Origin of the sequence: Blautia sp. OF09-25XD (assembly GCF_003482095.1) — a bacterium.
Classification (GTDB): domain Bacteria; phylum Bacillota; class Clostridia; order Lachnospirales; family Lachnospiraceae; genus Fusicatenibacter; species Fusicatenibacter saccharivorans.
In genome coordinates this window covers 115,344-230,686 of the sequence record NZ_QUMG01000002.1, presented here as the reverse complement: position 1 = coordinate 230,686, position 115,343 = coordinate 115,344, and the positions used below count along the sequence as shown (strand labels likewise).

100 protein-coding genes and 10 pseudogenes (2 of these 110 cut by a window edge) are annotated in these 115,343 nt (G+C 46.9%); 16 read left to right on the top strand and 94 right to left on the bottom strand.

Going from position 1 to position 115,343, the window contains the following annotated elements; all coding sequences use genetic code 11:
- From DXA93_RS03060 to DXA93_RS02935, 26 genes and pseudogenes are all read right to left on the bottom strand, one after another.
- Positions 1-293 carry the beginning of a polysaccharide deacetylase gene (locus DXA93_RS03060; protein WP_119199201.1) on the bottom strand. The gene continues 1,054 nt to the left of window position 1, outside the view, so the window shows 293 of its 1,347 coding nt (coding positions 1-293); the start codon lies at positions 291-293; the stop codon falls past the left edge of the window.
- A gap of 304 nt (positions 294-597) precedes the next feature.
- Positions 598-1,367 (bottom strand): annotated as a pseudogene (locus DXA93_RS20455) (TrmH family RNA methyltransferase).
- Positions 1,368-1,378: 11 nt separating this feature from the next.
- Entirely contained in the window at positions 1,379-2,035 is a 657-nt protein-coding gene (locus tag DXA93_RS03050; RefSeq protein ID WP_119207709.1) for a potassium channel family protein, read from the bottom strand.
- A 47-nt stretch (positions 2,036-2,082) separates the two neighbouring features.
- Positions 2,083-3,468 (bottom strand): TrkH family potassium uptake protein, encoded by a 1,386-nt coding sequence (locus DXA93_RS03045; RefSeq protein WP_055220206.1) that lies wholly within the window; start codon positions 3,466-3,468, stop codon positions 2,083-2,085.
- Between the two features lie 8 nt (positions 3,469-3,476).
- Positions 3,477-4,016 carry a hypothetical protein gene (locus tag DXA93_RS03040; RefSeq protein WP_055220204.1) on the bottom strand — a complete coding sequence of 180 codons (540 nt, stop codon included), beginning with the start codon at positions 4,014-4,016 and terminating at the stop codon, positions 3,477-3,479.
- Between the two features lie 91 nt (positions 4,017-4,107).
- The gene (locus DXA93_RS03035; protein WP_055220202.1) at positions 4,108-4,410 is read right to left on the bottom strand and encodes a helix-turn-helix domain-containing protein; all 303 of its coding nucleotides are present in this window, start codon (positions 4,408-4,410) and stop codon (positions 4,108-4,110) included.
- 338 nt (positions 4,411-4,748) lie between these two features.
- A pseudogene (locus DXA93_RS20450) lies at positions 4,749-6,114 on the bottom strand (MATE family efflux transporter).
- A 150-nt stretch (positions 6,115-6,264) separates the two neighbouring features.
- On the bottom strand, positions 6,265-6,762 hold the full coding sequence (gene bilS / locus DXA93_RS03025; protein ID WP_055220197.1) for a flavodoxin family protein BilS: 498 nt from the start codon (positions 6,760-6,762) through the stop codon (positions 6,265-6,267).
- A 202-nt stretch (positions 6,763-6,964) separates the two neighbouring features.
- Positions 6,965-7,387: a PPC domain-containing DNA-binding protein gene (locus tag DXA93_RS03020; protein WP_119207708.1), complete on the bottom strand. Its 423-nt coding sequence runs from the start codon at positions 7,385-7,387 to the stop codon at positions 6,965-6,967.
- A 55-nt stretch (positions 7,388-7,442) separates the two neighbouring features.
- Positions 7,443-8,014 (bottom strand): annotated as a pseudogene (locus tag DXA93_RS19320) (DUF6553 family protein).
- Positions 8,015-8,133: 119 nt separating this feature from the next.
- Complete coding sequence (locus DXA93_RS03010; protein ID WP_319638367.1) at positions 8,134-9,183, bottom strand: galactose ABC transporter substrate-binding protein; 1,050 nt, start codon at positions 9,181-9,183, stop codon at positions 8,134-8,136.
- 13 nt (positions 9,184-9,196) lie between these two features.
- Positions 9,197-9,985 (bottom strand): sugar ABC transporter substrate-binding protein, encoded by a 789-nt coding sequence (locus tag DXA93_RS03005; RefSeq protein WP_243109134.1) that lies wholly within the window; start codon positions 9,983-9,985, stop codon positions 9,197-9,199.
- A gap of 8 nt (positions 9,986-9,993) precedes the next feature.
- Positions 9,994-10,146, bottom strand: a complete 153-nt coding sequence (locus tag DXA93_RS18215) for a hypothetical protein (RefSeq protein ID WP_243106487.1) — start codon at positions 10,144-10,146, stop codon at positions 9,994-9,996.
- Complete coding sequence (locus tag DXA93_RS03000) at positions 10,143-11,978, bottom strand: cache domain-containing sensor histidine kinase (RefSeq protein WP_118700529.1); 1,836 nt, start codon at positions 11,976-11,978, stop codon at positions 10,143-10,145. Before DXA93_RS03000 ends, DXA93_RS18215 begins: the two co-directional genes overlap by 4 nt.
- A 23-nt stretch (positions 11,979-12,001) precedes the next feature.
- Positions 12,002-13,600 (bottom strand): response regulator, encoded by a 1,599-nt coding sequence (locus tag DXA93_RS02995; RefSeq protein WP_119207707.1) that lies wholly within the window; start codon positions 13,598-13,600, stop codon positions 12,002-12,004.
- Between the two features lie 250 nt (positions 13,601-13,850).
- Positions 13,851-15,503 carry a galactose/methyl galactoside ABC transporter permease MglC gene (locus tag DXA93_RS02990; protein WP_117805227.1) on the bottom strand — a complete coding sequence of 551 codons (1,653 nt, stop codon included), beginning with the start codon at positions 15,501-15,503 and terminating at the stop codon, positions 13,851-13,853.
- Positions 15,504-15,520: 17 nt separating this feature from the next.
- Positions 15,521-17,029, bottom strand: a complete 1,509-nt coding sequence (locus tag DXA93_RS02985) for a sugar ABC transporter ATP-binding protein (RefSeq protein ID WP_055228555.1) — start codon at positions 17,027-17,029, stop codon at positions 15,521-15,523.
- A 147-nt stretch (positions 17,030-17,176) separates the two neighbouring features.
- Entirely contained in the window at positions 17,177-18,481 is a 1,305-nt protein-coding gene (locus DXA93_RS02980) for a substrate-binding domain-containing protein (protein WP_055228556.1), read from the bottom strand.
- 148 nt (positions 18,482-18,629) lie between these two features.
- Positions 18,630-19,994, bottom strand: coding sequence for an MATE family efflux transporter (locus tag DXA93_RS02975; protein WP_119198445.1), 1,365 nt, complete (start codon positions 19,992-19,994; stop codon positions 18,630-18,632).
- 227 nt (positions 19,995-20,221) lie between these two features.
- Positions 20,222-20,935 carry a metallophosphoesterase gene (locus DXA93_RS02970; RefSeq protein ID WP_118666916.1) on the bottom strand — a complete coding sequence of 238 codons (714 nt, stop codon included), beginning with the start codon at positions 20,933-20,935 and terminating at the stop codon, positions 20,222-20,224.
- 160 nt (positions 20,936-21,095) lie between these two features.
- Positions 21,096-21,716, bottom strand: a pseudogene (locus tag DXA93_RS19015) (flavin reductase); the annotation flags it as partial.
- The gene (locus DXA93_RS02960) at positions 21,709-22,116 is read right to left on the bottom strand and encodes a Fur family transcriptional regulator (RefSeq protein ID WP_119207706.1); all 408 of its coding nucleotides are present in this window, start codon (positions 22,114-22,116) and stop codon (positions 21,709-21,711) included. The gene DXA93_RS02960 and the pseudogene DXA93_RS19015, both read right to left, overlap by 8 nt.
- 127 nt (positions 22,117-22,243) lie before the next feature.
- Complete coding sequence (yaaA, locus tag DXA93_RS02955; RefSeq protein ID WP_024854728.1) at positions 22,244-22,993, bottom strand: peroxide stress protein YaaA; 750 nt, start codon at positions 22,991-22,993, stop codon at positions 22,244-22,246.
- Entirely contained in the window at positions 22,993-23,448 is a 456-nt protein-coding gene (gene bcp, locus DXA93_RS02950; RefSeq protein ID WP_021737556.1) for a thioredoxin-dependent thiol peroxidase, read from the bottom strand. The genes yaaA and bcp overlap by 1 nt, the downstream gene beginning before the upstream one ends.
- 3 nt (positions 23,449-23,451) lie before the next feature.
- Positions 23,452-23,661 carry a DUF6219 family protein gene (locus DXA93_RS18200; RefSeq protein ID WP_021737557.1) on the bottom strand — a complete coding sequence of 70 codons (210 nt, stop codon included), beginning with the start codon at positions 23,659-23,661 and terminating at the stop codon, positions 23,452-23,454.
- A 735-nt stretch (positions 23,662-24,396) separates the two neighbouring features.
- Entirely contained in the window at positions 24,397-25,053 is a 657-nt protein-coding gene (locus tag DXA93_RS02935; protein WP_172680796.1) for a hypothetical protein, read from the bottom strand.
- 192 nt (positions 25,054-25,245) lie between these two features.
- On the opposite strand from DXA93_RS02935, the gene DXA93_RS02930 reads away from it, so the two are divergent.
- A complete protein-coding gene (locus DXA93_RS02930) occupies positions 25,246-25,761 on the top strand; it encodes a helix-turn-helix domain-containing protein (protein ID WP_055182202.1) in 516 nt (171 codons plus the stop codon).
- A gap of 51 nt (positions 25,762-25,812) precedes the next feature.
- On the opposite strand, the gene DXA93_RS02925 is transcribed toward DXA93_RS02930, so the two are convergent.
- From DXA93_RS02925 to DXA93_RS02820, 21 genes and pseudogenes are all read right to left on the bottom strand, one after another.
- On the bottom strand, positions 25,813-26,229 hold the full coding sequence (locus DXA93_RS02925; RefSeq protein ID WP_055225697.1) for a hypothetical protein: 417 nt from the start codon (positions 26,227-26,229) through the stop codon (positions 25,813-25,815).
- 23 nt (positions 26,230-26,252) lie between these two features.
- Positions 26,253-26,468 (bottom strand): hypothetical protein, encoded by a 216-nt coding sequence (locus tag DXA93_RS02920; RefSeq protein ID WP_028087389.1) that lies wholly within the window; start codon positions 26,466-26,468, stop codon positions 26,253-26,255.
- Between the two features lie 308 nt (positions 26,469-26,776).
- Positions 26,777-26,872, bottom strand: a pseudogene (locus tag DXA93_RS18195) (DUF6462 family protein); the annotation flags it as partial.
- A 112-nt stretch (positions 26,873-26,984) separates the two neighbouring features.
- Positions 26,985-28,360, bottom strand: a pseudogene (locus DXA93_RS02915) (sensor histidine kinase).
- Positions 28,348-29,010 carry a response regulator transcription factor gene (locus DXA93_RS02910; protein WP_015512795.1) on the bottom strand — a complete coding sequence of 221 codons (663 nt, stop codon included), beginning with the start codon at positions 29,008-29,010 and terminating at the stop codon, positions 28,348-28,350. The pseudogene DXA93_RS02915 and the gene DXA93_RS02910 overlap by 13 nt, the downstream one beginning before the upstream one ends.
- Before the next feature lie 14 nt (positions 29,011-29,024).
- The gene (locus tag DXA93_RS02905; RefSeq protein ID WP_055040007.1) at positions 29,025-29,765 is read right to left on the bottom strand and encodes a lantibiotic immunity ABC transporter MutG family permease subunit; all 741 of its coding nucleotides are present in this window, start codon (positions 29,763-29,765) and stop codon (positions 29,025-29,027) included.
- Between the two features lies 1 nt (position 29,766).
- The gene (locus tag DXA93_RS02900) at positions 29,767-30,498 is read right to left on the bottom strand and encodes a lantibiotic immunity ABC transporter MutE/EpiE family permease subunit (RefSeq protein WP_004853398.1); all 732 of its coding nucleotides are present in this window, start codon (positions 30,496-30,498) and stop codon (positions 29,767-29,769) included.
- Positions 30,491-31,204 carry a lantibiotic protection ABC transporter ATP-binding protein gene (locus DXA93_RS02895; protein ID WP_044999424.1) on the bottom strand — a complete coding sequence of 238 codons (714 nt, stop codon included), beginning with the start codon at positions 31,202-31,204 and terminating at the stop codon, positions 30,491-30,493. Before DXA93_RS02895 ends, DXA93_RS02900 begins: the two co-directional genes overlap by 8 nt.
- Before the next feature lie 431 nt (positions 31,205-31,635).
- Positions 31,636-32,004, bottom strand: coding sequence for a nuclear transport factor 2 family protein (locus DXA93_RS02890; RefSeq protein WP_118697399.1), 369 nt, complete (start codon positions 32,002-32,004; stop codon positions 31,636-31,638).
- A 47-nt stretch (positions 32,005-32,051) separates the two neighbouring features.
- A complete protein-coding gene (locus DXA93_RS02885) occupies positions 32,052-32,237 on the bottom strand; it encodes a DUF6440 family protein (protein WP_055267402.1) in 186 nt (61 codons plus the stop codon).
- Between the two features lie 234 nt (positions 32,238-32,471).
- Positions 32,472-34,508: a lysine--tRNA ligase gene (lysS, locus tag DXA93_RS02875; protein WP_119207705.1), complete on the bottom strand. Its 2,037-nt coding sequence runs from the start codon at positions 34,506-34,508 to the stop codon at positions 32,472-32,474.
- 29 nt (positions 34,509-34,537) lie between these two features.
- On the bottom strand, positions 34,538-35,020 hold the full coding sequence (greA, locus tag DXA93_RS02870; RefSeq protein ID WP_022461080.1) for a transcription elongation factor GreA: 483 nt from the start codon (positions 35,018-35,020) through the stop codon (positions 34,538-34,540).
- 232 nt (positions 35,021-35,252) lie between these two features.
- Positions 35,253-36,647 carry an MATE family efflux transporter gene (locus tag DXA93_RS02865; RefSeq protein WP_119207704.1) on the bottom strand — a complete coding sequence of 465 codons (1,395 nt, stop codon included), beginning with the start codon at positions 36,645-36,647 and terminating at the stop codon, positions 35,253-35,255.
- 119 nt (positions 36,648-36,766) lie between these two features.
- The gene (gene dusB, locus DXA93_RS02860) at positions 36,767-37,765 is read right to left on the bottom strand and encodes a tRNA dihydrouridine synthase DusB (protein ID WP_242991169.1); all 999 of its coding nucleotides are present in this window, start codon (positions 37,763-37,765) and stop codon (positions 36,767-36,769) included.
- Positions 37,755-38,138: a DUF6145 family protein gene (locus DXA93_RS02855; RefSeq protein WP_117510128.1), complete on the bottom strand. Its 384-nt coding sequence runs from the start codon at positions 38,136-38,138 to the stop codon at positions 37,755-37,757. The genes dusB and DXA93_RS02855 overlap by 11 nt, the downstream gene beginning before the upstream one ends.
- Before the next feature lie 33 nt (positions 38,139-38,171).
- Positions 38,172-39,164 carry a biotin--[acetyl-CoA-carboxylase] ligase gene (locus tag DXA93_RS02850; protein WP_119207703.1) on the bottom strand — a complete coding sequence of 331 codons (993 nt, stop codon included), beginning with the start codon at positions 39,162-39,164 and terminating at the stop codon, positions 38,172-38,174.
- Between the two features lie 166 nt (positions 39,165-39,330).
- Positions 39,331-40,320 carry an ornithine carbamoyltransferase gene (gene argF, locus DXA93_RS02845; protein ID WP_117801611.1) on the bottom strand — a complete coding sequence of 330 codons (990 nt, stop codon included), beginning with the start codon at positions 40,318-40,320 and terminating at the stop codon, positions 39,331-39,333.
- Positions 40,321-40,675: 355 nt separating this feature from the next.
- Positions 40,676-41,644, bottom strand: coding sequence for an SPFH domain-containing protein (locus tag DXA93_RS02840; protein WP_117510131.1), 969 nt, complete (start codon positions 41,642-41,644; stop codon positions 40,676-40,678).
- The gene (locus DXA93_RS02835; protein ID WP_118667016.1) at positions 41,641-42,108 is read right to left on the bottom strand and encodes an NfeD family protein; all 468 of its coding nucleotides are present in this window, start codon (positions 42,106-42,108) and stop codon (positions 41,641-41,643) included. The genes DXA93_RS02840 and DXA93_RS02835 overlap by 4 nt, the downstream gene beginning before the upstream one ends.
- A gap of 819 nt (positions 42,109-42,927) precedes the next feature.
- A complete protein-coding gene (locus DXA93_RS02825) occupies positions 42,928-43,695 on the bottom strand; it encodes a cell wall hydrolase (RefSeq protein ID WP_119207702.1) in 768 nt (255 codons plus the stop codon).
- Positions 43,695-43,901, bottom strand: a complete 207-nt coding sequence (locus tag DXA93_RS02820) for a hypothetical protein (RefSeq protein WP_117813392.1) — start codon at positions 43,899-43,901, stop codon at positions 43,695-43,697. Before DXA93_RS02820 ends, DXA93_RS02825 begins: the two co-directional genes overlap by 1 nt.
- Before the next feature lie 562 nt (positions 43,902-44,463).
- On the opposite strand from DXA93_RS02820, the gene DXA93_RS02815 reads away from it, so the two are divergent.
- Complete coding sequence (locus DXA93_RS02815; RefSeq protein ID WP_119207701.1) at positions 44,464-45,501, top strand: hypothetical protein; 1,038 nt, start codon at positions 44,464-44,466, stop codon at positions 45,499-45,501.
- 178 nt (positions 45,502-45,679) lie between these two features.
- Here the strand turns inward: DXA93_RS02815 and DXA93_RS19310 are convergent, their stop codons facing one another.
- The 7 genes from DXA93_RS19310 to DXA93_RS02785 all read right to left on the bottom strand — a co-directional run bounded on the left by DXA93_RS19310 (position 45,680) and on the right by DXA93_RS02785 (position 50,743).
- On the bottom strand, positions 45,680-45,979 hold the full coding sequence (locus DXA93_RS19310) for a hypothetical protein (protein ID WP_330427230.1): 300 nt from the start codon (positions 45,977-45,979) through the stop codon (positions 45,680-45,682).
- Positions 45,922-46,404, bottom strand: a complete 483-nt coding sequence (locus DXA93_RS02810; protein WP_330427072.1) for a glycosyltransferase family 2 protein — start codon at positions 46,402-46,404, stop codon at positions 45,922-45,924. Before DXA93_RS02810 ends, DXA93_RS19310 begins: the two co-directional genes overlap by 58 nt.
- Positions 46,405-46,502: 98 nt before the next feature.
- Complete coding sequence (locus tag DXA93_RS02805; RefSeq protein ID WP_118641161.1) at positions 46,503-47,432, bottom strand: nucleotidyltransferase family protein; 930 nt, start codon at positions 47,430-47,432, stop codon at positions 46,503-46,505.
- A 15-nt stretch (positions 47,433-47,447) separates the two neighbouring features.
- Positions 47,448-48,707 carry a M20/M25/M40 family metallo-hydrolase gene (locus DXA93_RS02800; protein WP_055220901.1) on the bottom strand — a complete coding sequence of 420 codons (1,260 nt, stop codon included), beginning with the start codon at positions 48,705-48,707 and terminating at the stop codon, positions 47,448-47,450.
- Between the two features lie 130 nt (positions 48,708-48,837).
- Positions 48,838-49,491, bottom strand: a complete 654-nt coding sequence (locus tag DXA93_RS02795) for a copper homeostasis protein CutC (RefSeq protein ID WP_330427229.1) — start codon at positions 49,489-49,491, stop codon at positions 48,838-48,840.
- An 86-nt stretch (positions 49,492-49,577) separates the two neighbouring features.
- Positions 49,578-49,835 carry a sporulation transcriptional regulator SpoIIID gene (gene spoIIID / locus DXA93_RS02790; RefSeq protein ID WP_055220903.1) on the bottom strand — a complete coding sequence of 86 codons (258 nt, stop codon included), beginning with the start codon at positions 49,833-49,835 and terminating at the stop codon, positions 49,578-49,580.
- A 68-nt stretch (positions 49,836-49,903) separates the two neighbouring features.
- Positions 49,904-50,743, bottom strand: coding sequence for a C39 family peptidase (locus tag DXA93_RS02785; protein WP_055225735.1), 840 nt, complete (start codon positions 50,741-50,743; stop codon positions 49,904-49,906).
- Between the two features lie 314 nt (positions 50,744-51,057).
- Here DXA93_RS02785 and DXA93_RS02780 point away from each other — a divergent pair, with 314 nt between their 5' ends.
- Positions 51,058-51,438, top strand: coding sequence for a 4Fe-4S binding protein (locus DXA93_RS02780; RefSeq protein ID WP_022463049.1), 381 nt, complete (start codon positions 51,058-51,060; stop codon positions 51,436-51,438).
- A 221-nt stretch (positions 51,439-51,659) separates the two neighbouring features.
- Here the strand turns inward: DXA93_RS02780 and pulA are convergent, their stop codons facing one another.
- The 10 genes from pulA to DXA93_RS02725 all read right to left on the bottom strand — a co-directional run bounded on the left by pulA (position 51,660) and on the right by DXA93_RS02725 (position 69,240).
- On the bottom strand, positions 51,660-55,625 hold the full coding sequence (pulA, locus tag DXA93_RS17710; protein ID WP_158583255.1) for a type I pullulanase: 3,966 nt from the start codon (positions 55,623-55,625) through the stop codon (positions 51,660-51,662).
- Between the two features lie 584 nt (positions 55,626-56,209).
- A complete protein-coding gene (locus DXA93_RS02770; RefSeq protein WP_227094136.1) occupies positions 56,210-57,088 on the bottom strand; it encodes a sugar ABC transporter permease in 879 nt (292 codons plus the stop codon).
- The gene (locus DXA93_RS02765; RefSeq protein WP_117761299.1) at positions 57,088-58,461 is read right to left on the bottom strand and encodes a carbohydrate ABC transporter permease; all 1,374 of its coding nucleotides are present in this window, start codon (positions 58,459-58,461) and stop codon (positions 57,088-57,090) included. Before DXA93_RS02765 ends, DXA93_RS02770 begins: the two co-directional genes overlap by 1 nt.
- A gap of 101 nt (positions 58,462-58,562) precedes the next feature.
- Positions 58,563-59,876: an extracellular solute-binding protein gene (locus DXA93_RS02760; RefSeq protein ID WP_117510163.1), complete on the bottom strand. Its 1,314-nt coding sequence runs from the start codon at positions 59,874-59,876 to the stop codon at positions 58,563-58,565.
- 277 nt (positions 59,877-60,153) lie between these two features.
- Positions 60,154-61,899, bottom strand: a complete 1,746-nt coding sequence (locus DXA93_RS02750) for an extracellular solute-binding protein (RefSeq protein ID WP_117761303.1) — start codon at positions 61,897-61,899, stop codon at positions 60,154-60,156.
- Positions 61,896-63,626 carry a sensor histidine kinase gene (locus tag DXA93_RS02745; RefSeq protein ID WP_158583254.1) on the bottom strand — a complete coding sequence of 577 codons (1,731 nt, stop codon included), beginning with the start codon at positions 63,624-63,626 and terminating at the stop codon, positions 61,896-61,898. Before DXA93_RS02745 ends, DXA93_RS02750 begins: the two co-directional genes overlap by 4 nt.
- 1 nt (position 63,627) lies before the next feature.
- The gene (locus DXA93_RS19010) at positions 63,628-65,151 is read right to left on the bottom strand and encodes a response regulator (protein ID WP_118700192.1); all 1,524 of its coding nucleotides are present in this window, start codon (positions 65,149-65,151) and stop codon (positions 63,628-63,630) included.
- A gap of 198 nt (positions 65,152-65,349) precedes the next feature.
- Complete coding sequence (locus DXA93_RS02735; RefSeq protein WP_117761309.1) at positions 65,350-65,745, bottom strand: hypothetical protein; 396 nt, start codon at positions 65,743-65,745, stop codon at positions 65,350-65,352.
- Between the two features lie 200 nt (positions 65,746-65,945).
- Positions 65,946-67,517, bottom strand: coding sequence for an AAA family ATPase (locus DXA93_RS02730; protein WP_117761311.1), 1,572 nt, complete (start codon positions 67,515-67,517; stop codon positions 65,946-65,948).
- Positions 67,518-67,665: 148 nt separating this feature from the next.
- Positions 67,666-69,240, bottom strand: coding sequence for a carboxylesterase/lipase family protein (locus DXA93_RS02725; protein WP_118750473.1), 1,575 nt, complete (start codon positions 69,238-69,240; stop codon positions 67,666-67,668).
- Between the two features lie 299 nt (positions 69,241-69,539).
- Here DXA93_RS02725 and DXA93_RS02720 point away from each other — a divergent pair, with 299 nt between their 5' ends.
- Positions 69,540-70,901, top strand: coding sequence for an MATE family efflux transporter (locus DXA93_RS02720; RefSeq protein WP_119207699.1), 1,362 nt, complete (start codon positions 69,540-69,542; stop codon positions 70,899-70,901).
- A gap of 169 nt (positions 70,902-71,070) precedes the next feature.
- Here the strand turns inward: DXA93_RS02720 and DXA93_RS02715 are convergent, their stop codons facing one another.
- From DXA93_RS02715 to DXA93_RS02675, 9 genes and pseudogenes are all read right to left on the bottom strand, one after another.
- On the bottom strand, positions 71,071-71,262 hold the full coding sequence (locus DXA93_RS02715) for a hypothetical protein (protein WP_119207698.1): 192 nt from the start codon (positions 71,260-71,262) through the stop codon (positions 71,071-71,073).
- Positions 71,253-71,780 (bottom strand): HAD family hydrolase, encoded by a 528-nt coding sequence (locus tag DXA93_RS02710; protein WP_119207697.1) that lies wholly within the window; start codon positions 71,778-71,780, stop codon positions 71,253-71,255. Before DXA93_RS02710 ends, DXA93_RS02715 begins: the two co-directional genes overlap by 10 nt.
- A gap of 311 nt (positions 71,781-72,091) precedes the next feature.
- On the bottom strand, positions 72,092-72,976 hold the full coding sequence (locus tag DXA93_RS02705; RefSeq protein WP_055220913.1) for a homocysteine S-methyltransferase family protein: 885 nt from the start codon (positions 72,974-72,976) through the stop codon (positions 72,092-72,094).
- Between the two features lie 214 nt (positions 72,977-73,190).
- Complete coding sequence (locus DXA93_RS02700) at positions 73,191-73,478, bottom strand: hypothetical protein (RefSeq protein WP_117801644.1); 288 nt, start codon at positions 73,476-73,478, stop codon at positions 73,191-73,193.
- Positions 73,479-73,725: 247 nt separating this feature from the next.
- On the bottom strand, positions 73,726-75,135 hold the full coding sequence (locus DXA93_RS02695) for a SurA N-terminal domain-containing protein (protein ID WP_119188889.1): 1,410 nt from the start codon (positions 75,133-75,135) through the stop codon (positions 73,726-73,728).
- A 187-nt stretch (positions 75,136-75,322) separates the two neighbouring features.
- A pseudogene (gene mfd / locus DXA93_RS02690) lies at positions 75,323-78,846 on the bottom strand (transcription-repair coupling factor).
- Positions 78,847-78,851: 5 nt separating this feature from the next.
- Entirely contained in the window at positions 78,852-79,436 is a 585-nt protein-coding gene (gene pth, locus DXA93_RS02685) for an aminoacyl-tRNA hydrolase (RefSeq protein WP_119207696.1), read from the bottom strand.
- A 220-nt stretch (positions 79,437-79,656) separates the two neighbouring features.
- Positions 79,657-80,616, bottom strand: coding sequence for a TIGR03943 family putative permease subunit (locus tag DXA93_RS02680; protein ID WP_118742080.1), 960 nt, complete (start codon positions 80,614-80,616; stop codon positions 79,657-79,659).
- A gap of 198 nt (positions 80,617-80,814) precedes the next feature.
- Positions 80,815-81,981 carry a CobW family GTP-binding protein gene (locus DXA93_RS02675; protein WP_119207695.1) on the bottom strand — a complete coding sequence of 389 codons (1,167 nt, stop codon included), beginning with the start codon at positions 81,979-81,981 and terminating at the stop codon, positions 80,815-80,817.
- A 226-nt stretch (positions 81,982-82,207) separates the two neighbouring features.
- Between DXA93_RS02675 and nhaC the strand changes: the two genes are divergently transcribed.
- The 3 genes from nhaC to DXA93_RS02660 all read left to right on the top strand — a co-directional run bounded on the left by nhaC (position 82,208) and on the right by DXA93_RS02660 (position 85,699).
- The gene (gene nhaC, locus DXA93_RS02670) at positions 82,208-83,623 is read left to right on the top strand and encodes a Na+/H+ antiporter NhaC (RefSeq protein ID WP_119207694.1); all 1,416 of its coding nucleotides are present in this window, start codon (positions 82,208-82,210) and stop codon (positions 83,621-83,623) included.
- 67 nt (positions 83,624-83,690) lie between these two features.
- The gene (locus tag DXA93_RS02665) at positions 83,691-84,566 is read left to right on the top strand and encodes an MBL fold metallo-hydrolase (RefSeq protein ID WP_117510903.1); all 876 of its coding nucleotides are present in this window, start codon (positions 83,691-83,693) and stop codon (positions 84,564-84,566) included.
- 293 nt (positions 84,567-84,859) lie between these two features.
- The gene (locus tag DXA93_RS02660; protein ID WP_199709549.1) at positions 84,860-85,699 is read left to right on the top strand and encodes a TraX family protein; all 840 of its coding nucleotides are present in this window, start codon (positions 84,860-84,862) and stop codon (positions 85,697-85,699) included.
- A 131-nt stretch (positions 85,700-85,830) separates the two neighbouring features.
- Here DXA93_RS02660 and DXA93_RS02655 read toward each other — a convergent pair whose 3' ends face one another.
- Entirely contained in the window at positions 85,831-86,334 is a 504-nt protein-coding gene (locus tag DXA93_RS02655) for a GNAT family N-acetyltransferase (RefSeq protein ID WP_117761329.1), read from the bottom strand.
- 215 nt (positions 86,335-86,549) lie between these two features.
- On the opposite strand from DXA93_RS02655, the gene DXA93_RS02650 reads away from it, so the two are divergent.
- The gene (locus DXA93_RS02650) at positions 86,550-87,011 is read left to right on the top strand and encodes a hypothetical protein (protein ID WP_119207693.1); all 462 of its coding nucleotides are present in this window, start codon (positions 86,550-86,552) and stop codon (positions 87,009-87,011) included.
- Positions 87,012-87,033: 22 nt separating this feature from the next.
- Here the strand turns inward: DXA93_RS02650 and DXA93_RS02645 are convergent, their stop codons facing one another.
- The 5 genes and pseudogenes from DXA93_RS02645 to DXA93_RS02625 form a co-directional block, all read right to left on the bottom strand.
- Positions 87,034-87,699, bottom strand: a complete 666-nt coding sequence (locus DXA93_RS02645) for an MBL fold metallo-hydrolase (protein ID WP_179962789.1) — start codon at positions 87,697-87,699, stop codon at positions 87,034-87,036.
- A gap of 113 nt (positions 87,700-87,812) precedes the next feature.
- Positions 87,813-89,688: pseudogene (glgB, locus tag DXA93_RS02640) on the bottom strand (1,4-alpha-glucan branching protein GlgB).
- 94 nt (positions 89,689-89,782) lie between these two features.
- Positions 89,783-91,142, bottom strand: a pseudogene (locus DXA93_RS02635) (alpha-amylase family glycosyl hydrolase).
- 25 nt (positions 91,143-91,167) lie between these two features.
- On the bottom strand, positions 91,168-91,749 hold the full coding sequence (locus DXA93_RS02630) for a TetR/AcrR family transcriptional regulator (RefSeq protein WP_022461597.1): 582 nt from the start codon (positions 91,747-91,749) through the stop codon (positions 91,168-91,170).
- Positions 91,750-92,300: 551 nt separating this feature from the next.
- Positions 92,301-92,504: a hypothetical protein gene (locus DXA93_RS02625; protein ID WP_055220935.1), complete on the bottom strand. Its 204-nt coding sequence runs from the start codon at positions 92,502-92,504 to the stop codon at positions 92,301-92,303.
- 93 nt (positions 92,505-92,597) lie between these two features.
- Between DXA93_RS02625 and DXA93_RS02620 the strand changes: the two genes are divergently transcribed.
- Both DXA93_RS02620 and DXA93_RS02615 read left to right on the top strand, forming a co-directional pair.
- Complete coding sequence (locus DXA93_RS02620; RefSeq protein ID WP_119207692.1) at positions 92,598-93,632, top strand: threonine aldolase family protein; 1,035 nt, start codon at positions 92,598-92,600, stop codon at positions 93,630-93,632.
- Positions 93,633-93,764: 132 nt separating this feature from the next.
- The gene (locus DXA93_RS02615; protein WP_118601731.1) at positions 93,765-94,613 is read left to right on the top strand and encodes an LD-carboxypeptidase; all 849 of its coding nucleotides are present in this window, start codon (positions 93,765-93,767) and stop codon (positions 94,611-94,613) included.
- On the opposite strand, the gene DXA93_RS02610 is transcribed toward DXA93_RS02615, so the two are convergent.
- The 4 genes from DXA93_RS02610 to coaBC form a co-directional block, all read right to left on the bottom strand.
- Positions 94,595-95,779, bottom strand: a complete 1,185-nt coding sequence (locus tag DXA93_RS02610) for an NlpC/P60 family protein (protein ID WP_158582825.1) — start codon at positions 95,777-95,779, stop codon at positions 94,595-94,597. The two genes, DXA93_RS02615 and DXA93_RS02610, sit on opposite strands and share 19 nt — an antisense overlap.
- A complete protein-coding gene (locus DXA93_RS17705) occupies positions 95,728-96,597 on the bottom strand; it encodes a hypothetical protein (RefSeq protein ID WP_158583253.1) in 870 nt (289 codons plus the stop codon). Before DXA93_RS17705 ends, DXA93_RS02610 begins: the two co-directional genes overlap by 52 nt.
- Positions 96,598-96,682: 85 nt before the next feature.
- Positions 96,683-97,453: a TatD family hydrolase gene (locus tag DXA93_RS02605; RefSeq protein ID WP_022461123.1), complete on the bottom strand. Its 771-nt coding sequence runs from the start codon at positions 97,451-97,453 to the stop codon at positions 96,683-96,685.
- 203 nt (positions 97,454-97,656) lie between these two features.
- A complete protein-coding gene (coaBC, locus tag DXA93_RS02600; RefSeq protein ID WP_119207691.1) occupies positions 97,657-98,853 on the bottom strand; it encodes a bifunctional phosphopantothenoylcysteine decarboxylase/phosphopantothenate--cysteine ligase CoaBC in 1,197 nt (398 codons plus the stop codon).
- A gap of 166 nt (positions 98,854-99,019) precedes the next feature.
- On the opposite strand from coaBC, the gene DXA93_RS02595 reads away from it, so the two are divergent.
- Positions 99,020-99,805 carry a type III pantothenate kinase gene (locus DXA93_RS02595; RefSeq protein WP_119207690.1) on the top strand — a complete coding sequence of 262 codons (786 nt, stop codon included), beginning with the start codon at positions 99,020-99,022 and terminating at the stop codon, positions 99,803-99,805.
- Between the two features lie 90 nt (positions 99,806-99,895).
- Here the strand turns inward: DXA93_RS02595 and DXA93_RS02590 are convergent, their stop codons facing one another.
- From DXA93_RS02590 to nagA, 8 genes are all read right to left on the bottom strand, one after another.
- The gene (locus DXA93_RS02590) at positions 99,896-100,483 is read right to left on the bottom strand and encodes a hypothetical protein (protein ID WP_147399500.1); all 588 of its coding nucleotides are present in this window, start codon (positions 100,481-100,483) and stop codon (positions 99,896-99,898) included.
- Between the two features lie 344 nt (positions 100,484-100,827).
- Positions 100,828-101,538 (bottom strand): hypothetical protein, encoded by a 711-nt coding sequence (locus tag DXA93_RS02585; RefSeq protein WP_118595546.1) that lies wholly within the window; start codon positions 101,536-101,538, stop codon positions 100,828-100,830.
- 375 nt (positions 101,539-101,913) lie between these two features.
- Positions 101,914-102,561, bottom strand: a complete 648-nt coding sequence (locus tag DXA93_RS02580) for a helix-turn-helix domain-containing protein (RefSeq protein ID WP_055220951.1) — start codon at positions 102,559-102,561, stop codon at positions 101,914-101,916.
- The gene (locus DXA93_RS02575) at positions 102,542-103,219 is read right to left on the bottom strand and encodes a DUF3990 domain-containing protein (protein WP_119207689.1); all 678 of its coding nucleotides are present in this window, start codon (positions 103,217-103,219) and stop codon (positions 102,542-102,544) included. The genes DXA93_RS02580 and DXA93_RS02575 overlap by 20 nt, the downstream gene beginning before the upstream one ends.
- A gap of 208 nt (positions 103,220-103,427) precedes the next feature.
- Positions 103,428-104,114 carry a hypothetical protein gene (locus DXA93_RS02570; protein ID WP_147399499.1) on the bottom strand — a complete coding sequence of 229 codons (687 nt, stop codon included), beginning with the start codon at positions 104,112-104,114 and terminating at the stop codon, positions 103,428-103,430.
- Positions 104,115-104,375: 261 nt separating this feature from the next.
- Positions 104,376-106,358: a methionine--tRNA ligase gene (gene metG, locus DXA93_RS02565; RefSeq protein WP_119207688.1), complete on the bottom strand. Its 1,983-nt coding sequence runs from the start codon at positions 106,356-106,358 to the stop codon at positions 104,376-104,378.
- 462 nt (positions 106,359-106,820) lie between these two features.
- Entirely contained in the window at positions 106,821-107,561 is a 741-nt protein-coding gene (nagB, locus tag DXA93_RS02560) for a glucosamine-6-phosphate deaminase (RefSeq protein WP_117761352.1), read from the bottom strand.
- 34 nt (positions 107,562-107,595) lie between these two features.
- A complete protein-coding gene (nagA, locus tag DXA93_RS02555) occupies positions 107,596-108,705 on the bottom strand; it encodes an N-acetylglucosamine-6-phosphate deacetylase (protein ID WP_119207687.1) in 1,110 nt (369 codons plus the stop codon).
- Between the two features lie 242 nt (positions 108,706-108,947).
- Here nagA and DXA93_RS02550 point away from each other — a divergent pair, with 242 nt between their 5' ends.
- From DXA93_RS02550 to DXA93_RS02535, 4 genes are read left to right on the top strand one after another with little or no spacing between them, the layout of a single operon-like run.
- Positions 108,948-109,763 carry a MurR/RpiR family transcriptional regulator gene (locus DXA93_RS02550; RefSeq protein WP_022462919.1) on the top strand — a complete coding sequence of 272 codons (816 nt, stop codon included), beginning with the start codon at positions 108,948-108,950 and terminating at the stop codon, positions 109,761-109,763.
- Entirely contained in the window at positions 109,729-110,193 is a 465-nt protein-coding gene (locus tag DXA93_RS02545) for a DUF2752 domain-containing protein (protein WP_117510575.1), read from the top strand. The genes DXA93_RS02550 and DXA93_RS02545 overlap by 35 nt, the downstream gene beginning before the upstream one ends.
- Positions 110,194-110,208: 15 nt before the next feature.
- A complete protein-coding gene (locus DXA93_RS02540) occupies positions 110,209-110,607 on the top strand; it encodes a DUF4234 domain-containing protein (protein ID WP_022462917.1) in 399 nt (132 codons plus the stop codon).
- 18 nt (positions 110,608-110,625) lie between these two features.
- Positions 110,626-111,978, top strand: coding sequence for an MATE family efflux transporter (locus DXA93_RS02535; protein ID WP_117510573.1), 1,353 nt, complete (start codon positions 110,626-110,628; stop codon positions 111,976-111,978).
- A gap of 179 nt (positions 111,979-112,157) precedes the next feature.
- Here DXA93_RS02535 and DXA93_RS02530 read toward each other — a convergent pair whose 3' ends face one another.
- The 3 genes and pseudogenes from DXA93_RS02530 to DXA93_RS02520 all read right to left on the bottom strand — a co-directional run bounded on the left by DXA93_RS02530 (position 112,158) and on the right by DXA93_RS02520 (position 113,945).
- Complete coding sequence (locus DXA93_RS02530) at positions 112,158-112,691, bottom strand: cob(I)yrinic acid a,c-diamide adenosyltransferase (protein ID WP_022462915.1); 534 nt, start codon at positions 112,689-112,691, stop codon at positions 112,158-112,160.
- 140 nt (positions 112,692-112,831) lie between these two features.
- A pseudogene (locus DXA93_RS02525) lies at positions 112,832-113,376 on the bottom strand (NADH peroxidase).
- A 170-nt stretch (positions 113,377-113,546) separates the two neighbouring features.
- On the bottom strand, positions 113,547-113,945 hold the full coding sequence (locus DXA93_RS02520; protein WP_119207686.1) for a Fur family transcriptional regulator: 399 nt from the start codon (positions 113,943-113,945) through the stop codon (positions 113,547-113,549).
- Positions 113,946-114,458: 513 nt separating this feature from the next.
- Between DXA93_RS02520 and DXA93_RS02515 the strand changes: the two genes are divergently transcribed.
- On the top strand, positions 114,459-115,343 hold the 5' portion of the coding sequence (locus DXA93_RS02515; RefSeq protein ID WP_022462912.1) for an ROK family transcriptional regulator. The gene runs 267 nt beyond the window's last position; the window shows 885 of its 1,152 coding nt (coding positions 1-885); the start codon lies at positions 114,459-114,461; its stop codon lies beyond the right edge, outside the window.

Here is a 115,343-nt window from a genome sequence, read left to right as displayed (position 1 = left end):
ACTTCGTTGACGTTGACGCGCACACAGGCATCTCTCGTGCTGGTGTACTCTGCTACTTTTGTGATGATATCCGCGTCGGTCGCTGCGCCCTCTACGCTCTGGAGCTTTTCAATGGCTCCATCGTAATCGTATGTCTGCGCAAGTGCATCGGCTTCCGCCATAATCTGTGCTTTCGTTGTCGGCGCTTCAGCACTTCCCGTGCTGTCCGACGATACGGAACCGTCCACCTCTGCTGTTTTCTGATCCTCTTTTTCCTGTGCTTTCTGCTGGATTTTTTCTGTTCCTCCGGCCAAAGCCAGATTCCAATGCCGAAGATGACAAGCAGAACACATAGAATTCCTGTTTTGATCATCAGCGCACGCTTCCGCTTTCTTCTTCGGAGCTCCTTTTTACTGATGTTTTTTTTCTCACTCATTTTTCCTTCCTCCCAAAACAGCTTTTGCTTTTCTGGCAAATATTACAATTTTACCGGACTGACAGAAATTCAGCCCGGACTCTGTTTTTTCTATTTTAGCTCAAAATACCGGTTCTGTCGAGTAGTTTTCCGGCAGGTTAAGAGAAATGTAAGAAAACCGGTAACGCAATCGAAGGTATCTTTTATGCACGCTGGCCATGTGCCTCATACATCAGAACGGCGGATGCAATCGCTGCATTTAACGACTCCACTTTTCCTTCCATCGGAATACGGATCAAGCACTCGGCAGCCTCTGCCATTGCGTCGGTCAGGCCGTTTCCCTCATTTCCGATCAGGAATGCCGTTCCTTTTGTGTAATCCTCCTCGCGGTAGGAATGCACGCCGTGCAGATGTGCCGCGTACGTACAGATCTTCCGCGCTTTTAAACCTTTTACAAATCCGACCGCATCGTCAACGATCAGAAACGGCATACGGTAGATCGAGCCCATCGTCGAACGGATCGTTTTCGGATTGAAGATATCCGCGGTACCGCGGCTCATGATGATGCCGGTGACTCCTGCGCCCTCTGCAGTGCGGATGATTGTTCCGACATTTCCAGGGTCCTGCAGATCCTCAAGTACCATCAGAAGCGGTGTCTTTCCGTTGTCCATCACCTCCTCTTCGGTGTAATGCGGCATGCGGATCACACTAAAACACCCTGCGGCGTCTTCGTGTCGCACATGGACTGGAACACGCGGTCGTCCACTACTTCGTATTCTGTCCCGTCGGACGGCATTTCATGCATTTTGCTGCCGCTCTCAGACACATATACTTTTTTCAGCCATTCCCGCGGCGCTTCCTGGAACATTTTCCAGCCCTCCGCCACGAAAACGTCCTGCTCCCGGCGTTCTTTTGCTTTTTTGTTCAGCGCAATAATGTTTTTTACCTGTGCATTGCTGCTGCTTGTAATCATGAATGGTCCCCTCATTTCCTGTTTTTCATCAATTTGGCAAGTTCTTTGTTTTCGCCGATCAGAATCAGCACTTCCTCTGCGCGGAGCAGCGTCTTCGGATTGACCGTGACACGGATGTCTTCCCCGTCCTTGACGGCGATTACGTTGATACTGTATTTCTTCCGCAGATCCAGCTCCTCGAGGTTATGCCCCGTCCACTCTTCCGGCACGGGAAGCTCTACCATGGAGAACGAATCCGACAGCATGAAGAAGTCCTGGAAGCCACCGGAAATCAGGCTTTTTCCGAGGCGGATGCCCGTCTCACTCTCCGCCATCACGACGCGGTCCGCGCCGACTTTTTTCAAAATATTGGCATGCATCTGGCTCATGCCCTTTGCGATGACGAGCGGCACGCCCGCCTCTTTTGCCTGCAGGGTGGCGAGGATGCTCGACTCCATATTTTCAGAGATGCCGACGATCACGACATCCATGTTGCTGATGCCAAGCGATGCAAAAACACGGCTGTCGGTGATGTCCGCGCGCGCCGCATATGTGACGAGATCGGCGATCTCCTGTACCAGCTCCGGGTCTTTATCGACCGCGAGCACTTCTTTTCCTGCCTGCGCAAGTGTCGTTGCTACAGAAAAACCAAACTTTCCAAGTCCAATGACTGCATACTGTTTACTCATTTCTTTTCCTCGTTTTCTGAAATCTGTCCTGTTTTTTATTTTCCCAACTATCCAATCAGAATCCGCTGCTCCGGTCTCTGAATATCGACATCTTTTCTTCCTGTTCTGCGGCGCAGTGCGACAGCCAGCGTCACCGGCCCGATTCTTCCCATAAACATAACCAGAATAACAATCACCTTTCCCATAAAAGGAAGCGTCGGCGTCAGGGAACGGGTGAGGCCCACCGTTGCAACCGCAGAAATAATTTCATACGTACAATCCAGCAGCGGGCTTCCGGTTACGGAAATCAGCAGCACGGTGGCAGTAAAGACTGTCGTCAGTACAAAAAAGAAAATGACGACAGCGGTACGGATATTTTCTTCCATCACTTTCCGCCCCCAGGCCACCGTATCTGAGTCTCCGCGAATATAGGAGGCAACCAGCACAACCAGAATGGCAACCGTTGTCGTCTTAACACCACCTGCCGTTCCCATCGGGGAGCCACCGATGAACATGAGAACCATACTTACCATTGCAGAGCTGTCCGAGAAATCAGCCTGCGGGATCGTCTCAAAACCTGCCGTTCTTGTCGTCACGGACTGAAAAAAAGCCGCCATGACCTTCTGCGCCGGTTTCAGGCTGCCAAGTGATGGCGCGTGATTCCAGTCCAGTGCAAGAATCAGCAGTGCTCCACCGAACACCAGAATCATGGTTGTCGTTAAAACCAGTTTCGTATGAAGCGTGAATCCTCGCACAAAATTTTTACGGGGCCGTTTTCCCTTCACAAGCTCCTGCACCCGCTCCATAACTTCCCACCAGACGGGAAAACCAAGACCGCTCAAAAGAATCAGTCCCATCGTCGTAAAGTTTATCAGCGGGTTCGTTACAAACGGAGCAAAAGAGGCTTCGCCAACGAGATCGATTCCCGCATTACAGAAAGCGGAAACGGCGTGAAAAATACTGTAGCCGATTCCCTTCCAGAAGCCATACTCCGGCACAAACCAGAAGCTATACAGAACCGCCCCCGCAATCTCTACGGTTGCTGTTCCAATCAGAAGCCGGCGCACGATGCCCACACTGCCCTTTAAAACCGGCAGATTATAGGTATCCTGAATTAATTTACGGCTCTGCAGACTGATTTTCCGGCGCAGGATCAGAAACACCATCGTCAGGCACGCCATGATGCCAAGACCTCCGAACTGAATCAACCCGAGGATCACAATTTTTCCAAAGGTACTCCATGTCGTCGCCGTCGGAACGGTGACAAGGCCCGTCACGCAGACAGATGTCGTTGCGGTAAACAGGGCGTCGAGCCAGTAAACGCTTTTTCCGTCCGCCGCAGAAACCGGCAGGCACAGAAGAATCGTTCCCAGCAGGATTACCGCCGCAAATCCCAGCATCATAATCCGCTCCGTCGGGGTATGCCATTTATTTTTGCTTTCTTTTTCGGCCATTGCTCCTCCTATTCTGCCGCTTCATTTTCTGCTTCACTGCTGTAGTAGAGCTTTCCGGTCTCACTGTCCGTCACGGTAATATCCGCAAAATATTCCCCGCAGGAACCCTCACACTGGTAATAGACGTCAAACGAAACCGTCATGTCATCTTCTCCTTCCAGGTATTCCGCGTGAACCTGATTTTTCGCGGTCCCCGTCGTTCTGCTCCACACTTTATCATCCGCAAGAAGCTCCTTTTTGATCTTCACAGGAAATTCACTGGATGCAATTTCGTGCTGATTGGACTCGTTTTTGATCCGGTAATAGAGATTCATGTACAGCCCGTCATCTTCCTCATGGAAAAACCAGCCGTAGATATCATCCTCCGCAACAATCGTCGGCTGGATCAGCTCAGCGTTTGTTTTGGTCGTGAATGCATTCATCTCATGCGTAAACTCATTCTGCATCCGGCGATGCTTCATCAGCCAGCTGCCTTCCTTCACACCGGCCGCAGCCACGGCAAGAACGACAGCGCCGATGCAAAGGCCAATGATTTTCTTTTTTGTCATTATTTAATTTCCCCTTTTCTTTTTGAAATACAAAAATAAGATACCCCTAAGAACATACTTATGAGTATCTTATCAGTTTGCACATATAAAGTCAACGGAGCCGGTGGAGACTTTCCTGCCACCGTTGTGTGTAGTTTAAAATTATCCTGAAGCGAGGAATATCCCCGTCAATGACGAGGATATCTTCGATGCTTGTGTTTAATAATCTGCTTAAAATGAGAAAGTTGTCCAGACTTGGCAGGCACTTACCGGAAATCCATTTATAGACCGCCTGTGGATTTTCAAAACCCATGGCATTCTGAATGTCTCTCACGGTGTATCCGCTTTCACGAAGAAGGGATTTGATGCGGCTGCCAGTTTCTTTCTGCTGGATTGACAAATAAATTGGTTCCATCCTGCACCTCCATATGTTTAAGCCATCCCGAAACACAGTTTTATCTTATCATCCGGTACTGGAAAAATCCAGTTTTTTCTTCCTGTTTCTACACAACCCGAATGATCTGTTCATACAAAAGGATTTTCTTTTCATCTACATTCCGATTGTCGTGTGCTGCAAGATTGTTCCGTCCCTCTTCCATCTCTTCTTCGGATGCAAGCTCCTCTTTCCACCAGCTCAGGTGATTGATCCGGTACGGCTTCCGGCCGCGGTCAAAAATCTCATCTCAACGACTCTCTTGCATATGCGCTTTCCTTTTTACCGCAAGAAGATGTCTAGAGCGTGTGGCGAACTTCCTATTTCTTTTCTTCTATCAAATGATGATTCAGCCATTTTCCTGATTTGAACCGGATTGTAAAGAGAATGGACCGCAGGCTCCAGTCTGCCGCCATACCGATCCAGACCGCAATCGGGCCGAATCCCCATACGCGGCACAGGTAAATACAGAGACTCACACGGCACAGCCACATCGTACAGCAGGACGTGATCATGGAGAATTTTACATCTCCCGCGGCCCGCATGCCGTATCCCGGGACAAACGCCATGACCCAGCAGAGCGGCTTTACAATCGTGATAAAGATCATCATCTGCATGCAGAGCTTTGCACTCTCTGCCTCCATACCGCCGATCATCGTAATCGGTTTTGTCAGCACAAATACCAGCAGACAGCTTGCAACGATAACCACTTCTGACAGCCAGCACAGTTTTTTAATATAGTAGATTGCTTCATCCTTCCGGCCCGCGCCGAGACACTGACCGACTACCGTCATCAGTCCGATGCCGACACCGATCGCAGCGACACCGTTCAGGTTCTCAAGGATGTTCGTCATCGCCTGCGCGGCAATGGCAACCGTGCCAAGTGTGGACACAGTGGACTGAATCGCCAGCTTTCCAAACTGGAACATACTGTTCTCGATTCCCGATGGAATACCGATGAACAGTATTTTTTTTGATCAAACCAAAGTCCGGCCGAATGGAAAGATACTGCTTCACAAAAATCGGTTTGCTTTCATCCCGAAGCTTCCACAGTACGACAACCGCACAGAAAATACGCGAAATTAAAGTCGAAATCGCGGCTCCTTCGACACCCATGTGGAAGCCGAAAATAAGAATGGCATTTCCGCCGATGTTCATAAAGTTGGAAATCACCGAAATCACCATCGGACTGCGGCTGTTGTTCTGCGCCCGCAGAATGGATGCGCCCGCATCGTAAAGACCGATAAACGGGAATGACAGCAGCGTAAACAGGAAATACACCTGTGAATTTTTCATAACATCCGCTTCCACTGCCCCGAAAATCACACGCAGCAGCGGAACACGGAAAATCAGGCAGCCCGCGGATAATGCGACGGACAAAACTGTCATAACAAAAAGCACCTGCTGTGCCGAACGGATTGCTCCATCCCGTTTTTCGCTTCCAATATACTGCGAACAGAGAATCGCTCCTCCTGCCGCCAGCGCAGAAAGCGCCTGAATGACTAAGATATTAATGGAATCCACCAGCGAGACTGCCGAAATTGCGGCAGAACCGACATTGCTGACCATCATCGTGTCGACAGTTCCCATCAGGGAAGAAAGTAACTGTTCAATGATGATCGGAATTAAAAGCTTGCGAAGATCCGTGTTACTGTATAAATGAGTTTGTTTTGTTGTAGTTTTCATTGTTTTTACTTCTGCATGACCTCATCTGCCGCATATGCTTTGCCAGCCCTGCCTTTTCCACACCTTTCTTTTTTCTCTCCATTCTATTCCATTTGACGATCCATTGCAATCATTTCGCGAATTTTGCTCTTATCTGATTATTTTTCTATCTCATAATGACTTTTTCAGTCTTTCCAAATCTTCGCTGTCCGGATGTGACAAAGCACGGTCAAAATTCTGAATCAGCAGATCAAGATTGGCCGGATGTTCCGGGTTTTCTTTCATTTTCACATACCGTTCACGCACAGACTGCGGCATCTTTCCCTGGCACATATACTCACCGATGACCGTATTGCTTGCATCAATCGACTGTTTGACTTGTCCGAGAATCTTTTCAAAATAGGCATCACTTCCGCCAAATCCAGCTGTTCCAAACAGAAAAATCTTTTTATTTTTTAATTTCGACAGCAATTCTAATGTCTTTTGGTCTGCATTCCCTTTGTCCGTCCAAAATCCGATATAGCATACGTCGGATTGCGGTACCTGCGAATCGTTTGTGCCAAAATAATCGCATTTGTCCTTTGGCAACGTTTCATAGATTGCATCAGCCAGCTTCTTTGTATTACCCGTTAAGCTGCAAAACAGGATCGAATAATGTTCTTTTATCATAGCCCATACACCTCCAGTTCAGGTATTTATGTGGAAAATCCACTTTTTCGTAAATTGTATTATCTCTTCAGATCACATCTCGATTTCGCTTACGCTGCATCCCGATGTTGCTTCTCACTATTTCCTCTCAGGCTTTTAAGTCAAGCGGATATTCGCAATCCGCTTCGCTACTTGCTCATAACCGAATAGCTGCTTTGCAGCTTCAGTTAAACTTAAAAATATTAAGTCCGGTTTCCTCATCATGAACTCTGTCCACTCTTCCGTCAATTACCGTGATGACCATCTCACAGGTTGCACTGACAATCGCTCTGTTCAGGTGTCCTCCAACCACCTCGCCCTTCTGATTTCCGGCACTCATATGAAGATGTGCATAATATTCTCCATCCATTGTATTGATTGTACCTGTCAGTGATGTAATTTCATAATACCCCTGGAAGCTGTTTGAATAATATTTCTTTTCGTCTGTCTTGTATACTCCGACTGTGAAATCATTGATCGCTCCAAGAGCCTGGACACTGGCAAGCTTTATATTCTCCTTTATGGCAATTACCCTCAGCTGCTCCAATATTTCCTCGTCTTTGTCAATCCTTGCTACTATAACATTGTCAAATTTTCTGTATTCCATTTTATTCTCCTTTCTCTTTCCGCCCGGTCACTTTTCAGACATTACTGCAATAAACTCAATATTTATTCAGGAAATGCTCCCTGTTCGGATACTCCTGCCGATATGCCCGGAGGGCGGCTTCCCGGAGCAGGGTGAATTCTTTTTCCATGTGAAGCAGGCGTGGTGCCTTGAACGCGATTACACTGATCTGTTCGGCGATTTTTTTCGCGATTCCTTCTTCGGACAATTGTCCCATGCCGAATACCAGAGAGGTAAATCCTCTGCCTCCTCTGCTGACCTGAATAAATTTCAGGAATACATTGTACAGTTCATCTGCAAGAATTTTCCGGTATCCCTCCTCTGACTGCATGGCTTCCGCCAGGCACAACGTAGAGAAAATCCGGCTCCCATCTTTCTTCTGTCGCCTCCCAGATCCAGAGAGGTTCCTTCCGCCAGATACTTCAGTTCCATCAGGCATTTGACAAATTCATCCTTCTGGAGCCTGCGTTGTCCGTATCGGGCCTTCCAGAGCCGAGCCCGGTATTCTTCTTCCCAGGCTTCCTCCTCTCCGATATGTTCTTTTAAGATCTGCTGCCGTTTTGCCGGATCTGTCTCCTGATAAAAATCTTTGGTCCATGTATGTTCCATCTGTTTTTCCTCATTCTGTCAAGCGGATATTCGCAATCCGTTTCGCTGCTTGCTTGATTCAGTTAAAATAAAGACACGTCTTCTCTTACTCTTTCTGCCTGCAAACGCAGTCTTCCTGCTTACATTCCGGAGTGGGAAATCGTCTCTTCTGCGTTCAGGTACTCATCGATGTTGCTGCCGTCTACCTTCTGATATTCTGAAAAATAATACCGGCCTTCTTTCAGGCTTTCCTGGTCAAATTCCTCTCCCTCGAACAGCTCCACTGCCATTTTCGCCATTTTCTTTGCCTGATCCACTCTGTCATTTAGGATGCTGCCCTGCATCTCTCCTGCCTTTACGGCTTCCAGAGCCTCTTCCAGGCCATCAATTCCGAAGATCACCGGCCATTCTTCACGGACATAGCCTGCTTTCCGATAGGCCTCCACAGCCCCAAGTGCCATCTCATCGTTGTTGGACATAACAAGTTCAATCTTTTTTCCGTACTGGCTGATCAGACGGTTCATGCGGTTTTCCGCCTGTCCCCGGTTCCAGTCCGCTAACTGATAGCTTAGCTTTTCCAGTATAACATCATTCTTCATCAGTGTCTTTACGGAATACTCTGTTCTGCTGATGGCATCCTGATGGCCTGCTTCTCCTTCCAGAAGCACGTATTGGATCTTTCCATCCTGATTTTTATCGACTTCCGGATGGCTCTTGATGTATTCTTCTGCAATCTCGCCCTGCATAATCCCGGACTGTTCTGCATCACAGCCCACATAATACAGCTTTTCCCACTGCATCAGGTCTTCCCTTACCGGTTCCCTGTTAAAAAAGATCACAGGAATGTCTTCATTCCTTGCCATTCGGATGATCCGGGACGGAGCTGTCCGGTCCACAAGATTGATACAGAGCACATCACAGCCGGCATCAATCATCTCTTCCACCTTTTCGTTCTGTTCCTGCTGATCGTCGTTTCCGCTTTTTGTCGATACGATAATCCTTCGTTCTTTGTTTTCCATGGCTTTCAGCTGCGCCTTCAGTTCATCCGTCAATCCATTGATAAAAGGATCATCCTGAGTGTAGGTTATCACTCCGACCCGCAGGGTTTTCTCTGTCTGGTCCGACTTGCCGGAACACCCCGACAGCACAAGCACCGCACTCCCTATCGTGGCAGATAATAATACTGCCACCCTTCTTTTCTTTTTATTCATAGGAATATAAAAACCTTTCTAAATCTTCGTCCATAGAGAAATTTTCCTTGCCAAGTACCTGATATTCGGTTATATATCCTTGCATTTTATAAGACCTGTGCTCGATCCTTTTGGTTATTTCTTCCACACTTTTATAGCCGATTTCATATCCGTCCGGCACAGCCAGCCCCTGAATGTTTCCGTTATCCAGAAGTGCAATCGTCTTCAGACTGTAACCCACTCCATAGAGCTCCGCGCCCTCGTATGTTCCATTTTCTGCCTGCTCTCCAAACTCTTCCAATATTCCTGCATCCAGGATGACAAGAGCATCCGCCTCTGTTTCCTTCTTCATCCGCTCCACAATGTCCTGTTCTTTTCTCCGGTAAATACACCAGCTGATCTTGCTTTCGCTGCCTTCCAGCGCCTCGTTCAATCCACAAATCTCCGCCTGTACAGCCTCGGACATTTTCCAGTCGGCGATAATTCCGATCTTCTGCTTTTTTGTTCTCAGCCGTTCTCCCAGCCATCTTCCGATCTCCCGGTAATCCGGCTGGATCGTGGGACTGGCAGTTTTCCCTTCTTTTACCGCCAGACCATCTGCAATCAGCAGATACGGTTTATTTCCACACTCTTTTTTCAGCATATTTTCCGTCTCATGACCGGGTGCCGGATATATGATAAAGCCATCAATATCGTTGTCCTTCTGTTCCCTGATAAATTCTCTTTCCGCCTCCGGCCCGTCGATCTCTTCCGTATTGCAGATGATCATATGAACGTTGTTCTCTGCCGCAGCCTGCTTCATTCCCTTGATCAGGCATCCCAGCGTTTGTCACCGGACTCCGGAAGAATCACCGCAATCCGGGGCTCTGCTACGTTCTGATCGAAAATCTTCCATACAAAGAATACTGCCAGCAGCAGCAAAAGAAACTCAATTATAAGAAATTTCATTCTGTTCTTTTTCATCCGCCCGGTCTCCTCTGTATGTATTTTTGTAATTCCAATGCTTCTGCGTTTTCCGGTGTATATGGGATTGCCGGAATACGGATCGTAACCCTTGTTCCTTCGTCCGGTTCGCTTTCTATGGAAAGTCCGTATTCTTCGCCAAACATCAGCCGGATTCTGGAATGCACATTGATTACGCCCACACCGGAACCATGCTTCGGAACCTTGCTGTTATCCGTCAGAATATTTTCCAGGACTTCTTCCCGCATGCCCATCCCATTGTCTTCGATGGTGATCAGAATGTCCTCGTCTTTCTTTTTTCCGCTGACGATGATCATGCCGCCATCATCCTCATCCATATTGCCAACGCCATAATAGATGGCATTTTCCAGGATGGGCTGGATCACCAGCTTTACGATGCAGCAGTTTTCGATCTCTTCCTCGATTCGGAATTCTGTTTTAAACCGCTCTTTGTACCGGGCCAGCTGGATATTCATATAGCTTCTGCTGTGCTGCAGCTCATCCTTAATGGGAATGATGGTCTTACCGCGGGATAGACTGACACGAAGTAATTTTGCCAGTTCAGAAATCATACGAACCGCTGCTTCATTTTCCTGGGCTTCCACCATCCACGTGATGGATTCCAGTGTATTATACAGAAAATGGGGGTTGATCTGGCTTTGCAGGGCATCCAGTTCACTTTTTCTTCGTTCATTTTGCTGCCGGATGATCTCGTCCATCAGTTTTTCGATCTGTTCATAGGACTTCTGCACAGAATGTCCCAGATGGCGGATCTCCGAGGAGCCGCCGATATAGATATCCGGTTTTCCTCCTGCCTCGTGGGCCTTGACGGAAGCATCCAGCTCCCGGATCGGTTTGGATATCTTCCGGGAAACCAGCTGGTTTCCCTCCAAAAGCATGACCATAAGAACCAGAACAGTAGCAAATACATAGTAACGGAAGTTCTTGTAGTTTGCCGCCTGCACGCTCTCTGGCACAACACCGATCATCTTCCAGCCTGTATAGGCTACGCTGCCGACAATCACGGTCTCGTTCTGACCGCCGGAACGGATCTCGTAGGTTCCGTCCTCGTATTTTGCCGCGTCCAGACTGTTTTCTTCAAATAATCCGCGGTTTAACTCCGTTCCCCGTGGATGATAGATCATCTCTCCGTCCTGACTGGTCAGATAATAGTAGATTCCGCCGGAACAGTCATTGATCTGCTTCATCACGTCCCTGATCACAGAATATTTCATATCCAGTAAAAGAATACCGGTTTCCGGTGTCTCTCCCTTGTTGACATCTACATACCTGCTCAGGGAAACGACCCATTGGTACCGATAAGAGCCGTCCTCAAACAGCTCCTGGATATGCGGTGTGGAAAAGTGTATATTTTCAATGGCATCTTCCGCATTTTTATACCATTCCTGCGTCTGCACCTTCACATTTTTCTTTTCTGCCGCCACCGGCTCCGATGCAATCAGATTTCCTTTGGGGTCATACAAAGCCAGGCTCTGAATCTTATCGGAGTTGGTCTCATAGAGCAGACTGAACTGCTCCGAGAATTCCCGGCTGGATATATCAAACTGCTGGACCACGTTGTAGTTTGCCCCGTTTATAATCTGCCGGATATCCAGCAGGTCTGCATTTAACCGGTCCACGGTAGCCTCTACAGTAGCTTCCGTGTTGTCCACTGCTGTTTTTTCCAATGCCAGCTTGAATCGATGGTAAAGCAGCAATCCCATTACAATGATCGTAACCAGTGAAATCGCCATAAGGACAGACAGGATAATCGACTGTATGTTAAATACGATGTTCTTCCTGGAATCCGGCTTTCTTTTTCTATCTTTCATGTATTTTCCCTTTCACCTGTTCCCTATTTTCCGGAAGCTCTGTATTTGGAAGGGGAAACACCGAATTTCTTTTTGAATACATAGCTGAAGTAGTTCGCATCCTGATATCCCACTTTTTCTGCGATCTTATAGCTTTTTTCATCGGTGTTCAGCACCATTTCTTCTGCCCTGTCCATTCGGTAATCCGTAAGATAGGAGACGAAGGACTGACCGGTTTCCTTTTTAAAAATGGACGAAAAGTAAGAATTGGACACACCAAGATCTGCGCACACATCATCCAGTGAGAGCGCCGGTTCCATATATCTGTCTTTTACGATGTTCTGTGCATCGGTGATGATCCGTCTGGAGGTACTATTTCTGGTACTTCTCAGTTTTTCGCTGATAGCTATAGACATATTGATGATCCAGTTTGTCATAGAGCTTTCATCCAACTGAGTCACTCTTTCATAAAGGTTCTGTACATTTCCGGAAATTTCATTGAAATCCATGGAATTATTGGCACAGAATTTGAAAAATCCGCTGACAATCTCCATGGTAGCCAGATTGTACTGGCTGATGGTGGCTGCATTCTTATGGAGCTTTTCTGTCTCCTTGATGGCTTCTTTCCGGATCTTCTCCTGATCCCCTACATGGATGGCACGAAACAGCTCCTGCATCCTTGTCTCTTCTAAGGGAACCGCCTTTTTTGACTCTTTGGGAACGATCTCCGCGATATTGATGGCTCTTTTCGTTCCGTACAGGACACGGTAGGATACCGCCTCTCTGGCTCCCTCGTAGGAAATACTGATATCGTACAGACTGTTGCAGACGGTTCCGATCCCTGCGGTAACCGCCGCCCCCATAATTCTCCATGCCCAGCGGCAGAACCGGTCACACTTGTCCGTCAATTGAGCTATCTCATCTTCTGAATGGAGTTCCATAATCAGAATGGTATTACCCATATAGATGAACTCCTGGCAATTACAGTTCTCCATCAACCGCTGTTTGATCTCCCGCTCCACGGACATGGATAACAATAAGGGATTCATGCCATCCGGCACATCATTTTCCGATGTATGAAAAATCATGCAGCAAAACAAAGGTCCCTTCATATCCACCCGATAGTCCAAAAGGAATCGTTCATAATCCTCTTCTCTGACCCTTCCCTCGATCAGGGAAATAAAGAAATTGGACTGCAGCTTTGGTAATACCTCCTGGAAATAGTCTTCCAGTTTTTTTACATTTAACTTTTCTTCCCGTTCCCTGTCCAGTGTGGTTTTCAGCTTCATCAGGCTTTCTGACAGTTCGGTGGCGCTGATGGGTTTCAGCATATATTCCTTGATCTCCAGATGGACGGCCTCTTTCGCATATTCAAATTCGTCAAAACCGGTGCAAAGCATAATGTAAATATTGGGATAGTCCTGGTTCAGTTTTCTTGCCAGCTCCAGTCCATCCATGTAAGGCATTTTAATGTCCGTCAGTACCACATCCGGCTGAAGTTTTTCCACCAGCTCCAAAGCCTTCACGCCGTTGGTGGCACTTCCCACTACGTCAAATCCCAGATCATTCCAGCGGATCTTTTTTTTCATAACATCGATGACCTCTACTTCATCATCGACAAGAATCACTTTATATTGTTCCATCCTTATCCTCCTGTTTTGCGGAGCATATTATTATTCCTTTATTATAGCAGAAGATTGCTCTCTGCTGAATGAATAGTTACAAAAATTTTTGCCAAAACAGAACAAAAGACCGCCCTGGTCATCCATCGGACGACCGGGCTGTCTTATATTCTATCTGTTTATGAAGATGTTGGAATCAAAAGTTTTTCTGACCCCTTTGATACCAGATTGCTACGTGCTTTGCACTCCTGGTATCTTTATGAATGTCTCATTATTTTTTCTGTACATATTTCAGACAGTCAAGTGTTACAGCTGCCAGAATAATGATACCTTCGAAGATGAACTGAAGGTTGGTATCAATACCCAGAATCGTCAGGGCATATGTCAGGGAGGTAAAGATCAGTACACCGGTTACAACTCCGGAGATCTTACCGATACCACCGGTAAAGGATACACCACCAACTACGCAGGCTGCGATGGCATCCATATCCCATCCCTGTCCGTAAGCTGCACTACCGGAACCAACCATACGGTTACATTCCAGCCAGGAACCGAAGCCATACAGGATACCTGCCAGCATAAACGCTCCCATTGTTACTTTAAATACAGAGATACCGGATACTGCTGCCGCTTCCGGATTTCCACCTACCGCATACAGGTTTTTACCAAATGTTGTTTTGTTCCAGATAAACCATACAATGGCAACTGCTGCAACAGCCCACAGAATGATGGTCGGGAATTTTCCGATCTGCGGAATGAAAGTATTCGGGATAGCAGAATCAATCGCACCGAAGGATACACCCTTGGTCGCATAGGTAACCAGACCGAAGATGATCAGCATGTTCGCCATGGTAGAGATAAACGGATGCATTTTGAATCTTGCCATGAAGAATCCGGCAATCATGGCAAATACTGTTGTAAAGATCACACACATTAACAGTGCAAACAGTGCTTTCGCTGTAGCAGGCATAGCGGAGAAGTCAAATACATGGCCGAATACGGCACCTGTATTGATTCCGTTATGCATAATGATGGTTGCTGTAACCATACCCATACCAACCATACGTCCTACGGAAAGGTCGGTACCTGTTAACAGGATCAGACCGGCAACACCAAGTGCAAGGAACATACGCGGGGATGCCTGCTGTAAGATATTCAGGATGTTGGTAACCGTCAGCAGCTGTGTATTTTTAACGATCGGTGTGATGATACACAGTGCGATAAAGATCAGAATGATTACGATATACAGACCGTTTTTGTACAGGAACTGAGATAAATCGAAGGTATATCTGTAATTTTCCAGTTTCTGTATTCTCTGCTGCTGGAATGTGAATTTGGACGCTCTCAGCAGGTCGATCAGATGATATTTATGCATGAATGCTTCATGTCTTCTGTCCTTGATTTCCTGGAGCTTTGATTCATGAGCCATCTGTGCGTCAAACAGTTTGTTTTTGAGCACGTATTTCTCGGCCTTGATCTCTTCTGCATCCTTCAGAGAAGCAATCTTTTTCTGATGCTCGCTCTTCAGATCTGCTTTGATCTTCTCGTATCTGCTGTTTTCTTCTGCTTTTGCAGCTTTGCAGCTTTTGTTTACTACATCGTAATAATCCTTTTTGTAATGCGCAGCCAGATAGCCTTCTGCCTCTGCGACCAGCTTTTTAATTTCTTCTTTGTTGTCTGCCTCTACTTTTTTTGCATTTTCCAGCTCTTTTTTGCTGTTTTCAATGATCTTATCTCTCTGTGTTGCGGATAAGTTCTTGTTTTCTTTTGCGATCGCGATCTGTTTTTTCAGATCGCTCACTTTGTCAAAGCCGTCTGCACGTAATGCATCGATTTTTTTCTGGATTTCTTCCACATATTCATCGATCGGCTTCAAAAGCTTTGCTTCTTCTTCCGACGAAATAATAACGCTGTTTTCTGCCATTTCCAATTTTCCTCCTGTTACAGGTATTTAGCACTGAGTCTCAATAATTCTTCCTGGTTTGTTTCTTTGGTATTTACGATTCCGGCCAGACGTCCGTTAGACATAACACCGATTCGGTTGGTAATACCAAGAATCTCCGGCATTTCGGAAGAAACAACGATGATTGTTTTTCCCTGTTTCGCCATATTGATAATCAGTTCATAAATTTCATATTTTGCTCCAACATCAATTCCTCGTGTCGGGTCATCCATCATGAATACGCTCGGTGAACGCTCCAGCCATTTACCAAAGATGACCTTCTGCTGATTACCACCGGAAAGGTTGGCGATCATATCATCCGGTCCCATACATTTTGTATGCATGATCTTGATTTCTTCAGCCGTTGCACGCACCATCTTGTCATGCGATAATGCGACTCCGCTCTTATAATGCTTCATATTCGCAATGGTAGTATTGAATGTAATATCGCCCTTCAGGAACAGACCATTGGCTTTTCTTTCCTCTGTAATCAGAGCAAATCCGTGATCCATAGCATCTTTCGGGGAGGAGAAGTTCAGTACTTTTCCATCATATACGATATTTCCTTCTGCTTTTGTACGAATTCCGAAGATGGTCTCCAGAAGTTCCGTACGACCGGCACCGACCAGACCATAGAATCCGAAAATTTCTCCTTTTTTGATATCAAAGGAAATATTCTGCAGTTTCGGTGCATATTTTGTTGATATATTCTGTACGGAGAGAATCGTTTCTCCCGGTGTATTGTCTACAGGCGGAAATCTGTTGTCCAGAGAACGTCCAACCATGGCGGCGATCAGTTCGTTCATATCCGTTTCTTTACTTGGCTTGGTCATGACCAGGCTTCCGTCTCGCAGTACGGATATTTCGTCACAGATTTCAAATATTTCATCCATTTTATGTGAAATGTAGATCAGAGCAATTCCCTGCGCCTTCAGCTGACGCATCATCTTAAAGAGTTTTTCAACCTCCGGTGCAGTCAGGGATGATGTAGGTTCATCCAGTACAATGACTTTGGAATGATAGGAAATCGCTTTTGCGATCTCGCACATCTGTCTCTGAGATACAGACATTTTCTTCATTGGCTGCGTCAGATCAACTGTAATTCCCAGTTTTCTGAACAGGTCTGATGTTTCTTTTTTCATTCTTCCTTCGTCGATCACTCCAACGGAATTCTTTGGGTATCTTCCAAGGAACATGTTATCTACAACACTTCTTTCAAGACACTGGTTCAACTCCTGGTGTACCATTGCCACTCCGTTTTCCAGTGCATCCTTCGGGCCGGAGAAATTCACTTCTTTTCCGTCCAATACGATGGTTCCTTCATCTTTCTGATAGGTTCCAAAGAGGCATTTCATCATTGTCGATTTTCCGGCACCGTTTTCACCCATCAGTCCCATAATGGTTCCAGGTTTGACATTCATGCTGATATGTTTCAGAACCTTATTTCTACCGAACGATTTGCTCATGCCGTTAATCGATAAGATATATTTATTCTTATCATCTGTCATAGCTGCGCTTCCTTTTCTTAATAAAGAAGGGTATCATTGCTGACACCCCTCTATAATTTCATTCATTTACGGTAACGATTCAGAGACCTCATCTCGATTTCGCATGGCTCCGAATCGTCACCATTTACACTCTTATTCTGTCTCGAATTATTTGGAGAGAAGTGATGTATATGCTGCTGCATTATCGGTCTTAACCATGTTAATTGCAAAAGCATCATACTCGCTCGGGTTTCCAAGACGGTTTGTGATATTAGACTCTGTCTGTCCGTCTCCACCGATGTAATCTACCTTCAGGTTCAGCAGATCATCATATTTCTCCAGCAGTGGCTGATAGGTAGAGCTCAGGAAGTTATCCGATGCGTTGTAGATATTCAGCCATACTTTTTTGGATGGGCTCTTGCTTTCATCCAGCTGTTTTGCAACTTTATCGTAAACTTTTGTGGAATCTGTGAAATCGTTGTAGTTATCGGCTGTTACAGCAATATTTAATGCGTAGTAAGATCTCTCTTCTTCGCTGTATCTGTAATCCTCACCCTCTGTCAGGCAGTTGCCGGCTTCATCTGCTGTACCGATACCGGTATCAATGTCTACACCGTCCAGTGCGTTACGCAGAACTCTCAGTGTCAGGTAAGCCTGAACGTCTGCATGCTGAGAAATTGTTCCGCCATATCCTTCACCGATTGCTGCTACAGCATCGCTGTTTGCATCGTAACCGAAGGTAGGAACTTTGTTGTCTTTCGCCCATGCATTGAACATTGACATTCCCATACCATCGTTATTGGAAACTACAACATCGATCTGATCACCGAAGGAAGCTGTCCATGTTCCGATCGCGTTACCAGCTGTTGCAGCATCCCATGTTGCACCTGCTGAGTTTTTCATTTCCTGAGAAGCCAGCTCACGGATGGTATATGTTTTTCCGTCTACATCCAGAGTTGCATCCTGCACAACCTTTGCTTTTCCGTCTACGTTTGTTCCGGCCGGTGTAGAATCTACTCCGCCGTCTGCATCTACACCTGTTCCAAGTGCGGAACGAACACCACGTGTACGGGCGATAGAATCGTTATGTCCGATATCACCGATTGCCAGAACATATCCGATTACGCCGTCACCGTTTCTGTCGATCGTGTCTGCGTTTTTCTTGATGTAATCCAGAACCATCTGTCCCTGCAGTTCAGCACCCTGATTTGCATCGAAACCTACATAATAAGTATTTCCGTTGAAGTTCAGAGCATCTTTGTCCAGTTCGCCGGTAGCACTGCTGGATGGCTGACGGTTGAACCAGCACAGAGGTTTGTCCTTGTTTTCTACGCTTCCGCCCGTTGATGCCGTAGAATCTGCTGTTTCTGTTTTCTGGGTAGAATCTTTAGACTCTGATGTGGATCCTCCACAACCAGCCATGGATACTGCCATAGCTACTGCCATAATTGCTGCTAATGCTTTTCTTTTCATTTTTATTCCTCCCGTTTGGTGATTTTGCTAGATTCGCTTCGTTCCTAGCTGATGAATTCATTATAATCACAAGAGGCCTAAAAAAAAATAGAATATTTTTGGATTAGTTATTGAAATTTTTGGTTATTTCGTATTCTTTTCACGCGTTCTATAGTGATCCTGTATACTGCGTATCTTTATATTTCCGTATCAGAATCATATAGCTTATGATCAGTAAAACAGCTGCACTGCTCCATGCACAGATCTCGGCATAGTATATTCCCTCTTCGCCGATCCATTTCGGCAGCAGCAGCGCAACGCTGACACGCATCACAAATTCTGCAATGCCGCTGGCAAGCGGAATCAAAGTATTGCCCAGCCCCTGGATCGCGGAACGATACACATGCAGCAAATACAGTATCCACAAAAAGACAGCCATGATAAACAAATACTTATATGCAATATCTAATACCTGTCGGATCTGCTCCGGTTCACCGGATACAAACAGAGACAATATATTACGCCCAATCAGCACCATCATACCGGAAATGAAAACAGAAGTGAGCACTGCCATATACGTACCGCTGCGCACACCTTTTCGGATTCTCTGATATTTCTTTGCGCCAAGATTCTGCCCTACATACGTTGTAATCGCATATCCATAGGAAACGGCTGCCATCTCCAAAATTCCATACAGCTTGTTCGTTGCCGTAAATCCGGCTACAAACAGAAAGCCAAAGCCATTGATCACATACTGCACCGTAAGTCCTCCCACAGAAATGATCACGTTCTGTATGGCAAGAGGAGTCCCCAGCTTCAAAAGCCGCAGACTCATAGACGGCTGCCTGTAAAAATCCTCCTTTTCCAGTCGGATATCCCTGATTTTCCGTAATACAAGCAGACAGTACAAGGCTGAAAATCCCTGTGCAATAACAGTCGCCACGGCTGCTCCGGCTACGCCCCAGCCAAAAACTGCCACAAACAGCAGGTCAAGTCCCACATTGATCACTGCTGCCACGGTCATTGCAATCAATGGAGATCTGCTGTTTCCAAGTGCCCTTAAGATCGCCGCAAAGATATTATAGGCAGCTATAATCGGGACTCCCGCAAAAATCAGCCGCAAATATAGCATCGTCAGATCAATAACATTATCCGGTGTCTGCAAAAATAAAAGAACGTGATAAACTGCGCCTTCACTTACTGCAAGTACAATCACAGACAGTAATGCTGTCATAATATAGCTTTTCGCCACCGCACATTTCAGATTTTCCTTTTCCCCTGCTCCATAGTACTGCGATACAAGAATCGAAAAGCCCTGTGTGATACCTGTCATGATGCCCAGCACCAGCCAGACCAGCCAGTCTCCGGCGCCTACTGCCGCCAACGCTTCTACTCCTACCACCTGGCCAACAATCATGGTGTCCGCCATCGTATAAAACTGCTGGAAAATATTTCCGAGCATCAGTGGTATGGCAAACGTTATGATCAGTTTTCCGGGGGATCCCGCAGTCATATTCTTTTCATTTGTTCCCATAAGATTAAGAAGCTCCTTTTCTCTCTTTCTCCTCCTGCCGCTATTTTACAGGGGACCCTTGCGAAACACAATTCTATTTTTTCACAAAGTTTTTCCGATATTTTTGGTGGCTATTACTTTCTTTTGAGGTAAAAAGAGATTTTCGTTGGTTTTCCATTACAGAGTATGAAAAAGAAGCAGCGTATTTGAGACGCAGACATAATATGCATCCAATTACGTATCGGATTCTACATCTTAATTCCGCAGTATTCCCATGTCACTGTATCGAGCAAGAGGAACTCCTCTGTTCCAATTGGCTTTCCATCTCTGTAAGTTGAAAACACATCCGTGCTAATCAGATTTCCCTCTTTCGTAATTGCATCCATAGGTGTATGACCTACAACCTGCAACAACTTACGTGGCTTATATAATCTCATTTTTGAATGCTGTGGTCTCAGCCAGATCGGCGATGCATCATTCCACATCTCGATTCTTCCGAGCTGATTAATCGTCTCTAGCACAGCATCCACATCATTATATTTTGCTCGCGGAACATATTCCTCTACAAAGAAATTCAGTACGCCTCCATGAGAAAAGAGAACATTGCCTATTCTCTGAACATATTTAATGGGATTATCTTCTGGAACAGCCTCTCGCAAATCCAACAACTTTCTTTGCACTGTCAGTGAAGCCATGGAGCTATAACCGCTCTCCAGACAATGCCACAGATAACTCAAATCGTGATTCCCGTAGCACCAGGCTGTTTCCGGAAATGCTTTTGCAAACCGAATAGCCTCATCATAAGTTTCTTCATAAAGTCCGACATTATATTGCTTGTCCCAATCATCAGGGATGTCCATCAGACATACCGCTCGATCGGCAATTCCCTGATGCATAAGAGCTGTAGCCTGTTTAAACATCTGCGGTTTAAGATGAACATCAGGAATTACTAATATCTTCATACCATCATACCTTCTTATACTAACCTTCCTTTTTCGCTACAGAAGCAAAATAGGTATACTTATTTCTTGCCTGTGATTCCCCTGCAAATGCCTCCTGTAAATTCTTCTCTGTCTGTGTTCCTGCATATTTGTTTGCTGCCATCTCTTTTACCTCCGTTTTCTTTACTACTTTTTCAAAATCTGATGCCGGGTGCTTGCACAAAGGACATATAAAGTCATCTGGTAATTCCTCGCCTACATATTCATATCCGCAAATTCTGCAACGCCATATTGTCTGACTGTCCTCTGTTTTTCCAACCTCCTGTGGCTTAGGCTTAATATTATTCTGATAATAATCATATGTTACTGAAGGAACATTGCTTAAAACTTCCATATCGGTTATCTCACCGATAAACATCGTATGTGAACCCAAGTCCTCTGTTTTAGTAACTGTCACAGAAATGTATGCATTTGTACCTTCTGTAATATAATAAATACCATTTGTGCCCCTGGCACACTGCTCAAAGGCTTCAAACTTATTGGTATCTCTTCCTGATTGGAAGCCAAAATGTTTGAACAATTCAAATTGTGCCTTCTGACTTAAGACTGATACAGTAAATTTTCCGGTTCTTTGAATCATATCATGCGTATAATTTGCCTTATTTACACAGATACTTAACTGGTTTGGTTCCGAAGCTGCCTGAATGGCTGTATTAATGATGCATCCGTTATCTTTTTCTGCTTCTTTAGCGGTCAATATAAACAGTCCATAACTCAACTTATACATTGCTTTCCTATCCATGCTGTTCCTCCTTTACCTTCTCCCTGCATTTCGGGCAAATGCCTTTAAATGAAATATCATAATCCACAAATTCAATTCCATGAGTGTTATGAATTCTTTCCAGCAAATCCGGTATTTGATCCATATCCACATCAAAAATTTCACCGCACTTTATACATCTTACATGGTAATGATTTTTCAATGTAAAATCAAATCGGTTCGGTCCATTCGGAACTTCAACCTTTCTTAATGCACCTTCCTCTACCAATATATCAAGATTTCTATATACAGTTCCTTTTCCAATTGTTGGATATGCTTCTTTTATAAATTCATACACTTCATTTGCCGTAACGTGTTTTCTCATTTCGTATACGGTATTTCTTACGAGATCTTTTTGAATGGTATTTCTCCTACTTGTCATTCGTCCTCCTTATTAGGATTAGTTCTTAATAAGGATTATATACCACTATTATCCTGCTGTCAATAAAAATAGTAATAATTCTCATTATTATAAAAACTGTCAAACTGAGCATCTTTTACCTGAATAACTATTTTATTTTGCGTTCAAATACATATTCTGAATCTGAAGATAAATCAGACCTAAACGAATATCCGAGTCTGTCAAATTTCTGAATCTCCACCGGATTTTCAATATTATTTTCCGCTATGAATCTGACCATTTCACCACGAGCCATCTTGGCATAGGTACCTTTTGTTACCAATTTATCTCCGGATAACTCACAAAATACAATCGTAATATATCTGTCCTGTGGTGTCAGATACTTTTCTATACATTTTGAGTATTCTTTTGATGCAAGATTAATGATAATCCTGCTGTCATCAATTACTGAGCGGTATAACAATTCTCCCCAGTACTCATACAGATTTTTTGCATCTCCAATTCCAACCTTTGCCTGCATTTCAAGACGATAAGGAGTCACACCATCCATTGGTTTTAAAATGCCATAAAACGCGGACAAGATTCTTAAATGATTTTGCAAATACTCAAACTGCTGGATTTCAAACACAGATGGTGCCATATATTGAAATGCAATCCCTTCATATGCTAAAACAGCCGGAGTAAGCCTGTTATAAAGATCCATATTTTCCAATCTGTTAAAGTTCTGCTCTGCAATCTTGTCATTACATTTCCAGATAGCTTTCAGTTCTTCTTTTGATTTGCTTTTCATCCAGTTTAATACTTCTGCTGTCTTATCAATATAGACAGGCAGTTCAACCGGTGCTAAGTTATCGGTATCTACAATCATCTTTTTTGCAGGTGATAAAATAATCTTCATTATGCCAATTCCTTAAGCATATTTTCAGGATCATCTGCCGCCTTGACTTTATCATTTGCCTTTATAATGATTCCCTGCTCATCAATAAGATATGTAGTTCTTACTACACCCATAGATACTTTTCCATAATTTTTCTTTTCTTTCCAGACATCATATGCTTCAATAACTTTACGCTCCGGATCTGCTAATAGCGTAAATGCCAGTCCGTATTTTTCTTCAAATCTCTTGTGAGACGCTACAGAGTCCTTGCTTACTCCGAGAATAACAGCTCCTTTCTCAGTAAACTGTGGATAACGCTCAGAAAAGCCACATGCCTGCTTCGTACATCCTGGTGTATTATCCTTTGGATAAAAATATAAGATCACTTTTTTTCCTGCATAATCGCTTAATTTATGCATTTCTCCATTCTGATCCGGCAATTCAAAGTCCGGTGCTTTTTTTCCTAACTCTAACATTTACTATTCCTCCGCTTTTGTATTTTCCACCTGTTTTCTTGTTCTTTTATTACCTGAAATCATTTTATGTCCCGTATACATAGACATGATCATACATATAAGAGTGCTACACGCAAAATACCTATGACCTGATTTGGATCCTTTATATCCAGTATAAAAAGTTCCAATCATAGTAATTAACGCTCCGATTGACCAATACTTATGTGCTTTCATTTTATACCTCCAAATTGATTAAGCTGTTTCCAAAATAAATATCTCTGGATCATTAACAATATTATACATTCCATCCATTACTTTTGACAAGCAGGGAAAGAAAAATACTCAATCCAAATACAAAAGGATGTATCACGATAATTCTTGCATTACCTTGACGCATCCTTTCGTGTTGTATTTTTTTATTCTTCTTTTCATTATTTTTTAATTTACAGATACCCTGCGTCATTGTTCCCATTTGGCAGAATGTATACCAGGTTCGTGGCTTATATGCCTTAGACACTGTGCTGTTTGGCTCATAAACCTCAACCTCCTTGTGCTTAGAGTATATGAAGTTTTAGCTTTATCTTGTAAGTTTGCGAATATCCGTATAAACAAAAAAGCCCTTTGAGAAAAGGATTTTTCCTCTCTCAAAGGGCAAGTTGGCAAACAGGAAGTTTTGCATACGTTATTCTTCTAATATTTTTGTAGAGTTCGCATAGAAAAAGTGTTACAGACTTTTTCTCACAGTCTCCAATCCCATGTAACCATCACCAGTGTTAAAACCTTTCATTGCCAACTCCTCCATTTCTTTGAATTTTATGATTTAATCTTCTTTGATGGTTACAGTGTATATCAATAGGTGGGGTATAAAAATCCCTGCTCTTTTATACTGCTATCCTTCTAAGACAAAAGGCCCAGAATACTTTTTCCTGAGCCTTTCCATCTTGTTGTTTTCAATTATAGATAAAGCTATTATGCAACATTCTGATTCTCATCATCTAGTTGAGGTAAATCTTCATCGCTACCAATTGCTTTTAAACCTAACATTGTTACCGTCACTCCCAAAGCTAATGTTACAACTCCCCCAATCGTCTTGAACACTCGCTCATGAAATTTCTGCTGCTGTAAATATAATTCCGTTATTTTATCAGCTTCTTCCATCATTTTTTCAGAAAATTCCCTTCTTTCCTCCTCTGTTAAGTTTTCTTGTTCCAGCTGATTTGCGAAGGTCTCAAGAACATACTGATGTGCATGAACTGCTTGTTCATATTCTTCTTTATTTGTTTCTAAAATTGTTTTGCATAACTGTGTATAATTTTCTATTGCTGATTCCACAAACTCTACATATACTGGGAACTGCTTTATTATTTCAAGCGCCACTTCCTTTTCCATATATGGAATCATAGATGTAAACTCCATCACTTTATCCTTTGTTAAATTTCGAAATGATTCAATTTTTAACGCTTTTTTTACAGCTTCTTCTGAATGATATCTTTTTCTTATTTTCTTTTCCATGATTATGTTCCTACTTTGCTTCTTTGCGAATGGTGCCAATTTTTTTGTCACTTCTGGTATCTCTTCCATTTTTGTTTCTAATAGTCCCCGGTGGAAGACCATGCTTCTTTTCAAATGTTCCTACTCTACAATCACTTCTAGTTTTCCTCATGTTTTTTCTTCCTTTCATAATTCCGTATCAACAATGCACTTGTTGTTTACTGATGCTTCAAGTATAATAAAATCTATAAAGAAAATACACGCACAGCATGTGGACTTAACACCTGATAATTCTCATGTTCGGCGATATACGGGGAGGTTATTCTCATGGGGAAACAATCTACAAGAGAAAATAAAACAATTTATCAGATTTGCCGGGAAGAAGCCGGTCTTACCAGATTAGAAGCCAGCGAAAAAATGACTGCTGTTTCTGATTCTAAAATTGAAAAATTTGAATATGAAATGCAGGAACCTACACCTTATGATATTATCCAGATGGCAGACGCTTACGGGCGACCAGATCTCTGCAATTATTACTGCTCTCATAAATGCGAAATCGGTCACCGTTATGTCCCGGAAGTCGAAGTTTCTGACTTGTCCAATATAATCCTGGAAACCATTGCCAGTCTGAATGAGATTAATCCTCTTACCACACGTCTGATCCAGATTGCCCGTGACGGTAAGATCAGTGATGATGAGATCAAGGATTTTGCTTTTATCAGCAACAAACTGGATGAAATTTCTCTGGCAATAGATTCTCTGAATCTCTGGGTTGATAAAACAGCCGGAGAGCAGGGACTAAACATCGAATTGCTCAGAGAAGAAAAAAAGAAACAGAAATAAGTATGAAAAAACAAGGCAGCGAACCTATTTATGGTTCACTGCCTCTTTCCTTTACATATGCTGTAACTGGTTTATGATGTATTCCGTTCTGCGGATAGCTTCTTCCACCTGATGTCTAGCATTATTGATTCGATCCTGCACCATCCAATCCACAACAAATCCATCAAAAAAATAATCTGCAAAGGATAAGAAGTCTCCAGTATTGATGTTTAAATTACAAGCCACGTTCACATCATTTAATTCCCTACTGAAATTACGAAGATCATATTTCGCCTGTTCCATATTTTGTCTGGCCTGATCCATCTTGGAGTGTTTCAACATCGTAGAAAAGAATCCACCGCCAAACATATCCACCAAGCCCCAATTTTTTGCACTGTTCAGGTTTTCTTTTGCTGTCCGAAGACTACTTAACGCACGTTGTCCTGCTTCAATCGCTTCTCGTTTCTCTTTTTCTATATCATATCCCATAATTTCTTCCCTCCCTCATATTTTTATGAGTTAGATGATATAAGTGCAATAATTCCGCCGATGATCAACAATGGAAATGCAATATAAATCAGTCCGCCAACAACCATTCCTATCAAAATCACCGGGAAAAATACAACTGTACAGAGCAGCTTTAAGATTCCCCAGGATGCTTTTACACCAAATATAAAAAATTTTCCAATAAACCAGATCATGCATATAGCAAATAATAACGATAACATATTCTACTCCTTCTGACTCCTGTTATGATTTGAATCATTCATTTTTTTGATTGTTTACTTGATATAAACCCAGATGTATTTCTCACACCGATTTTACTACTGAATTCTGGGTTCTTCTCTATTTTTTCAATCATCCGAATTATCCTTATTCTCTGTGCTGTATCCATCTGCTCACCTCATTCTAACAGTTCTGCCTTTTGATATTGTCAGTATAACCGGATAACTTTTCAAAATATATACCTAATACAAAGAATTGAACATATGTAATTCTCAATTTTCGAGGAATAGTTGTTCCTCCTGTTCTTTCATCAAAATTCTTCATCACAGAATGCTTCCAGATATTCATCAATAAGATCCAAATTAACTAACACAATTCGTTTGACATGGTATACTGCTCTGGCATCTTTCGCTAACTGTTAGAGTATATGAAGTTTGGGCTTTATCTTGTAGTTTGCGAATATCCGTATAAATGAAAAGTCTAATCCCCCAGCTATGCTGGGGGATTAGACTTTTCATTTAGCTTGTTTCTTGACTACTCAGGAAAAATATTTCTACCCGCGCCCCACCTGTATTTTCAGAATTTGAAAGTTTAATACCTCCACCATATTTTTCAGCCACAGTTTTTGCAAAAATAGTCCCATCCCATAATGGGCTTCGCCATTTCTACTTGTGTCATCCATAAAAAACTGCTCTGTGCCATGCAATAATGCTTCTTTTGTAAATCCTGATCCGCTATCCTCCACAATGAATGTCAGCCGGTCATCCTGCTCCTTTGCGTCAATATAAATGATTCCATTTTCTTTTGTATGCTCCACTGCATTCTGAATCACATTCATTACGGCTCGGAACATTGGCTCATAAGCAATCGTTACCTTTTTATCACTTTGTTCCGCCTTCCAATCTATCTTCTGGTGATAGATTTCTACCAGTCCGAGTGCCTGTTCCTTTATATCTGCGAAAAAATCTTCTAACCTCACCGTTGTATAGATAACATCACTGCAATTCCATGATTTTGTGACATCTATCAACTGTTTTACATAACTTTGTATCTGTGTTGTGCCGTTCAAAACATAAGTGATATTATTCTTCTGTTCTGTGGTCAGTTCAGTCTCTGAAAGTAGTTCTGCATTTCCCCGTACAATCGTAAGAGGTGTTTTAATATCATGCGCCAAAGCAGACATCTGTTGTTTCTTTTCCTGCTCTGTTTTCCACTGCTTTTCTAAAGATTCTCGCAATGCATCTCGCATATCATCGATTGCCGATAAACAGTCATCAAACTCTTTGATACCGGAACAGGATGTCTCATATTCCAGATTTTGATCCTTTATTTGTCTGATTGCGTCTAATACAGGCTGCATCTGCTTTTTGATTCTTTTTCCAAAACGTATGGACGGAATGATGATAATCGCTACCGCTCCAATCACTGACATAATACTCATCACATTCTGTGGTCCTATAAAATGCTCCCTCAAAAAAGCTGAATGATATTGAGGTGTCAGGCGATATTGCAATACAACATATTCATTTTCCCTTACAATTACTTTATAAAAATATTTCCCGGATGCGTTTCCGTACTTTGCAACATTCCATGCTATCTGTTCGTATTGTTCTGACAGATCTCCACCTATTTTCTCTCCATTCTCTGAAAAGATTACATAATCACAAAGTGCGGGAATCATCTCAGCAGTCACTTTATCTGCACGTAGAATCGTATCATATGCTTCATTAATCTTTTGCTCTGCATAATTTGCCGGATAAATACAGCCCACACTAATCAAAAGGCACAGCAGCAGATAAGCAACAATCACCAAACCAACTAATGATCCAAGCATGACCAGTACATATCTCATAAAAATCCTGCTGAGTGCATTGCTTCTCTTTACTCTTCCCATTTATATCCAATCCCCCAGACTGTTTTTATCGGCATATAATCATAATCCGCAAATTTTGCTCTTATATTTTTGATATGCGTGATTATAGTACTGTCATTACTCTCATTGTCAAAGCCAAAGACCGCTTCCAATATCTGTTCCTTCGAGAAAACCTGTCCTCTGTTTTTAGCCAGAAATTCACAGATTTCGTACTCTGCTTTCGTAAACGGAAGTTCTTTATCATCCATCAACAGTTTCTTTTGAGACATCTGAATGCAGACTCTCCCTAAAACCATCCGGACAGAATGTTCCCTGTGCTCTCTTCTAAGATGTGCATTGATCCTTGCCCGAAGTTCCATCACTCCAAATGGCTTTGAAATATAATCATCTGCTCCTAAAGAGAGTCCGTTTACCAGACTGTTTTCCTCCGTTTTTGCCGTAAGAAACAAAATCGGACAATCCACAAGTGCCCTAATTCTTTTGCATAATTCGAAGCCATCAATTCCAGGCATCATAATGTCCAGTAAAATCAGGTCATAACGATGTAATTCTTCCATATTAATTTTTAGTGGATTACTTACTTTGGTAACCAGATGTCCATCCTTATTCAAAATGCTTTCTATCATTTCCAGAATTGCCGGTTCATCATCAACTGCCAGTATTTTTGCCATAGTTTCCCTCGATTCTATTCCGATATTCTGTTTCCTTCCCAGTGGTTTACCCACCAAAAATAGTATACCATACTAATCCCTGTAAATATTAAGCAACCTGGTATGAATGACAACCATTCACCTACACTAGTTTCTCCCAATACAGATTGCAGATAAGTATATGGTACTCTACCCGTCCAGCAGACAAATACATATTTCCACACATAATCTCCAAGTCCGGTAAGCATCAATGCACTAATTAGTCCTGATATAATCCCTGCTCCAATGGATACCCCTTTTCCAAACTGAAAAGCCAGAATCAGCTGCCACAGATAAAGTGGAACACTGCTTCCCCACAGCAGCAATGCTGCAAATATACATCCTTTCATGATTTCGATATCGCTTGATGCGATTCTTCCAAATCCAATTCCGAATATGATTGCTGTCAATAGGATAGAGCACAGACACAAAACCAGTAGCATCAACAGTTTCGATAAAAATGCTGCAGGTTTATCCGGTAAAGACAACAGGTTTTGAAAATTACCTGCATTTTGTTCTTGTTCCATCACACTTGCTGTAAAAATTCCAATAAGTACCGGAAGTCCTGCTCCTATTGCCTGATAAAATGCAATCACTTTCATATTTTCATTCCATGGTGAAAAAAAGTAATATATTAAAAATATAACGCTGGTTATAATCGGAATCAGTAAGTGTGCCAGAATCACAGATGTTCCTTTCATCTTTCGCAAGTCTGCATTAAGAGATCTTCCAATCATCTTATTTCACCTCTCTTCTCTCAAACCATTTCAAAAACAGAACCGTTACAAAAACAAACCAGATGATTGAGAGACACATTCCCGGAACAATGACTCCCGTATCCAAAAGAGGATTCCCTGCTTCTGCGGCAAGTCCATTTGGTAAAACATGAAGCAACGGGCACATCATTCGCATAGGGATTGCAGAAACAAGTACATACCAGATTCTGGTTTGTGATATTACCACACCGCTGACGGTAATAAACAGGCAGACGAACAGGTTTACAATCATTCCAAATCGTTCACTTAAAAATAAAGCTACCGGAATCTCCCATAACTCAGAAACCGTCAGAAACAATACTGCAATCAACGCTCCTCCAACTGGAACATGTGTCGTTAGAAGAAAGCCTCCAAGCGTTGCTCCTGCAAACACAATCACATTAGAAAACAAAATCATGTACCCAATATAAATAATTTTCCCCAGCAACAATTTTCTTCTATCCGTGGGAATAGTCATTAAATGATAGTATTTTATCTTTTTCTCCTGCGCCACAGAAAGATAACAAAATAGAGCAATCATCCCCGGCAGCAAAAGTGTATACCACCAGTTCCAAACACTTTCTGCATAAGCATTTGTCATCCCAAGAGTAAATATAAATGCCATGACAAATGTAAGAAGAGGAAATCCCCAGATAAACTTTTTTCGCATGGTTCTTTTGGCTTTTTGATGTTCTGCTTTTATAATATTAACCATGGATTTCACCTGCTTTCTGGTTTTTTCTTACCACATTCATAAACAAATCTTCAAGATTATCTCCCTGCTTTAATGCTCCTTCGTATCCTAAGATTCCACCTGAAATAATCCCGACTTTATCTGCAAGTAACTGTACCTCTGAGAGAATATGACTGGAGAGAATTACAGTGATTCCCTGTTCCGGAAAAGACCGGATCAGCTCTCGTAATTCCTCGATGCCTATTGGATCTAATCCATTCGTAGGTTCATCCAATATCAAAAGTTCCGGTTCTCCAAGCAATGCCATTGCAATGCCTAGTCTTTGCTTCATTCCCAAAGAAAACTGTCCTGCTTTCTTCTTTCCGGTGTTTGTAAGTGATACAATCTGCAAGACCTCATCAATTCTGTTTTCATCTGTACCAAGCAATAATTGTCTTACCTTCAAATTCTCTCTGGCGGAAAGATTTTCATAAATAGGCGGATTTTCAATTAACGCTCCTATTTTTGATAAATCTTTCCTATCCAAAAGTTTTCCATCAAAGTAAATCTTTCCTGCAGTTGGTTTCATCATACCAGTCAACATTTTCAATGTGGTAGATTTTCCCGCACCATTCGGTCCAAGCAGTCCATAAATCTGTTTCTTTTCTATATTAAGTGAAACATTATTTACCGCTTTCTGCTTTCTAAAATATTTACACAAATTTTGTGTCTGCAACATCATTTCCATCTTTACTATCCTTCCTTCCATATTTCATTTCTTACTGAAATATAACCTAACAGAAAAAAATAAAGATTTGATGAAGATTGCTAAATAATTCGTCTACTCTATTTTTATTCTCGTATGGAATAAACCATCATTAATAAGGGTAAGATCACTGGTGCAGTTGACATTGACAATATGTATGAATTTGCTTCTTCACACTGCAATGATTTCAAGGATCTCCGCGATGATGAGGACATTGTTATCAATCGGGAGTGGATCCTTAACAAACTTGCCGAAGCAGAAAACGAATAGTATATTTGGTGGCTACACCCCCAAGCCCCTGTAGAATCAATAACGCCGGTACTGGATATCAAAATCCCGCACCGCGTTATTAATTGTAATTCTTTTTTCTACTCAAATAAACAGCTTATCTGCCCTACAAACTTGAATTTAGATCATGATTCATATGGATAGTAGTGTTCTGCCTTCGACTGAAATTCACATAATTTTAATATTTTCATATCCTTATCAAAATCTGCTATTGTAACACCATCAAAGCCATCTATCTTACCATCATAATTACATCTGAAGTACCATTCAACAATTAACGTTTGGTTTTGCTCGAATATTCGTTTGATTGTCCATTCCAATACTTGTCCCTTATTATTCCAATTTTCAAACCATGTTACAATTTGTGGTAAGCCATGATATTCAGGTCCATAGCATTCACTATACAAAGCATTTTCAGAAAAAGTCTGTTTTACAATCTCAACATCGTTATCTAACCAAGACTGAAAATATTTCTTAATGACATCTACTTTCATATTATCCTCCACAAATCCCGATTTTCTTAATTCTACAAACTTTAATTTTACTTAGTAACTATGACTTTTCCTTCAGAATCCAGAAGAGGTGTAATACCAGCCCCGTATCCAGATTTCCAACAAAGATAATTAACTCCAGTCTCCTTATCTACAAGAATTTGTCGAATCCCTTCATCTTTAAGCGAACTTCCATCTCTAAATATAACTTCAAATCTTTCTTCTTTCTTCGCCATGTTTATTCCTCCTCGTTAAGCATTAAATACCGATTTGCATTTCCATTCATTTTAGAAAATGGGCAACTCCGATTGGAATTGCCCACTCATTGCACTAATTATGCGATTTTCTCTTGCTTGCACCGATTTCTGCATCAATTGATGTAAGTTTGATGTAAATCGCTGTTTTTTTAGTTTTTTATCAAATGAAGTACGTCCCGTCTATTTGGTTAAACGGTACATCGTTACATCAGTTTAATACAGCTTTGCGCCTGCCGGGATGTGGTCATCAACCATAAGCAGATGGAGCTTTTCTTCGCCTTCTTCTTCGTGAATAGCGGAGAGGAGCATACCGCAAGAGTCAATACCCATCATAGCACGAGGAGGAAGATTTGTGATAGCGATAAGTGTCTTACCTACAAGCTCTTCCGGCTCGTAATATGCGTGAATACCGCTTAAAATGGTGCGGTCTGTGTCTGTTCCGTCATCAAGGGTAAACTGCAACAGCTTCTTTGACTTCGGTACTGCTACACATTCTTTTACCTTAACGGCTCTGAAATCTGACTTTGAGAATGTGTCAAAATCAACTGCTTCCTCAAATAAAGGCTCAATCTTTACCTTAGAGAAATCAATCTTTTCAGGCTCTGCTTTCATTTCCTCGACAGGCTGATTTTTTACATCATTGCCCTTGTTTACATCATTCAAGGACTTCATTGTCGGGAAGAGCAGCACGTCTCTGATTGCCTCAGCTCCTGTCAGAAGCATACACATACGGTCAATGCCGAATCCAATACCACCGGTCGGCGGCATACCGATCTCCAGTGCGTTCATGAAGTCTTCATCTGTTGTATTGGCTTCATCATCGCCCTGGGCAAGCAGTTCTTCCTGGGCTTTAAAACGTTCTCTCTGGTCGATCGGGTCGTTCAGCTCAGAGTAAGCATTTGCCATTTCCCATCCATTCATGAAGAACTCGAAACGCTCTACATATTCCGGATTCTCTGGCTTTTTCTTCGTCAGCGGCGAGATCTCAACCGGGTGGTCCATAACGAACGTCGGCTGAAGCAGATGCTCCTCTACAAACTCCTCAAAGAAGAGATTCAGGATATCACCTTTTTTATGTCTCTCTTCAAACTCAATATGATGCTCTTTTGCAAGTTCTCTTGCCTGCTCCAGAGTCTCAACTTCATTCCAGTCAACGCCTGCGTATTTCTTCACTGCGTCAACCATTGTGATACGCTCGAACGGCTTACCGAGATCCATCGGGATTCCTTTGTATACGATCTGTGTCGTTCCGAGCACTTCCTGTGCGACAAAACGATACAGGTTCTCTGTCAGATCCATCATGCCGTGGTAATCTGTAAATGCCTGGTAAAGCTCCATCAGAGTGAACTCCGGGTTATGTCTTGTATCAAGACCCTCATTACGGAATACACGTCCGATCTCATATACCTTCTCGAGTCCTCCGACGATCAGTCTCTTCAGGTACAGCTCCAGGGAAATACGAAGCTTCAGATCTTCGTTCAGGGCATTGAAATGTGTCTCGAACGGTCTTGCTGCTGCTCCACCTGCGTTCTGTACAAGCATTGGAGTCTCAACTTCCATGAATCCTTCTCCGCTTAAGTACTTGCGGATCGCACTGAGAATCTTGGAACGCTTGATAAAGGTATCTTTAGACTCTGCATTCATGATCAGGTCTACATATCTCTGACGGTAACGGGTATCTACATCTGTCAGACCGTGGAACTTCTCCGGGAGGATCTGTAAGCTCTTGGAGAGGAGTGTCACTTTCTCTGCATGGATAGAAATCTCACCTGTTCTTGTTCTGAAAGCAAATCCTTCCACTCCGAAGATATCACCGATATCAGATTTTTTAAAATCAGCGTAAGACTCTGTTCCGATCGCATCTCTTGCAACGTATACCTGGATGTTTCCCTGTAAATCCTGAATATTGCAGAAAGAGGCCTTGCCCATGACTCTCTTAAACATCATACGTCCTGCAATTGCCACATGGATCGGGCTTGCGTCCATGATATTTCTTCTCTCTTCGTAATCCTTCTTAAGAGCTTCTTTCGCCTGCTCCTCATCCATTCCCTCTACGTTCGGCTCCTGGCGGTCTTTTAACAGCTCAGTCTCATGTGCCTCGTAAAGACCTTTCACCTCAAGCGAATGATGTGTCTGATCGAACTTTGTAATCTGGAACGGGTCTCTTCCGTTCTGCTGCAGCTCTGCAAGTTTCTCGCGGCGAACCTTCAGTAAGTGGTTAATGTCCTGTTCCTGTGTCTGCTGTGCCAATCTCTTCACTCCCTTTTCTTTGTATTTTATTAGATATTTCTCTGGATAGAAAGTACTTTGTACTGCATAATTCCGGCCGGTGTTTCTACATCGACAATATCATCCTTGTGCGCGCCGATCAGAGCTTTTCCTACCGGAGACTCATTGGAAATTTTTCCTTCCAGGCTGTTTGCCTCGGTGGAACCAACGATCTGGAACTCGATTTCTTCGTCATACTCCAGATCCAGTACGTCTACTTTACATCCAATATTGATCTTATCAGAATCTACTTCGTCCTCAACAACAACCTCTGCGTTTTTCAGGATTTTTTCGATCTCTTCAATTCTTGCCTCGATGTCACGCTGCTCATCTTTGGCTGCATCGTACTCGGCGTTCTCGGAAAGGTCTCCCTGCTCTCTTGCTTCTTTGATTTTACCGGCAATTTCTCTACGTTTGTTTACTTTGAGATCATGAAGCTCGTCCTCCAGTTTTTTCAGGCCGGCATAGGTAAGAATCGTTTTTTTCTGTTCCATTTTATACACCCTTTCTATCGTTTCTGTATCCAGTCATATCTGATTTTATTCTGTAAACTCTCCGGAAATGCGCTGTATTTTCAGTATTCCCGGTTGAAATAAGGATAGACTCCGCCTATCCTAACAATTAAAGTAGTATAAAGGATTGCCCACGGAATGTCAAGAAAAAAAGAAACGCAGGAAAGATTTTCTTTTTCACAAATCCTTCCTGCATCTTTCTCTTATTTTTCCTTTATTTTTCGGAGGCACTTCCTGTCAGTGCCTTCTTTTTCCAGTTTCCTTTTTTATAGAAAATCAGCGTCAGAAGCGCACCCATGCACCAGCTTACCAGCATGGAAATCCAGAGTACCTGATATCGTCCGTTTGGCAGCTCCGGCGTTCTGGTCAGAAAGGCCAGACCGTACGCCAGCGGCACACGGATGACAACAGTAACAACCATCGAAATCCACATCGGGGTCATCGTATCGCCTGCTCCACGCATGACGCCGGAAAGCGACTGTGTTATTGCCATGGCAATATAACCGACCGCAAGGATCTTCATCATATTGGCACTTAATGTTACGAGCTCTGTGGTATTCGTAAAGATTCCCATCAGATGATGGCCGAAAATAACAATTAAAAGGGTAATGGTCGTTGAGGTTCCGACAGCAATCAGTGTTCCCTGTTTTGCGCCCTGCTCTACGCGGTCCATACGGCGTGCACCGACATTCTGACCGGCATACGTTGTCATCGCGGTACCAAACGAAAAGTTCGGCATCATTGCAAAGCCATCGACACGCATGATGATAACATTCGCGGCGATAACCATTTCACCGAAGCTGTTGGTCAGCGACTGTACGATAACCATCGCCATGGAGAAGATCGCCTGGGTAATACCGGACGGCAGACCAAGGCGGATAATTTCCATCGAATACTGTTTTTTCATTTTCAGGTATTTGGGCCTGAAATCAAAAATGTCGGTCATACGCATCAGACGCCACATGCAGAGTACTGCAGAAATTGCCTGCGCAATCACGGTCGCGTATGCAACTCCGGCAACGCCCATGTGGAACTGGGAAACGAATACAATATCCAATACAATGTTGATGACCGTTGCCACCAGCAGATAAATCAGCGCCGAAATCGAATCGCCGAGTCCGCGAAGGATACCACATAGAATGTTATAGTACGCACTGCCGGCACAGCCCACCATCAGGATCACCAGATACGAGGTACACCAGTCGATGATGGAATCCGGTGTTTTCAGCATTTCCAGCAGCGGCCTTGAGAGGACGGCTCCCAGAATCATAATAATGATGGAAGAAATTGCTGTCAGCGTGACGCAGTTTCCGATCGTCATCGAAAGCTCTTTTCTTTGTTTTGCCCCAAAATACTGCGACACCATGACGCCGGCGCCGACGGAAATTCCGACGAACAGAACCAGAAGCAGGTTTAAGATCGGGCTGGCGCTTCCAACTGCCGCAAGCGCATTGTCCCCGACATATTTTCCGATTACAATACTGTCAACCGTGTTGTAGAGCTGCTGGGCAATGTTGCCGATCAGCATAGGGATTGTAAAAGCTACAATCTTTTCCCACGGCTTTCCCACCGTCATGTCGGACGGTGCGAAAAGTTCCTTCATAGTCATACACTACACTCCCTCTTTTGTATTTTTTGTCCCAATACCTCTGTTTATCAGTATAGCATAAAAAAAGCACCCATGATATATCAATATTGGCATATCATAGGTACCTTTTTGACTTGTTTTTATCCTCGTTCCCACTCATTCAGCATCTGTTCCAGCGCCTGCAGGCTCTCCACCTGATTGATCGCCGCGCGCAGCTTTGCCGAATGCGGAAAGCCTGCCGTATACCATGCAACATGCTTGCGCATCTCGCGGATGCCGATCGCGCCGCCTTTGTATTCCACCTGCATCCGTGCATGGCGGAGCATCATTTCTTTTACCTCATGCTGGGTCGGCCTTGCAAGCGTTTCGCCTGTTTCCATATAATGAAGAATCTGTTTAAAAATCCACGGATTTCCTTCCGCGCCGCGTCCGATCATGATTCCGTCACAGCCGGTCTGCTCCACCAGTGCCTCGGCACTCGCCGCATCTGTCACATCGCCGTTTCCGATAACCGGAATCGAGACTGCCTCTTTTACCCGGCGGATGATATCCCAGTCTGCTTTTCCGGAATAAAACTGCGCTCTCGTTCTTCCATGAACCGCAATTGCGGCCACTCCGCAGTCCTCGAGGATCTTCGCAATTTCCACAGCATTCGCCGATTCTTCGTTAAAGCCCTTTCGAATCTTTACGGTTACAGGCTTTTTCACTGCCTTTACCATGCTTGTCACGATTTCCCTCACCAGATGCGGATCCTTCATAAGGGCCGAGCCTTCGCCGTTATTGACAACCTTTGGCACCGGACAGCCCATGTTAAAATCCAGAATATCAAACGGCCTTTCTTCGATCTGAGCGGCAATCTGCCCCAAAATCTCCGGATCACTGCCGAAAAGCTGCAGGGACACCGGATGCTCACCCGGATCGATCGTCATCAGATCCTCGGTATTTTTATTCTTATATAAAATTGCCTTCGCGCTCACCATTTCCATACAGATCAGGCCCGCGCCCTGCTCCTTGCACAGAACACGAAACGGCAGATCCGTCACCCCCGCCATCGGTGCAAGCACGAGTGGGTTTGGCATCTCCACGTTTCCGATTTTCAGCGGCGGCATCTTTTGCAGTGTACGTTTCTTATTTTCCATTCGGCTTCTCTCCGTCCTCTTCCATCAGCGCCTCCTCCGGCACCTCCTCACCGAGGAAGAAGACACGATAATACAGCTCCAGTGATTCCAGCAGCTCCTTTTTTTCTTCCTGATACTGCTTAATCCGAAGAGCGCCGCCGATCTCGTCATACATCGCATCCGCGTCTACAGCCTCTGTCTCAAACTGCAGACTTCCGTCGCTGTCAAACCACATGGTAAAAATACCGCCGATTTCCACCGTAAACATAACACACATAACATGAAGCTCATCCTGCACAGACTGTGGCAGGGATGCAAAATCCTGGTTAAAATAATATTTCTGTTCGTATGCACTTGCTCCGCAAAGCACTACTTTTTCATTATCTGAATACATGATTTTTCCTTTCTCTTCCTTTTTCCGGTCTCTCTATACGTAGCTGTATAAGCCTCGCACCGAAACCTCGCCGGAATGCACCTCAACGATCGTTCCGTCCTCTTTTTGCACGCGCAGCTCACCGGTCGGCGTGATGCCAAGTGCAACGCCCTCGAACGGTTCCTTCGGATCGAGTACACGCACCGGCTGGTCTTTGTTTGCAAGCACAGCCTCATATGCTTCCTTCAGCCCGGAGAGATCCCCTGCTTCCAGGAATTTTTCATAGTCCTCCTCAAATGCCTCCAGCACTGCTGCGACCACTTTCGCCCGGTTGACGGGATGACCCATTTCTATCGCCAGTGAGGTCGCAATCTCCGCGATTTCTTCCGGAAATTCCATCTGATTGACATTGATTCCGGTTCCGATGACAACATAATTGATGTAATCAATCTGTGCGCTCATCTCTGTCAGGATACCACAGAGCTTTTTCCCATTCAGCACCGCGTCGTTCGGCCATTTGATTTTCGTATCGATACCGAGCGCTCTTTGCACACCCTGCACTACGGCAAGTCCCATTACAATCGTCAGCATCGGTGCTTTGGCCGGCTCAAGATCCGGGTACAGCAGAATCGACATCGAAACGGAAGTTCCCTCCGGCGATTTCCAGACTCTGCCACGGCGGCCTTTTCCGGCAGTCTGCGTCTCGGCCGTTGTCAGTGTGCCGTTCGGCGCACCCTCTTCCGCCAACCGCTTCGCCCACGTGTTTGTCGAATCCACCTCACGGCTGTAATAAACCGTCTGTCCGACATATTTCGTATGCGTGCGGCTTTCCAGCTCATCCTTCGTTACGAGATCCGGCTCATTTAACAGACGGTATCCCTTATTCTGAACGGCTTCAATCTCGTATCCCTCTTCCTTCAACTGATTCATCATCTTCCATACTGCGGTGCGGGAAATCCCAAAATGTTCACACAGCTCCTGTCCGGAAACATTTTTTCCGGATTCCCGCAGAAGACGCAGCGTCTCGGCTCTCTTATTTTCCAGCATATCGTATTATCACACTCCCTGTGTTGCTTTCTGACTATAAGAAGCACGCTTTATGCATTTCGAAAATCAACAGCAGCGCTGCGGAAGAGTTTTCCGCAGCGCTGCTGTGCGTGTTTCTTCGTTATTCTATTATACACAGTCTATTCCGGTTTTTCCACCCAAAACTTTATGCTCCGAGGGTCGCTGCCATAACTGCTTTGATCGTATGCATACGGTTCTCTGCTTCTTCGAATACTCTCGACTGCGCAGATTCAAATACTTCATCGGTTACTTCCATCTCATTCAGGCCGTAGCGTTCGTGGATCTCTTTTCCGATCTTTGTTTTCAGATCGTGGAAGGACGGCAGGCAGTGCAGGAATACGGCGGTATCTTTTGCATTTGCCATTGCTTCTTTTGTGACACGGTACGGAGTCAGATCGTGGATTCTCTCCTCCCATACGCTGTCCGGCTCACCCATAGATACCCAGACATCGGTATAGATAACATCGGCATCTTTTGTTCCTTCTTTTACGTCCTCGGTGAGGGTGATGGTTGCACCGCTCTCCTTTGCATACTCCTCACACTGAGCCACAAGCTCTGCGTTCGGGAAGTATTTCTTCGGTGCACAGGCCACAAAATCCATTCCCATCTTGGCAGATGCAATCATCAGGGAATTTCCCATATTGTAGCGGGCGTCGCCCATGTAAACGAGTTTGATGCCTTTTAAGTGGCCGAACTCTTCCTGGATTGTCAGCATATCGGCGAGCATCTGGGTCGGGTGGTACTCGTTCGTCAGTCCGTTCCATACCGGGACTTTGGAATATTTTGCCAGTTCTTCTACAATCTCCTGACCAAATCCACGGTATTCAATTCCCTCATACATACCGGCAAGAACGCGGGCTGTATCTTTAATGCTCTCTTTTTTGCCGATCTGGGAACCGGTCGGATCCAGATACGTTGTTCCCATACCGAGATCATGTGCAGCTACCTCGAAGGAACAGCGGGTTCTGGTGCTGGTTTTCTCGAAGATCAGTGCAACGTTTTTACCGCGCAGGGTATCCACCGGAATGCCTTTCTTTTTCTTCTCCTTCAGCTCTGCGGACAGATCCAGCAGATAGGCAATCTCTTCCGGTGTAAAATCTTTCAATGTCAGAAAATCGCGTCCTTTTAAATCCATGGCTTGTTCCTCCTTATATCTGCATATGGTGTATTTTATTATTTCCTATACTGTGATGTTGGGTCAAAAAGTTTTTTGCCCCTTGGTTTCCTTGAATAGTCTCTATTATGAAACAGACCTGTTCATCTGTCAAGAGGAAAATGTATATTTTTACGTATTTTCTTTATATTATTCATATAATATGCATTTTTATGCACTTTAAAAACACTCTCTTTCCATTTTTCCCGTTATCACGGCTGTCACCGGGGGCTCTTGTAACTGCGGACTTTTGTTCGCTGTCCATGAAAAATCTCCCACATCCGGCATCACGCTTTCTGTGGGAGAATTCTCTTTTTCTTATCGATTTATCTCTATTTTACTTCTGCACTTCTTTTCCTGCCGGCACTTTCTGCTCCTCCACAATACCTTTGAATGTGGTAGCCAGACTTGCCAGTCCCTGCAGATCGGACGGAACAACAATCTTTGTTGCCTTTCCATTTGCCAGAACGCCAAGTGCCTCAAGGCTCTTTAAGGTAAGAACGGCATCGTCCGCACCTGCTTCTTTGATCGCACGGATACCATCGGCATTTGCCTGCTGTACTTTGAGGATTGCCTCTGCCTGGCCTTCTGCCTCACGGATCCGTTTCTCTTTTTCTGCCTCTGCACGAAGAATCGCCGCCTGTTTTTCAGCCTCTGCATCGAGGATGGCCGACTGTTTTTTACCTTCGGCAACAAGGATGGTCGATTTTTTCTCTCCTTCTGCAATCAGGATTGCTTCACGGCGTTCACGCTCTGCCTTCATCTGTTTCTCCATTGCTTCCTGGATGGCTGCCGGAGGCATAATGTTTTTCAGCTCGACACGGTTTACTTTAATTCCCCACGGATCGGTCGCGATATCAAGCGCAGCCTGCATCTTCGTGTTGATGATCTCACGGGATGTCAGCGTTTCATCGAGCTCCAGATCTCCAATGATATTTCGAAGCGTTGTTGCCGTCAGGTTTTCAATTGCCATCAGCGGATTGACAACACCGTATGCAAACAGCTTCGGATCGGTAATCTGGAAGAATACAACGGTATCAATCTGCATCGTAACATTATCTTTTGTGATAACCGGCTGCGGCGGGAAATCCACCACCTGCTCTTTCAGGTTTACGCGAATCGCTACACGCTCGATAAACGGAACCTTAAAATGAAGACCGGTTGCCCAGGTGTCCTTGTATTTTCCAAGGCTCTCTACCACGTAAGCACTAGCCTGCGGTACAATTTTCACACACGATGCTGCGATAAACAATGCAACCACAAGAAGCAAAATCAATAAAATTCCTGCAACTCCTCCACCACTCATGTTTCATTTCCTCCTTCTTTTTCTTTGACCTTTACAATCAGCTTGACGCCTTCCACACGGAGCACCGTAACGACTGCATCCACGGGAATCGCACCTCCTTCGTTCTCTGTACGCGCAGTCCACATGTTCCCTCCAAGCGAAACCTTTCCGGTTCCCGCAAGATTGGAGATTTCTTCCGTCACGACTCCTTCCATGCCAACCACACGGTCCACGTTCGTCTTCAGTGTATCCTTATTCAGAAAGCGAACGGCGAGCGGACGTGTAAAAAACAGAAGTACCAGCGATACAACAAGAAACAGTACAATCTGAATTACAATCCCGGCTCCGCACATGGCAGCGATCAAAGCAACAAGCGCCCCACCTGCAAACCAGATCGTCGCAAGGCCAAGTGTTGCTGCCTCAATCACTAAAAAAATGACGAGTGCGATCAGCCAGTAAACCGGCAGGTAAGCTGTAATACCCATGCGTTTTTCCCCCTTTCTGAAAAAATTGGCTGTTGTATTCATCATACTATAATGATGAAAAAATAACAAGCAAAGTTAAAAACATTCAGAAAAAAGAAAGATTTGTCAGGAATCATCTACAGACTGTCAATTCCAAGCCGGGACATGAAAACGAGGATAGCTGACAAAAAACCATATGCGTGAATACGTAAAAATAATACGAGGGTGAAGCTCAATAGTTTCCAGAATACCGATTTGATTTGAACTGCGTAATGCAGGCAATTCCGTATCGTCAGGGTTTTTCGAACAAACGGATCTGACCCATACTGTTTCAGCAGCTTTCTGACCACAGAAACATTTTTTCCTTCATATGTCATCTCTTCCTTCGCCAGATACATTGCACCAATCACCAGGTGAAACAGCATCAGGTCGCCATAAATGTGTGTTGCTCTGGCCGGTATTTTGGGGAATCACTTTTTTCTGTTTTCTCTCCAATACCTACCGCGTCCGCCATACAACACTACGTCAGACATTAGCAGACTTCCGCGCCGATAACCAGAAAACCAAGCTGTTGAAAATTTTTGAAAATAACGATGTCCCGTAACTGGAAATCCAACAACATTTCCTGTAAAACTCCATAAGGATAGTCTGCACTTTTTGACTATCCGGTAGTATTTGTTTCAGAGTAAAAAAAGAGTAAGTGAACGTCTCCCCTTGTTCACTTACTCTTTTTTCTATACCGTCGATTCCATCTCATTTTTCATGACTTTGAACCGATCACAATCTATGGAAATGCATGCTCTCTCCGCCTATCCCCTTGCAAAGGTTCCACGCCTGTTTTTAATAAAAATGCTGATATCCGATCTGAATTCCGCTGCCGTAGCCGCTGTTGAAATACAGGCATCCGCCAACCGGGCTCTCGCCGGAAAGTGCTGCCTGTGCAGCTGCATAACAGTCACTTCTTGCTCCACGGGAAAGCACGCTCTGGAAAGTTCCGGTCGCAACCGGTGTAAACTGTCCACTCTGATAAATAACGCCGGAAACACTGTTCGGGAAGGAACCGCTGTTGACACGGTTTACTACAACCGCTCCGACTGCCACCATTCCTGTGTAGCTCTCGCCGCCTGCCTCGCACTCGATCAGTGCTGCAAGCATTGCCACATCATTGCTGTCTGCGGAAATTACCGATGCACTGCCTGCTGTGGAGGCTGCTGCTGCGCTGCTTGCCGCACAGGCCTGTGATGCCTGGTATTCCTCCATGGAAACAGCACCTTTTAACTCCTCTGAAAGTGTCACATAGTCTCCATGAACGTATGCGCTGCTTCCGCTGTACTGGATCTGATACCAGTCTGCCTCTTCGCCGAATACGCTGACCTCACCATTCTGTGTCAGTGTTCCAACCTGCGCGGAATCTGTGGATGCTGCCTCACGGACACGAAGGCTGTCCGCCTGAACAACTCCGGTGATACCGCACATATTGCGGTAATGTGCTTTTGCCTCTTCCCCAAATACCAGATATTCATTCTTTATGTAGCCTTCTACACCATTGGAAGAGATCTTGCTCCACTCGTCTCCTTTTTCTGTTACAGTAACCGCATAGCCCGGCATCAGACTCCGACGATCTCGGAATCTGCGTTTGCCTCGCTGCGGATGTTGACATATCCTTCTACGTTTGCTGCAGCCATTGTGCTCCAGTCTGTTTTATTTAAAATGGTTTCTTCCTTTGTCTCTGCTTTTACGGGTGCAGCCATGATGACAGTCAGTGTGAGCACGCTCCCCAGGATGCCCGGCACATAACTTTTTTTGAATGTCATACTTACCTCCTGAACAATTATTACGTTTTTGTTACATCTTGTTACAAACCGATTCTACCAGTGTTACATCTTTTTGTCAACTAGAATATTTCGACAACATTCCTGTCTTTTCCCATCGTTTTTTTCATAGAACCCACAATTTTTCACCACTTTTCCGCTTTTTTGACGAATTGGATCGGTTTTTATTCCCACTTTTTCTTCTGCATGCGACCTGCCTGGAATACTTTTCCGTGTCTTGTTTCCTTCTTTTTATTTTGCTTTTGTTTCACATTCTGCCCTTTCTGCCCTCTTTTTCCGCAAATATTTTTTAAGAAATTGTGACAGTTCTTTTTCTATTTTTCGACATGCATTACAAACCTTTTCCACTTTTGACGCATTTTCAAATTTTCTTTTAACTTTTTATTTTTACATGATATTTCTTTCTACATATGGTATAATCTTTAAAAAGAAAGAAAATTTATATTTTATCAATTATTTTTCTTTCAATTTATACGTGAAACTTACCGCAGGAAAATAAAACAGACCGACATTAGAAACCGATCAGGTGAAAGGAGGATGTCATATGTTACACAGCACACAGACAACGAAAAAACACACAGGAAATTTGATTCTGAGATTCGGAATGGCAGGCCTCCTGGCGGCCGGATTATTTTTTTCCGCTCCGTATTCGGCAGCAGCCGAGACAGTTCCAAGTGCAGAAAATACAGACGCCGGTGAAATTACCATTCACTTCACCCATTACGATGCACAGGACCTGGAATTCTATCTGAACACCGATCAGGCGGCTCTTGCTTTTACCGATGCTGCCCTGACATTTCAGGATTCCACAATGGATGCACCGGTCACCATGTCATATCTTTCCGATGATGGTTCCTATGTCCTGTATCAGAACAGCGAACCGGTCGAGGAAGTAAACGGAACGTTCTCCGTATCGATGGTTACGGAACCTGGCTACACACTGGATATGGATCAGATTTCCTTCTATGTTAATGGACAGGCCGTTTCCAATGGCGGTTCCGTTGTGATTACGGATTCTTCGGCGGCGATGACTTCTCTTGTTTACTGTACCGCAATCCCGGAAACACCGGCAACTGACCCGGAGCCATCTCTTCCGGAAGAGCCATCTGCACCGGAAGTTCCGGAAGAACCGGCCGCTCCAGAACCATCCGTTCCGGAACAGCCATCCGCACCGTCAGAAACCCCGACCGTGGTACAGCCATCTGCTTCGGAACAGCCGGCACAGGAAAATATTCTTCCGGAAACCGCAGCTCCTGCATCCAAAACCGCACCGGAACAGGTTCCTGCATCCGAACCGATCGCAGCAGAACCGATTGCCAGCGCAGTTGTTACAGAAGACGAAGAAGTTGATCTTTCCACCATCACCCGGAAGTTACCGCATCCGCTGTTACTTCTTCCAGCCAGCTTCCAGCCGCAACGCAGATTGTACCATCTGCCAGAACAACAGACCCGGATGCACAGATTATTACTTCGGAAACTGCAGCTCTTGAAAATGCCGCACAGGCCGAGAATACACAGACTGCACACACAGGAATCGGCTCCTGGTTCCATCAGCGAACAAATCAGATCCTCGCAGTCATGATCGCTGTGATCCTGCTTCTGATCCTGATCGAATCACTTCTGGCACTAAAGGATTCCATGAATCAGAAAAGATCGCATCGCTTCTATTAAAAATAAGGTCCATAATAAAAAATAAGCATACAAAAAGAAGGAACGTATCTCATGAAACATGGGATACGTTCCTTCTCTTATATTATTTTTTATCCTCTTTTTTTCGCAGCCGCTTTCTGAATCTCACAGAAATCGTGCAGCGCCTGACGGCCGATTTTTACGATTTTACGGATGTTGATGGAATTTGTTCCGCCCTGACGCGGCTTGAAGCTGATCGGGATGAAACGGATTTTCCGGTGAAAATACGCTCCGAAGGCAGTCAGCAGTGCGTTCGGCAGATTGTAGTTTTCCGGCATCAGCGGCAGATACTCGGCCACGTAGTCTGCTTTCATCAGACGGAACGGGGCATTTGCATCCGGCACGGATACGTGGAAATAGGTCCAGAGCACCGCGCACAGCACTTTTTCCACGACAGCGCGGGAAAAGCCGTCGCCGCGGCTTGTGCGGTTTCCGAAAATGGCGTCGTAGCCTCGCGGATCTGCCAGAACTTTTCGAACTCCGCCGGATCGGTCTGACCGTCGGAATCGGTCTGGAAGATATAGTCCGCACCGTTTTCAAGTGCATAGCGGTAGCCGTACAGAACGGTGGAACCGTGGCCGCCGTTTGGCTTCGTCAGCACGGTGAGCAACGGGCGGGTTTCGCACTCTGCTGAAGCAATTTCATACGTATCGTCGCGGCTTCCGTCGTTGATGATCACAAGACGGGACGCACCGCCGCCGTTATGCTTCTCCACGACGGGACACCATTCCTCGATCGTTCTTTTGATATTTTCCGACTCATTATAGGCTGGTATTACAATATATAAGGTATCCATTGGTATTCTCCTTGCATTTCCTTCCATCCATTATACAGGATTTCTTTTCATTGCGAAAGATGCTCTCATGGAGAAAATTTCCCAGTACCGTTCGTTTGTTATTCTTCCCACAGTTTCTGCGGATAACGGCCCTCGTCTTTTAATTTCTGCAGTGCTGCCATGACATTTTCTTTGTCTTCTTTGTACGTTACGCCGTACCAGTTATCATAGGAGCGGAGTACGGTGACTTCCGCTTTTTTCTCCTGCAGCAGTTCATCGACAACGAACGGCAGGAAGTATTCGCCTTTTAACGGGTTAGTTTTGTATACATCCTCGAGGAACGGCAGGAAGCGGCGTTTCAGCTCAATCAGGATACTCGGTGTGAAGCCCCAGAGGTTCATGGAAACGATCGTTCCCTGCGGCAGTCCGGTCCAGGTTGCGCCGTCATCCTCGGTGTATTCGGCCTGTCCGCCGTGGTTTTCGATTCTTGTGCGCTCATGAATGCCGACAAGGTGGTTCTGGTCGTCTGCGGTGCAGATACCGCGGGCTACGTGGCCATTGTCGGTCAGGGTTTTGTACAGGTCGTAGGCAACCATCGCGTACTGATAGGTCGCGCCGTCCTGCTCGGTTGTCAGCTGGCGGTAGATCTCCTCGAATGCTGTTCTTCCATAATAATCATCGGAATTGATGACGGCGAACGGTGCGCCGTCGATGGCTTCTGCCGCACAGAGAATCGCATGACCGGTTCCCCACGGTTTGACGCGGCCTTCCGGCACTTCGTAGCCTTTCGGGAGAACGTCGAGTTCCTGGTAAACATACTCTACATCCATGTATTTCTCAATTCGCTTGCCGATGCCCTCGCGGAATGCCTCGTCGATGGCTTTTTTGATGATAAAGATGACTTTCTCAAAGCCTGCCTGTTTTGCATCATAAATGGAAAAGTCGATAATCATATTTCCGTACGGGTCAACCGGATCAATCTGTTTTAATCCGCCGTAACGGCTTCCCATTCCTGCTGCCATGATGACTAATACTGGTTTTTTGCTCATGATGTTCTCTCCTTTTTATTCTCCAAAATAAACTTTTAATCTCTCCGCAAAGTCTGCCGGGATTTCTCTTTCAAATGGAAATGGTTCTGCATCCGCCAAATACTCGGCGATTTCGCCCAGGACACCGGCGCTCCGGTTCAGTGACCAGGCGGAGATCCAGTCGATCGTATCGTGGCAGGTATGCATGCCGAAACCATCGCGGTTCAGCGTCATCGCCGGGATGCCCTTCCATGCGAAGGTGTTGGAATCGCTGCTCCAGATATTGTTGATGAGCGATACGCCTTTGTCCGCCTGTTTTAAGTGCTCCATGATCACGTCGCATGCCTCTTTCGTTGCTGCCACGCCAAGCACGGTTCCGCCGATGGCCTGTCCGGCGAGGTCGACGTTCATGTTGAAGCGGTGCTGCGCCAGCTCGGCTTCATGCGCTTTCACATATGCCCGGCTTCCGCAGAGACCCAGCTCCTCCGCGCCGAACCAGATGCATTCCAGTGTCCGTTTCGGGCGGTTTTCGGCGAAGTAGTGTGCCAGCTCCATGATGATCGCTGCGCCCGCCATGTTGTCGTATGCACCAGGTCCCTGCGGAACGGAATCGTAATGAGCCGTCAGCGTCAGGATTTTCTCTGGCTGCTCGGTTCCCGGGATGCGCAGGATGATATTTTTCGACGTTCTCCTGATTTTTTTCTGCTGTAAAACGAGGCGTGCACGGCTCGCTCCCCGTTCTACCAGTTCCATCGCATCAAGATAATGAATGACGGCGCACGGCAGTTTCGGATTTTTTACGCCGCGCAGGGTGCGGTAGTCCGGCAGACGGTCCTCGTCTTTGTCCAGCGGCGTTCCGGTCAGGATCAGAAATCCGACGGCTCCTGCTTTTTCCAGTTTTTCATAGTTTTCTGCATTGGCACCGCCGTTGATCAGGACGATTTTCCCTTCTGCATGGGAAAGGCTGACCGGGTCGCCGTTTTCTACGTAGAGGAATGGTGCCTCCACGCCTTCCGGAGCGGTATTGGCTGCCGCGAAGCAGCCGCGGACGGTGTATGTTTTCTCATATGGCTCTGTGACCGTAAAGACAGCTTCGTCAACCTGCCATGTCTCAATCTCGAACGGCTCGCGGCGGATCTGCAATTCGCCCTGCCCCCATTTTTCTGCGATTTCAGAAAGTTCTTTTTCGATCCGGCAGGCTGCTTTTTCTTCGCCTTCCGTTCCGGCTTCGCGGATGTAGTTAAACTGGCTGACGAACGCATACTGCCGCTGGCCGCTGATGGTATTTGCTTTCATAATAATGTTATGTCCTTTTCTTTTCTTTTTTTATTTTCTTAAAGTTCTTCCAGTACCGCTCTCGCGCTGCGCACGGCTTTGACGTCCGTGCGGTAGAGGGTGTATTCGCTTAAGGATGGAAGTCCCATGTTCACATTTTCTTTCCGATACTGCATCGGCTCGCCAGTTCGATTTTTCCGGACATGTGGTAGGCGGTCACGCCGGTTTTCGGATACAGCTCGCGGATCGCATCCGCGCAGATACCGCCGCCCGCCTGAATACGGATGCGTCCCGCCGCCTGGCGCTGCAGTTCGGCGAGAAGCTCTGCTCCTTTTACCGCACTGTTCTGCTGACCGGAGGTGAGAATGGTGTTCATACCAAGCGATACCGCCTGCTCAAGCGCTTCTTTGGGATCGCGGCAGACATCAAACGCGCGGTGCAGCGTCACGGACATGCCGTCGGCTGCCTCCATCAGCTGTTCCATTGCCGCCATATTCATCGTTCCATCCTCTTTCAGTACACCGACCACAACGCCCTCTGCACCAAGTTCGCGATACATCGCAACTTCCTCGCGAATTTCTTCTAATTCATATGGGGTGTAGCAGAAATCCCCGAACCGCGGGCGGATCAATGCATGAATCGGAATGGTTGTCTGTCTGCGGATCACCTCAAACAGCTTCGAACCCGGCGTTGTTCCGCCGATCACCAGATTCTGACACAGCTCCAGCCGGCTTGCCCCGCCTTTTGCCGCCGCAAGCGCCGACTCCGCCGAGTCCACACAGACTTCCAGGATATAATCGTTCATAAAATTCCCTCTGTTTTCGTAATTTTCTTTCTCTATCATACCCTATTTGAGGCAATTAGGAAAGAGCTTCTTTGGTTCACTTTCGTTCACTTCTGCTTCTGATGCAGATATTTTTCTCTCGTTGCCATGCCGCCGCGAATGTGGCGTTCAGACTTGTTCACATCCAGAATTTTCCTTGCCTCTGCCGCCAGACCCGGATTCACTTGTACCAGACGTGATGTCAGATCCTTATGCACGGTACTTTTGCTCACTCCGAATTTTTTCGCCGTCTGCCGTACGGTCGCTTTCGTCTCAATCATGTAAATTGCTGTCTCCACAGCACGCTCTTCGATATAGTCCCTCACAAAAAGCCTCCGAAGACGCTGTTTTTACAGTGTATTCGGAGGCTTTGATGGGTATGTCTTCTATTTTATTATTTGTAATATACCCATACCGCTTTTGTCTGTTCCAGCACCTGATCGATATCCCAGGTTTTTTCGGAATTTTTTCTGCTGTTTGGGTCGTTGATTTTCAGTCTGCCATTCTGCAATCCGGTAAGAACGATAAAATGACCGTTGCTGGTAAACTCCCCGGGTCCCATCAGGGCAATGATGGGGTTTCCGGCCTGCAGGTTGTTTTCCACCCGTTCCCGTTCCACAGGGATTTCTTTGCTGGAAAGGCCGATCTGCCGGGCTCCTTCCAGCATCAGAGACCAGGCGGTTCCGCTGCCGTCTACGGCATAGCCGTTCTGTGAGGCAAAATCGGCGACCCAGCGCGGATTTTTTGTGATATCGCCAGTCATGAAAATGGCAACCATGGAAAGTGCTGTCGGTCCGCAGCCGCTTAATCCCATCACTTCACCGGCATATCGGTGATAGCCCCATCTCTGATCCCACTGCAAGAGAAGCGGAACCTCCGATGCGGATGACAGGTCGCTCAGGTCAATCTCCGGCTCCTCCTCTTTTTTCAACGGATATTCTTCGACGAACGTCTCCGTCTCATTGTTTCTCTCGTAAAGCGACAACAGCTCCTCCGGGTACTGATCCATTGAAATGCCGTTTGCTTTTGCATACCGTTGGATCGGATTCTGCCGGAAGCGCCGCACACCGCCCAAAAGCAGAAGACAGCCGAACAGCAATAGCAGCCCGCGGATCCGCCATACCTTTCTTTTTCGTCTCCGTGCTCTTTCTCTTCTTTGTATTATCCTTCTTTGTGTCATTCTTTTTTGTTCTGCTGTCTCTTGCCATTCCAGTGTATTGTTTTCACGGATCATGAAAAATCCCCCTCCCGATCTTATGGTGTACTCCAAAAATCTTTCTGTGCCTGATTTTGTGAGATGATTGAGAGTACATTCTTCCTTTTCATCATAACAAATTTCCGATTTTTCTTTTTGTATATTTTCCGAAGAAAAACTACTTTTTTTCCGTCTGCTTTCTTAAGATTTTTTGTATCTGTGCAAAGCCATGCGAAACGGAAGCAAAACCGCAAGCAGGAAAAAGATGGCAAATTCCGGAAATATCATTGAGAAAAAAGTTCAAAAATGGTAAAATAGGAAAAACAACATCTTTAAGCGGAGGATAAAACAAAATGAAAAAACTGAAAGTAAAAAAAGGCAGCACCTGTATGGCTTGTCTTGCCTGTGTGGGAGCATGTTCTGAGGCATTTTATAAGGTATTTGATCCGGACAAGGCATGTCTGCAGATCGTAGAGAAAAAGGCTGTTCGCCCGATCGCCTGTCCGCAGTGCGGTAAATGTGCCGAGGCCTGTCCGGAAGGCGCCATCACCCAGAACCCGAAGGGCGTTTACATGATCAACAAGAAAAAATGTACGGGATGCGGAGCCTGTGCGAAGGCCTGTCCATTTGGCCTGATCGTAAAAACCGAGGGAAATCCGGCTTCCAAATGTATCGCCTGCGGTATCTGCGCGAAAGCCTGCCCGATGGATGTACTGGAAGTTGTGGACGAATAATGATCCGAACTCTTAGATACCGCCAGGATCTCATGTAAGCACAGATCCTGACTCATTGCTCACATAAACATAAAAATGCACTGTGGAACGTCGTCGGACAATTCCACAGTGCATTTTTCTGTTAAACGAAAAACAATTGATTCCCGCTCGCCGCCTGGCAGAATGATCGATGCCCGTTTCCGCAGACAGCATTCCGACAAAAAGGGACAAAATTTACAATTTTACTCCCGCGCCAGCAGAACCATCGATTTTGCCGGAAGCATCATGCTTTCTTTCATCTCTGCTCCATCCTCTGCACAGCGTTTTCCATCGCAGAGCAGTTTCCAGTTTCCTTCCGGGAGTTTCTGCAAAGCTTCTTTTTCCCATGGATTGTAGAAGACGCAGACTGCGCGGCCATTCGGGTATTCCAGTTCGTAACCTGCGATCTGGTTTTCACGGAAAAATGTCTTTTTACAGTCCGGCTCGCACGTTCCGTATGCCTGAAATTTTCGGCGCAGAGCGAGAAGACCACGGTAATAGTCCACCAGCTCTTCCTGCTCTAAGGCGCGTGTCCAGTCAATTTTGTTGAGCTGCCACGACGATTTGAAGCTGTTTCCTTCGCCATGCTTCGTGCGCGCAAATTCCTCACCCGCCTGGAAAAACGGCATTCCCTTGCAGGTCATCACAATGCCCGCCGCCAGACGGTTCATCGAAAGCGTCCGCTCATCCATCTTGTCAAAATCCGGCTCCGCATCCTCCTTCCGCTTCGGATCGGACAGTTTTAATTTATCCCACAGTGTATAATTATCATGTGCCGACACATACGGAATCAGCTGGCTCGCATTGCGCGGCTCATAGGCTCCTTTTCCGTCCAGCCAGCCGTCTGTCGCGGAAAGTATTCCTGCTGAAAGACGCTCTTTTCCATTGACATAGCCTCCCTCTGCGGCAATGAAAACACTTCCCTTGATGGAATCTCTCGTATCGTCACAGAACATGGAAATGCCATCCATCAGCTTTCCGATATTCTGTTTATCCGAAGGGAAATATCCCTCCTGCATTGCGCTTGCCGCTGCTTTCCACGGTTCACCGTAAACCAGAATCTCCTCGCCGCGCGGCATCCGGTTCAGAGCTGTGCGGATCGCATTCATGGTCTCCGTGTCATGCAGTGCCATCAGATCGAAGCGGAAACCGTCGATATGATATTCCTTCGCCCAGTAACAAACCGAGTGAACCATAAAGCGGCGGAACATCTCCCGCTCACTTGCCGTCTCGTTTCCACAGTCGGAGCCATTGGAAATCGTGCCGTCCTCCCATTCACGGTAATAATAATAAGGAACTGTTTTCTGAAGCGGCGAATCGAGATTATACGTATGATTGTATACCACATCCATAATCACGCCGATGCCGGCTTTATGCAGTGCCTGAACCATTTCCTTCATTTCCCGGATACGTACCTCTCCGTGGAAAGGATCGGTTGCATAGGATCCCTCCGGCACATTGTACTGCACCGGGTCGTAGCCCCAGTTGAACGCTTCCGCATCGTCTTCCGGCACACTTCCGAAATCGAAAACAGGAAGCAGATGCACATGAGAAATGCCAAGCGACTTCAGATAATCGAGCCCTGTCGCATGAATTCCGTCTCCATTCAGTGTTGTGCCTTCTTCCGTAAATGCCAGAAACTTTCCACGGTGCTTATCCGAAACACCGGAATTCGGATCGCTTGAAAAATCCTTCACATGAAGCTCATACACACAGCGGTCCTCCGGCCGGATTTCCGGTCTTTTATCCTGCTCCCAGCCCACCGGGTCCGTCTCTGCAAGATTTACTACCATACTCCGCTCCGAATCAACACCGGAAGCCACGCCGTACGGATCGACCGTATCAAAAACGCCATCTGAGTGCAGAATGTGATACGTATAATACGTTCCATACCGCGCTCCCTGCAATGCACAACTCCAGACACCCTTTTCGCCGCGCGTCATCGCAATCGAGGCTATTTTTCGGTCCCCGTACTCCCGGCTGCTGCCACGTGAAAACAGCTCCAGCGAAGCCTCCATTGCTGTCGGCGCCCAGAGCTTCCACTCTGTCACAAACTGCTCATCCTTTTTCGGCATCTGCCAGTTTCCATCACATTCCCTGCTCTTCTTCACCGAGACACCGAGGTCATCCCCTTCATACGTAAAGTTTTCCACAAATTCTTCCGATTCAAAAAAGCTTTTCCACTCCGCCGGCGTTCTTTTCACCACCGCATTCATCTTCTTTCCCTCCATTTCTTTGTAAACCCGCAGAATCTCTCCGACACTCCACGCCTGCGCATAGCAGCCCTTCGACATCACCGGCGCCGCACCATCATAAATCTCCGCCAGATGAAACAGGCATCCTTCCTGCATCCAGCTCGCAAGACGGTCCAGTCCGCGGCGCACTTCCTGTTTTCCCTCCTTCGGGAAATAGTTCAGCACCGCACGGAAATACGCCCCAAGCGGAAATCCCCAGACTGTCCCCTGATGATATGCCCTGTCACGCTCCGGCTGGCTTCCGCCGATCCATGGATGAAATGCCGGATCCTCCATCTCCAATGACCGCAGTCCTGCTGTCGTATACAGCTTTTCTTTAACCGCCTGTAAGATCCGCTGCCCCTGCTTCTGACTCATCATCTGAAACGGAAGCGCCAGCACAAAGACCTGATTGCATCGAAACTGCTTCTCTTCATACGTGCCGTTCAGCACATCCTTCAGATATCCTTCCTCTTCCATCCAGAACTTTTCGAGGAAACTCTTCTTCACCTGCTCCGCAAGCTTCCCATACGCCGATCCATCCTTTCCGACAAACGGCGCCAGCTCTTCCAGAATCCTCAGACCATTATACCAGTACGCATTAATCTCCACCGGCTTCCCGTGACGCGGTGTCGGCAGCTCCTTGTCAATCCGCACATCCATCCACGTCACCTGTTCCAGACCGCCCCCGGCCATAATCAGCCCGTCACTGTCCATTTTAATATGGAAATCCGTTCCCTTCTGATACCAGAACACAATATCCTCCATCACCGGAAACGCCTCGCACACAAACTCCAGATCTCCTGTTTCAAGGTAATACTCATACACCACATCCAAAAACAAAAGGGCCGCATCCACCGTATTATACATCGGAAGCGCATCCCCCTCCGGAAACAGGTTCGGCATCAGTCCTTCTTTTGTATATGCCATAAAGGTTCGAAGAATGCTCTTGCACTCTTCATATTCCCCAATTGCCAGCGTGCACCCCGGCAGCGAAATCATCGTATCCCGCCCCCAGTCCGCAAAATAAGGAAAACCAGCCATAATACTCTTCCCACCTGTCGATGCACGTTCCGTAATATACTGACTCGCACTCACCGCCAGCCGCTTTCCCACCGGATCAGAAATCCCGGACTTTTCCGCAATCGCCTCCTGCCGCTTCTCTTCCTCTTCTATCCACAGCGCAATCCTTTCCTCATCCCACTTATCCACATCATCCGCGAGACTATACACAACAAAAAAGACCTGCTCCCTGCCGTCTCCCGTCATCTCAAACCGAATCCGATGATTCACGACAGCACTTCCGATGCCATCTCTTCCATCCCGCGCATCCTGCTCAAAAAACAAATCCCTCCAGATCCTCTCCTTCTCCATCTGAAGCTCCCCATTCGTTCCATAAGAAAGAATCACACCATTACTCGCAATGCACTTCCGGTCCACCGCAAAATTCTGCCCCTCCTGCAGCTGCTCTCCCTTCGCCGCAAACCGCATCACCGGCCGAACCGAAAAACTCCCCTTCTTCCCACTTCTCACCCGATACCGGACAAGAACCGTATTCTCCCCCTGAACCATCCCAATCGTCTTCTCAATTTCAATCCCCTTCACCCGGTAAAACCATACCGGCAGACTCCCCATCTCAAATCCTTCCAGAAACCGAAACCCCTCCACATTCTGCGTCCGATTCACAAACTCCTGTGAAAACAGCTCCGTTTCCTCTCCATCCACCTCCAACGTCTCCCAGACATTCGAAATCAGATGCTCCCGCACCGTAGGCGCCTTCAGTGCCCCCATCAACAGCGCCTGATCATTCCTCGCCGCATTCCCCATCACCGTCAGCGAACAATAACCTCCCAGTCCGTTTGTCAGCAAAAAACACTTCTTTTCTCCACTCCGAAAATCCATCCACTCCGAAGCATTCAGTCGAATCCTATCCATACCGCAAAACCTCCAAATTTCACACAATATGTTCCCGGAACTTTTCTGTTCTCATAAAATCAAGCACAAAAAACTCCGGAAATATTTTTTTTCATTCTATCTCCAAACTTCGCACCAGTCAACAAACTCACGCCGATTCGCCCTCCGGGCGAATCCAGCCCCTCTCCCCGTCCTCCAACACACTCTCCCCTTCCACACACAACAATCTCACGCCGATCTGCCTCCGGGCAGATCCAGCCCCTCCTCCCGTCCTTCAACCCCAGGATCTGGCTCCGGCGTCGTGGCACCTGCCGCGCAGACGGGCGCATTGGCATCGGCGGCATGCGGATGATGCACGCGTGGGAGGCAGTGGGGTGAGGATGACGGACGGCCATCCAGGCCGGAAGTCAAGAGGCTCTGAGACGGGAAATCATCAGATTTCCTGTCGAATAGCCTCGGTTCCTCAATCCACCGCCTCCCACACGTCATCATCCGCCCGCCGATGCCACCGCGCCCGTCTGTGCGGCAGGTGCCACGGCGCCGGAGTCAGATCCGTCCCCCACACACAAATAGAGCAGCCGACCCCTCATCGGCTGCTCCACAAATCATCCTTTGACGGCTCCTGAAAGCCCATCTGTATAATATCTCTGCATTACAACAAACAAAATCGCAATCGGCACCGAAATGCAAACCGCTCCCGCCGCAAAGCAAGTATACCAGCTGTCGATATACTCCTTCTCCAGCATCTTCCACAGACCCAGTGCAACCGTATAATACTTCGCATTCGCCCTGCAGATAACCTTTGCGAAAATAAAGTCCAGCCACGGTCCCAGAAATGCACTCAAAGTCGTGTACACAATAATCGGCTTACTCAGTGGAATTGTCACCTTCGTAAATACCTGGAATCTCGTTGCTCCATCCAGATAAGCCGCCTCATCCAGTGCCTTCGGAACCGTATCAAAAAATCCCTTTGCAAGCAGGAATCCCGCTCCGGAACCGCCCGAGTACACCAGAATCAATGCCACACGGATCATCGATCCCTCCGAAAGGCCAACTGCCTTTAAAATATAGTAGACAGCAACCATCGACATAAATGCCGGGAACAGACCTAAGATCATCGCGATGTTCATGTAAGTCTTACGGATTTTAAACCGCATTCTCGACATGCAGTAAGAAACCGAAAGCACAAATATTGTAGAAATCAGACAACTGAACACCGCAATGATAAATGTGTTCTTAAACATCTGCGGAAAGTCTAACACCTGCGTATCTGTAAACAGACGCACATAGTTATGAAGCGTATATCCCTTTGGGAAAAAGCTGGTAACATAAGATCCCTTCTGTGTACTGAAGCTTAAGAGTGCAATCCACAGAACCGGAATCACCCACACAATCGCAAGCAGTGCCAGAACCACATGTACAATCACATCGGAAATCATTCCACGCGCTTTCATGGAGTGTGTTTTTTTCTCTTTGTTATTCATTATTGGAATCCCTCCTCGTTCTTGTAAGAACCAGTATTCCGGTACGTGATCAGTGAAACCACAGCCAGAATGACAAAGGTAAGAATACCGACAACCGCACCAACGTTAAAGTACTGTAAGTCAACCGTCAGCTTGTACAGCCAGGTAACCAGAAGGTCCGTCTTTCCGGCGGTTGCTCCGACCGGAACCGGTGCTCCTGCAGTCAGCAGATAAATAACGTTGAAGTTGTTGATATTACCCGTAAACGTCGTAATCAGATACGGAGTCGTGACAAACAGCATATACGGCAGCGTAATCTTAAAGAAAATTGTCACAGGACCTGCGCCATCAACACGGGCTGCCTCGTAAAGCTCACCCGGAATGTTCTGTAAGATACCGGTAACCTGCATCATGGTAAACGGAATACCAACCCAGAGGTTGATGATAACAACCGTTGCTCTCGCCCAGGTCGCATTTGTCAGGAACGGAAGCGGACTGCTGATCAGACCGGCCTGAACCAAGAGGTTGTTGATCAGGCCGTTGTCCTTTAACATCGTACGCATCAGAAGAAGAGAAACGAACTGCGGAATTGCAGCGGAGAGCATAAAACAGAATCTCCAGAATCCCTTGATGCGGGTTGTTTTACGATTGATGACAATCGCAAGAATCATACCAAGAATATAGTTCAGGAAGGTAGCGAGCACAGCCCAGATCAGGGTCCATCCAAGAACAGACCAGAATGTCTTGCCGATCGAGTTGCCCATGCCAAGAACCGTACTGAAATTTTTCAGTCCAACCCAGTGAAAAATCGTCAGATGGTCGCCGACTTTACTGTAGCTGGTGAAAGCCATACAGATCATAAAGACCAGTGGAAGGATTGTGAAAATCACAATACCGAGAATCGGAAGTGTCAGCAGGGTCCAGTGCAGTCTCTTGTCAACGAGTGCTTCCAGATCCTCTTTGATGGTGTTGATATGTTTCCCTTCCTTTGCACGACACTCTACCTCATAAGCGCTCTTCATATTGACACGCCAGATCATAAAGAAGAGAACCGTAATAAAAATCGTTGCTACTCCGTAGAGCAGGAACAGAATTGTCATATCGCCGCCGGTATATTCATAAATACCCTTGGCCTCGTTCCACACCTCTTCCTGCGCACGGCCGCCCAGGGTGATGAGATGATAGAGATTGTTGATACCGCCTTCGATCATAAACAGGAGATACGCAATTTCTACTGCCAGAAATAAAATACCCTTTACGATCTGTTTGTGAGCCAGATTTCCCAGTCCCATGACAAACATGGAAAGTTTCGTGACCGCATCGCCCTTTGTGATGGCTTTTGTCACCGGATAGGGAGTCTCAAACTCTTTGGCGCGTTTTTTCAATGATGCCATAATCTATCCTTTCCGAAAGACAGGCATTGTCAATCCTGGTGTCTGACAATGCCTGTGGTTTCAATCCTGTTGATTTCCGAACACTTCAGTGCCTGTCTTGCTTACTCGACTGCAGAAGTATTCATGCTTGTGTTCAGTTTCTCTGTCATTTCTGCAGCGTTATCATGGGTAACTTCACCGTTGACCAGAGATTTACCAAAATTCTCTGCCGGAGTCCAGTAGTTGCTCATATTCTTAACGAACGGCTGGATGATAGAAGTATTGTTGAAGGTATCGTTCTGAGCAGTTACCAGTGCATCGTCTGTGATCTGGGAAAGCAGCTCTTCGTTACACGGAACTACGTTTCTCATTTCATAGTGTGCTTTCTGAGCATCTGCGCTTCCGAGATATCTTGCAAGAGCAACTGCAACCTGCGGATATTCACAGTTCGGATTCACACCGATTGCTTTAGAACCGGAGAAGGATTTCATCTGTTTCTCCTCGCCGTTGATGGTGATGGTCGGAAGCTGTACAACACCGTAATTATCACCGAGTGCCTCTTTAACTGCGGATGCATCCCAGGAACCGGAGAACATTGCTTTTACAGAACCGTCACGCAGACCGGAAAGACCGGATCCGTCTGCATCAGATACGAAGTTCGGATTGTTTACCAGGTCAACCAGGTAATCGGTCACTGCTTTTGCTTTATCGCCTTCGAAGTCAACGCCTGCTGCCTCGTCTGTTCCGTCCTCACCGAACAGCGTACAGCCGTTTGCTACGTAGAAGGAAGCAATGTACCAGGAGTTTGTAATCGGGAAGGAAATCTTGTCTTTTGCGATCATGGTATCCAGGTTTTTCACTTCATCCTCAGTGAATGCAGATTTATCATAGTACATAAACCAGGTGTTTGTGGTGAATGGTACACCGTAGATATCGCCGTCAACGGATACGGAATCTACAATTGCCTGAGAGTTGTTCTCTTTTACCTCCTCAACTGTCTGTCCGCCGAGTTTTGAAATTCCGTTTGCAGCGATCAGGGATGTCAGGTTGTCGTTTGCAAACATGTAAACATCTGCTGCTCCTTCAACGTCCTGTGTTACGGTATCTTTTGCATCGCTCTCTGCGCATACACCGTAATCAAAGGTAATGTGCCAGGATGGATGCTCCTCTGCAAACTGATTGCACATGGTCTGCAGCCACTCACCGCTGTCGCTTGCCTGATCCTCTGATGGAGACCATACGGTAAGGGTTGTGGTAATTTCCTCTTCCTCTGCTGCGTTGGAAGCAGATGCGCTTGTGCTTCCTGCCTCGGATGTGCTCTTGGAATCGTTTCCGGAAGCGGCATTTGAAGAACCGCTGTCGCTGTTTCCGCATCCTGCCAGCATGCCAACTGCAAGTGCTGCGGTCATCATAATAGATACTACTTTCTTTTTCATATTGAAAATCCTCCTTATATGATTTTTCTTTCTGGAACGTCTGCTGTCATATCGCATTTGCTGCTTGGTATCTCTCGTTCTTATTGATTTTATTATAGCAGTTGGCGGATTTTTCTGAAATATCAAGAATCTATGATCTATGTTGGATTTCTACGTTACATTTCTACACCGGAGCGTATCCGGAAAATCATTTCCGCAATCTGCAGAATTCTTTTCCGCAACAAAAAAAGAGGCCGCGCACCGTTTTTCCGGTGCGTCCTGCCTCCTCTTCTGTTTTTTATTCCGCCTTCTGCTCGGCTTTTTCTTCTGTCTTCTGATTTTCCTGTGAACTCAGGCTTTTCCTTTCCTGAATCATCTCCTGAATGATCTCATTTCCGCCTTCCTCCTGCCACTCTTTTACAAAGTCGTCAAAAGAAGAAAGCTCAGACTCGCCCCGGATAATTTTTAAAAAGGTCTCCGATTCCAGTTCTTTTAAGGTGTAACGATATGTTTCTGTGGTCTTCGTCCGGGTCGGATAAATCGTATTCACTCTTTGAATCTTTTCGTCGCTTAAAAGCGAGCAGGCTGTGATACGGGATAAATACGCGCTCCACTCCTCCGCACTCGCTGTTTTCGGGTTCTCCAGATAGGCGCGGCATACCTTTTCGAACGATCTTTCCAAAATCTCCAGCTCATCCTCCGATTTTTCCCCGTTCAGTGCCGCCTGCAGATTTTCGTAACAGATCGTCAGTGCCTGATTATAGTCGAGATTGATTGCTAAGGGGCGTGCCGTCGGATCGATATTTCCCGTATAATATTGCTGAAATTCTCCCCTTGGATCATCGTAGGAATAGCGCATATAATCAAACATCACCGACAGAATCTTCGGCACAATCTCCGGATATTCATACCCTTTTCGCACTACCACATAATTTCCGGTCAGCTTTTCGTTGCAGTATCGCACACTTCCATCCTTCCCGGTCCGAATCAGAAACGGCTGCCAGTCGGCCTCCGGATCCGTCTCATGACAGCGCCAGAGCGGGTTGTTCGGTGCCCACCACGGTGCGAAGAAAATGCCGCAGCGTCCCTGGGCAATGAGCTCGGCAATGTCATCCTGTGTGCGGATCAAAAAGTCCCGGTCAAGGACGCCCTCCTGGTACCAGTCGGCCAGCATGCCAAGTGCGTCTTTTACATTGGGCTGAACGGAACCATAAACCGGCATTCCTTCCGCATCCGTCAGCCATCTTCCCGGATATGCACCAAATGAGGCAAAAATAAGATTCATGCCGTATTCCGAAGAAATGCCCGTGCCGCCGTACAGAGTTGTGCTGACTGCAAGACCGATGTTACCCATCTCCTGGTTTGCCGGATTCTCCTCTGCAAACGTCAACGCAATATGTTTCACATCATCGATCGTTTCCGGTACGGAAAGTCCCAGTTTTTCCATCCAGTCCTTCCGCACCCATAGAAGATTCGGACCGTCCGAAATGTTGGTTTCCGGGAATGCCATCAGCTTTCCGTCAAAGGTACAGCCCTGCAGAATCTCCTCACCGTAGCTTGCATAAATATCCTTGATACGGTCGCTGGCACAATTTGCATAAACCTCTGTAAGATCGGCAAGCTGATCGTTTTTCTGCATGGCATTCATCGTTTTTTGATCCACAACCATGATATCGGCAATGTTTCCTGTTGCAATCATGGTAGAAATGCCAACGTTATAGGTATCACCGTAGTTTTCATAAACATCCTCGTTCTGTACATTAATGATTTCGCGGATCAGGCGTGTATAGGCATTGTCCTCATAGGTTTCTCCCTCCGGGAGATTGGAATTATTCACACCCGTCATTTTTGCCAGCGTGTACGTGATGGTTTCCGGGTAACGTCCGTACGGCGTTGTTTTCGCTTCCGTAAGAGCCGCAGCCTCATTTCCGGCAGCATCGGAAACAGAATCATTTCCTGCTGCGCCACTTTCTCCACAGCTGCTCAGCGCCATTCCCGCTGCCAGCAGTACAGCAAGGCCTGCCGCAAGTTTTTTTTGCATCATGCCTGTACCTCCCTTTCCACGCCCGGAATCCGCACCGTCACTTTTGTTCCCTTTCCCGGCTCACTCTCAATCGAAAGACCATACGCTTCTCCGTATTCGAGCTGAATCCGGGAATTGACATTCCGCACACCGTAGCCGCTGCTCTTCTCCGTCAAAATTGTCTGTGCTTTCTCCTGTTCCATACCAACACCATTATCTGCCACGGAAAGTACCACACAATTTCCGTCACGCCGTCCGCTGATTGTGATCACGCCGGGCTCACTGCCGCGCCGCCGGTCAATTCCATGCGCAATCGCATTTTCGGCAAGCGGCTGCAGAATCAGGTTCAGTGTACGGTAATCCAGAATATCCTCCGCCACATCCATTTTGACCGTAAAGCTGTAGTCGTGAAACATTTCCTGAATCTGCAGATACGAACGCACATTGTCGATCTCCTCGCGGATGGACATCGTATTTTTGCCTTTGTTCAGAGAAGTCCGGTAGTACCGCGAAAGCGCCAGCGTCGCCTTGCTGATATCATCCGAACCGATTTCCAGCGCTTTCCAGTTGATCAGCGACAGGGAATTATACAGAAAATGCGGGTTAATCTGTGCGCGGAGCGCCGTCATCTCATACTGCTTCTGGCGGATGCGGCTCTCATAGACTTCCTGAATCAGCTGACGGATACGCGACAGCATCTGATTAAAGCCACGCGTCAGATCACCGATTTCATCTCTTTCCGTAGAAACCATTTCCACTTCCAGGTTTCCTTCCTCTACCTCGGCCATCGTCTTTTTCAGCTTTTCAAGGCGGTGCGCCATATTTCCGGAGAATCTCATAATCACGACCGCAGAGAAAAGGACGCAGCCTGCCCACATCAGAAGAACTATCAGAAGAATCGGCTGCATCGGACTGATGATGCCTTTTTTCGGCAGATAGCACGCGGCATGCCATCCATTCTGCTCAATCTCCTTTTCCAGGAGAATGTAGTTCGCTGTATTCTGCTTCTCTTTTTTTTGTATCTTCTGAAAGTCTGAAAATTCCATCTGGTATTTCGCATTCCTGGTCATCTTCTGATTTTCATACAGCACTTCTTTGTCCTCATTGTAGACGAAAACACCGTAATCCTCATTGACTGCAAGCTCCATGGAGCCAAAAATCTTACTGTAGTCCATGGAAATGTATAAAAAACCGCCTTTTCCGTCATCAATCAGCGGCATAGACCGCACCAGCGTCACCGTTCCCTGATCCATATCGGCATACCAGTGAACATCATTGTCTGCCGGTGCTGTCCATTCATCATTTTCCATTTCCCGCGCCGGACGCAGATACGTGCCGTGCGGAATGACGAAATCACGCACATAGACCGTAGACTGTCGGATTTCCGGGTAAAAATAACTTAAGGAATCCATCATCGGATCAAACTCTTTCACCATGCGCTCGTATGCTTCGAAGCTGTTTTTGTCTTCTGCCTTTACAATCTGAACAATTGTCTGGTCGAATGCCAGATAGTCCGACATACTCTGGTGCAGCGCAAGCTCCGTATTCACATCGTCCACTGCCTGATCAAAGGTGGTTTGCAGATTTTTGATCTCACGCTCGACAAGTACACGACGCATCTGGGTGTAAAACATTGTGAACATCAGGCACATTGGGAAAAGTCCTGTGAGAACGTAAGCCACGATAAGCTTCCGGTGTACCTTCATATCTGAAAATGCTTTTTTTATTCTAGCGGCAAATGATGTCATCTTACTCCCCCTGATCCCGGTATTTCTGCGGGCTGATTCCAAAATACTCGCGGAAGCTCTGACAGAAATAGGACACATTCACAAAACCGCATTTTTCACAGATTATACCGATTTTCTCATTCGTATTTTCAAGCATCTCCCGCGCACGCTCCATGCGGAAACCTTTTAAGTAGCGGCTCAGGTTTTCTCCTGTATTTTTCTTGAAAATGCTGCTCAGGTAATTCGGTGTCATGCCGACCTCGCGCGCAAGCTGGTCGACGCCCATGCCGCTGTCAGAATAGTTCTCACGGATATACTGTTTGATCTGCTCGACTTCTCTGCGTTTCGCAACACCACCGTCTGCGCGGAAGACCGTTTCAAGCCGTTCAATACCCATACGGACTGCCTGAATCACACCGACCATGTTGCTGCTGTGATACAGGGCGTCAATCTCACGGTCCAGCTCCCGCTCATCTTTTCTCTCGAGATTGTCGTAAATCTCTTTCAATAAGTTGGAAAACATAAATTTGATATAAATCTGAGAAAAAATCGTCTGATGCTCATACTTCTCGCAGAACTGGTCAAAGTGTTCACGCAGGCTCTCCAGATCCTTCATGCGAATGTCCTGCTGGATCTGGCGGATCAGGATTTCAGCATCAATCTGCACCAGCACCTCGGACTGCTCCTCCTGAAAGGGAAGAAAAACATGGTTTCCCGTGTGATAAAAGCGACGCTCCATGAGCTGCTCCGTCTGTGCAAATGCATCGTAAAGCTCAACGTCCGGCGTGATCTCACCCGACACGGCCAGAAAGCATTCCTGGTCCCACATTTCACGAATATAATGGTACAGCTTCCGTCCGAACGCTTCCCAGCCGCCATCCGGCTCCTCGCTAAAAAACAGGATGGACTGCTGTGGGTTCAGGTTCAGATAGTGAAACGGCATCTGCAAATCGCTCTGCATCTTTTCAATCTGTTCGCTGTTTACCTGTTCAAAATAGTTGTTGGCACACTCCAGCAGTACCATACGGCAAAAATCCCGGACAAAGCTCATATCGAGAAGCGTCTGTGTTTTCTCCTGCATTGCGCTGCGGCTCTGACCATTGACCATCAGATACAGCAGATGCTCCCGCAGAAACTCCATACTTTCGTCCTTCCGTTTTTCCTCACGCTCACTTTTTGCAAGCTTTTCCGTGATTTCACCAACCACCTTTTCAAATTCTTCCGGGTTGACCGGTTTTAAAATATAGGCGGAAACACCGTAGGAAATCGCCTTTTTTGCGTAGGAAAACTCATCATACCCACTGAAAATCACAGTTTCCGTCCCCGGATACTCCTCATGAATCCGGGAAAGAAGCTCAATTCCATCCATGAACGGCATATTGATGTCGGTCAGCAGTACGTCAATTTTCTCTTTTTCAAACACCTCCAGCGCTTCCTCTCCATTGGAGGCCTCCAGAATATTCTCCCGGATATTCATCCGCGAAAGCAGCATCCGAATGCCCTTTCGCTCTATCATTTCATCATCTACAATCAGATATGTGTACATGCATCGATCCTCTTTCTAAGCAGCCTGCCTAAAGCGGCGCATACTGGTTTTATTATACCATTCCCGCGGCAGAATTGCATAGCATTTACCGCTCAAAACCGTTACCGGAAACGCAAAACCAGAGCCGGTGAAAACATTCTCATCCGACTCTGGTTTTTCTATTACATGATTTCAGGACACCACTCATCCTGTCCCGAATCAGGCCTTCGTCCTGTATAAGCCCAGAAAAATAACGCGCTCTTCCGATGTATCCGTGTCCGGGAAAGACAGGATCAGACTGTTTTTCTGCTCATCTTCCCACCTTGTCGTCTTTCCCTCAAGAATCTGATTCTCTCCCACCAGCAAATCTTCAAGTAATTCTGCCGCCTGATGAGCCAGCGTCTGCAGTACCGTTTGAAATTCAGATTCCGGAACCGTTATGGCATATTCCACAGATACCAGTTGATCATTCTGAAAAGAAAAGATTTCCTGAATATCATCCGACAGACTGGAAATGCTGATCGAATGAATGATTCGCGGATACGCTTCTCCTAACGTGGTATCAACATCATCTTCCGAAAGCTGCGTCTTCTGCAAAACATCTTCCATAGACATATCAAATTTCACATTCCCGGGCGACAGGGTGGAATGGCTGAAATCAACGGCATACAGAAAGATGTTGCTGTTATTTTGGGAACTCTGTGAGGAACATGCAGCTAAAAAACAACAGCAAATCCCCAAAAAGATCCTGCAAATTACCGTTGAAGTAAAACGAATATTACGATTTTCAGTATTCATAATACCTTCTCTCCCTTTTACTTCTGATATTCCTCAATTCTGCAAACATGTTCTTTTGTCTTTTTATTATAATTAATTCCTACCAGAAGCAAGTTTCCCTGATATTCTTCCAGACTTCTGCAATATTCTTTGTCCTTAATCTGCGCAAGCGCACCCTCTGCTGTTTTGTCCCATTTCAGTTCTACAACCAGCGCCGGTTTGTCCTGGTATCTTTTTCTTGGTACGAAAACAAGATCCGCAAACCCTTTTCCCCCAGGCAGTTCACGGTAAACCGTGTAAAAATTCCGTGCTGCATACAGCGCCAGTGAAATCGTATAGCTCAACGCATTTTCATCATTGTACTGAAGCTGTGACGTTTCAAAATGTGCCAGCCGAATTCCCTCTGCTACCTGTGTTTCCTGTTTTTCCCACACAGCCTGCAGAAGATCTGCGGAATTTTTCAGTGCCTTTGAAATATCTCCCCATTGGGAAACGGTTACCGCACTGGCATATTCTGACTGTACCTCGGCATTCGGAATAAAAACATATTTATTCTGTTCCTCATAACCAAGATATCCAAGATGAATCAGCAGTGTCAGCACATCATCCTCTGTCCGGAAAGTTGTCATATCATTCGTAAAACTGCCCGTGTTCACCGGAATCTTTTTCCCTGCCATCATCTGCAGTACGTCATCCCGCAGGCCGTCAAAATTCAGATCAATATACCACTGTAGTGCTTCAAATGTTTCTGTCTGATTCCAGTAATTGCCGATTTTCCGGAATCGCATGGCATTGACAACCGAACGCGGGCTGTAAACCGAACTTTCTCCCGGGAACGAATAGCCGTCATACCAGTTTTTAATTTCTGCCAGATCCATCTGATACCGGCCGCAGAGTTCTTCTACTTCCTGCTCCGTAAATCCTACATATTCTGCGAGCGGCCCTGGATCAAGCATTGTAAATTCATCAAACATATTCAGTGCAGAATGGGTTCCATATTTTTTGATCGGCAGAATACCCGTCAGATAGGCAAGTGCTACGTAAACCTTATCTTTCAGAAAATCCCGCAGGAAATCAAGATACTCTTCCTGTGCTTTTTTATCCTGCTGATATTCCCGGAAAACACAGTCCCATTCATCAATGATAATGACAAACGACTGTTTTGTTGCCGCATAAATATCCTGCAGCGATTCTACCAGATCCGTATCGTCAAAGTAGTCCACGTCCGGATAACTGTTTTTCAGTTCCCGCAGCAGCATTCTTCGAACACGGTCAATCACCTGGCCAATTTCCTTGCTCCGGCTCAGAAATTCCTGCATATTCAAAAAAATCGTAGGATATTGATTTAAGTGCTGTGCAAATACAGCATTTTGAGAAATTTTCAATCCAGAAAAAAGTTCTCTGGAATCGCATTCCTTCCCATAATAAGCCGTCAGCATATCCGCCGTCATAGATTTTCCAAAGCGCCGCGGACGGCTGACACAGACATATCTCTGCACAGTATTAATCACCTGATTGGTATACTCGATCAGCCCTGTTTTATCCACATAAATTTCGGACTGAACCGCTTTTGCAAATTTTTCATTTCCCGGATTCAGATAAACTCCCATATTCCACCTGCGCCTTTCTCTTTCTACCTCTATCATACGATATTCTTGCCTTAAGTTCAATTTAGCATAAGTTGAAAAATGCCAGAATGTTTTTAACTGAGGCAAAACATTCTGGCTGTTTTTTCTGGGATTGCTATGAGTCAATTAATTAATGAATAAAGAACGCGTCCTCTTCCTCGTCTTCCACAACCGGTGTCATCGGGTTATACTCGGTTTCCACCAATTTTTTCACCAGCTCGTGATCGAAGTTGCGGCGGATTTCACAGGTTCTGTCGAAAATCATGGTTGCTTCATCCCCTGGGGTGCATGCCGGCCAGTTCGGGAGGGATGGGGTTTCCGGACTTCCGTAGCGGGCAAAGTTGATCCAGGCGGTGGCCATACGCTCCTGCAGACGGTCTGTTTCGCCCGGGACATTGCATACGGCGATGCGGTCGATGTTATGGAATACGAACGGAATCTCGGCACAATGCCATGCGGCTTTTCCGCCATCGATCGGGAATTCATAGGTAAACTGATAGGAATAAGTCGGCGCTTCTGTAAACTCCGATTTCTGACGAATGAATTCGATCGTGTCCGGACGGAAGAACGTATCCACAGACCACAGATCGGCAATTGTTTTGTCCGGATATGCTTTTTCAAAAAGAGAAATCAGCTCCGGCGTTGCATCGCCATATTTTCTCGTCAGGAACGCAATCTGTTCCTCACGGTTCATCTCATGTTTTCCCGGCACAACCGGTCCAAAATCAAACTCACCGATGTTGGTTCCTGCCAGCACAGGAATCGTTTTAGCGTGATCCGTAAATCCGCACTTGATCGGATTTCCGCGGAACCAGCCATTCTCCATCGGTCCCTGTCCGATATAGCAGCCTTTCGCAGCAACCTCTGCCTCAACTTTATTGTACGCATTTGACAGCTCATAATACGGGATCGTCTCAAGCTTCTCCACCTCGGATTCGTCCAGATTCAGTTCTTTTAACAGAGCCTTCACAATCGCGGTGCCGTCTCCGTCCTCTTTCTGATAAACCTTTGCCTCATAAACACCGCTCTCGATGATACCCTTCTGGAACAGGCCGTCTGCTGCCGGCGTATTCATCAGCGTTGCCACCTTCATACCGCCGCCGGACTGACCGAAAATCGTAACATTCTCCGGGTCTCCGCCGAATGCCGCGATATTGTCATGTACCCACTGCAATGCAGCTACCATATCTGCGTTTCCTGCATTCGCAGAATTTTTGTATTTTTCGCCAAACGGCGAGAGATCGAGATAACCGAGGATATTCAGCCGATGGTTCACGGAAACAACAACGACATCACCGAACTCGCTTAAGTGATCCCCCTCATATGCCACATGCTCAATCGCAGAGCCGGCGCTGAAGCCGCCGCCGTGGAGCCATACCATGACCGGCTTTTTCGCACCCGGATCAAGACTCTGTGTCCAGACATTCAGGTTCTGGCAATGCTCGTCCTGCGGCCAGTAACGATGCGGTACCAGCACCTCCATGTTCGGCTCATCCTGCTTTAAAAGCGGACATACATAGCCGTACGCCAGCGCATTTTTGATTCCTTTCCATGGTTTCACCGGCTGCGGCATCTGGAAACGGTCCGCCTCGGCGTAATGGATTCCATGAAACGCGTATGTCGTATTCAGGCGGAAGCCACGTACCTTTCCCGCCTTTGTCTCTACTACCGGATCTGTTTTACTGCATACAAAATAATCTCCCATATTTCAGCTACCTTCTTTCTATCCTGTTCTGTGACGCGCAGTTTCCAAAAAGCCACCGCAAAATCCCCCTGATCTTTCCGTTTTTGCACCGGTCTTTGAAGCATCTGTTGTTTTTGCATTTACGCATCTGCTCCTTATTATACCAGACAATTTTTTCAGAAACAATTCTTTTCACTTTTATTTTCGGCTGTTTATATCAACAAAGTCCGAAAATCACGTCAAAAATGGATATTTCCATCACAACTTCAAAGTGCTACAATAAAAAAGAAGGTAAAATCAACGTAAAAAAGGGGACTACTATGACGAAAACAGTACAAAAGAGCAAAGCCCGCGATATGACCCAGGGCTCTATCTGGAAACAGCTTCTTCTCTTCTCGCTTCCGCTGATGGCCGGAAATCTCTTCCAGCAGCTTTACAACACCGTTGACAGCATCGTTGTCGGCAACTTTGTCGGCAAGGAAGCACTCGCCGCCGTCGGCTCCGTCGGTCCGATCATCAATTCTCTGATCGGCTTTTTCATGGGACTTTCCACCGGTGCCGGTGTCATTATCTCTCAGTATTATGGCGCAAAGGCGGATGAAAAGGTCAGCCGCACCGTCAGCACGACACTGGTGATGACGTTTATTCTCTCCATTGTCTTTACCATTCTCGGCATTCTCATCACGCCGTACATGCTTCGCATGATGAGCACACCGGACGATGTCATCCGTGAGTCGGCAACGTATCTTAAAATTTACTTTGGCGGTGTTGCCGGTCTGATGTTCTACAACATGGGCTCCGGCGTTCTCCGCGCTGTCGGCGATTCCCGCCATCCGCTGTATTTCCTGATTTTTTCCGCTGTTGTCAATACCGTGCTCGATCTTTTGTTTGTCGTTTCCTTCGGCATGGGAATCGAGGGTGTGGCGCTTGCAACCGTTATTGCACAGTGCCTTTCGGCGGTTCTGACGCTGTATGTGCTGACCACAACAGACGGCCCATACCGCATCTGTTGGAAAAAGCTCTGCATGGACTGGTCTTTGCTGTACCGCATCGTCTGCGTCGGACTGCCGGCAGCGATCCAGCAGATGGTGACTTCCGTTTCCAACGTTTTCGTGCAGTCCTATATCAATGTATTCGGCTCGGATGTTATGGCAGGCTGGAGTGCCTGCATGAAAATCGACCAGTTTATGATGCTGCCGATGATGAGTGTTGGTCTTGCTTCGACCACCTTCACCGGACAGAACGTCGGTGCCAGCTACATTGACCGTGCAAAGAAGGGTGCTACAACCGCATTCCTGCTTGCTGAGCTTGTAACCATTGTGATGATGATTCCTCTGCTGATTTTCGCCCCGCAAATGGTCTATCTGTTTAACCAGGAGACAGCTGTGATTCGTTACGGAACCCTGTTCCTGTATCTGCTCTCCCCGTTCTACATTCTCTGCTGCGTCAACCAGGTTTATTCCAACGTCCTGCGTGGCGCAGGAGACACCAGAACACCAATGATCGTAATGCTCGGAAGCTTCGTCGTGTTCCGCCAGATTTACCTGTTTGTGATGTCTCATATATTTGATTCCATCATTCCGATTGCACTTGGTTATCCGGCGGGATGGCTGGTATGCAGTGTTCTGATTTATGCCTGCTATCGGAAATTCCGGTGGAATAAAGGGATGCAGAAAAATTGAAGGATTCCTTTCCTGACATAAGCAAAAGGGGCTGTTGCACTAAGAAAAATTATCACAAAATATAGATTTTCGTCTGCTAAATAATTCTATATTTTGTAATGTTTTCACGTAGTGCGACAGCCCATTTTTTCGCATTATTTTTTCAGGAGTGCTGCTGAATGCTCTTTAATCAGAACAACTCTGCAATCGCCGCGATCTTCTCGCAGTTTTCCGGCAGCGGGCCGTTTATTTTCGGTGACTGGCGTGTCGCCACGTAACGGCTTGCGATTCCGGCAGAGGCTGCACCGTGGCAGTCAGCGATGTCGTCATTTCCTGTCATCAGGCATTCTGCCGGATCGAGGTGATACTGCTTCAGCAGCATCTCATAAAACGCCGGATCCGCTTTTTCACACCGGCATCCGATGAGAGCAGGATTCCGTCAAAGTATCTTGTCAGACCGAGCAGGGAAATTTCCGGCGCGGTGAAAAGCGCCTGTGCATTGGACAGCAGAAAAATCTTCTTTCCTGCGTCTTTTAAACGCTGTAGCATTTCCGGCACGCCCGGGAACAGTTTCAGTTCTTCTATTGAAATCACACGGAACATTTTCGCCAAATCCGCAATTTCTTCTTCCGTTACCGAAACAGCTTGATCCTCAAACAGCTGCCGGAACACATCGGCAATGTCGATTTCCGGTACATGGCTGCCGCGGCATTCCATTCTAAGTGCAGCCTCCTGCTCTTTGATTTTTGTCTCATACGCCATCCGGAGTTCTTTCGGCTCATAGGCGGCGCCTTTCATCCCAAAGAACAGGCTCATTTTTTTCCAGAGATACGCTTTCTTTTCATTCGTATGTATATCTACCAGGGTTCCATATAAATCAAAGATATAATTCTGATACATCCTTCATCATCCTTTCTGTACGGAAGATTTTCCACACGACACGTATTCTACCAGACTTTTCTCCACAATTCCATGTCTTTTTTCCAGACTTCCTATCTTTTTTCTCTACCCGGGCTGTCCATCAGACCAGATCGTTGAAACCTGTTTTGTCTTGCTCTCTGTAAGAAAGAATCCTGCCCGGAGGGCTTTTTACTTTATCGGAAAATTCAACGAAGTTTCTGGTAACGCAAAAAAATTCCCCTGTACAGATTTTGTCCGCAACAGGGGAATTCATTACATCTCACAGTTTTCTGCGAATTGTAACCTTTGATTTACTTTCTCGCATCCAGCATTTCTTTTACCAGACGAATATACTCCGGTGTCGTTCCGCAGCAGCCGCCGACAATGCCTGCACCCGCGTCTACCAGAATGTTCATATATTTTGCAAACGTCGGCGCATCCATGCTGTAGATTGCCTCACCGGTCGGCGTGATTTTCGGCAGGCCGGCATTCGGCTTTACGATAACCGGTACTCTTGCCACTTTTTTCATGGAATTTACGACTGCCTCAAGCTGATCCGGTCCGACCGAGCAGTTCAGTCCTACGGCGGATGCTCCCATTTCCTGCAGTGTCTCAACTGCTTCCACAGCGTTTCCGCCGAACAGGGCAGAACCGTCTGCTTCCAGCGTCAGAGAACACATAATCGGCAGATCGCAGACAGAAAGTGCAGCATCCATAAAGACACACGTTTCGTCTACGCTCAGCATCGTCTCCGCTACCAGAAGATCAACGCCTGCATTTGCTACCGCTGTTACCTGCTCTGTGTAGGATTCCAGCAGCTCTTCATAAGAGAGATCGCCTTTTGGCTGCAGCATTTTTCCCGGCGTAGAAAAATCTCCCGCAATCAGCGCACCTGTTCCGGCAAGCGCTTTTTTCGAGATATCCACCAGGCGTGCATTCAGCTCCTCCACCTCGTTTTCTCTTCCATAATCCGCTAATTTCAGTCTGTTTGCACCAAAGGTCGGCGCATAGACAATCTGGCTTCCCGCCTCCACGTAAGCCTTCTGTAAATTTGCCAGAATATCAGGATGCTCCAGAACCCAAAGTTCTGTACTGACTCCTTTTGGCATTCCCGCTTTTGTCAGATTTGATCCGGTTGCGCCATCCAATAAAATGACACCTGCTCCGGCAAGCTGTTCAAATTCTTCTCTTGTCATTTTCTTTTCTCCATTCTGCCCGAGTTCCCTGCAGCACATGTCCGCGTATACTGACAAATCCCGGCTGTTTTTTCTGAACCTGCCGCGCTTTTCGCGTCAAATTCATGTTCAGTATAGCATTGTATTGTTTTCCCGACAAGTAGAAAAGAGGTATCCGTTTTGGATACCCCTTCGTCTGTTTCTGTTCACGAATGTTCAGCAAACCCCGACATTCTCAATCATGATGCGCGTCTGAATGATGTGTCTCCGAATGATGCGTCTCCGAATGATGTGTCCTGCCCGAGCTGTTCCCTCCACCGGATGTGGTATTTTTCGGTGACCCAGGAGACAAATTTGTTCCCTGGTTCACACGGGTTGCTTTCTGTCCATTTTCCACCTGCGAGGATGCCGATACCGTTGAAACACCCGAATCGGAACTGTTTTCCGTTGCAGCATTTTTTCCACACGCAACGAAAGCCAGTACTGCTGTACCGACAAGTACGGAAATTACTGCCTTCTTCATTTCTCCACCTTCTTTCCTGGTACATCGTTTTCGCCTGAACATTAGAGCGTGTCTGAAAAATTATTTCCGCAATTTGCGAGATACACTCTGGTTGTAATTTCATTTTAAATGAACTTCTTACTATTGTCAATTTACTCTACAAATTCCCTATTATTTTCTTTTTTTTGTTCAAAAATATTTTCAGACACAAACAGCAGCCGGACCCCTCTCCCGGATCCGGCTGCCGTTTGTCCTGTATCGTATGCTTTTATTCTGCAGTGCTTGAAGACGTCGAATCAGTGCCTGTGCTGCTTGTCGATGTCGTTTCGGTACTGCCTGATGTCGTGCTGTCAGACGTTGTACTGTCCGTTGCGGTACTGTCCGTTGTTGTGCTGTCGGTTGTGGTTCCATCTGTGGAATCTGTAGAAGCGCTGTCAACTGTCATCGTATACAGATCTGCGTCCGTTACTTCAAGTTTTTTCCAGTTGGATGCGACCTTGATATCGCTCTCCTTTACCCATCCATCCAATGTATCGTTGTACTTATCCGATTTGCGGTTGGAAATGATAGTCTGTCTTCTGGACTCGGTTTTGTCCTCGTCGAATGCTTTATCTACACGGATCACATAATATGCATCGTCGCCTTCGATGACACCGTCATAATACTCGCCATCCTTCAGCTTTGCTGCTTCTTCCGCTACTTTATCTCCAAGAGAACAGGTATCGTCATCGTCTTTCTCCGATCCGGTTCCAAAGGATGTCTCGGAAGAGGTCAGATAAGAAACCTCAGAGGAGGAATCGCTGGCGGAACTGCTCGATGTGCTCGCGCTTGAAGCGTCGGATGCGCTTGTGTCGGAAGCATCGGAAGAAGAGCTGCTCTCATCGGAGCTGTCGGCAGAATCGGTGGAATCTGCGGTATTCTCCGCATTTAACTGATCGTTCAGCTCCTTGCGCAGATCGGTAAACGATGCGGCTGCAGGATCCTCAGACTCTTTTAAGAGATCCAGGAATCTCTGTGCGATTTCTTTCTTTGCCGCTTTTTCCTCGTCCGTCAAATCAATCGTTTTTCCATCGTCATCCTTCTCGGTTCCTGCTGTGGATACCGTGATGTAGCTGATGGAGGTCTGCTTTGCCTCTTCATCGGATACCTCGGTATCTACATCTGCGATGATCGGATCATAAATTTTGGTTTGAATAACATACAGCTCCAGTGCATCCTGGATGTCCTCAACGGTTGCGTGCAGCTTTTTCATCACATCGTCACCGTTCTTATCTGCGAATGCCTGTGCAGCCTCTTTCGCCTGCTGTTTTTCCTCGTCTGTCAGGGAAATTCCGTATTCCTCTGCGTGCTGCCGCATCAGAAGCTCTTTTTCGATCGTATCAAGAGACTGCTCCTTGAACGTTTCCCCGGTAGTCTTTCCATCGTCGCCTTCCTTGTCGTACATCTCAGACGGCATCTGCATTCCGTACATCGAGTACATCTTGGAATAATAATTGTACATGGTTGCCTGCTGATATCTCAGCATGAAATTTGCCTGTCCGAGTGTAATCGACTCGTCATTTACAGTAACTGCCGTTTTTGTTCCGTCCACATTGTCGGAACCGCAGCCAGTCAGTCCCATCGCTGCCATCGAAGCACTCAGCATAACGCAGACTGCTTTTGCTTTTAAATTTTTCATTACTTCCTCCTCATGCAGGGCGAAATGTATGCTCAAAAAGAGTTTTTCTTTTTACACGTTCGAATTTCCGGTCCTGCATCGATTTTTATAAACGCTTTTCCTATTATACCCTTTTTGTTGATACAGGGCAACTTTTTTCTTCCCTGTTCACGCCTTTTTCACACGATTTTGTGGTTATGCGAGTATTTCACTCCTGTGTGATCTGCAGCAGATCTTCCACCAGTGCATGGCTCTTCTCCAGCAGATCGATCTTTTCCTTTGAATTTCTCCGCCGCGGCGTGTAGACAAACGCCAGCGACTCCATCTGGAATTTCAGTTCGTCTCGGTATTTCTGCAGCAGCTCCGGAATCCGCGCCACATCGATTTTTGCATGCTGCTGTAAGGTGACTCGTACCGAATCGCCCATCTGTTTCAGCTCCGTCACATACGCACAGTGCGCCAGCGCTTTCAGTTCTGCAACAGCCAGAAGATTCTGTACATTTTTCGGCGGTTCCCCGAAGCGGTCGGTCAGCTCCTCCGTCATGTCCTCATACTCTTCCTTATTTTCAATCGCCGCAATTCGCTTATAGGTGTCAAGCTTCAGAGACTCGTTGCTGATGTAGCTGTCCGGAATATAGGCACTGACATTCAGATCAATCGTTGTCTCGAACGCTTCTGCCGGTGCGATGCCCTTCGCCTCCTGGACAGCCTCTGCGAGCATTTTACAATAGAGATCGTATCCAACCGATTCCATATGGCCCGACTGCTCTGCGCCCAGCAGATTTCCGGCGCCTCGGATCTCAAGGTCACGCATCGCAATTTTAAAGCCGCTTCCCATCTCCGTAAATTCACGGATCGCATGGAGACGCTTCTCCGCCACTTCCTTCAACATCTTGTTTCTGCGGTACATCAGAAATGCGTAGGAAGTCCGATTCGACCGTCCGACGCGGCGCGGAGCTGATAGAGCTGTGACAGTCCCATCTGGTCGGAATCATGGATAATCATGGTATTGACATTCGAAATATCGAGTCCTGTCTCAATGATCGTTGTTGACACGAGCACATCAATCTCTCCGTTGATAAATCCGTACATGATCTTCTCGAGCTCGCGCTCCTTCATCTGCCCGTGCGCAAAGCCCACATTTGCATCCGGCACGAGCTTCTGGATCGTGTTCGCCATATCCGCAATCGACTGGACACGGTTATAGACATAGTAAACCTGCCCGCCCCGCGCAAGTTCACGGTTAATCGCCTCGCGGACCATTTCTTCATTGTATTCACAGACAAAGGTCTGGATCGGCTGGCGATCCTGCGGTGCTTCCTCGAGCACACTCATATCCCGGATGCCAATCAGGCTCATATGCATGGTACGCGGAATCGGTGTCGCCGTCAGTGTCAGAACATCCACATTTTTTTGCAGCTGTTTGATTTTTTCTTTATGCGTCACGCCGAACCGCTGCTCCTCATCGACAATCAGAAGGCCAAGATCTTTGAACTTCACATCCTTTGAAAGAACGCGGTGTGTTCCAATGACAATATCCACGAGTCCTTTTTTCAGATCCTCCAGCGTTTTTTTCTGCTCTGCCGGCGTGCGGAACCGGCACAGAAGATCAACGCGCACCGGAAAGTCCTTCATGCGCTCAACGAACGTATTGTAATGCTGCTGTGCCAGAATAGTGGTCGGAACGAGGTAGACGACCTGTTTGCTCTCCTGTACTGCCTTGAACGCTGCACGGATTGCAACCTCGGTTTTGCCGTATCCGACATCGCCGCAGATCAGGCGGTCCATGATCTTTTTGCTCTCCATGTCCGCCTTTGTCGCCTCGATCGCCGCAAGCTGATCGTCCGTCTCCTCAAACGGAAACAGTTCCTCAAATTCCTTCTGCCAGATCGTATCCTTTCCGAACTGATAGCCGGATGACGCCTGCCGCTCGGCATACAGCTTCACGAGATCCTGTGCGATATTTTTTACCGCATGGCGAACCCGTGTTTTCGTCTTATTCCATTCCTGACCGCCGATTTTATTCAGCTTCGGCACCTTTGCAGCTTCGCCGGACGCATACTTCTGCAGCGTATCGAGCTGGGTGGCCAGCACATAGAGGTTCGATCCGCCCGCATACTCGATTTTCATATAATCACGCGTTACGCGGTCCATCTCAATTTTCTCGATGCCGCGGTAAATACCAAGACCGTGGCTCTCGTGCACGACATAGTCACCGATCGAAAGATCCGCAAAATTCTGGATTTTCTGACCGGAATACTCCGATTTCTTCCGGTTTTTCTTCTTCTCTTTTCCAAAAATATCCGTCTCTGTAATCAGCACAAATTTCTGCATCGGATATTCAAAGCCTCTGCGGGCCGCGCCGTGGATCAGCATGACCTCGCCCGGTTTCAGAACACGCTTCTCATTCTCGCTGTAGAAGGCCGGAATCTCCTCATTCTGCAGGTCCTCCGCCAGATGCTGCGCCCTCGTCCGCGACGGACTCGCCAGTACAATACGGTAACCCGCTTTTTTCCAGGATTTCAGATCTTTTACCAGAAGCGGGAACTGATTGTTATACGAATTAACCGATTTCACCGTCACACTGAACTCGTCACGGATATTCCACTCGCCCTTCTGCGGCTCCATCAGCGACACGGCAACACAGCCGCAGCGGTTCAGTTTTGCCACAAGCTCCGCCGTACTGCACATCAGCTTCGCCTGTCCCGGCAGGAGGTATCCCTTTTCGAGACGGTGGCTCACGCTCTCCTGAAATTCTGCTTCCAGCGCATCGGCACACTCGATGATGCGGTTCGGCTCATCTAGGAAAATGCGGCTGTTCTCCGGCAGATACTCAAGAAACGAGACGGTCTCCGGATAAAAATAATGAAGATACTGCTCCGCTCCCTGCAGAATTTCGCCTTCTCCGATCCGGTCGCAGATTTCCTCTGCTGCACGGCGGATCCTTGCCGCTTCCTCTGTCATCATTTTGTCGCGGAATTTTGTGCTTTGCGCTTTCGCCTCTTTTTTTATAGCTTTTACGCCGCGCGCAATCGTATCCTCTGTTAAAATCAGCTCCGATGCCGGATAGATTGTGATCTCCTCGAGGTTTTCAATCGACCGCTGGCTCTCCGCATCGAAGCTTCGGATGGAATCTATCTCATCGCCCCAGAGCTCAATCCGGATCGGGTTCTGTTCCGTCAGCGGATAAATATCGAGAATGCCGCCGCGGACGGAAAACTGACCGGTCGACTCCACCTGAAAGGTACTCTCATAGCCGAGCCGCACCAGCTCTTTTCTTATTTTATCCAGATCGAGTTCGCTGTCATTGCGCAGATGGATGCAATGTTTTTCGAACACGCCAAGAGGCAGAAGAAAGTCCATACATCCCCCTACACTGGTGATGATGGTAACTTCCTTCCGCTCAAGAAGTGCCTGGATCACCTGAAGCCGCTGCCGGATCAGCAGATTTCCGTGAATGTCTGCCTGATAGAAAATCAGGTCCTTCGCCGGATAATACAGCGTCTCCGCATCGTACAGCCGGTAATCCTCATATAATTCTTTTGCTTTTAATTCATTTTCCGCGATCAGAAGCCGCACCGGGGCATCCTCGGAGAGGCCTGCGATCATGTGGGCTTTCTGGCTTTCCAGACAGCCCGAGATCACCGTCACACCTGCGGTTCCTTTTTTCAGATCACGGAACAGCTCGTCAAAACGGGCAATTTCTTTGATCGGTTCTAATAACGCTTTCATTTTCCTTACTCTGCCGGGTTTGCAGATTTGCGGTTATACTCATTCATAGCTGCGTCCACATCCCCGTTCAGCATCTGCTCAATTGCTTTTGCCGCATGCTCGATCGCCAGATTTACAAGGGGACGTTCGTCTTTCGTAAACGGACTTAACACGTAGTCCGCCAGATCCCAGTTTTTCGGTTTCTCACCGACGCCGACCTTCACACGCATAAAACGGTCGGTACCGAGATTGGCGATGATGTTTTTGATGCCGTTGTGGCCGCCCGCGCTTCCTTTTTTACGGATGCGGATCTGTCCCGGTGCCAGGCTGATGTCGTCATACACCACGATCAGCTCGCTCTCCGGATCTGCCTTGTAATAGTTTACCAGCTCCCGCACGGACTCACCGCTCAGGTTCATATATGTCATCGGCTTTGCAACGATAACCTTCTGACCTGCGATCATGCCTTTTCCGAACAGAGCCTTGTGGCCTGTACCGGAGGAAGAGATCTGATATTCATCGATCAGATAATCGATGGTATCAAATCCGACATTGTGCTTCGTCCCTTCGTACTGGCGCGTTGGATTTCCCAGACCTACTATAATATACATAAATTCTCCTGTCATCAGACCATTTTCCGGCGCAGTTTTTGTTCACGTCACGGTCAAAACGGATATTCTCCATCCACTTCGCTACTTGCGCATAACCGAATAGCTGCTTCGCCGCACCGAAAAATGATATATTGTTTTTCCATCTGTCATAAAGAAAGAACACGAACAAAAGAGCAGCCTTTTTCCTGCTCTTTTATTCGCTGAAATGCTTCGGCAATGTTTAGTTAAAGTATACCAGCTCGCTCTCCGGCTTTTTGGCCGGTTTGATTTCTTTTGCATACAGAACCGGGCCTTCGCCATCGTAAACCTTCATATAGCCCCATTTTACCGTTGCAGTCACGTCAACCCAGGAACCCATTACGAGAGATTTGGCGCTTGCGCATTTGCAGACATAGCCGATAAAAGAAGTATCATCTGCACAGCAGGTCATTGCCATACGACCCGGAACAAAGAAATCGGCTCCGACATCCTTGCTCTTTAATACCATACCGCGGAAATGAACAGTCTTGCCCTCGTAACGCTCCGGGTTGTCGCCCATATCGACATACCAGATTCCGTAATCGGCATCGTCGATCTCGATCACATCGGCATCGGTATCAAACGGCATCTGATCCTCAAAAATGTTGTCAATTTCGCCTTCTTCGTTCTCAAACAGAACGTCGCATGCCTGATTGACTACTTTGATGCTGCGGCGGAATGCCGGAAGCGGATCTTCCGGACGACAGCGGTTGAACATAACCATATCCGCATTTTTTGCCATCTCCATGAAAACAGATTTCATATTCTGCATATAAATCTGGAAGCAGCTTGCATCGACCGTCACAATCTCCTGTACAATGCCCCAGCCGCGCGGCAGCTCCATTTCTTCCAGTTTTTTTACACTCCAGAGCGGATTGTATTCCAGAATAATACGCTCCGGGCGATATTTACGGTTCAGTTTTTTCAGGTAATCTAAGGTAAACTGCTCCGGTCCTTCTACGATTTCCAGTACTGTATTGTGTTTGAGCAGTTCTTTTTCGTCATACTCTACCTCACCCTCTTCGGTTGTGATCAAAAGGGTCGGCCCGTCAATCTGGAAATATTCCTGTGCTACGGTAAAATTGATAAAAGAGGTTTTTCCACTCTCCAGAAATCCTGTTATGAGATAAATCGGAATTTCTACTTCGTCTTCTTCGTACATTTTGTACCTCCGTTGTCTTTGACGTACTCCCGGAATCTTTCTGCACTTGCTTTTGCGGCTGAGATTCCGGGCGTGCCTTTTGCTTTGTCTCTAAATCAAGAAAAAAGCTGCCACATCGGATTTTGTTTCTGATGCGGCAGCTTCACTACAGTTCACAGGTACCCTGCGGACCGTAATTTTCGCAGCTACTTTGTATTTTTACAGTCCGAACAGCTCTGCCAGCTTATCTTCTGCTAATTTGGAACCGATGACACAGATTCTTCCGGTGAATTCCGGTGCTCCGTCACGTACTTCGTACTCTTCCGGAACCATATCGAAATAGATCCACTGTCCATCGGCGCCTGCTACCATACCTTTGGCCCGAAGAACCATACCATAAGCGGTATCCTCGGAAAGTTTCTTTAAGATGCCTTCGATCTGCTCTTTGGTGAAGGTCTTCACAGTCTCCTGACCCCAGCTTGTGAAAACTTCGTCTGCGTGGTGATGATGGTGATGCTCATGGTCGTGATCGTGACCGCAGCAGCATTCGTCATCATGGTCATGATGGTGATGCTCGTGTTCCTCGTGATCGTGACCGCAGCAGCATTCGTCATCATGGTCGTGATGATGGTGCTCGTGCTCCTCGTGATCGTGACCGCAGCAGCACTCGTCATCATGATCGTGATGATGGTGCTCATGCTCCTCATCGTGGTCATGGCCGCAGCAGCACTCGTCGTGGTCATGATGATGGTGATGATGCTCTTCCTCTTCTACCTGCGCAAGGTTGATGATGGCACCTTCCATCGTATCGAGTACTTTCTTACCACCCAGTACTTCAACCGGTGTGGTAATAATGTGTGCTTCCGGATTCAGTTCGCGGAGCATTTTTACAGCTGCCTCTACTTTTTCCGTATCGGCTTTATCGGTACGGCTCAGGATGATGGTTCCTGCGCTCTTTACCTGATTCTCGAAGAATTCGCCGAAGTTTCTGAGATACATTTTGCATTTCATAACGTCGACTACGGTTGTTGCGGAATTCAGGGCTACGCCTGCTTCTTTTTCTACGCCGTCTACCGCTTTGATGACGTCGGAGAGTTTACCTACGCCGGACGGCTCGATGATGATGCGGTCCGGGTGATATTTGGTGATAACGTCTTTTAATGCTGCGCCGAAGTCTCCCACAAGAGAGCAGCAGATGCAGCCGGAGTTCATTTCACGGATTTCGATACCGGCATCTTTTAAGAAGCCTCCGTCGATTCCGATTTCACCGAATTCGTTCTCGATCAGGACAACCTGCTGGCCTTTCAGTGCGTCTCCGAGGAGTTTTTTGATCAGGGTTGTTTTTCCTGCGCCCAGGAAACCTGAAATAATGTCTATTCTTGTCATTGATTTAACCTCTTTATCTTGTTGATTCCGTTTATAGTTAGCTGCAAAAGGGCCGAAGTTTATCCTCCGCCCCACACTCACGCTTATTATAGCAACCATAGAACAAAAAATCAAGAGAATTTCCCTTGCTTTTTCTGCATTTCACCATTATAATATATTACATGTCTTTTCTACTTTAACGCGTTGAATGGGCAAATCATTTTACCTATGAATGGGGGATTTTTTTATGAGTGGAACGAAAGAAAAAAAACTCAATCTGCCACAGTCACTGCTTTTGCTGCTGCTGATCATCGTATCCGTCGCAGTCTGTATCCGCCTGAAAACCGGCGGTCCTATGATCGGCCTGTTTGCAAGCTGGATTTTTATCTATCTGTTTTGTAAGATTTTCGGTATTTCTTACGCCAACATTGTTGCCGGCGCATACGATGCCATCCGTATGGTCGTCCCGACGCTCTGCCTTCTGATGGCCATCGGTGTCATGATCGGCACCTGGCTGCAGAGTGGCACCATTGCCACCATCATTTCCTGGGGCTTAAAAATGATTAACCCGTCCTGGCTGCTGCCTCTGACGCTGCTGTTCTGCTCCATTTTGAGTATTGTAACCGGTACTTCCTATGGTTCCGTCGGAAGCGCAGGTGTTGCCATGATGGCGATCGGAAACGCCATGGGTATCCATCCTGGCATGGTAGCCGGTGCTGTCATCTGCGGTGCCATGTTCGGTGACAAATTAAGTCCTCTTTCCGATACCACAAACCTTGCTCCGGCCGTTGCAGATGCAAAACTTGGCGATCATATCCGCTCGATGCTCTGGACCACCCTTCCAACGTATGTGATTACCTTAATTCTTTTTACTATTCTCGGTTTCCAGCAGACCAGCGGAAGCTATACCGAGGGAAGCATTACCGTTTACATCGATGCTTTAAACGGTGAATTCCAGCTCGGATGGATTACCATGATCCCTGCCATCCTGATTATTGTATTGCTCCTCTGCAAAGTAAATGCGATCTCTGCACTTGGTCTTTCCAGCTTCGCTGCCGGATTTGTTTCCTATTTTGTGCAGCACGATACTCTGCAGGACATCATCCGCACAGCTTACAACGGTTACACAACCGCAATCGAAGAACCGGTATTACAATCCATCTTAAACCGCGGCGGCATGGGAAGCATGCTCCAGTACGTAGCCATTATCTGCTTTGCTGTCGGCATGGGCGGCATGCTGGAAAAACTCGGTGTACTGGATCACATTCTTCAGGCGATTGTAAAGAGAATCAACAGCGATGGAAGTATGATCCTGGCAACGATGATTGTCGGTTACGTGACCAGCCTCATCAGCTGCTCCCAGCCGATGGCACACGTTCTGACCGGCCGTCTGATGGCACCTGTCTTTCAAGAGCGCAAGGTTGCACCGGAAATTCTTTCCCGCTGCCTCGAAGACTCCGGAACTATGGCTGGTCCTATGATTCCATGGCATGGCTACGGCGTATACATGGCCGGCACACTTGGTGTTGCATGGTCGGCATTTTTCCCGTACTTATTCCTGCTTTACCTGACCCCGGTTTTCAGTATTTTCTATGGATTTACCGGAATTTCCATTAAGCATCTTCCGGAAACCAAAAACAATGAATCAAAAGAAGAGAAATAAGGCAAAAGCAGAAATCGTAACAGGAAATCATAAACAGAAACAAAAAAAGAAAAGGAAAAGAGAAAGAATGCAGACAAAACTTGTTCTTCTCGGAACCGGCACACCAAATGCGTGTCCGAATGCCAACGGACCTTCCTCCGCTGTCGTGGTCGGTGACCGTGCTTATCTGGTAGATTTTGGCCCTGGCGTTGTCCGCCAGGCCTCAGCCGCCTATTTTAACGGCGTGGATGCCCTGCGGCCGGATCTTCTGACCGTTGCCTTCTGTACGCACCTTCACACAGACCATACCGCCGGATACCCGGATCTGATTTTTACTCCGTGGGTGCTGGAGCGCCCGGTTCCATTGAAAGTTTTCGGGCCAAAGGGCTTACAGCACATGACCGATCATATCTTACAGGCCTATGAAACCGACATTGATTTCCGAATTCACGGTTTCGAAAAAGCAAACGAATCCGGCTACCGCGTTGAGGTAACAGAAATTGAATCCGGCATTGTCTACCGGGATGACCTGGTTACGGTGGAGGCTTTTCCGGTCAGCCACGGAACACTGGAATGCTACGGCTATAAATTCACCACACCGGACCGCACAATCGTCATCACCGGCGATACCGCTCCGCTGGATCTCGTGGCAGAAAAATCGAAAGGCTGTGATATCCTGCTGCACGAAGTGGAATACGCCGCCGGAATCTCCTGCCGCGAACCAAAATGGCAGAAATACCACCGGGAAGTGCATACGTTAAGCACGGATCTTGCCGGTGTTGCAAAAAAGGCAAATCCGAAACTGCTCGTTACGTATCACCGGATTTACCATATGAATGTACAGGATAACCACAAAAACCTTGCCGCCGAGATGGCATGGCGCGATGCCGCGATTCTGGATGAAATCCGGGATGCAGGGTATGACGGATATGTCGTGAACGGAAAAGACCTGGATGTATTTTAAAATACGGGGCAGCGTACCAATCTGGTTTACGAATTGGTACGCTGCCCCGTTCGTTTTGGGATGAGCCCGGAGACGCTTTCTATTTTCATTTACCCGACTGGCAGATTCTACCATACTCTGCGTTATTTCAGAACTGTTTTTTCTTTGACATTAACCTCCTCAGAACGTATAATCATAGTATTACAACTCTGGCAAAACAGCAGGATTTTCTGCTGTTTGTCGTTACAGGAACCTGATCCGCAGACGGCTTGCACAGTCTGCCTTTCGTTTGCGTTCCAGAAAGGATGTTTTATATGGCAGCTACTACTACGAAACCCATAAAAAGCGCCGGTAAAATTCCCGGCAGTACCTTGAAAATCATTGCGATGGTCTGTATGCTGATCGACCACACTGCAGCTGTACTTTTCGACCGAATCCTGATTTCCCGCGGTCTTCTGAATGCGGTGAACGCTTCGGACGGAGGCGCATCATTTCTCTCTACCGGAAACACAGCTGTGATTTATTATGCGGATATGATTATGCGCGCAATCGGAAGGATCAGTTTTCCGATTTTCTGTTTTCTGTTGATTGAAGGGTTCATGCATACGCATGATGTGAAAAAGTATGCGCTGAATCTTGGGATTTTTGCACTGGTTTCGGAGATCCCGTTCGATCTGGCATTTGCAGGAAAACCGTTTTATCTGAATTATCAGAATGTATTTTTCACTTTATTTATCGGCCTTGTGATGATGATTTTTCTGCAGAAAATCGATTCAAAAGCGCAAAAAGATGCCGGTGCATGGCAGAGGGCGAACTGGAAGGTTTCGGTTGGCAAGCTGCTGGTGATTGTGGCAGCCTGTGCAGTGGCCACGCTGTTGAAGACAGATTACAGTGCAATGGGAATTCTGACGATTGTGCTGATGTATAATATGAGAAAGAATAAAATGTACTGTATCGGAATCGGGTGTGCGGTGCTTACGCTGTTGAGTCTGAATGAAATCACCTGTTTTCTGGCTATGATTCCGGTGCATTTTTATAACGGAAAACGGGGATTGAATCTGAAGTATCCGTTTTATGCGTTTTATCCGGTGCATCTGCTGGTGCTGTTTGCGATTGCGGCGGTACTGGGGATGGCGGGGGTTGCGGTTGTTTAAAAAACGGACACCCGGAAGTGCACCTGCGCCGCCCCAGGACACAGTCCCAGACGACACAGACGCACTTCCGGGCTGACATTGAGGCGGGAGGTGGAGAGGTCTGGATTTGCTGCGCAAATCGGCGTGAGATTCTACTTAATATACTTCTTAACTTCCAACGGATACCCCAAAAGCTCTTCGCTGCGAATCACTTCAAAATTCTCCGGTTGAAAATCTTTGCGTAACGTCACAGTGTTCAGGCAATGATATCCCAATCTATGATAGAGTTTCATCGCTCCAAAATTTCGCGCAGCTACCTCAAGATAGACAGATTCAGAATACTTTTTTATCTCGGCTTCAACCAGCGCAATCGCATGACTTCCGTATCCGTTTCCCTGGTATTCCGGAAGTACGAAAAGATCTTCGATCCAGTCAACTTCCGCCCCGCGGCTTCCGAGATGCACAAATCCAATGGGGATCTCTTCTTTTAAGATAAAATAAAACACATGCCCTTTGTCTGTCCAGGCAGCAAGATTCTCCGCGGCCTCTTCGTCGGTTATAACATAATCACCATGAGCCAGCCAAAAGCCTCGAATCAGCTCTTTTGCAAGTTGTGCTTCGTTTTCATATTTCTGTAAAGCTATAATTTCATTCATTTTTTCATCTCCCTTGTTTTTTTAACCGAATCAAGTAAGTCCCCACCCACTGCTTATTACTTTTCGCAATGGAAGCAGGGGACTTGTTTGATTCGGTTAAACTATGATATACTCAAATCATCATGATACCAGGCTCAAAAAGCTAATGCAAGCTCGCTTGCAAGAGGATTTTTGAACTCTTGACCTGTCAAAAACATGACGAGGAGTGCAATGATATGAAAAAAGCGACAAATTTGATATCCTTTCTGATTTTAATGATGGTACTGGTCGGCTGTAGCAAAGAAACGGTCCATATCGACTTTCCTTTTGAAGTTGGAGATGTTGAAAATATCGAAATGTACCACTATGCGGGAGCACCGGTATCAGCAGAAAAGAAAATAGTCGTTGCAAAAACTGATATAACAGACTTGTATCATATGTTTGAAAACTTATCATTGACAGACAAACAAGTCGAAGAAAACACAGGCGCAGATGTGACCAGTTTTCGATTTAACCTTTCGGATGGGACAAACTACGAACTGGTTTATGTCTGCAATGGAGTCAAGAATGGAAAGCTGAAATCTTCCACGGGCAATTTTGAATACTTCACAAGTTCAGATATCGGCTCATATTGGTCAAATATGGATCTTGAATCAGTTCCAGTGAAAGAAAGTGAATTGCCGAAGTGGCATAACTGATTCAGCCTCGAAGGACTCCCTGTCATACGCGCTGGGGTGTTTTTATATATGATTCATCTCGTTTCCGTTTCTCATAAATCGCTTCCATCCATTCCAGCACATCCTCTTTGTTCTGCTGAAACGGTTCGCTGTGGCTCAGGAGAAAATACGGCGCACGCACGTTTTTCAGAACTCGGATTTCTGCCAGCAGGCGCTCGGCATTATAAACGGTCTGTCCGTTTTTCTGCGTCGCATATGCCGCATCCCCGAGAAAGCACCACGTCTCATCCACTTCCAATGCAAGCGATCCTTTGGCATGACTCGATGGAATCGGAAATAAATGTAACCACACGTCACCGTCCTGAAACCACGTATCTTCTTCTATCACAGTTCCTGTTTTTGTATAACGAAACGTATTTTTCCCCTGGTAAACCGCTTCGCACGAAATCTCCGACAGATTCCCGATATGGTCGGGATGAAAATGGGATAAAATCACCCGAATTTCTTTTCCTGTCTGTTCTGACTTTTTCTGCAGAATTTCTGAAACCGCAGGATGATTTCCCACGTCATATACCCAGAAAAATGCATCACCCTCGATGATCACAACATTTGCCGAAAGTGGATGTTCTGTCGGTGTAAGATAGGAAATGTGATCGTTGATTGTCTGGATGTGCGGAATCTGTATCGGCTCTTTTCTTTCTTCTTTCATCAAATCAACACCTCTTTTCCTTCGAACACAAAACACAATGACCGACAGATTTAAGAAATCTCTTTCGTTCTCTGCCGGTCATGATATTAATGAAAATTAGTAGCTATCTTATTTTAGAAGCTGAACACCGCCACACCATACGCCGGAAGTGCATATGCAATCCGATATGGCTGGCCATCGCATTCTCCCTCTTTGGCACGGTAGGCTACCTGGCGTTTTTCGGTCGGGCCGCCGTATTTCATATCGGAGCTGTCGAGTATCAGGCGGTACTGTTTTTTGCGCGGTACGCCACACATATAATCCGGACGCTCGACCGGTGTGAAATTGCAGACGAACAACAGGTTGTTTTTTCCTGTCGGTGACCAGCGGACGAAGCTGTAAATGCTGCGGTCGCCGTCGTTGGCATTGATCCACTGGAAGCCTTCGTAGCCGCAGTCGTTCGCGTAGAGTGCCGGGTACTTGCGGTACATTTTCAGCAGGTCACTGAAGAAGGTCTGCAGATGCTGATGCCCCTCATCTGCCAGCAGGAACCAGTCGATCTCGCGTTCCTCGCTCCACTCGCGGAGCTGTCCGAAATCCTGTCCCATGAACAGAAGTTTTTTGCCCGGGTGCCCGAACATGAAAGCATAGCCTACCATCAGGTTCTGGAATTTTTCCTCCAGATCGCCCGGCATTTTGTTGATCATCGAGCATTTCAAGTGGACAACCTCATCGTGCGAGAGCACCAGAATGTAGTTCTCGGAAAATGCATAGGTCATGCCGAAGGTCATCTTGTTATGGTTGTATTTGCGGAAGTATGGATCGAGCTTCATGTAATCGAGGAAGTCATGCATCCATCCCATGTTCCATTTGTAGGAGAAATGCAGGCCGCCGTCCTCTACGCTTCCCGTTACCTTCGGCCACGTTGTGGACTCCTCGGCAATCATGATGACACCTTTGTTTCGTCCGCGCACCAGGGTATTCAGGTGTTTGAAGAACTCGACGGCTTCAAGATTTTCATTTCCGCCGTTCTTGTTCGGCACCCACTGGCCCGGCTCTTTTCCATAGTCGAGATACAGCATCGAAGCAACAGCATCGACACGGAGACCGTCTACGTGGTACTCTTCTACCCAGTAAAGCGCATTTGCCAGCATAAAGTTTTTCACTTCATTTTTGCCGTAATCAAAGATCTTCGTTCCCCACTCCGGGTGCTCGCCCTTTCTCGGGTCGGCGTACTCATACAGCGGCTGGCCATCAAAATCAGCAAGGCCGTGCGCATCTTTCGGGAAGTGTGCCGGTACCCAGTCCAGGATAACGCCGATTTTATTTTTATGCAGATAATCAACAAGATATTTAAACTCTTTCGGTGTTCCGTAGCGGGAGGTCGGTGCGTAATAGCCCGTTACCTGATAGCCCCAGGAACCGTCAAACGGATGCTCTGCAATTCCCATCAGCTCTACGTGGGTATAGCCCATTTTTTTTACGTAATCGGCAAGCGAATGTGCGAACTGAACGTAATTGTAAAATCCGTCCGGGTTGGATTCGGACCACGGATGTTTCATCCAGGAGCCCGGGTGCACTTCGTAGATGGAGAGCGCGGATTTCTGAACGTCAAATTTTTTGCGGTTCGTCAGCCATTCGCTGTCACCCCAGCGGTAGCCTTCGATTTCCGCTACTTTTGACGCGGTACCCGGCCGTTTTTCGGATGCAAATGCGTATGGATCTGCTTTGTACAGTTCTCTTCCGTCCGGTGTGCGGATGTAATATTTATACATCATTCCCTCGGTCACGCCCGGAATGAACACTTCATAAACGCCGTCCTCGCCGACTTTCCGCATCACATTGGCATGGGCATCCCAGCCGTTGAATTCGCCGATGACAGATACTTCCGCCGCATGCGGAGCCCATACGGTGAACCAGGCTCCTACTTTGCCGTCTTTTTTGTCCAGGTGCGCACCCATTTCCGGAAATATCGTAATGGGTTGCCTGACCAAACAAATACTGATCCAGTTCAGAAAATCTTGCTGATAGCCCGCCGGTTTTTTTGGCGCTTTTCTGGTTTTCGCTGTTGTTTTTGCAGTTTCCTTCATAGAAAAAATCCCCTTTATGATTCTTTTTCAATCAGAACACAGCCGCACGGAGGTACTTCAACAAAAAGTTTTCCATTTTCCGGAGAAATGGCTTCTCCGGTTAACGCGTTTTTCCATGTTCCGTCGCAAGATGCAGGATCCAGACTCCCGCACTCTGGTTTTCATCATTATTTACTGCTGTGATCAGAGCGTCTGTCTCATCCAGGCGTGCAAAGGCATACTGGCGGTTGGTCAGCATGAGTTCGCGGTATCTTCCCGTTCGTGCTGCAGGATGTTTTTTTCTGACGTCTGATAATGTTTTGATCCATGCCGGAAGTTTTTCTGCCGGCGGATTTTTCTCCAGTTCTTCCAGATTCAGCGCCGGACGCAGCGGATCGTCGTTTCCGCCTTCTTTTCTTCCCTCGATGCCGAATTCCGATCCGTAATAGATGGACGGAATGCCTGGCAGGAAGTACAGCAGCGCATAAATTGGAATCATGTTTTCTTTTACGTTCAGCTTGCTGGCCAGACGGTCTACGTCGTGGTTGTCAACGAAGCTGTACAGTTTCTTTCCTTTGTAAATGCCGCCGTTTTCGTCAAATTCGCGGCGGATCGTATGTGCAATTTCGAAGTAGTTATGATCGTTATGTCCCGAATAAAGTCCTTTGTGAAGCTCGTAGTTTGTGACACTGTGCAGCAGATGCTGGCCGTCTCCGATGTAGCGCGCATAGTCGCCGTGGATGACTTCGCCCATCAGCCAGAAGTCCTGTTTTTTGGCGGATGTGCGTGCGCGCATCTGCTCCATGAAGCCGAAATCCAGGCAGTCGGCGCAGTCGAGACGGATGCCGTCGATGTCGAATTCGTCGATCCAGAAGTCGATGACATCAAGGAGATAGTCGCGGACCTGCTGGTTCTGGAGATTCAGGTTGACGAGTTCGAAGCAGTTTCTCCATGCTTCGTAGGAGAATCCGTCGTTATAGCAGGTGTTTCCGCCGAACCAGATTCCTTTGTACCATCCGCAGTACGGGGACTGTTCTCTTTTTTCCTGAATGTCGCGGAAGGCAAAGAATTCGCGGCCGGTGTGGTTGAAGACACCGTCTACGACGACTTTGATGCCGAGTTCGTGGGCTTTTTTTACGTATGCGGCAAAGTCCGCGTTGTCGCCTAAGCGGCGGTCTACCTGTTTGTAATCTTTTGTGTCGTATCCATGTGTGGTTGATTCAAACAAGGGGCCGATATAGATTGCGGTACAACCGAGATCTGCGATGTGCGGAAGCCACTGTTCCAGTGTGGAAAAGCGGTGTACGGTTTCTTCCGATTCATTTTTTCTCGCGCGCCGGTCAGTCCGATCGGATAGATGTGATAAAATTCTGCCTCTTCATACCATGGTGCCATTTTGTTTGTCCTCCTTGTTTTTGGGTTATGAGTAAATTCCATACATGAACTGGTGTACCAGACGGTAGACTTCTTCGTCCCGGACGACGAGGTTGGAAAGATCGGATTGATCTCCTGCTGTCATCATCAGGTAGTGCATCAGGATTCCGGAGAAGCCTACGGCGAATTGTTCCTGACGGCCGTTCATGTTGCCGAGTTCGGCGCTGGCGTTGTCGAAGACGTCGACGCACAGGTGATAGAACCGGTCAATCATGGGGTATACGGTGCGGAAGCCTTCGCTTTTTCTTCCGGAATAGAACAGTGCCATCATCAGCATATGGAATTTCGGGTCTTCGGAGGCTCCGTTGAAGAAGGCACGCGCGATGCGGTACAGTTTTTCGGGGATGTTTTTCCCGGTTTCGGAGGCTTCGATGAGTTTTTGTTCCATGGGCTGAAAGTGCTCGTTTAGCAGGGCTTCGAGGAGGCCTTGTTTGCTGCCGAAGTAATAGTACAGGGTTGGTTTGGATACTCCGGCGGAGTCTACGATCTGCTGAACACCGACGGCGTCGTACCCGCTTTCGTAGAAGAGGGTCAGAGCTGAGTTCATGATTAGCTGACGATTGTCCATTTTGAATCCTCTTTGTTGCGGAAGGGACGCTCTCTGGAGTTCGCCTGGCCGCGGTGTGTTTGGGTGGTTGTTTGTTACGTGTGAGTTGGCATTTGTTTTGGTTTAAAATGCTTTTGTTGATTTTGTATTTAAGAAGTCTGCTTTTGTGTGTGATGGTCGAATTGCGTGAGTTTTTGGCAATTTTGACGAATTTTGTTGGATTTTGCAGGTTTCTTATGTGTGTTTCTGTTATCATTATACCAATCGGTATATAAAAAGTCAATGCGAAATATATAATGGATGAAAATAGATGCATAGAAAAAGAACCGGCGGGGAAATCTTTAGTTTAGTTCTCAGATTTCTCTGTCGGTTCTTTTCTTATTTTCCGATACTGTTTTTATACGAACTGAACCTCACATGACTAAAGTCACGTGCTTCAGACCGCTTTAGGCGGCAGACAAAATATCGGCGGATACGCCTGTTTCTTAGATCTTGCGCGGATACGCGCTTCTTCCATGCCGGATACGGCAGGTCTCCACATAACAGGTAGTCCACGGTATATCCGCCTGTGTTTATGCTGCTTTTCGCAGTTCCATTTCTGAAATTAAGTCTCTCAAATCCGCATAAACACATGAGGTTCTACTCTTTACTGCAGGAACTTTTGCTTCCAGCAAAGACCTTTCCGTTGCCGGTAAGGGTTTTAAAATTTCACGGATAAAATATCTTGCTCCAATATTGTACGATGCAGATAATCCTCCTTCTGCATTTTTTTGCATTTTCTCTTTTTGTTCTCCAATTGCTGTTTTCCTTCAGATGCCGTATAATGGAAACAGCATTTTTCAAATTCAAATTAAGGAGAACATAAACTGATGATACGATTTAATAATGACTACAATCACGGTGCGCACCCGGAGATTCTGGAGGCGCTGGGGGCTATTAATGGGAACAGTTATGGTGGATATGGGGAGGATGAATGGTGTGAGAAGGCTGCGGAGCTGATTCGGGAGAAGATTCATTGTGCGGATGCGGCGGTTCATTTTTTTCCGGGGGCGACGCAGGCGAATTTTATTGTGACGGCGGCAGCGCTTTCGCCGGTGCAGAGTGTGATTGCGGCGGATACCGGACATATTAACTGCCATGAGGCGGCTTCGATTGAAAATACCGGGCATAAGATTCTGGAGCTGCCGAATACGGATGGTAAAATTTCGGCGGAACAGATTGCAGCGTGTGCGGCGGCTTATTATGAAGGCGGTGAGCCGGAGTATCTGACGGAGCCGAAGATGGTATATCTTTCATTTCCGACTGAGCAGGGAACGCTGTATTCGCTGCAGGAGCTGACGAAGATTCACGAGGTCTGCCGGAAGTATGATATGTATCTGTTTGTGGACGGGGCACGGCTTGGATACGGGCTTGGATCAGAGAAGAATGATGTTTCTCTCGAGGATCTCGCTGCTCTCACAGATGTTTTCTATTTCGGCGGAACGAAATGCGGTGCGCTGTTTGGTGAGGCCGTTGTGCTTACAGCTGACTCGCTGAAAAAGCGGTTCAAAGCCTACATGAAACAGAACGGCGCTGTCCTCGCAAAGGGATGGCTGCTCGGACTGCAGTTCCACTGCCTGCTGGGGCATGATCTTTATTTCACTGCGACACGCCGCGCCGATGAACTTGCCATGAAACTCCGCAAAGCATTTGCGGCGCAGGGGATTCCATTCTGGGTGGAGAGTTTTACGAATCAGCAGTTTGTGATTCTCACCGATGCGCAGAAGGAAACTCTGGAAAAACGCTATATTTTCGAGCCAATGGGGAAATCCGCGGACGGCGGAAATATTGCGCGGTTCTGCACCAGCTGGGCAACGACGGAAAAGGAAGTGCAGACACTGATTGATGACCTCAAAGCTTTATAATTTTTGTCCAAAACGGCATTCTGCAAACACCGGCGATCTCTAAATCTGCTTTGCAAATTCAAAGAAAAAGCTGTACCGGTGTGCCACGAAAATGCAGATTTTTCCTTGTTTTACTCCGAGAAAGGAATCTTTATGTCTCATAAAATTGGTATTACCGCCTGCTCCAACCCCATGCATCCTTCCTTTTCCGCCGATCTGGCGCGTCTCTGTCAGATTCTGCGGAAGCTGGGCTTCGATCCTGTTTTAAGCCCCTGCCTCTTCGACAACGGTTCCGGCTTTTCCGGCACGGGCGCGGAGCGGGCGGATGCATTGATGAACCTTTACTGTGACCCAGAAATCACGGATATTTTTGATGTTTCCGGCGGCGATATGGCGAATGAAGTTCTGCCGTATCTGGATTTTTCTGTCATCGCCGCCTCCGGCAAGCGCTTCTGGGGATACAGTGATCTCACAACGATTGTCAATGCTGTCACGACTGCGACTGGAAATGAGTCGATGCTGTATCAGGTTCGAAATCTGCTGTACGACCACAGCGCCGAACAGATCACTCTGTTCCAAAACGCTTTTTCCGGGCAGTCTCCCAGCCTCTTCGACCTCCCTTGCACATTTCTGCAGGGCGATCACATGGAAGGTGTGATGATCGGCGGAAATATCCGCTGTTTTCTGAAGCTCGCCGGAACGGATTTTCAGCCGGATTTCCGCGGAAAAATCCTGCTCCTCGAAGCCATGGGCGGCGGCGTTCCGCAGATGGTTACGTTTCTGTCCCAGCTGAAAATGATGCATGCCTTTGAACAGATCAATGGTATTCTCCTCGGAACATTTTCCCAGATGGAACGCGACCAGCTGACGCCGGATATGCCGCAGCTTGTCCGCCAGGCGGCCGGACCGGATCTCCCGATTGCAAGGACTCCGTATATCGGCCACGGCACGGATGCACATGCCGCCGTGATCGGCAAATTTTATCAGATTTCTTCTGACTGATATACATCCGCGTAGCGCACGCCGAACTCCTCTGCGTCTGCATGGCGTTCCATATAGATATCAATGTGGCCGTACGGCGTGCCGCGGTCCTCGACCGTGTAAATTTTTCCGCCGATATTCAGCTTCGTTCCAAACGGCAGAACGCCGGTTGCAATGGTCCGGCCCTGCACCGGCATTTTTCCGGATGCGGTCGGGCCGCCCGCCCAGCGGCCACAGCAAACGGCGCAGTTGCAGTAAGCGGTCAGTTTAAAATTGCCGAGATATTTTCCCGAAGCGCTTTCCAACCGATCACCTGCGGTACTGTTTTCTGCACTTGTATTCTGCACATTTTCTGCTCCCGCCTTCTGTTTTCCACCATTCCCGTTTTCTGTTGTCTGGTTATCCACAGAGTTTCCTTCTTTTCTCCCATTATCCACATCTCCCGTTTCTACTTTGCTCTCACGTATTTCCTCCGAAATCACCCGCACAGCAAATTCTGTCGATTTCTCATAGTTAAAATCTGAAATCAGAATCCCCGTCGCCTCGCTTCCAGCGTGGATTACTTTTCCATCACCGAGATAAATCATGACATGGTAAATAAACCCGCTCTCCCGCTGGTAAAACAGCAGATCACCAGGCTTTGCCTCCTGCACCGGAATGCGTGTTCCAGCTTTCGCCTGCTGGCGTGAGGTTCTCGGAAGGGTATACCCGAAATTAGCAAAAATCTGCTGGGCAAAGCCGGAACAGTCGCAGCCGTTTGTAAGACTCGTCCCGCCCCAGACGTACGGATTTCCCAGGAATTTTTTCGCGTACTGCAGGACCTCGCCGCGCGCTTCGTCAGAAGAAAGAAGTGTTCTCGTCGTTGCATATGTATAGGTGTACGCCTTATTATTCCATGGCTTCACCCACATTTCCGCCATGGGAAAACTTTCCTCCTGCCAACGGTTTACCTCTTTTTCAGCCTCTTCTCCGCGCAGGAGATACCGCGCGCAGACAAATCCACGGACATCGCCGGATTCCACATAAACCCAGTCAGAATCCGCATCCGCTAAAATATAACAGAGGCTTCCCTTCGGCAGGATTCCGACGATTTTCTGATTTGTGCCTTTTCCTTCGCGGACGTGAAGCCAGGAATTCACATCGGCGATAGCATATGTTTTTTCAACCGTATGAAACAGCCACGGCATACGGGAAATCGTGACTTTTTCAGCTTCTGCCGCCTGCCACTCACTGTAGCTTTCCCGCGTGCGCTCAGCTTCCTGCTCTGCCGAAAAGACGGGTTCAGCCTCGGCGGCTGGCGGTTCCGCAGACTGTGATAAGTCAGAATCCGAAGAGACTTCTGCCGTCTTGTCCCCACCAGTTGCATCATCACTTCCTGCAGATCCGTTTTCTTCCTCCGGCGGTCCATCTGCTCCCCATCTCCGCCGCCGATTTCTTCCTGCCCCGGCCATGGATCGTTGGAAATATCTTCCCCTTCGCCCGGCCACGGTCCATCCATTTCACTGTTTCCCGGTGTTTCCGGCATGTCTCCCTGATCTCCCGGTTCTGGATTTTCCGGCTCCTCTGGCTCTGTCTCGCCTGCCTCTCCCGGTTCTGCATTTTCCGGCCCCTCTGGTTCTGTCTCGCCCGTTTTTCCCGGTTCCGTCATTCCTGCATTCTCTCCGCCGTCAGGCTCCTGCGGTTCCGGTTCCTCCGGGACTGTCTCATCTTCTTTTCCCTCGGATCCACTTTCCTCTTCCATCTCATCATTCTGCGTACCTTCCGGTTCTGTCACCTCTTCCGCTTCCGCAGGTGCCTCCTCCGCCGCATCTTCCTCCACGCAAAAAGAAGCAGCCCCAACGGCTGCTTCCCCTGCAATCTCAATTCCAATCTGTCCCGGATCGGCCGTTTCCTCTTCTGCTGCATAAACGGCTGTCGGGTTTCCCAGTGTCACTGCGAGCGCACCGATCATCGCGGCGCGCACCAGCTCGGCGCATTTGTCGCCCATCATTGTTTTATCAACCATTTTCGCTTTCTCCTATTCAATTTGTCCGGCCAGACGGAATTGATCCGAACAAATAAAACAGAAGAAACACCTCTGGTATCGCTTCCTATTCCTCTGCTCGAAACAGTCTGACCGCATTTTTTTCTGTCGTCTCAATGACTTCTTCTTCCGAAATTCCCTTGAGTTCTGCGATCTCCTGCACAACGTACGGCAGATACAGAGATGAATTTCGTTTTCCCCGGTACGGAACCGGTGCCAGATACGGACTGTCTGTTTCCAGCAGAATGCGCTCCATCGGAGCCATCTGAACCACTTCTTTGATCTTCTTTGCATTTTTGAACGTCACCACGCCGCCAATGCCAAGATAAAATCCCATTTTCAGGTATTCCTCTGCCATCTCCACAGAGTAGGAAAAACAATGAATGACGCCGCCGATCTCCTCCGATTTTTCTTCTTTCATGACGCGGAGCGTATCGGCCGCCGCCTCCCTGCTGTGAATAATCATCGGAAGTTTTTCTTCCCGAGCAAGCGCAATCTGACGGCGGAACCAGTATTCCTGCTTCTCATGATTCTCCTTGTCCCAGTAATAGTCAAGGCCAATCTCACCGACCGCGACCGCCTTTTCCATGCGGCAGAGTTCCCGCATCCGCGCCATCACGTCCTCGTTCAGATCGCCCACCTCATCCGGGTGAAGGCCGAACGCGCCGTAGATGAACGGATACGCTTCCATCAGTTTTCTTGTATTTTCCAGTGATTCCAGATTTGCCGAGACATTGATGATACGCCCGATCCCGTTTTCCTGCATCGAGGAAAGCAGCTCTGCGCGGTCTTCATCAAATTTCTCATCGTCATAATGTGCATGTGTTTCAAATATCATATCCGAATTTCTCCTTAAAAAAACGAAACAGAAACGGAAGAAAGCTCTGCATAGCCTTCCCCTGTTTCCGTTTCCACGTTTATCCATCCTATCGTTCGTTGTTTTCGTAAAAGTAAAGTGCGCCGCTGCGCCTGTGCTTATTATAACGCATTCATTTTTCCCGCGTCAACCAGGAAACGAAAAAAAGTCACACTTCAACATGATCACCGCCGCGCCGCAATCTCATCCAGCAGGCAGCCCGCCACTTCGTCTTTTCCCATGAGCGGAAGCTCCTTGATGCCGTCCTTCGTGATCAGCGTCACCACATTCGTCGCCACACCGAAGCCGGCACCCTCTGTCTTCAAATTGTTTGCCGCGATCATGTCCAGATGCTTCTTCTCCAGCTTTGCACGCGAGTTTTCCACCATGTTCTCGGTTTCCATCGAGAAGCCGCACACAAACAACCCCGGATGACGGTTCTTTTCCACCCATCCCAGAATATCGTCGGTGCGCTCCAGCGGAATGCTCATGTCACCGTCCTTCTTTTTGATTTTCTGATCCGCCACCGTCACAGGCCGGTAATCAGCAACCGCGGCCGCCTTAATCAGAATATCCGTCTCCGGCAATGTCTCCCGCACCGCCTCCAGCATGTCCTTCGCCGTCGTCACCGGTCGCATCACAACGCCTGGAACCGGGGCTAATGAAACCGGGCCGGAAATCAGCGTTACCTGCGCGCCGCGGAGCATCGCCTTCCGCGCAATCGCGTATCCCATGCGGCCGCTGCTATGGTTCGTCAGATACCGCACCGGATCGAGGGATTCCTGCGTCGGGCCTGCAGTCACGGTGACACGCACACCAGCGAGCGTCTTTTCGCGGGCAAGCTCCATCGCGATATAATCGAGCAGCACCTCCGGGTCCGGCAGTTTTCCTTTTCCGACGTCCTTGCACGCCAGCATTCCCACGGTCGGCTCGATGATGCCGAAACCGTATTTTTTCAGCGTCGCCAGATTATCCTGCGTAATCGGATTTTCCAGCATCGCCGTATTCATCGCCGGAGCGACCAGCTTTTTGCACTTCGCTGCGAGCACCACCGTTGTCAGCATATCATCTGCAATGCCGTGTGCCATTTTTGCAATCACATTGGCGGTAGCCGGGGCAATCATAATCAGATCCGCCGCTTTTGCCAGCGAAATATGCGTCACCTCATATTTAAAATCACGCGCAAACGTATCGACCACGCAGCGGTTGTTGGTCAGCGTCTCGAACGTCAGCGGGGTGATGAACTGCGTCGCGTTTTCGGTCATGATGACATGCACGTCTGCTCCGGCTTTCCGAAGACCGCTCGCCACATTTGCCATTTTATAGGCGGCAATTCCACCTGTCACACCAAGTACAACACATTTTCCGTCAAGATTTTCCATTGTAACTCCGTTCTGCTGCCTCGAAGCAACTTTTTTCCTATGATAGTTTTAAGTATAGCAGACAGAAAAACAGATTACAACCAATCCTGTTTGCCATTGATGCAAAAAGGCTTTATAATAAAAGGACAAAAGAGCTCTACTTTTAAAATAATCGCGAGGTATTTTTATGATTTTAGCCATTGATATCGGGAACACAACCGTTACGCTCGGCGGCGTCCGGACCGCACCGCAGCAAGCGTATTCCCTCGAATTCACAGCCCGGATTGACATCAACCACACCTGGTCTGCCAGCCAGTATGAATCTGCGATCGAGCAGCTTTTTGAAGACAAGAATCTTTCCCCGTCCGACTTTCGGGGCGTCATCATTTCCAGCGTTGTTCCGTCGGCTCTGACGCTTCTGCAGGAATGTGTCCGTAATCTGTTCGGCACAGAACCGCTGCTCGTCACATCCGAAAGTGATCTCGGCATGACATTTTCCATCCCGGAACCGGAAAAAGTAGGCCGCGACCGCCTCGTTGATGCAGCCTGGGCCGCCGCACATTATCCGCTGCCGGTCATCACCGTGGATCTTGGAACAGCGACGACCTTCAATGTCATCCGGGAAAACAGCGTCTTCTGCGGCGGCGCCATCGCACCGGGACTCGATATGGGACTTGGCGCCCTCTCCGAGCGGACCGCCCAGCTCCCGCGGCTCGACCTCCAGATCCCGAAACGCATCATTGGCAGAAACACCGAAGAATGCATTCTCTCCGGCACCATCGTCGGCATGGCCGCGATGCTCGACGGAATGGTCCAGCGCATCGAAGCCGAACTCGGCTCCCCCGCCACCCTCATCCTCACCGGCGGCGCGGCACGCTTCGTCGAACCGCTCGTTTTACATCCTCATATCTATGACCCGAACCTTCTGCTGAAAGGGCTGGCGTTCCTGTGTGAGCGGAATTGTGCAAATTAAAATCGTACTTCCAAATATTCATCAGACTTTTTCATTCTGCATGACGTTAAAAAGCGTGTCTGTTCTCCAGGCACGCTTTTCTCTATTTTTCTATGGAATCGCAACCCTTCTTTGTGTTGCCTCTCCGCTTTTCAGTTTTTCCTGATTCTCCTCTTTCAGTTTTAAAATACACGGGCGAATGCTTTCATCATACGTTTCTGTTGTCTGAAGTACATGACCATTGTATACAATCACATCATCGGAATACAGAAATACAAGCGCCATCTGATTCATCTCATGATCGTAGATCAGAACATACCAGTTATAATCATACAAAATCCTCTCTGTCATGTTGAATACCTGTTTTGGCTTCTGGCAGGAAATTTTTTCTCCGTAAATGGTCGAGAGAATTTCGTCCATCTCCTCCGGATGATCCTCGCGCGTGATCGCAAAGGACATTCCGGCTCCGGTGTCTTCCGGGATATAAAGATAAATCATCTCGGCTTTGTCCGTATCAAAGGTTTCGATTTCCTGCAGCAGTTCCTGATCCGATTTTTCTGAGATGAAATCTGCTGCCGTCAGGAAAACATCTGTCGTACCCCGCTCAGGACCAATGGGATTTTCTTTCTGTGTATACACCGCCGTCATTCTTTTTACCAGACATCCTGCAATCACGCAAAGGATCACTCCAGCTAACACAGTGATTTTTCTCTTTTTCATACGTTTCAAGGAAATCACCTCTCTTCCAAAACAGACATTCCGGGAACCTTCCAAAAGTTGAATTTTCTCTTTTCAGTATATCATGAATTTTTCCGGGACACACTCTTTTCCCTCTCCCTATGCACGGAAAAACTCCCAGCACTGCCGGGAGTTTATGACTTTCTTATTTCATAGTAACTATTCAGAACCCCATCTCGATTCCGCTTGCGCTGCATCTCGATGTTGCTTCTCGCCATATGAAATTCCAGAAAACCGTTCATTCATGCAAGCATGATTCACGATTTTCTTTCATTTCGCATGGCTCTGAATAGTTACATTTCATATTACTTTTTCACCTGCTCATATACCAGTCCCGGATAAGCTTCGAGGCTGACACCGTTTTTTTCAAACATTGGAAATGCTTCTGCGCCGGATGCGCATACGGCGGTTGCCATGCTTGTCTGTTCAGTGTAGCTCTCCCAGTTGTCGGCAGTAAGGCCAGGCTGGTATGCTTCCCAGGCAGTTTCGTATTCGGTGCTCTTATCGGAAGGAATCGCATCTTTCAGGCTCTCGCCGGACCAGACGGCAAGCTGATCTGCTTTTTTGTAAGTATATTCCGGGAGCTGATCGTCGCCCAGCGACTGGTACAGCTCATAGCGGGTAATGGAGTCTTTGGAACTTCCGTAGGATTTTTCCATCTCTTTTTTCACGGTATCCATATCGGCATCATCCGGGTAGGTGATGTCTACTTCGCACAATACTGGTTTTCCCGTCGCTCCGGTCTGATCGAGGTTGATAAACTGAAACATGACTCTGGAAGTTTGCTCGCCGAAAACAGTGGCTTCTGTATCTACTGCGATCGCGGCTGCACTGTTAGTTTCGGAGAAAATTTCCACCTGGTCCCGATCCAGATTCCAGTCGGCAAGCACTTCATCCACCGTTTTCCCCCATCCGGTATCCGGCGGCGTAATTTCCTTGCTGCTCTCTTTCGCTCCCTGACATCCAGTCAGCAACAGAGCACACATTGCAAAAATACCTGCTAATTTTTTATTCATACACCTGCATCTCCTTTCCGCTTTGTTATTTTTTTCACATACTTTTTTTGTTAGCCCTATACTACCATATATTCTTCTGAAAATCTATGACGTTTGGTGAAAATTTTCTTACATTTTTCTTATGCATTCGATTTAAATCAAAGAAAAAGCAACAACATCCCTTATAGAAATTCTCTACCGCTATTTAAAAACGCTCCCCTAGTATCTATAACACAAGGGGAGCGTCTATTTTCAATTAGTTCGCTTGTTCTGATAATCGAGTTTTGCTTAAGCTCTCTCCCAGCGGCCTCCCGGGGCTGAAGATATAACCTTGCGTAGGGGAAAAGTTTATGACGTTTTCTGAAACTTTGAACAAAAAACTTTTTATTCATTTTATCAAGTTGGAACTTTCTCCACCAGATCTTCTACCGTACATACTAATGCCCGCGCAATCTTCAACAAGGTCTCTGTCTGCGCCTTGTTAATATCCTTTCTTCGCTGTTCATACTGCTGAATGGTCCGAACCGAAACACCTGCCTGCTGTGCCAGTTCACTCTGACTTAGATTTGCAAAAGTACGCAATTCTTTCAAGTTTGTCTCCGGTTTTGCTTCACGATATAATTCATTCATTTTATCTACAAACTGACGAACATCCATTTCATGATATGGCGTGTAGAGCATTCGCACTTCAGTTACAGGAATAGCCTGGTTTATTTCCGCAAAAGACAAACTGGTACTCCACTGATAATAGGCCAACGCCCAGCCTGTCCAATATTCAGGGCTGCGATCGTAAGAATAAGAGGGGGCTTGTTCCGGCTTTGGTTCCCCTGCTTCCTGTAATACTTCATATGCAATTTCAACTCCCGACATTCCCGCTACCACAGAACAGTCACCTCGTTCAAACCGTGACGCTGTATTACTCATACAAAACCACTGCCATACAGTTTCCAACGGCCGTTTTAAATCATTGACCATATAATCCAGCATGCAGGCAAGATTTTTTTGTGCAACAGAAAGATATAATTTATCGTAAGCGTGGATCATCTGGTTTCATCTCCTCATCTAAAATTGTGGTGATATATAAATCACCCCGCTGACGGCGGTTTCGTTCCAAATCAAAATATTGCCGACGCGCCATATGATCACGGGATGCTTTCCTCTTATACCATTCCTGCACACTTGCAATCTCATACCCTGTAAATTCCAAACGTTCAAATGCTCTTGTGCTTTTTAAAACAAACTGCTGGCCCAGTTTTCCCAGACGCATTGCATTACTCAACTGACGGTAAGAAATTGCACCATTAATAAAATCCGCTGCAAAAGAAAAATAGCTGTCGTCAGCACGATATCCAATGATAATATCTGCCTTTTCATAATCAAGATGAAAATTTTGTAGCAAATATTCTTTTGCTTCTGCCGCCAACGGTGTGGATGCATCAAATTCTCGATTTTCCAACAAAATCGTAAGCCAATGGAGCATTGTATAGTCGCGCATATTCAAATCGAGAACTTTCAATCCATCACATTCAATCTCATATCTATTTGCGTAACCATTTTTATCCGCACTGACACCCCATTCTTTGGCCATATTTTGGTTTTCTGTACAGTAAAATCCAACACCATAATCATTATAAATTTTTCCATAACCATATTTCGGCCGTTCAATAATATGATCCGAACCATGATAAACTGTTTTTTTCATTTTACCACCTCTGCTTCAAATTATACTCCTAAAGGCGTATAAAAACAACAAATAGAAAAATTTGGATTCAGAAAATATGTTTGAAAGAACTTTTGACATTTTTACAAAAGCGTGATGCTATGATGTCGAAAAAGAGCGCTGCCGACAGACGGTCAGCCTGTTTACTAATTATGTCAAAAATGGTCGCCTAGTTTGCAGACAGGGGTGGCTATTTTTGCGTCTTACCCTTATTTTTTCTCCACCATACGCTTCCTACAACAACTCCTCCCGCCAGCACAAAAATTATTTGTTTTCTCGAAAGCCTCCATCCGAATAACTCAACTCTTACTTCCTTCGGCTGATACGAATACCCCATCAAAATTCTGTTATCATCCCCCGTCCCCACCGACGCATGGCAATATGTGGTTCCCATGAATTTCATCGCAGATCTCGGTGTTCCCAGCTGGCTTCCGGAGTAGCTGGCGCCGTTTAGCTGTTGGTTGTTTGCAATAAGATTTCCACTGACTGCCCAGTCGCTCATTGTGTTGTCTTTGTACCATAAGGTTCCGCCAAATTCATACGGTCTGATCGCCTCTCCTAGTAAAAACGAGAAGCTGTCGTTTCCACAGGGCTTTTTGTTCTCTGTGAATCCATAGGTTGGATAAACATAAATCGCCGAACCATTTTTGAAGGCTGATGCATAAAATTCAATTCCCGTAAAATCTTCCGCACTTCCATTCATCATCTGTTCTTCTGCATTGATTTTCATATACCCGAATTTTCCATCTCCGCTTTTTAAATCATCGACGATAAACTGCTTCACATGCTCATCCAGCTTTTGTATCTCATTCTCTGGCATCCCTGTTTCCTGCAAATAAGCATCGTAATCAGAAGGAACCTTTTCCTCTGCCTTCACATAAGATACCCCCGCATACAATGACAGTCCGCAACAAAGTAAAACCAGAAATAACGTCCGCATTTTTCTCACACAACGCTCCTCCTTCCTGTTGTCATATTCGATAAACCCGTTCAAATATTCTCTCTTTATCATTATATTATCATAAGATTCAGAATCTTTATATGACGTTTTCCTTAACTTTTTAAAACGCAAAAAATCCCTCCCCACACATCACGCATGGAAAGGGATTTCAACTTTCATTCTATTCTATTTTCCGCTCTAGCAGATCTCCGCACCCGCCGGCATTGCTTTTTCCGGGGTCATGAGGCATACGTTGCCTTCGGCGTCCTCGGCGCAGAGCAGCATTCCTTCGGACATCATTCCTGCCAGTTTGGCCGGTTTCAGGTTGGTCAGGACCATAACCTTCATTCCGATGGTATCTTCCGGTTTGTAATATGCTTTGATTCCGGAGACGATCTGTCTTGTCTGGCTTCCGACTTTAACCTGGAAGCAGAGGAGTTTTTTCGATTTCTTCACTGGCTCGCAGGAGATGATTTCACCTACCTGGAACTGCATTTTTCCGAAATCTTCGAAAGTAATTTCCTCCTTCGGCTCAAGGTCGATCACTGCCTCCTCTTCTTTTTCTTCTTCTCCGGATGCGGCAGCCATGGCAGCTTTCTGTTTTGCCTGGATCACTTCTACTTTTTCCATAACCTCTTTGACGTCGAGTCTCTGGAACAGGATCTGCGGCTGATCGGTTACCTGATTGCCCGATGTATACAGTCCGAACTGATCCAGCTCTTCGTAGCTGCGTTTCTCTGCATTCAACTGAGCCAGGATCTTCTCGGTGGTCTCCGGCATGAAAGACTCGAGCAGGCATGCGCCGATGGTGATGCTCTCTACCAGGTTGTACAGAACTTCTTCCAGACGGTCTTTCTTTGCCTCGTCTTTTGCCAGTGCCCACGGCATGGTCTCGTCGATATATTTGTTGCAGCGTTTGAACAGGCCAAAGATCTCGGTCATGGCATCTGCCACACGCAGTTCTTCCATCTTGGCAGCAACTTTTGCTTTTGTTGCGGTAACGACTGCTTTCAGATCATCATCCACCTCTTCTGCTGCGCCGGTCTTTGTCACAACGCCGCCGAAGTATTTGTTGCTCATGGAGATGGTACGGTTTACCAAGTTTCCAAGAGTATTGGCAAGGTCGGAATTCATACGCTCAACCAGCAGCTCCCAGGTAATGACACCGTCGTTCTCAAACGGCATCTCGTGCAGAACGAAGTAGCGGACAGCGTCTACGCCGAACAGGTCTACCAGATCGTCTGCGTAGATCACGTTTCCTTTGGATTTACTCATCTTGCCGTCGCCCTGCAGCAGCCACGGATGACCAAATACCTGTTTCGGCAGCGGCAGATCAAGTGCCATCAGGAAGATCGGCCAGTAAATGGTATGGAAACGGATGATGTCTTTTCCGATCAGATGCAGGTCTGCCGGCCACAGCTTGTTGAACTGCTCGGAACTGTTTCCGTCACAGTCATAACCGATTCCAGTGATGTAGTTGGTCAGTGCATCCAGCCATACATAGGTAACGTGCTTCGGGTCGAAGGATACCGGGATTCCCCAGGTGAAGGAGGTTCTGGATACACAGAGATCCTGCAGTCCCGGAAGAAGGAAGTTGTTCATCATCTCGTTCTTTCTGGAAACCGGCTGGATGAATTCCGGATGAGTGTTGATATAATCGATCAGTCTCGGTGCATATTTGCTCATCTTGAAGAAATATGCTTCTTCTTTTGCCGGCGTAACCGGGCGTCCGCAGTCCGGGCATTTTCCGTCTACGAGCTGGGACTCGGTGAAGAAGGATTCACACGGTGTACAGTAAAGACCTTCGTAATATCCTTTGTAGATATCTCCCTGATCGTACAGTTTTTTGAAGATTTTCTGTACCTGTGCCTCGTGATCGGCGTCGGTGGTACGGATGAATTTGTCGTAGGACGTATTCATCAGATCCCAGATTCTCTTGATCTCGGTGGATACGTTGTCTACGAATTCTTTTGGCGTGATACCTGCCTCTTCTGCTTTCAGCTCGATCTTCTGGCCATGCTCATCGGTTCCGGTCTGGAAGAATACATCGTAGCCCTGCTGACGTTTGAAGCGGGCGATGCTGTCCGCGAGTACGATCTCGTAGGTGTTTCCGATGTGCGGCTTGCCGGATGTGTAGGCAATCGCCGTGGTGATATAATATTTTGGTCTGATTTTTTCCATTGCTTTCATTTCTCCTTTCAAATAAAAAAACTGCCTTATTCCGCTCTCTTGTAGTCGGAAGAAGACAGGTTTGTTTACCCGTGATACCACTTCTTTTCGTCCCTGCCTCACGGCAGAAACCTCTGCAGGTACATGTGCTATACCTCTCCGCTGTAACAGGCGGAACCTGTCGCAGCCTTACCGTTTCAGATTGTTGTTCTCACGGTTCGGTGCGCCTCTCGGAAGCCATGTTCGATCTGCCGCTCCTCCTCCCCTCTCAGCCTGCAAAACCGGAATAGTTTTCGGGGGTGTTCTCTGTAAATTCGCACATGCAGATGTACTCTCTTCGTCACTGTGTTTTGTTTTTATGCACTGGTTTTATGCTAACACATTTACATCAATTTGTAAACCGCAAAAAAGCCCGCCGTACGGGGATTTTTTCATATTCTCCCCATTCGGCGGACCTTTCATTCATCGTAACAATTATCTGTGGTTTGCTTTGATCACAGACATTGCTGCTTCATCTGCTACAACTGTCAGATCGTTGTGAAGCTGCAGGATGGAAGCCGGAACCTGCGGAGTAACCGGTCCGTACAGAACTTTGTCGAGGATCTCTGCTTTTCCTTCGCCGCTGACGATCAGCAGAACTTTTCTCGCCTGCATGATGTTCTTGATTCCCATGGTGTATGCCTGGGTCGGAACATCCTCTACTTTTTCAAAGAAACGTTTATTTGCCTGAATGGTGCTCTCGGTCAGGTCAACGCAGTGTGTCTCTTTCTCGAATGCTGCGCCCGGCTCGTTGAATCCGATGTGGCCGTTGTTTCCAAGTCCAAGAAGCTGCAGGTCAATGCCGCCGACGCTGCGGATGATTTCGTTGTATGCTGCACATGCTTTTTCGCTGTCCGGCTCCAGTCCGTTCGGAACGAAGGTACGCTCTTTGTTGATGTTGACATGATTGAACAGGTTGGTGTTCATGAAGTAACGATAGCTCTGATCATTCTCCGGAGAGAGTCCTTTGTACTCGTCCAGGTTTACGCTGGTGACATTTGCGAAATCAAGGTCGCCTTTGTTGTACCACTCAACGAGCTGTTTGTAAGCGCCGACCGGGGTAGATCCGGTTGCAAGGCCGAGCACTGCGTGTGGTTTCATGATCACCTGCGCGGAGATGATGTTTGCTGCTTTTCTGCTCATATCATTGTAATCTTTTGCTTCAATTAATAACATTTGTTTTTCCTCCAAATTTCTTCTATATAATAAATTACATAATAACCTGTTTCAGGTTCAGTTCGTCGTCCACCAGAAGTACATGCGCTTTTTTGCCCGGTGCAATGGATCCTACTTCATCGTAGATACCGATGCTCTGTGCCGGATTTCTTGTTGCCGCAAAAATGGCATCTGCCAGCGGAATATCAAACGAAACTGCTTTTCTCATGCAGTCGTACAGGTTCGTAGCGGAACCCGCGATGGTCTCACCGTCGGTCAGGGTTGCTTTTCCGTCTTTCATCCAGACAGCCTGTCCCCCGAGGGAATACGTTCCGTTTGGCATTCCTGTTGCCATCATGGAATCGCTGATGAGAACCATGCGCTCACTTCCCATCATGGAGAAGGTCGCGCGGACAACCGCACCGTGAATGTGATAGCCGTCACAGATCAGCTCCATGCAGCACTCCGGATCGTCGAATGCGGCGCCGATGACACCAGGGTTACGGTGTGCGAACGGCGGCATGGCGTTGTACAGATGGGTGACATGGTGTGCTCCTGCTTTCATAGCAGCCAGCGCGGTGTCATAATCTGCTGTCGTATGGCCGATGGAAACCATGACTTCATCGGAAACCTCTTTGATAAATTCCAGTGAGCCAGGCATATTCGGGGCCAGGGTTACGAGACGGATTTTTCCGCCGCTCGCCGCATTGCATGCGCGGAAGAACTCAGCGTTCGGAGCCACGATGTTCTCCTCTGCCTGTGCGCCTTTTTTGATCGGATCGATGAACGGTCCTTCCATGTTGACGCCGGCGATCACTTCTGCTTCCGGCTCATCTTTGATTGCTTCGATGGTTCCGAAGATTTTCAGCAGATCGTCTTTTGGCAGTGTCATGGATGTCGGGCAGTAAGAGGTGATGCCGTGCGCTTTCTCGTAGCGCAGGATCTCTTTTAAACCTTCCACGTCTCCGTCTGAAAAATCATGTCCGGCAGCGCCGTGGCTGTGTACGTCAACCAGTCCCGGCAGAACCATCATGCCTTTCGCATCGATCACTTCCTGATCGATCACTTCTTCTTTTGTGGAAACGAAACGTTTTCCTTCTATATAAAGATCTTTTTCCGCAAACGTTCCGTCTTCCTGAAATACGCGTCCGTTTTTGATAATCATTGTCTTGCCTTCTTTCTTTGATCTGTTCTGATTATAATTTATGTTGATTTTATTTTCAACTATTTTTATATTTTAGAAATTACTTTCACGTCATTAAAGTTCTTTCCATTTTTCCGCCCGCTTTCCCGTGCAATTCACACACAATTGAAAGTTGATTCACCACTCTGCCTGTGATACAATAAAGCAAGAACTGATCTGAATTTTTTTCAGATATTTACAGATACCAGGAGGACTTACGTTCCATGGAACACTTTGAAAAATCGATTATTCCTGTCATTGAGTCTGTCTATCCCTCGTTCACTCCCCTGGAACGGACGGTAGCAGATTTTTTTATTCATAATACCGACGAGTCGGATCTGTCCGCGCGCCACGTTTCGGAACTGCTCTATGTTTCGGAGGCTTCGCTCTCCCGCTTTGCGAAAAAATGCGGCTACACGGGCTACCGCGAATTTGTCTACCGTTACCAGGAAGGTCTAAACGCCGCACTGCCCGGTACGGACGATCACATCAAACAGGTGCTGAATACGTATCAGGAGCTGCTGAATAAAAGCTACTCGCTCGCCGACCGCGCGCAGATTGACCGCATCTGCCATATTCTCACTTCGAAGCGTCGGGTGTATGTCTACGGTCTTGGAAGCTCCGGACTTTCCGCCCAGGAAATGAAGCTGCGTTTTATGCTTGCAGGCGTGGATATTGAAGCAATTACCGACATTCACATCATGAAAATGAATGCCGTTCTGCTCAATGAGAGCTGCGCTGCAATCGGCATTACCGTCAGCGGACAGACACCGGAGGTGCTGCGTGCGCTCGGAGCCGCAAAGGAAAAGGGAGCCTCTACCATTCTCTTTACTTCCCGCAGCTCCAGCGATTACGATGCCTTCTGCGATGAAGTCCTGCTGCTTGCGGTCAAAGAGCATCTGAAAAACGGCGGCGCAATCTCTCCGCAGTTCCCGATTCTCGTTATGATCGACGTTCTGTACTCGCATTTTCTCACGACCGACAGCGAGCGCAAGGAGGCTTTATATGAATACGCCGTCACCAAACTCCATGAAACGTGATCCCGGCCGCGGCAGCGCGTATCTTTCTTTTCTGAAGAAACGCTGCCGCGATTTCTTTTTCTTCTGCCTGCTCCTCGGCGTTTACGTCGCCTTCATCACCCTCACAGGCATCGGCTGTCCGATCCGGTTTTCCACCGGCATTTCCTGCCCGGGCTGCGGAATGAGCCGCGCGGTACTGCTTCTGCTCTCGGGTCATTTTCGGGCGGCATTTCGGATGCATCCGCTCGTCTATGCCGTACTGCCCGCAGGGATATGGCTCTTCTTCGGGCCGGAACAGACGGCGGGACTTCGGCGTTTTAAAAAGGGGATCATTACGGTGCTTGTCGTGCTGCTTCTCGCCGTTTATGCCTGGCGCATTTATTACCACGACCCGCTCCTTTCTATTGACCCTTCTCTCGGGCGCGTGCTACAATGGTTCTATCTTAATTAAAGGGGGTATTTACAAATGAATGTAAAAGACAACCGCAGTTTCTGGTTCTATCTTCTGCTCACATTTCTGACGTGCGGACTCTACTCGATCTACTTCTGGTATGTTTATGTGGAAGACCTGAACACCATCTTTTACGGTGACGGCGAAGACAGCCCGAACTACATTATTGTGCTGCTTCTGTCCTGGGTTACCTGTGGAATTTACGGCGTTTACTGGCGTTACAAGCAGGCGAACCGCATGTACCGCGAATCCTACGACCGCTACGGTGTGATGATTGAGGAAAATGGTTCTGCCATTCTTCTGTGGACGCTGCTCGGCTACCTGACCGGCGGCATCGGCCAGCTCGTTGCCGACTATTTCATGATCCAGAACCTGAATAAGACGGCACTCGTTTATAATTCACGTGCATATTAAGCAGGGGAGGCGTTTTTTATGGCAACATCTATGGTAAAGGGAAATCCGGTAAAGCTGATGCTCTCGTTTGCCTTTCCGCTTCTCATCGGAAATCTGCTGCAGCAGACGTATAACATCATTGATGCGGCGATTGTCGGCCAGGCACTTGGCCCGGAGGCACTCGCCAGCGTCGGTGCAAGCAGCAGTGTACAGTTTCTGGTGCTCGGCTTCTGTATGGGAAGCTGCACGGGATTCAGTGTTCCGGTTGCCAAGTATTTCGGCGCCGGAAAGCTTGATAAAATGCGCGATTATATCTTTAATGGTGCTGCACTTGCTGTCCTGATTGCGGCCATTCTGACCACACTCTGCAGTTTACTCTGTGCACCGATTCTGCACCTGCTGTCGGTTCCGTCCGATATCTTCGCGGATGCCTACGCATATCAGCTTGTGATTTTCCTCGGAATTCCGTTTTCGATTCTGTACAATTATCTTTCCAGCATCCTGCGTGCCGTCGGGGACAGCCGCACGCCGTTTCTGTTTCTGGCATTTTCGGCAATCCTGAATATTTTCCTCGATCTGTTCTGTATTATCATTCTGCATCTGGGATGCGCAGGAGCGGCGATTGCGACGATTTCCGCCCAGGCGATCAGCGGACTCTTATGTCTGTTTTTTATTTCCCGTAGGGTAAAGCTCCTGCTTCCGACAAAAGAAAACCGCACTCTGCGAAAGGATGCCGCGCAGGAACTCCTCGCAATGGGCATTCCGACGGGACTGCAGTTTTCGATCACGGCGATCGGCAGTATGGTAATGCAGTCAGCGAATAATGGGCTTGGCAGTGTTTATGTTTCGGCGTTCACAGCTGCTATGAAAATCAAACAGTTTATGATGTGCCCGTTTGATGCGATCAGTACCGCGGCTTCCGTTTTCTGCAGTCAGAATCTCGGAGCAGGCCAGGCAAAACGAATCCGTCAGGGACTCCGCCAGGGTGTGCTTGTCGGTGTCGGCTATGGTGCGTTTGCAGGTGTCATCATGATTCTGTTCGGACGGCCGCTGACAAAGCTCTTTATTGTCAGCTCTGCTTTCGAAGCAATCAACGCTTCGGCAAAATATCTGCGCTGCCTCGGATTTTTCTACTGGATGCTTGGTATTTTGAATGTCTGCCGTATGGTAACGCAGGGACTTGGCTACTCGGGAAGAGCCGTTTTCTCCGGCGTAATGGAGATGCTGGCACGAACGATTGTCTGCCTGGGATTTGTCGGTGCGTTTGGCTTCACCGCAATCTGCTTTGCGGATCAGGCTGCGTGGCTCGCCGCCTGCTGCTATATCGCACCGACATGTCTGTACTGCGTGAAGAAATCCACGAAAATGATTGCGGATCGCGGTGCGAAATAATAACGTTATTTTCTGTCTTACAGCGGCTTCCAGATACTTCTCAGGTTATCGCGGCAATCACCAGAAACTTGTTCCATCACAGATTTTGGTTCATTGCCCGCAAAATCAAGAAAAAGATACTGTTCTGCATGGAATCATCTTCCCCGCAAAACAGTATCTTTTTTCTTGTTTTTTCAGCGTTACCGCTCGATTCCATCTCTTGCCGCAAGACCCTTGTCAAACGGATGCTTGATTTTTTTCAGCTCCGAAACATAGTCCGCCCGCTCAATCAGCGCCTCCGATGGTCCCTGCCCTGTCAGAATCACTTCCAGCTTCTCCGGCTTGTGATCCAGAAAATCCAGAAGGAGCTGCTCATCAAACAGTTTGCTTCCAATCGTATAAACCAGCTCGTCCAGAAACAGTACATCGTATTCTTCCTGAACTGCTTTTTCTGTCACTTTCTGAAACTGCTCTTCATAATACCGTTTCTGCTCTGCCTTCTCCTCCGGTGTCATCAGAAACGAAAACTTTATCTTGTCCTGCCCCGGCACAAACGTCACATTCGGCGACAGTAAGAGCACCTTCCGCTCGCTCGTGCTGTTATCTTTCATAAACTGATAAATCAAAACACGGTATCCATACCCTGCCGCACGCGTACAGAGTCCCATACCACAAGTCGTCTTTCCTTTTCCATCCCCACAGTAGATGTGGACACAGCCTGTCTGTTTTTCCATGGTGAAAACCTCGCTTTTTCTTTCTATGTTCATTTGTAAACAACAGGTAATTCGAAACAAGTTCGCAATCCCAAGTAAAAATTGTAAACAACGGAAAAAGGAGGGCAGATTTTATTCCGCCCCCCAAAAAGGTTTCCTGATTATTTACCGAAATATCTAGCCAGCAGACCAGCGAATGCTTTTCCGTGTCTAGCTTCGTCTCTTGCCATCTCATGCACGGTGTCATGGATTGCATCGAGATTCAGGCTTTGGCACGTTTTGCAAGATCTGTTTTGCCAGCGGTTGCTCCGTTCTCTGCCTCTACACGCATCTGCAGATTTTTCTTGGTGCTGTCGGTTACGACTTCGCCGAGAAGCTCTGCGAATTTTGCTGCGTGCTCTGCTTCTTCGTAAGCTGCTTTTTCATAGTACAGACCTACTTCCGGATATCCCTCGCGGAATGCTACTCTGGACATTGCCAGGTACATACCAACCTCAGAGCACTCGCCCTCGAAATTGGCTCTCAGGTCTTTTTTGATATCTTCCGGAACATCGGATGCTACGCCAACTACGTGCTCTGCTGCCCAGGTCAGATCCTCGCCCTGCTCGATAAATTTCTCTTTCGGTGCTTTACAGATCGGACAGACTTCCGGTGCTTCTGCTCCTTCATAAACATATCCACATACGCTGCATACAAATTTTTTCATAGTCTTTCTTTCCTTTCTTTTTGTTGTGTATTTAATTTTATCATTTCCAATTTTGTGGTTTATAACAGTTTTTTATTTTTAATATTAGTAACTGTTACTGATATTACTTTAACATAAGCTTCCCTTTTTGTCAATGCCTATTTTTAATTTTTTCTTTCTTCCTGGGGATGCTATACGTTCCCCGGGTGATTTTTGCAGTTCTCGCAGATGCCGTAAAAATTCACAGAGTAATCTTCGATCGTACCTCTGAAATTTTCCGCTGCTACGTTCTTGATTTCGCTGATGTCACGCATTGTAAGGTCTGTCACGCAGTGACATTTTCTGCAAATGAAATGGTGATGCGTGGAAGTATCTCCATCGAACCGGTCCGGGCCATCTCCTGTTGTAAGACGCTTGATCTCTCCTAATTCAGAAAGAAGAGACAGGTTCCGGTATACTGTGCCAAGACTGATATTGGGAAATTCTTTCCGTACATCGGTATAGAGCATATCTGCGGTCGGGTGATCCTTTCGCCCCCGAAGGCAGACTTTGATGCTTTCTCTTTGTCTGCTATACTTGAGTGTTGACATAGTTTTTTTCCTTTCGTATCTTTCGATAACAGTAATTGTTATTATATTTATACTATAGGGCTGCTTCTCGCAAAAGTCAAGAAAAAGATCACTACCCTGTCTACACAGATTTCCGTCTGTCCCAAGATCAAAAATTCCCAAAAAACGAGGAGTGCCCAGGAACCTCTCGGCGCCTGGGCTATTATTATGAAAAAATCTTAATTGTGTAGTGATTGCATACACGCTGTTCTTTTGGAACTAAGATAACTATACCAATTAATTATGAACAGATTATGAACGTGCAGTGAATCTTCTGTGAATCTGTACATTTTTTAGAATTATTTTATATTTTATTTGTGTATTTATCACATATTTTATTTCTAATTCTGTCCCTTACTCTCTACTCTGTCTAGAAATCGTTTTTCTCCGTTAATTTTTCTATTCGTATTGCCCATCCCCGATTTTCCCTGTCATTTCTCTCTCATTTATGTTAAGATTGATGTACAGCCAATGCGGCAGAATGGAGGATTTTTTATGAGTACCGGAAATCAGGAATATATACGAGACATGAACCGCGCCCTGGTTCTCGAGGCAATCGCCAACCATCCGCCGCTTTCCCGCGCAGATCTGGCGAAAATGCTGCATCTGACAAAAGCAACCGTATCCACCATCGTCCAGGAACTGCTCGACCGCCAGCTCGTCATAGAACTCGGCAGCGCCGAAAAAACTTCCATGGGTCGAAAACCGATTCTGCTTACTTTTAATAATCGCTGCGGTTCCATCATCGCCGTCGATCTCGGCGTAAAAAAGATCACCATTCTCACCGGAGATCTGAAGGGAAAATCATGTACTGTAAAAGAATACCCGATTGATCCATCCCTCTCCCTGGAGGAATACCTGATTTCCCTCCTCCACAAAACCAAATCCGACCTCCCCAAGACCCCGTGCGGCCTCGTCGGAATCTCCATCGGAATCTACGGCGTCGTCTGCGACGACCTCGTTTTATTCACACCCTACTACGATCTAAAACACTCCAACCTGAAAAACTACCTCGAAGAAGAATTTCAGGTCCCTGTCATCGTAGAAAATGAAGCCAACCTCTCCGTCATCGGCGAAGCCGCCTGCGCAGAGCACTTTAAAAATATGATCTTCCTGAACATCCACGAAGGCGTCGGCATGGGAATCCTCATTGACGGCGAACTCTACACCGGCCAGAACGGCTACGCCGGCGAATTCGGCCACACCATCCTCTTCCCCGATGGCCGGCCCTGCCCCTGCGGCAACCACGGCTGCCTCGAACAGTACATCTCCGAAGCCGCCGTCCTGAACGATTTTGCCGCCGCCGAAGGCTTAGAAAACGTCTCCGTCGAACGCTTCATCCAGTATTACCAGGAAGGCAACCCCAACGCCCGCAAAGTA

What these genes read in the sequence shown, in the direction of transcription:
- DXA93_RS03050 (WP_119207709.1), bottom strand. Translation starts at nt 2,035, where the DNA reads ATGAGTAAACAGTATGCAGTCATTGGACTTGGAAAGTTTGGTTTTTCT.
- DXA93_RS03045 (WP_055220206.1), bottom strand. Translation starts at nt 3,468, where the DNA reads ATGGCCGAAAAAGAAAGCAAAAATAAATGGCATACCCCGACGGAGCGG.
- DXA93_RS03040 (WP_055220204.1), bottom strand. Translation starts at nt 4,016, where the DNA reads ATGACAAAAAAGAAAATCATTGGCCTTTGCATCGGCGCTGTCGTTCTT.
- DXA93_RS03035 (WP_055220202.1), bottom strand. Translation starts at nt 4,410, where the DNA reads ATGGAACCAATTTATTTGTCAATCCAGCAGAAAGAAACTGGCAGCCGC.
- bilS (WP_055220197.1), bottom strand. Translation starts at nt 6,762, where the DNA reads ATGATAAAAGAACATTATTCGATCCTGTTTTGCAGCTTAACGGGTAAT.
- DXA93_RS03020 (WP_119207708.1), bottom strand. Translation starts at nt 7,387, where the DNA reads ATGGAATACAGAAAATTTGACAATGTTATAGTAGCAAGGATTGACAAA.
- DXA93_RS03005 (WP_243109134.1), bottom strand. Translation starts at nt 9,985, where the DNA reads ATGAAGCAGGCTGCGGCAGAGAACAACGTTCATATGATCATCTGCAAT.
- DXA93_RS18215 (WP_243106487.1), bottom strand. Translation starts at nt 10,146, where the DNA reads ATGAAAAAGAACAGAATGAAATTTCTTATAATTGAGTTTCTTTTGCTG.
- DXA93_RS03000 (WP_118700529.1), bottom strand. Translation starts at nt 11,978, where the DNA reads ATGAAAGATAGAAAAAGAAAGCCGGATTCCAGGAAGAACATCGTATTT.
- DXA93_RS02995 (WP_119207707.1), bottom strand. Translation starts at nt 13,600, where the DNA reads ATGGAACAATATAAAGTGATTCTTGTCGATGATGAAGTAGAGGTCATC.
- DXA93_RS02990 (WP_117805227.1), bottom strand. Translation starts at nt 15,503, where the DNA reads ATGGCAGAAAACAGCGTTATTATTTCGTCGGAAGAAGAAGCAAAGCTT.
- DXA93_RS02985 (WP_055228555.1), bottom strand. Translation starts at nt 17,029, where the DNA reads ATGACAGATGATAAGAATAAATATATCTTATCGATTAACGGCATGAGC.
- DXA93_RS02980 (WP_055228556.1), bottom strand. Translation starts at nt 18,481, where the DNA reads ATGAAAAGAAAAGCATTAGCAGCAATTATGGCAGTAGCTATGGCAGTA.
- DXA93_RS02975 (WP_119198445.1), bottom strand. Translation starts at nt 19,994, where the DNA reads ATGGGAACAAATGAAAAGAATATGACTGCGGGATCCCCCGGAAAACTG.
- DXA93_RS02970 (WP_118666916.1), bottom strand. Translation starts at nt 20,935, where the DNA reads ATGAAGATATTAGTAATTCCTGATGTTCATCTTAAACCGCAGATGTTT.
- DXA93_RS02960 (WP_119207706.1), bottom strand. Translation starts at nt 22,116, where the DNA reads ATGACAAGTAGGAGAAATACCATTCAAAAAGATCTCGTAAGAAATACC.
- yaaA (WP_024854728.1), bottom strand. Translation starts at nt 22,993, where the DNA reads ATGAAGATTATTTTATCACCTGCAAAAAAGATGATTGTAGATACCGAT.
- bcp (WP_021737556.1), bottom strand. Translation starts at nt 23,448, where the DNA reads ATGTTAGAGTTAGGAAAAAAAGCACCGGACTTTGAATTGCCGGATCAG.
- DXA93_RS18200 (WP_021737557.1), bottom strand. Translation starts at nt 23,661, where the DNA reads ATGAAAGCACATAAGTATTGGTCAATCGGAGCGTTAATTACTATGATT.
- DXA93_RS02930 (WP_055182202.1), top strand. Translation starts at nt 25,246, where the DNA reads ATGGGGAAACAATCTACAAGAGAAAATAAAACAATTTATCAGATTTGC.
- DXA93_RS02925 (WP_055225697.1), bottom strand. Translation starts at nt 26,229, where the DNA reads ATGGGATATGATATAGAAAAAGAGAAACGAGAAGCGATTGAAGCAGGA.
- DXA93_RS02920 (WP_028087389.1), bottom strand. Translation starts at nt 26,468, where the DNA reads ATGTTATCGTTATTATTTGCTATATGCATGATCTGGTTTATTGGAAAA.
- DXA93_RS02910 (WP_015512795.1), bottom strand. Translation starts at nt 29,010, where the DNA reads ATGGCAAAAATACTGGCAGTTGATGATGAACCGGCAATTCTGGAAATG.
- DXA93_RS02905 (WP_055040007.1), bottom strand. Translation starts at nt 29,765, where the DNA reads ATGATTGGAAGATCTCTTAATGCAGACTTGCGAAAGATGAAAGGAACA.
- DXA93_RS02900 (WP_004853398.1), bottom strand. Translation starts at nt 30,498, where the DNA reads ATGGTTAATATTATAAAAGCAGAACATCAAAAAGCCAAAAGAACCATG.
- DXA93_RS02895 (WP_044999424.1), bottom strand. Translation starts at nt 31,204, where the DNA reads ATGGAAATGATGTTGCAGACACAAAATTTGTGTAAATATTTTAGAAAG.
- DXA93_RS02890 (WP_118697399.1), bottom strand. Translation starts at nt 32,004, where the DNA reads ATGAAAGTAGATGTCATTAAGAAATATTTTCAGTCTTGGTTAGATAAC.
- DXA93_RS02885 (WP_055267402.1), bottom strand. Translation starts at nt 32,237, where the DNA reads ATGGCGAAGAAAGAAGAAAGATTTGAAGTTATATTTAGAGATGGAAGT.
- greA (WP_022461080.1), bottom strand. Translation starts at nt 35,020, where the DNA reads ATGGAACAGAAAAAAACGATTCTTACCTATGCCGGCCTGAAAAAACTG.
- DXA93_RS02865 (WP_119207704.1), bottom strand. Translation starts at nt 36,647, where the DNA reads ATGACTATGAAGGAACTTTTCGCACCGTCCGACATGACGGTGGGAAAG.
- dusB (WP_242991169.1), bottom strand. Translation starts at nt 37,765, where the DNA reads ATGGAAAATAAGAAACGTACACTGCAAAAGATGCCGCCGCTGAAAATC.
- DXA93_RS02855 (WP_117510128.1), bottom strand. Translation starts at nt 38,138, where the DNA reads ATGTATTCAGATAATGAAAAAGTAGTGCTTTGCGGAGCAAGTGCATAC.
- DXA93_RS02850 (WP_119207703.1), bottom strand. Translation starts at nt 39,164, where the DNA reads ATGCTGGAAAATAAGAGAGCCGAGACGCTGCGTCTTCTGCGGGAATCC.
- argF (WP_117801611.1), bottom strand. Translation starts at nt 40,320, where the DNA reads ATGGATTTAAAAGGACGCGATTTTCTGACATTGAAAGATTTTACACCG.
- DXA93_RS02840 (WP_117510131.1), bottom strand. Translation starts at nt 41,644, where the DNA reads ATGAGTGGTGGAGGAGTTGCAGGAATTTTATTGATTTTGCTTCTTGTG.
- DXA93_RS02835 (WP_118667016.1), bottom strand. Translation starts at nt 42,108, where the DNA reads ATGGGTATTACAGCTTACCTGCCGGTTTACTGGCTGATCGCACTCGTC.
- DXA93_RS02825 (WP_119207702.1), bottom strand. Translation starts at nt 43,695, where the DNA reads ATGCCGGGCTATGCGGTTACTGTAACAGAAAAAGGAGACGAGTGGAGC.
- DXA93_RS02820 (WP_117813392.1), bottom strand. Translation starts at nt 43,901, where the DNA reads ATGACATTCAAAAAAAGTTATGTGCCGGGCATCCTGGGGAGCGTGCTC.
- DXA93_RS02815 (WP_119207701.1), top strand. Translation starts at nt 44,464, where the DNA reads ATGTTACACAGCACACAGACAACGAAAAAACACACAGGAAATTTGATT.
- DXA93_RS02810 (WP_330427072.1), bottom strand. Translation starts at nt 46,404, where the DNA reads ATGGATACCTTATATATTGTAATACCAGCCTATAATGAGTCGGAAAAT.
- DXA93_RS02805 (WP_118641161.1), bottom strand. Translation starts at nt 47,432, where the DNA reads ATGAGCAAAAAACCAGTATTAGTCATCATGGCAGCAGGAATGGGAAGC.
- DXA93_RS02800 (WP_055220901.1), bottom strand. Translation starts at nt 48,707, where the DNA reads ATGAAAGCAAATACCATCAGCGGCCAGCGGCAGTATGCGTTCGTCAGC.
- DXA93_RS02795 (WP_330427229.1), bottom strand. Translation starts at nt 49,491, where the DNA reads ATGAACGATTATATCCTGGAAGTCTGTGTGGACTCGGCGGAGTCGGCG.
- DXA93_RS02785 (WP_055225735.1), bottom strand. Translation starts at nt 50,743, where the DNA reads ATGATCCGTGAAAACAATACACTGGAATGGCAAGAGACAGCAGAACAA.
- DXA93_RS02780 (WP_022463049.1), top strand. Translation starts at nt 51,058, where the DNA reads ATGAAAAAACTGAAAGTAAAAAAAGGCAGCACCTGTATGGCTTGTCTT.
- pulA (WP_158583255.1), bottom strand. Translation starts at nt 55,625, where the DNA reads ATGGATAGGATTCGACTGAATGCTTCGGAGTGGATGGATTTTCGGAGT.
- DXA93_RS02770 (WP_227094136.1), bottom strand. Translation starts at nt 57,088, where the DNA reads ATGAATAACAAAGAGAAAAAAACACACTCCATGAAAGCGCGTGGAATG.
- DXA93_RS02765 (WP_117761299.1), bottom strand. Translation starts at nt 58,461, where the DNA reads ATGGCATCATTGAAAAAACGCGCCAAAGAGTTTGAGACTCCCTATCCG.
- DXA93_RS02760 (WP_117510163.1), bottom strand. Translation starts at nt 59,876, where the DNA reads ATGAAAAAGAAAGTAGTATCTATTATGATGACCGCAGCACTTGCAGTT.
- DXA93_RS02750 (WP_117761303.1), bottom strand. Translation starts at nt 61,899, where the DNA reads ATGATGCAAAAAAAACTTGCGGCAGGCCTTGCTGTACTGCTGGCAGCG.
- DXA93_RS02745 (WP_158583254.1), bottom strand. Translation starts at nt 63,626, where the DNA reads ATGACATCATTTGCCGCTAGAATAAAAAAAGCATTTTCAGATATGAAG.
- DXA93_RS19010 (WP_118700192.1), bottom strand. Translation starts at nt 65,151, where the DNA reads ATGTACACATATCTGATTGTAGATGATGAAATGATAGAGCGAAAGGGC.
- DXA93_RS02735 (WP_117761309.1), bottom strand. Translation starts at nt 65,745, where the DNA reads ATGTCTATGGAAGATGTTTTGCAGAAGACGCAGCTTTCGGAAGATGAT.
- DXA93_RS02730 (WP_117761311.1), bottom strand. Translation starts at nt 67,517, where the DNA reads ATGGGAGTTTATCTGAATCCGGGAAATGAAAAATTTGCAAAAGCGGTT.
- DXA93_RS02725 (WP_118750473.1), bottom strand. Translation starts at nt 69,240, where the DNA reads ATGGGAGATTATTTTGTATGCAGTAAAACAGATCCGGTAGTAGAGACA.
- DXA93_RS02720 (WP_119207699.1), top strand. Translation starts at nt 69,540, where the DNA reads ATGACGAAAACAGTACAAAAGAGCAAAGCCCGCGATATGACCCAGGGC.
- DXA93_RS02715 (WP_119207698.1), bottom strand. Translation starts at nt 71,262, where the DNA reads ATGCTGCTGAAGCAGTATCACCTCGATCCGGCAGAATGCCTGATGACA.
- DXA93_RS02710 (WP_119207697.1), bottom strand. Translation starts at nt 71,780, where the DNA reads ATGTATCAGAATTATATCTTTGATTTATATGGAACCCTGGTAGATATA.
- DXA93_RS02705 (WP_055220913.1), bottom strand. Translation starts at nt 72,976, where the DNA reads ATGACAAGAGAAGAATTTGAACAGCTTGCCGGAGCAGGTGTCATTTTA.
- DXA93_RS02700 (WP_117801644.1), bottom strand. Translation starts at nt 73,478, where the DNA reads ATGAAGAAGGCAGTAATTTCCGTACTTGTCGGTACAGCAGTACTGGCT.
- DXA93_RS02695 (WP_119188889.1), bottom strand. Translation starts at nt 75,135, where the DNA reads ATGAAAAATTTAAAAGCAAAAGCAGTCTGCGTTATGCTGAGTGCTTCG.
- pth (WP_119207696.1), bottom strand. Translation starts at nt 79,436, where the DNA reads ATGTATATTATAGTAGGTCTGGGAAATCCAACGCGCCAGTACGAAGGG.
- DXA93_RS02680 (WP_118742080.1), bottom strand. Translation starts at nt 80,616, where the DNA reads ATGTACGAAGAAGACGAAGTAGAAATTCCGATTTATCTCATAACAGGA.
- DXA93_RS02675 (WP_119207695.1), bottom strand. Translation starts at nt 81,981, where the DNA reads ATGACAAGAATAGACATTATTTCAGGTTTCCTGGGCGCAGGAAAAACA.
- nhaC (WP_119207694.1), top strand. Translation starts at nt 82,208, where the DNA reads ATGAGTGGAACGAAAGAAAAAAAACTCAATCTGCCACAGTCACTGCTT.
- DXA93_RS02665 (WP_117510903.1), top strand. Translation starts at nt 83,691, where the DNA reads ATGCAGACAAAACTTGTTCTTCTCGGAACCGGCACACCAAATGCGTGT.
- DXA93_RS02660 (WP_199709549.1), top strand. Translation starts at nt 84,860, where the DNA reads ATGGCAGCTACTACTACGAAACCCATAAAAAGCGCCGGTAAAATTCCC.
- DXA93_RS02655 (WP_117761329.1), bottom strand. Translation starts at nt 86,334, where the DNA reads ATGAATGAAATTATAGCTTTACAGAAATATGAAAACGAAGCACAACTT.
- DXA93_RS02650 (WP_119207693.1), top strand. Translation starts at nt 86,550, where the DNA reads ATGAAAAAAGCGACAAATTTGATATCCTTTCTGATTTTAATGATGGTA.
- DXA93_RS02645 (WP_179962789.1), bottom strand. Translation starts at nt 87,699, where the DNA reads ATGAAAGAAGAAAGAAAAGAGCCGATACAGATTCCGCACATCCAGACA.
- DXA93_RS02630 (WP_022461597.1), bottom strand. Translation starts at nt 91,749, where the DNA reads ATGGACAATCGTCAGCTAATCATGAACTCAGCTCTGACCCTCTTCTAC.
- DXA93_RS02625 (WP_055220935.1), bottom strand. Translation starts at nt 92,504, where the DNA reads ATGCAAAAAAATGCAGAAGGAGGATTATCTGCATCGTACAATATTGGA.
- DXA93_RS02620 (WP_119207692.1), top strand. Translation starts at nt 92,598, where the DNA reads ATGATACGATTTAATAATGACTACAATCACGGTGCGCACCCGGAGATT.
- DXA93_RS02615 (WP_118601731.1), top strand. Translation starts at nt 93,765, where the DNA reads ATGTCTCATAAAATTGGTATTACCGCCTGCTCCAACCCCATGCATCCT.
- DXA93_RS02610 (WP_158582825.1), bottom strand. Translation starts at nt 95,779, where the DNA reads ATGCCGTGGCTGTTTCATACGGTTGAAAAAACATATGCTATCGCCGAT.
- DXA93_RS17705 (WP_158583253.1), bottom strand. Translation starts at nt 96,597, where the DNA reads ATGGTTGATAAAACAATGATGGGCGACAAATGCGCCGAGCTGGTGCGC.
- DXA93_RS02605 (WP_022461123.1), bottom strand. Translation starts at nt 97,453, where the DNA reads ATGATATTTGAAACACATGCACATTATGACGATGAGAAATTTGATGAA.
- coaBC (WP_119207691.1), bottom strand. Translation starts at nt 98,853, where the DNA reads ATGGAAAATCTTGACGGAAAATGTGTTGTACTTGGTGTGACAGGTGGA.
- DXA93_RS02595 (WP_119207690.1), top strand. Translation starts at nt 99,020, where the DNA reads ATGATTTTAGCCATTGATATCGGGAACACAACCGTTACGCTCGGCGGC.
- DXA93_RS02585 (WP_118595546.1), bottom strand. Translation starts at nt 101,538, where the DNA reads ATGAATAAAAAATTAGCAGGTATTTTTGCAATGTGTGCTCTGTTGCTG.
- DXA93_RS02580 (WP_055220951.1), bottom strand. Translation starts at nt 102,561, where the DNA reads ATGATCCACGCTTACGATAAATTATATCTTTCTGTTGCACAAAAAAAT.
- DXA93_RS02575 (WP_119207689.1), bottom strand. Translation starts at nt 103,219, where the DNA reads ATGAAAAAAACAGTTTATCATGGTTCGGATCATATTATTGAACGGCCG.
- metG (WP_119207688.1), bottom strand. Translation starts at nt 106,358, where the DNA reads ATGGAAAAAATCAGACCAAAATATTATATCACCACGGCGATTGCCTAC.
- nagB (WP_117761352.1), bottom strand. Translation starts at nt 107,561, where the DNA reads ATGTTATTAATTGAAGCAAAAGATTACAATGATATGAGCAGAAAAGCA.
- nagA (WP_119207687.1), bottom strand. Translation starts at nt 108,705, where the DNA reads ATGATTATCAAAAACGGACGCGTATTTCAGGAAGACGGAACGTTTGCG.
- DXA93_RS02550 (WP_022462919.1), top strand. Translation starts at nt 108,948, where the DNA reads ATGGAACACTTTGAAAAATCGATTATTCCTGTCATTGAGTCTGTCTAT.
- DXA93_RS02545 (WP_117510575.1), top strand. Translation starts at nt 109,729, where the DNA reads ATGAATACGCCGTCACCAAACTCCATGAAACGTGATCCCGGCCGCGGC.
- DXA93_RS02540 (WP_022462917.1), top strand. Translation starts at nt 110,209, where the DNA reads ATGAATGTAAAAGACAACCGCAGTTTCTGGTTCTATCTTCTGCTCACA.
- DXA93_RS02535 (WP_117510573.1), top strand. Translation starts at nt 110,626, where the DNA reads ATGGCAACATCTATGGTAAAGGGAAATCCGGTAAAGCTGATGCTCTCG.
- DXA93_RS02530 (WP_022462915.1), bottom strand. Translation starts at nt 112,691, where the DNA reads ATGGAAAAACAGACAGGCTGTGTCCACATCTACTGTGGGGATGGAAAA.
- DXA93_RS02520 (WP_119207686.1), bottom strand. Translation starts at nt 113,945, where the DNA reads ATGTCAACACTCAAGTATAGCAGACAAAGAGAAAGCATCAAAGTCTGC.